We start from the raw sequence: 112228 nt of genomic DNA on the forward strand, positions 1-112228 counted from the left end.
TGCCCGAATGCCGACTGCAGGCCTCGAGCAAAGCACAGTATTGCTGGTAGGGGAGCAGATCGTCCTCGTCTTGAAGGCCCTGGCCCGGCAGGCCGACGTGCTTGAGCATCTGCTCGGGATCAAGCCCCTGCCCGGCGGCGAAGGCATGAAACCCGGTGAGGCTGATTGCCCGGACAAAGGGAACGTCAGCCATGTCGACCACGCCCGCTTTCGGCATCAGGCGCCTGGCGTAGCTGGCGCTTCCATTGTTGCGGGCTGAGGCCATGCCAGCGGCTGAACGCCCTGGAAAACGCGGCAAGCTGGGTGTATCCCAGCAACTCTGCCACCTGCGTCAGGTTGATCGTCGCATCTCGTAGCAAGCGGGTGGCCATCGCCTGGCGGGTCCCGTCCAGCAATGCCTGGAAACTCGTGCCTTGGGTCAGCAGGTAGCGCTGCAGGCTGCGCGAGCTGATCTTAAGATCCATGGCAATCTGTTCGACCGTGACACGCCCCTGGGGCATGTGATTGCGCATAAGCTTTTGTACGTGCATGGGCAACGACTCCAGCGTGATATCCGCCAGCTCGTCGTGGAACTGCCGGGTCAGTTGCAGGATGCGTTGATCCTTTGCGCCAAGCTGTGCGTCCAGCAGCGCAGGGTCGAACACCCAGGCGTTTTCCGTGCTGGAAAAACGCGGCGCCACCCCCAGCAGACGCCGGTATGCCGAAGGCTCCGCCCCCGCGCCATGGCACAGCAGCAGGGCCTGCGGGCGCCAGAGGTGCTTGAGCAAACTGTGCATGAGCTGCGCGCTCATTCCCATCGCCCACTCCACGGTCTGTCTTACACAGGGCAGATCCGCATCGGTGACCTGACAGCTCAAGCGTGCATTGCCGAGATGCCGCTCCAGGCGAAACTCCACTGCCGTGCCGAGCACATGGGCGTACCGGACCAATGCCCTCAGCACCTCACCGACTGTGTCCGCGCTCTGAATGACATGCAGCAGGGTCCCCATCCCCCGCATGCCATGTTCAAGCCCGAACTGCAGAGCGAACAGGCGATTACCCGAACGGTGCGCAGCCAACGCCAGTAGCGCGTTGAACGGGCGGGTTTCGATTGCGCCATCGGGCTCGCCAAGGGCAAGCGAAACCTCTGCAAGCAGCGCATGAGGCTCGAGCCTCTGGGCCAGAGCGAAGTCGTCGAATCCAAGTAACGCGGTCCCCAGGATATAGGACGTCATCAGAGAAGATCCGGCTCATGAATGTCGGTTCACAGGCAGGTAGATGCCTACCTGTATTTTGGCGGATAGTGTGAAGCTTTTCCTCCGTTCGATATAGCAGACTTGAGCGAGCCGGCGGCCGATCGGGAGGGTGACCACGCATCACCCTTCCGGCCGGTCACTGGCTGCAGCCGCCTGGCGAGCCCATTCGCGCAGGACGAATTTCTGGATCTTGCCGGTGGCCGTCTTCGGCAACGCCACCAACGACACATGCCGCGGCGCCTTGAAGTGCGCCAGGCGCTCGCGACACCAGCGGATCAGCTCTTCGCCGGTGATATCCCCCTGGGCCTCGGCACACAGGGTGACGAAGGCATGCGGGGTTTCGCCCCAGCGCGAATCGGGCCGCGCCACCACGGCGGCCTCGAGCACCTCAGGATGCTGGTAGAGCACCTCCTCGATCTCCAGCGAACTGATGTTCTCGCCGCCGGAAATGATGATGTCCTTGGCCCGGTCCTTGATCTCCACATAGCCATCAGGGTGCAGCACGGCCAGGTCGCCGGTGTGCAGCCAGCCGCCAGCCAGGGCGCTGCGGGTGGCTTCGGGGTTGTGCAGGTAGCCTTTCATCACCGTGTTGCCGCGCACCACCAGCTCGCCCAGCGTCGCCCCGTCGGCGGGCACCGGCTGGCCGGTTTCGCTATCCAGGACCGTGGCGTCCTCGAGCATCGGATGGGCCACGCCCTGGCGGCTCATGAACCGCGCGCGAGCCTCCAGCGGCAGCTCGTCGACGCCTGGCTGCCACAGGCACAAGGTACTAGGGCCATAGCTTTCGGTCATGCCATAGGCATGGGTGATGCTGAAACCGCGCGCCTCCATGGCGGCGATCACCGCGCTGGGCGGTGCGGCGCCACCGGTGATCACCGACACCGCCTGGGACGGCGCGGCGCCTGCCGGAGCATGGATCAGCATCGACATCACCACCGGCGCGGCGCTCAGGTGGGTCACGCCATACGCGGCGATGGCGGCGTGAATCGCCTCGGGCTGCACCTTGCGCAGGCACACGTGGCTGCCCCCCGACAGGGTCACTGCCCAGGTATGGCTCCAGCCGTTGCAGTGGAACATCGGCAGGGTCCACAAGTAGACGCTGCGCGGACCGAGCTGGAAGATCAGCGCCCCGGCGCAGGCATTGAGGTAGGCGCCACGGTGATGCAGCACCACGCCCTTGGGATCGCCGGTGGTGCCGGAGGTGTAGTTGATGGCGATCGACTGCCATTCGTTGTGCGGCGCGCTCAACGGCCGGTTGCCATCGCCCTGGGCCAGGAAGCTTTCGTAGTCCAGGTCCGGCGCCAGGTCGGCGCCCTCGGCCTGGGCATCATCGATGCCCACCAGCAGCGGTGGCGTGTCCAGCATCGCCAGCGCCTTGTGGACCACCGCGCCGAACTCGCGATCGCACAACAGTACCCTGGCCGCGCAATGGCGCAGGATGAAGGCGATGCTGCGCGCCTCCAGGCGGATATTGATGCACACCAGCACGGCACCCGCGCCGGGCACGCCATAGTGCGCCTCGAGCATCTCGGGGATGTTCGGCGCCAGGATCGCCACACGCTCGCCCGGCTGCACGCCGACCCGCTCCAGGGCGCTGGCCAGGGCCCGGCTGCGCTGGTGCAACTGCTGGTAGGTGTAGCGACGGTCGCCGTACACCACCGCGTCGCGCTGGGGATAGACCTGCGCGGCGCGCTTGAGGAACGACAGTGGTGACAGCGGCACGTGGTTGGCCGCATTCGGGGCCAGTTCGTGTTCCAGGCTCGGGTTCATCATGACGGGTCCTTCGTCCATGGGCAGTTCAACGGTTGCAGGCACATAACTACCTCTGTTTCTTGTTGTTCTTGACCGGCACGGCCGGTGCCATTCATCACGGGGGTTGCAAGGCTGGGCGGTGTCTCTACAGGCTGCTGCACAGGTGGCCGCCATCGACCACGATCTCGCTGCCGCTCATGCCGCGGCCGGCGTCACTGGCGAGCAGCAGCAAGGCGCCGTCCAGGTCCGCCGGCTGGCTGTAGCGCCGGCTCGGAATACGCGAACGCAATCTCTGCCCCGCGTCACTGGCCAGGAACGCCTCGTTCAGGTCGGTCATCACGTATCCCGGCGCCAGGGCGTTCACGCGAATGCCATGGCGCGCCAGCTCCAGGGCCATGGCGCGGGTCAGGTGCGCCAGGCCGGCCTTGGCCGCCAGATAAGGGGCGACGGCGCCGGCCACCCGGCTGGCGAGGATCGAGGTGACGTTGATCAGGCTGCCGCCCTGCCCTGCGGCAACCATGCGCCGCGCGCTTTCCTGGGCCACCGTCCAGGCGCCCTTGAGGTTGGTGTCGAGTACGCGGTCCCAACTGCCATCATCGCAGTCGAGCAGCGCCTGGCTGTCGCTCACGCCGGCGTTGTTGACCAGCACATCCAGGGGGCCGGCGGCATCGAGCACCCGGCAGACATCGTCCCGGCGGGTCACATCGAGGGCAAAGGCGCGGGCCCGGCCGCCGCTGGCCTGGATGGTCTCGACCAGGGCCTGCAACGGCGCCTCGCGCCGGGCGGTGACCAGCACCTCGGCGCCGGCGGCCGCCAGGGTTTGGGCAAAGTGCCGGCCCAGGCCACTGGAGGCCCCGGTCACCAGGGCGCGACGGCCATCAAGAGAGAACAGTCGAGCAAGTTGCGGCTGCATCAGTGACCTCCCGGGCGCTGGTCGAGGAGTTTCTTCGCCAGGCTCATGCGGTGCACTTCGCTCGGACCGTCATAGATGCGGAACGGCCGGATATCGCGGAAGATCCGCTCCACCACCGTGTCCCCGGTCACCCCGCGCCCGCCCAGCACCTGCATCGAGCGATCAACCACCCGCCACAGCGCCTCGGAGCTGATCACCTTGGCCATGCTCGAGTCGACATTGCCCCGCTCGCCCTGGTCGAGTACCCAGGCGCAGTGCCATACCGCCAGGCGCACCACATGCAGGTCCATCTGGTTGTCGGCGAGCATGAAGCCGACACCTTGGTGCTCGCCCAGCGATTTGCCGAAGGCGTCGCGGGTGCGCGCATGATCGCAGGCGATGTCGTGGGCACGACGCGCGGCGCCGAGCCAGCGCATGCAGTGGGTCAGCCGTGCCGGCGCCAGACGCACCTGGGCGTAGCGGAAGCCCTTGCCGATCTCGCCGAGCACATCGCTCGCCGGGATGCGCAGGTTGTCGAAACGCAGTTGCCCGTGGCCACCGGTGAAGCAGCTGTCCAGCGAGTCCAGCTGCCGTTCGTGGACGATGCCCTCACGCCGCATGTCGCTGAGGAACATGGTCGCCGTGCCGTCCTCCATGCGCGCCATGATGATCGCGAAATCGGCGCCGTCAGCGCCGGTGATCAACCACTTGCGGCCGTTGATCAGGTAATCGTCGCCATCGCGGGTGGCCGTGGTGCGCAGCATCGACGGATCCGAGCCTGAGCCCGGCGCAGGCTCGGTCATGGCGAAGCACGAGCGCGCCCGACCCTGGACCAGCGGGCGCAGCCAGCGGTCCTTCTGCGCCTCGGTGGCGACCACGTCCATCAGGTGGATATTGCCTTCGTCGGGTGCGTGGATGTTCAGCGCCACCGGCCCCAAGGGTGAATAGCCGGCCTCTTCGAAGACGATCGCCTTGGCCACATGGCTCAGGCCCATGCCGCCCATCTCGGGGCTGGCATGCGGGGTCAGCAACCCGGCGATGCGGGCCTTTTCCAGCAGGTCCTGACGCAAGTCGTCGCTGGGGCCGTGGCGGTCCTGGCGCGGGTCTTTCTCAAACGGAATCACGTGATTGGCAATGAAGTCGCGCGTTTTCGCCTGCAAGGTCAGCAGGTCGTCCGACAGGGTGAAGTTCATGGTTGTCCTTCTATGCGTTTTCAGTCTTGGAAATCGGGCAGTGGCCACCGGCGTTCAGGGCATGGCCTTGGGGTTGCTGATCGCCAGACGGTCAAGCGTCGTCTGGCGCAGCGCCTCGACCAGGGCGCGACGTGCCTGCGGCGCGTCGTGGCGACCTTCGCGGATGGTCTGGGCCAAATGCTGTCTCGTGCCGGCCAGGGTCGCTGGCGGCGCCTCGAGCACGGCGCCCAGACGTGCGTGCTCCTGGACCTCCAGCTCGCCTTGCAGGCGGCTTTCACGCGCAGCGATGGCCATGGCGTTGGCGATCATCAGCGCCGGGTAGCGCAGCTCGCCGGACAGCTCGGGCAACACCTGCTCCAGCAAGGTCTGGCGAGCGATATCGAGCAGTTGCGCGGCATTCGGTTGGGTCATGGCGCCTCGGCTCCGGTCATGTTCAAGATGTCGAGCTCCAGCTCCGGCAGCAGGCGCGCGGTCAGAGCCAGTTCGAGGGAAGGTTCTTCGCCGGACAGGTGGCGTTGTCCTTGCTGCAGGGCGATAACCGCCCAGCGCAGGGTGGCCATGACCTGCCAGTAGTGCAGTTGGCTAGGTTCGATGGCCAGGCTGGACACTTCGTGATAGCCGCGCAGGAAGTCCTCGAGCAGGCCGATGCCGCCCGCCTCCAGGTCGGGGCGGGTGAAACGCCAGCAACGGGCGCTGAACCAACCCAGGTCCTCGCAGGGGTCGCCCCAGCCACTGAATTCCCAGTCGAGCACCGCCTCCAGCCCCTGTTCGCTGGCCAGGTAGTTGCCGGTGCGGTAGTCGCGGTGCAGCAGGCACAGGGCCTGACTGCGCGGCACATGCAGCTCGCACCAGCGCAGGCCCCACTCCAGGGCCGGGTAGGCCTGGTCGAGGGTGTCGAGGTAGCGCCGGTAGGCCGTGAGGGTGGCCAGGGCGGGTGAGCCCTGAGGTATTGGCAAAAAGTCCAGCGCCGCACACGGGGGGCGCACCTGATGCAGGCGCGCCAGGTTGGCGCCCAACTGCGCCGCCAGCCCGCCCTGCCCTTGCGCACCGGCCTGGGCGCTGAGCAGGCGCCCGGCGGCGATGCCCGGCACGTATTCCATGAGGAAGAACACCCGCCCATGCACCCGCGTGTCACGGCACAGCCAGAGCGGTCGCGGTACCTTGACCCCGGCCTGGTAGACCACCTGCAGCACGGCGAACTCCTGTTCGCGGCCGAGGCTGGCCGGCAGCGTCGACAGTGCGTCACTGCGCAGGACCCAGCGCCGGTCACCGGCCCAGGGACCACCCTCGATCAACAGGTCGAGCCGCCAGTTTTCCTGGATGGCACCACCGCTCAAGCGCTTGCGCGCGGTGATGAGCACCCGCTCGGCGGCGGCGCGTTCGCGAATGAAGTCGACCAACTGCTGGTCGTTGTCGCTGGCCGCGATCGGATCGCTGGCCAGAGACGTCGTGGAGGAACTGCTCATGGGTCGATGGGCCCTGCCTTCGCTGGTGAATTGGCAACAGGGCCAGAGCAAAGCCTGGGCCAACTGTCGACCATCCACCTACAAGCCCCATGACGCCTGGGTTTTGGCATGTCCTGGCAGTGCCCGGTTGGACAATCTTCATTTCACTTGTGCAAGGCATTCATTCACTATTGAAACATTGCAACCATGAACAGGGTCCGCCATGCACTCCTCCGCCTCCAAGGTCGTCGTGCTGATCAGCCACCTGCAACGCCCTCGGCAGCGCAGCCGTCTCGCCCAGGTCGTGAGCGGGCTCACGGCGGATTACCCCGACACCCGTATCGAGGTGCTCGACACCTCGGTAGCCGAAGCGCTGCAGACCGCCCGCGAGCTGGAGCAGCGCGGCGAAGTCGATGTGTTCGTCTGCGCAGGGGCCACCGCCGCCTACCTGCGCAAGCACCTGGCCCGGCCAGTACTGGCAATGCGCGTCGGCGGCGGCGACTTGCTGCGCGCCCTGGGGCAGGCCAAGGCCCACGGCACGCAAGTGGCCGTGCTCAGCTACGACCACATCAACCAGGACCTGCAGGCATTGGCGGCGCTGTTCACCGTGCAGGTGCACCAGGCCGCCTATACCTCGCTTGAGCAAGCCCGCCACGCCGTCGATTACGCCGCCCGGCTGGGCTGTGGCAGCATCATCGGCTCGTCTACCGTGGTGGAGCTGGCCGAGCAGGCCGGGCTGCAGGGCGTGCTGTCGCTGAGCGAGGACACCGTGCGCAAGGCGCTCGAAGAGGCCCTTGGCATCCTCGACAGCCAGCGCATCGAAATCGCCAAGCGCCGCCACCTCGATGCCGTGCTACAACATATCCCCACCGGGGTCGCGGCCGTCGACAACCAAGGCCTGGTGCAGTCGCTCAACCCGGCACTGGCACAGTTGCTGGGATTGCCGGCCAGCGCGGCGCTCGGCCGCCCATTGCAAGCCCTTTGCCCCGAGCTGGACCTGCAGCAGGCCTTGCAGGACGGCACGGGCGAGGACAACCGTGTCATCCGCCTGGGCGCGCAAGCCGTGGTCAGCAACCTGCTGCCGATCCTGGAGAACGGCGAGCGCACCGGCCTGGTGCTGACCTGCCAGGATATCAGCGCCGTGCAGCGAGCCGACCAGCGCATCCGCTCCAGCCGTCGCCCCGGCGCCTTCACCGCGCGCTACCGGCTGGAACAACTGAGCGGCAACAGCAGGGCCAACCGCGAGATGCTGCAGTTGGCCGAGCGCTTCGCCGCCAGCCACTCGACCATCCTGATCACCGGCGAGAGCGGCACCGGCAAGGAACTGCTGGCCCAGGGCATCCACAATGCAAGCCCGCGCCGGCAGGGCCCTTTCGTCGCCATCAACTGCGCGGCATTTCCCGAAACACTGCTGGAGAGCGAACTGTTCGGCTACGAGGAAGGCGCCTTCAGCGGTTCGCGCAAGGGCGGCAAGCCCGGTCTGTTCGAGGCCGCGCACCGCGGCACGCTGTTCCTCGACGAAATTGGTGACATGCCGGTGTCGTTGCAGACCCGCCTGCTGCGGGTGCTGCAGGAGCGCGAAGTGCTGCGCCTGGGCAGTACTGAACCGATTGCCATCGACGTGCGGATCATCGCCGCCACCCACCAGGACCTGGGCACGGCCATCGACCAGGGCAGTTTCCGCACCGACTTGTACTACCGACTGAACATCCTGCGGCTGCAGACCACGCCCCTGCGCGAACGCCCCGAGGACATCGCCCTGATCTGCCAGAGCATCGGCCAGCGCCTGCTGGTCCAGGGGCAGCCAACAGGCGCTGCACAGGTAATGACGGCGCTATTGCCCTACCTGGTGCGCCATGCCTGGCCGGGCAATGTCCGTGAACTGGAGAACGTGATCGAGCGGGCGATGCTGTCGGCCCGCGAACTGCTGCGCGACGAAGGGGTGGACGAGCAGTACCTGGCGCGGGTGCTGCCCGAGCTGTGCCAAAGCCAGTTGCCATCCCGGCGCGCCAAGGCGCCGCAAGCGTCCGATCTGCAAACGGTGGGCAAGGCCGCGCAGCTGCGCCATGTACGCGAAACCCTGGACAGTTGCCAGGGCGACCTCGACGAAGCCGCGCGCCGCCTCGGCATCAGCCGCACCACCTTGTGGCGGCGTCTGCGGGCTGCGCGTTGAGCCGTGCCATCCGCCACCGGCCAGCGCTGGCCGGGGCGGATAAAGGACAGATCAGAAATCGCGCTTGTAGAAGATATCCAGCGAGCTGGCCAGGCCGCTGGCGGCTTCCAGGTAGACCTTCTTGCTGAGCTTGTAGCGCAAGGCGATGGTGTTGGCCGGCTCGAACACGCCTACGCCGTAGCGCAGGCTCAGGCGCTCGGTGAGGTTGCCGCTGGCCACCACGCTGGTCTTGTTGCCCGTACCTTGGGTGTCAAGCTGGAAGTCGTCGATGCCCAGGTTCGAAGCCAGGCCGCCGGTCAGGCCGGCGCTGCCCATCAAGCCCAGCCCCAGCGCCGCCTCGGCAAGCATGTTGCTGTCCTCGCCGGAGCTGTTCAGCGGCCGGCCCAGCACCAGGTAGGACAACGCCTGCTCCTGGCTCATCGCCGGCTCCGAGAACACCTTGGTGGTCGGCTGTTCGGCGCTGCCACTCAGGCGAATACCGGCAATCACGTCGTCGACCTTTCGGATCGCCTCGATATCCAGGTACGGCTGGTCGATGGGACCGGCGAAAAGCAGCCGCGCGCGGCGAATGGTCAGCTTCTGCCCGTAAGCGCGGTAACGCCCATCGGCCAGGCTCAGCTCGCCCCGGGTGTCGAGGTTGTCGCCGATATGCACGTGCCCCAGCAGGTTGGCGGTCAGGCCGAAGCCCTTGAACGACAGTTTTTCGCTGCCGACATCGACATCGATGTCCATCGCCACCGCCACCGGCGGCTTGCCCTGTTCGGTCTGGTGGCCAACGATCACCGTGTCGTCCGAGACCTTGACCGTCGACGGCGGCAGCTCGCGCACGGTGATCTTGCCCTTGGGCACCTGCACCTTGCCGGTCACCGCCAGTTTGTCGTCCAGCAGGCGAATGCTCAGGTCGGGCGCCATTTCCAGCGCCGCGTAGGGCTCGACGCTGACCGGCAGCTGCTGGCCTTGCAGGCGCAGGTCCATGCCCAGCGCCTGACCCCAGGTCAGGTGTCCGGTCAGTTGCCCACGCCCTGCCGCGCCACTGCGCCAGTTGCCGTTCAATTGCACCTGCTCACCGGCGATCAGCGCCTGCAGCGACAGGCCCTCCAGGCTCACCGGCAACTCCGCGCCGCTGACCTCGCCACCGCTCAAGGCCAGGCTGCCATTGACCTGGGGCGCAATCAGGCTGCCGGACAGACGCCCGCTGCCGTTGAGCTGGCCAGCCAGGCGCTCGACCATCGGCAGGAACGGCCGAATGACCGACAGCTCAAGCCCGGCCAGGCGGAAATCACCGGACAACGGCTTGTTGCGGCCCAGCGGATCAAGGCGGGTGTTCACATTCAGCTCACCCAGGCGCTCGCCACGGAAGTCCAGGCGGGTGTCGACCCGGCGTGGCGCCAGGGTGCTGTCCAGGCGCAGCACCTGATAGGGGAAGTCGACCCAGCGGTCCTTGTCGCGTACCCGCAAGGTGCCGCCGCCGGCATCGACGCGGATGCTGCCCTTGGGCCCGCTGGCCGGGATGTCGAGGTTGATGTCGGCGTTGAGCAGGCCCTGCCAGGCGAAGTCCTTGGGCAACCACTGCGCCAGACTGTCCAGCGGGAACTGCTTGAGGTGATAGCGCAGGCGCGGCTCCGGCGCCAGGCGCTGGTCCTCGCCGCACAGGCTGGCCTGGCCGGAGCGCCAGCAATGGGCGCCGAAATCGAGCTGGCCGCTGGCCAGACGCTGCAGGCGCGCCGGCGCCTGCAACTGCCAGTCCTGGCCTCCGGCCTGGATGCGCCCGCTCGCCAGGCGACCGCGCCAGTCGCCCTTGGCCAGGGCGCCATCCAGCGCCAGGTCAAGCTTGAGTTGCGGGCCGTCGAGGGCCAGGGTGGCGGCCTGCTGGCGAAGATCGCCCTTGCCTTGCACATCAAGGCTGCCCAGGGAGGTATCACCCACCCGGATACCGCCGGCCTTGAGCGTCACCTGGCCGCGCTGGGCATTGTCCAGCCGGGCATCCATGTCCAGCCGCTGCACGCGGTTGTCCGCCTGGCCCAGCTGTTGCCCCTGCAGGGTCAGGGTGCCTTGCGGCGCGGCCAGGGTGCCGGCCAGGTCCAGGCGCCCCTTGGCCTGCCCTTGCAGTTGCGGCCAGAGCTGGCCCAGGCGCGGCAGGTCGAGGTCGACACGTCCGGCAAGGCGTTGCTGTACGCTGGCGCTGCCATTGATGCGGTTGTCGCCCAGCTGCACCGCCAGGCTGCCCAGGGTCCAACGCTCGCCCGCGCCTTCAGCGTCGACCTTGACCAGCGCCGGCTGGCCGCGCAGGCGCCCTTTGAGGTCCAACTGAGCCTTGAGCGTCAGTTGCTCGTGCTTCAATTCGCCCTGGCTGCGCAGCGGGCCGGCCAGGGTGCCGGGCAGCTCCGCCAGCCAGTAGGCCGGGTCCAGGGCCGACAGTTGCAGGTCGACATCCCAGGCCAGGGTGTGGGCAAAACGCAGGGCGACACTGCCGGCGGCCTTGCCCTGCCCGGCATTGAGCACCAGCTGCGGCAGGCGTACCTGGCCCAGGTCGCCGTCGAACGGGCTGGCCAGGCTGAAGGCGCCGGCCGGGCCATCCAGGTCGCCGTTGAACACCCCCTTGTAGCTGCCGTCGCGGTACTGCACCTGGGCGTTCAAGCGCTTGAGCGTGACCTGGGGCGCCGTCTCCAGCGGGTACAAGCGCAACCAGGGGAAGTCCAGCCAGTCGAGGCTGGCATCGGCGCTCAGGCCCTGCTGCCAGTCGGCGCTGGCCTGCAGCTTGAGGCGCTGCTGGTCGCTGGCGTTCAGGTCCAGGGCGTCGAGCCGGGCGCCCTTGGCATCGACCTTGCCGGCCAGCACCAGGCCGATCGGCCCTTGCTCGGCGGGCAGCGTGGCCGAGCCGGACAGCTGATAACCCTTGAGCAAGTCACCCTGGGCATCGAGCCGCAGCTGGTCGAGTTGCAGGGTGTCGGGCAGCTCGGCTGCGGGCTTGAAACTGTCCGCGCGAATGCTCAGGTGGGCCGGCAGGTGCTCAGCCAGGGCCTGCAGCTCACCGCTCAGGCGTGCGTCCAGGTAGCCACTGCTGGTGGCATCGATGGCAAGGGATTTCTGCAACTCGCCCTTGGCGTTCAAGGCCAGTTGCCAGGGTTTGCCATCGACCGCCGGCAGTTGCAGCGTGCCTTGCAGCTGCAGCGGCCAGTCGCCCTGGGGTACCAGGTCGCCCTGCACGTCCAGCCGCAGGTCGTCGCGGCGCAGTTGCAGGCTATCCACGCGCAGCCCGCTCGCGGTCCAGTGCGCGGCCAGGCTGAGGTCGCCCAGCAGGTCGCTGCCATCCAGGCGCAGTTGGCCCAGCTTGACCTCGCCCAGCTCGATGGCCAACGGCAGATTCAGCGCCGGCAGTTGCAGCGGGCCGCCATCGGGCTTGTCCTCGCCCGGGGCGAAGGCCATGTCGATACGCTCGGCCTGCAGACGCTCGACGCACAAGGTGGCGCGCAGCAGGCAGGTTGGCGACCAGTCCAGTTGCGGGGCCTGCACCTCGACACGGTCTTCGCCCGCCGTCCAGCGCAGTTGGCTGGCCTGCCAGCTGCCGCCGAGGCGTCCGGAGAAATCGCTGACTTGCAGCCCCGGCACCAGGCTCAGCACCCAACGACTGCCGCCCTGGGTGCCCAGCACCAGGCCCAACGCCAGGACGATCAGCAACAGCAGGCCCAGCAATGCCAGCAGGATGGGTTTGACTACACGCGTCACAGCTCAGGCCCCATGGAGAAGTGCAAACGAAAACCACCGTCGTCATCCAGGGCGCGGGCCAGGTCCAGGCGCAGCGGCCCCACCGGCGACACCCAGCGCACGCCGATGCCGACGCCGGTCTTGAGGCTGGGCAGTTCCAGCGAGTTGAACGAATTGCCCTGGTCGATGAAGGTCGCCAGGCGCCATTTCTCGGCAATCGAGTACTGGTACTCGGCGCTGCCGGCCACCAGGTAGCGCCCACCGATGCGGTCGCCCTGGTTGTTCTTCGGCGACAGCGACTGGTAGTCGTAGCCGCGCACGCTTTGGTCGCCACCGGCGAAGAAGCGCAGTGACGGCGGGATGTTCTGCTGGTAGCCATTGGTGGCACTGCCGCCGAACTGCACGCGGCCAAGGAAACGATGGTTCTGGCCCAGGGTGGTCAAGCCCTTAAGCAGCACGTTGCCGTGGATCAGGTTGGTGTCCGAGCCCAGGCCTTCCTTGGCCGCCTGCAGGTCGAACTGCAGGCGGTAGCCATTGTGCGGGTCGATGCGGTTGTCGCTGCGCAGGTAGGAAAAGCTGACGCCCGGCATCAGCAGGTTGCTCAGCCCCGAGTCGTCGCCCAGGCGATATTCCTCGCGCTGGTACTTGAGCGAAATCACCCGCTGCCAGCCGCTGGGCAGCTTGCTGTGCCACTCCGGGCCGACCGTCAGCAGCTTGCTCAGGGTGTCGGTGCCGGAAATCTCTTCGTTCTGGTAGCCGCCGGCGAAGCGCAGCTTGTCGGTGAGCGGCGGATCCAGCGGGATGTCGTACCACAAGCCGACGTTCTGCCGGGGCGCCGACAGCTCGGTTTCCCAGCCGTAGCTGTGCCCTTGCGGGTTGACCCAGTGGCGGGTCCAGTTGGCCTTGCCGCGTGGCCCGACGTCGGTGGAGAAACCCAGGCCCAGGCCGAGGGTGCGTGGCTTGCGGGTGTCGAGGTGGACGTCCACGGGGATATCCTCGCCCACTGCGGCGGTGGGCGCTGCGTCCACCCGAACGCTGTCGAAGTAGCCACTGGACTGCAGGTCGTTGTTGAGCTCGGCGATCAGTTCCGAGTCGTACGGGGTACCGGGCTTGAACCCCACCATGCGCTGCAGCAGGTCGTTGTCCAACGGTGCATCGCCGCCAAAGCTCACCTCGCCAAGGCGGTAGCGCGGGCCGCTCTGGTAGACCAGCTCGATATCGGCCACACCGGCCTGCGGATCGACCGCCAGGCGCTGGCGCTCGAAGCGCCCGGCGAAGAAGCCGTAGCGCGAGGCCTGGTTCTGGATCAGCCGCTTGGCATCCTCGTAGGTGCCATGGTTGAGCTGCTCGCCTGGGCGCAACGCCTTGCTGTCGGGAATGCGGAACACCCTGAGTTCGCTGGCCGGCCCTTCGATGCGCACGGTCACATTGCGCAGCCGAATCGGCTCGCCGGGCTCGACCTGGATGATCAGTTGTGGTGGCTTGTCTTTTTCGGCCGGCGCCTTGACCTCGGTCTCGACCCGCGCCTGGTAATAGCCCAGGGCCTGGGCCGCTTTGCGCGCCTGCTCCTCGGCGCCCCGACTGAAGCGCTGCAAGGCCTCTTCGTCGCGGTCACCCAGGCTGCCGATATACCCTTCAATATTGGACTTGAGCGCCTTGTTGGCGGGTTTGACCCGTACCAGCAATTCGCTCTGCGCCCATGCCATGGAGCTGGCGGCCAGCAACAGCAGGCCCCAGCCAAGTCTTCCTGAATACGTCATGCGCGGCATGCTACCAGAGCGCAACGGCCAAGGGGCTTTCAGAAAACGCCTGTCACAGGTTCGCTACCCTCGACGAGCGCGGGTTGGGGTGGAAGAACACCCGCTCACGGATTGGCCCCACGGCGATCTCGCCGATCTCTTCATAACCCTGGCGCTGGTAGAACGCCAGGTAATGCGCATTGCCGGTGTCCAGCACCACGCCGTCGGTACCGGCGTCTTCCGCGCACCAGTCATGCACGGCCTGCAGCAGTTGCTCGCCGTAGTGCTGGCCCTGGAACTGCGGGTGCACGCCCAACAGCGGCAGCACATGCACCTTGTCCCCTGGCAGGCACCCGGCCAGCGCGGCCTGGTAATCCAGGTAGCGGCGGGTGCAGCGCAGGCCAGTGCCGAGGATCATGCGCAGGCGCCAGGCCCAGCTGTCGGCCACGCCAAGCCGGCGTTGCGGCGGCACGATCAGCGCCAGGCCGATCAGGCGATCCTCCAGCAACAGGCCGATCGCCGGCAATTGCAGGTAAAAGTGCTGGCGCACCCACTCGCGCACCATCACCCGCAGGCGGCGCTCGTACCCGGGGCGCTGGGCCTCGAACAGCCAGGCGAAGGTCGGTTCGTGGCGGTAGGCATGGTAGAGCAGCGAACGCGCCTCGCGGGCGTAGCCGGCGTCTAGCAGGCAGATCCGGGCCGGGGCGGCGATGTCGTCGGGCATTGCGGGCAGTCCTCCTGGAATGGGCGTACAGGGCCTTGGAACCAGATTCCGGCGCTGGGTTCACCTCCTCCAGCACGTTAGCAGCGCCTGCCGCGCGGCGCCATGCTGGCCGTGGCCGGCGATGTCGGCTAGCATCCGTGGCTTTTACCAGGATCGTCTTTCCATGAAGATCGTCTCGTTCAACATCAACGGCCTGCGCGCCCGCCCGCACCAGCTGGCGGCGCTGATCGACAAACACCAGCCGGACGTGATCGGCCTGCAGGAAACCAAGGTCAGCGACGATCAGTTCCCGTTGGCCGACGTCGAGGCACTCGGCTACCACGTGCACTACCACGGCCAGAAGGGCCACTATGGCGTCGCCCTGCTCTCGCGGGAAAAACCGCTGTCGCTGTCCAAGGGCTTCGCCAGTGACGAGGAGGACGCCCAGCGCCGCTTCATCTGGGGCACCTTCGCCGATGCCGACGGTACGCCGATCACCATCATGAACGGCTACTTCCCCCAAGGCGAAAGCCGCGACCACCCCACCAAGTTCCCGGCCAAGCAGCGCTTCTACAGCGACCTGCAGGCCCTGCTCGAAGGGCAGTTCAAGAACGACCAGCCTGTGGTGGTGATGGGTGACCTGAACATCTCGCCCCAGGACTGTGATATCGGCATTGGCCCGGACAACGCCAAGCGCTGGCTGAAGACCGGCAAGTGCAGCTTCCTGCCCGAAGAGCGCGAGTGGATGGAGCGTCTCAAGGGCTGGGGCCTGGTCGACAGCTTCCGCCACCTGTACCCTGACGTGGCCGACCGTTTCAGCTGGTTCGACTACCGCAGCCGCGGTTTCGAGGACGAGCCCAAGCGCGGCCTGCGCATCGACCTGATCATGGCCTCCCATGGGCTGCTGCCGCGGGTCAGGGCCGCCGGGGTCGACTATGAGCTGCGCGGGATGGAAAAGCCTTCGGATCATGCACCGATCTGGCTTGAACTGAGTTGATTGCGTACGGGCTGCGCGCTCACAGGCGCAGCCCTACCACACCTGGATACAAATCCCCCTTAAACATCGCCTCGTTCAGTTCGTCCAACAGCACGAACTCCCGCTGTCTGCCCAGCAACCCTGAACAAGGCTTCCCCATGACCGCACCCCTGAACCGCCTCACCCTGGCCGCCCTGCTGGTCGCCTGCAGCCTGCCGGCCCTGGCCGCGGCGCCCGCGCACAAACCTGGCAGCGTGTTCCGCGACTGCGCCAAGACCTGCCCGGAAATGGTGGTGCTGCCCGCCGGCAGCTTCATGATGGGCACCCCGGATGACGAAAAGGGCCGCCAGGACGACGAAGGCCCGATGCACCAGGTCACGTTCAAAAAAGCCTTTGCCGTGAGCCAATATCAGATCACCAACGGGGAGTGGAAGGCCTACCTCAAGGCCACCGGCTACAAGGTGCCCAACGGCGATACCCGTCCGGGCCGCGAGTGCATCGCCGGCGTGCCGCGCTACCAGCAAGGCGACCGCCAGCCCGCCGTGTGCCTGAACTTCCACGAAGCCGAGGCCTATGCCAGTTGGCTGTCGAAGAAGACCGGCAAGGTCTACAAGGTCCTCAGCGAATCCCAGCGCGAGTACGCCGTGCGTGGCGGCAGCACCGGGCCGTTCCCCTTCCCGCTCGATGACAGCGACGAGCAGAAGTACCAGATCTCCAAGCACGCCAATACCTATGGCCCTACCGACGGCTTCTCCTTCACCTCGCCGGTCGGCAGCTTCCCGCCCAATGCCTTTGGCGTCTACGACGGCCACGGCAATGTCTACGAATGGACCCGCGACTGCTACGTCGACAGCTACGCCAGCGCCCCCACCGACGGCAGCCCGCAGACCAACAGCAGCGAATGCGAGGATCGCCGGGTGATCCGCGGCAACGACTACACCGAGGCGCCGATCTTCTCGCGCTCGGGCAACCGCAACGAGCGCAGCTCCACCCTGCGCGGCGACTGGATCGGCTTCCGCGTCGCCCGCGAGCTGTAAGCCCTGCCCCGCCCCGGCGCCCTCGGCGCCGGGCGACTAAATCCGCGCAAAACCCTCTCGTCTACCAAGATCAGGACCTGCTCCTGCCCGGCGCCAACGAATACTCACGAGATGCCCCCATGACGCTCAAGACACCCAGCCTCGCCCAGGAAACCCTGCGCATACTCAAGCCGTTCTGGATGCTGGTCGCGCTTTCGGCGGCCCTTGGCGTGGTCAGCGGCCTGAGCGTCACCGCCCTGCTGGCCACCATCAACAGCGCGATGAATGCCGCCGGCGGGCCGGACACCCATACCGCCCTGCTGTTCGGCGGCCTGTGCGTGCTGACCCTGGCCTGCTCCACCGGCTCGAACCTGCTGACCAACTACGTGGGCCAGAAGGTGGTGGCGCGGCTGCGCCGCGAGTTGTCCGCCAAGGTGCTGGTGGCGCCGATCGCGCAACTGGAGCGCTACCGTGCCCACCGCCTGATCCCGGTGCTGCTCAACGATGTCAGCACCATCAGCGCCTTCGCCCTGTCCGTGGCACCCATGGTCATTGCCTTTACCGTCACCTTGGGCTGCCTCGCCTACCTGGCGCTGCTGTCCTGGCAGATACTGCTGATCACCGCCCTGACCGTGGTGATCGGCACTGGCGCGCAGTTCCTCGCCCACCGCTTCGGCATGAAGAACATCCTCACCGCGCGCAACGGCGAGGACGAGCTGCAGAAGCACTACCAGGCCCTCTCCGGCGGCGCCAAGGAACTGCGTATCCAGCGCAAGCGCCGCCAGTACATGCATGACCAGCTGATCCACGGCGCCACCGAGCGCATCTGCAAGGCCAACATCCGCGCGGCGAACATCTTCGTCAGCGCCGAAACCTTCGGTTCGATGCTGTTCTTCGCCGTCATCGGCGTGGCCATCGCCTTCCAGGCGCTTTGGCCGAGCACCGAGCGCACCGTGCTTGGTGGTTTCGTGCTGGTGATGCTGTACATGAAGGGGCCGCTGGAGCAGTTGATCACCAACCTGCCGAGCATCAGCCGCGCGCAGATCGCCCTGCGCCGCATCGCCGAGCTGTCGGCGCGCTTCTCGTCGCCCGAGCCGCACCTGCTGGTGAGCGACCGCGCACCCGCCGTGTCCAGCGTCGAGTCCATCGAGCTGCGCCAGCTGCGCTATGACTACCCGCAGGTCGAGGGCAGCCAGCCGTTCCACCTGGGGCCGGTGAACCTGAGCATCCGCCAGGGCGACATCGTCTTCATCGTCGGCGAGAACGGCTGCGGCAAGACCACCCTGATCAAGCTGCTGCTGGGCCTGTACAGCCCGCAACAGGGCGAAGTTCGGCTCAATGGCGAAACGGTCACCCCGCAGCGCCTGGACGACTACCGCCAGCTGTTCACCACCATCTTCGCCGACTACTACCTGTTCGACGAGCCGCTGCCCGGCCAGGCCGAACTGCCGCCCGAGGCCGGCAAGTATCTGGAACGCCTGGATATCGCCCACAAGGTGAGCATCCGCGACGGCAGCTTCACCACCACCGACCTGTCCACCGGCCAGCGCAAGCGCCTGGCGCTGATCAATGCCTGGCTCGACCAGCGCCCGGTGCTGGTGTTCGACGAGTGGGCCGCCGACCAGGACCCGGCCTTCCGCCGCGTGTTCTACACCGAGCTGCTGCCGGAGCTGAAACAGCAGGGCAAGACCATCATCGTCATCTCCCACGACGACCGCTACTTCCCGGTTGCCGACCAACTGGTGCGCATGCACGGCGGCCAGATCGTCGTCGAGCGCAACCAGGAACCCGCCCTGCCCGCCTGACTCCGCCTCACGGGCGGTGGATCCTCGCCACCGCCCGCACTTTGTAAATTCCCCGCCGCATCGCTCGTTCCCCTATTGCCGCACGCTGAATCAACCCTGCCCACAGGGAAGTCGCAGGTCAGGCCTCTGCCAACCGTAAATATTTTTCCGGTTTTGGCATGCGCATGCGTCCTACTCGCAACGGAATAATTTTCATTTACTTTGCGTACCTTGAGCCAGAGCATAAAAATGCCAATACCAGCCAACACACTGACCCCTTTGAGCAAGGCGCTGATGCTGCGCCGGATGCTGCGTTCCTCGCCGGCCATGGCCACCCTCGGACTCGCCCTGGCCCTGCCGCTGGCAGCGCAAGTGCAGGCCCAGGAGCAGGATTACGACATCCCGGCGCAATCGCTGAGCAGCGCGCTGCAAGAGCTGGGTCGCCAGGGCAACCTGCAGGTGCTGTTCAGCCCCGAGACCGTACAGGGCCTGCGCAGCAGCCCGGTCAAGGGTCGTTTCTCGCCAACCCAGGCAGCTGGGGAGCTGCTGAAGAACAGCGGGATTCGCTACAGCGTGCAGGACAACACCCTGATCATCAGCGGCGCGGCTGAATCCGGTTCGGCCATGACCCTGGACGCCACCACCATCAATGGCCAGGTGCTGGGTGCCACCACCGAGGGCAGCAACTCCTACACCACTGGCGCGGTGACCATCGGCAAGACCGCGCAATCGCTGCGTGAGACCCCACAGTCGGTCACCGTGGTCACCCGCAAGCTGATGGACGACAAGAACCTGGTCTCGCTGGACCAGGTGATGGCCCAGACCACCGGTATCACCCGCGCCAACCGCGGCTATGGCAACCACCACTTCAGTTCCCGTGGCTTCGACCTCACCGACGAAAGCTACATGGTCGACGGCGTGCCAGGCCAGGCCTACGCCTACACCGGCTGGATGACCCCGGACATGGCGATCTTCGACCGCGTCGAAGTGCTGCGCGGCGCCTCCGGCCTGCTGGTGGGCGCGGGCAATCCGGGCGGCGCGGTGAACCTGGTGCGCAAGCGCCCGACCGCCGACCCGCGTTTCTCCGTCATCACCCGCGCCGGCTCCTGGGACAACTACCGCCTGGACCTGGATGCCAGCGGCCGCCTCAACCCCCAGGGCACCCTGCGCGGACGCATGGTTGCCTCCTATGAAGACCGTGGCTACTTCACCGACGTCACCAAGTCCAAGCGGCCGCTGCTGTACGGCATCGTCGAGGCCGACCTCAACGATGCCACCACGGTCGCTGTCGGCCTGCGCCGCCAGACCTCGCGCATCGACGGCTACAGCGTGCTGGGTATCCCCAACAACCCCGACGGCAGCAACCCGCACCTGAAGCGCTCGACCTACCTCGGGCAGGACTGGACCAAGCTGCAGACCAACATGGACGAGGTGTTCGCCGACCTCACCCACCGATTCAACGACAACTGGACCGGCAAGCTGGCGCTGTCTCACTCCGAAGGCGGCTACAACCGTAGCGCCATCGAGTGGGGCGCGCGCGAGACGCTGGAGTACAACGCCCCAGGTGGACCGACGGTCAACACCGTCAGCTACCACAAGTTCGATGTGACCTCCAATGCCGTCGACGGCCACCTGGACGGCACGTTCGAGGCCTTTGGCCTGACCCACCAGCTGACGCTCGGTGCCAACTGGTCCAAGCGCAAGATGAACGACAAGGACAACACCATAGCGCTGCCCAGCCCTATCCCGCTCAATGTCTTTGATCCCGACCATAGCAATATCCCCGAATTGCAGCGCAATGGCTGGAAGTCCATGGATGACACCATCGACACCCGCTACGGCACCTACCTGAGCGCCCGCCTGCACGCCACCGAAGACCTGAGCTTCGTCCTCGGTGGTCGCCTGAGCTGGTACAAGAACGAAGCCTGGAACGGCCCGAAGGTGACCACCAGCCGGCAGGACGAGGAATTCACACCCTTCGTCGGTGCGATCTACGACCTGAACGACCAGTGGTCCTGGTACGCCAGCTACGCCGACATCTTCCTGCCGCAGTCCAACTACCGCACCGTCAGCGGCAGCGTGCTCGACCCGTCGGTCGGTTCGAACTACGAGACCGGGATCAAGGGTGAGCTGTTCGACAAACGCTTGAACGTGTCCTTCGCCGTGTTCTACATCGAGCAGGAAGACGTCGCCCAGCAAGATGCAGCCAACCGTGGCAATTGCCCGAGCGATCCGGCCGGCCGCTGCTGGGTCAACGGCGACGGCATCAACCGCAGCAAGGGCTTCGAAGCCGAGGCCACCGGCGAACTGCTGCCGGGCCTGCAAGTGGCGGCTGGCTACACCTACAACACCACCAGCTCCTCCGAAGGTGGCCCGATCTCGGCGCAGACCCCGAAACACATGGTGCGCGTGAACACCAACTACACCTTCCCGGGCGAGTGGAACCGCCTGAGCGTAGGTGGTGGCGTTTCGGCGCAGAACTCCTACGTCGATGCCTACAACGAGGCGTACAACAGCGGCCGAGCTATCTTCGACGCGCGTGCCGCCTACAAGCTCGACGAGCACTGGACCGTGGGCGTGGACGTCGAGAACCTGTTCGACCGCAAGTACTTCGACTCGATGGGCTACTGGACCCGTGGCACCACCTACGGTACTCCGCGTAGCTACATGTTCACCCTGCGCGGCGACTTCTAGACCCCGCACGGCAACAACCGGCGCCCCCTCTCGAGGGGGCGCTGTGTTTTCAGCGGCATCCAACGCCCTGTTGTCTTTCCCCCCGCCCCACCGCACACTCGACCCCGCCAGCCAGGAAGCGGAGTCCGCAGTGCCCACGCCACGCCAATTCAGCAAGAAGACCAGCACCAGCAACATGCTGCGGCTCAAGTCCGGCGACGCCGGCAACCAGCGCCCCTATCGCGTCGACTTCGTCCTGCTCGAGCACTTCTCCATGGCCAGCTTCACCGTGGCGATGGACGTGCTGGTCACCGCCAACCTGCTGCGCGTCGACAGTTTCACCTCCACCCCGCTGTCACTGGGCGGCGATCGCGTGCTCAGCGACCTGGGCCTGGAACTGATCGCCAGCCCACTCGATCCCCGCAGCCTGCACGACCTCGACCTGCTGGTGGTGTGCGGCGGCCTGCGCACGCCGTTGAAATACCCCGACCTCGACCGCCTGCTGGACGGCTGCGCCAGCCACGGCATGACCCTCGGCGGGCTATGGAACGGCGCCTGGTTCCTCGGCCGCGCCGGGGTGCTCGACGACTACGGCTGCAGCGTGCACCCCGAGCAGCGCGCCAGCCTGGCCGAGATCAGCCCGCAGACGCGCATCACCCCGGCCAGCTTCACCCTGGACCGTGACCGCCTCAGCGCCGCCAGCCCCAATGGCGCCATGGAGCTGATGCTCGGCCTGGTACGGCGCCTGTACGGCGATGCCCTGGCCGAAGGCGTGGAAGAGATCCTGTCGTTCTCCGGCGCACGCTATCGCCAGGTCGGGCCCGGAGCGAAGAAGTCCATGAGCCTGCACCTGCGCACCATCGTCGAGCTGATGGAAAACAACCTCGAAGAAACCCTCAGCCTCGACCAGCTGGCCGCCTACTCCGGGCGCTCGCGCCGACAGATCGACCGCTTGTTCCAGGCCCAGCTGGGCACCTCGCCCAGGCGCTACTACATGGAGCTGCGCATCACCAAGAGTCGGCGGCTGTTGCAGTATTCGGACCTGTCGGTGATGGAGGTCGCGGTGGCCTGCGGCTTCGTTTCGGTATCGCATTTCAGCAAGTGCTATGCGGCGTACTTCGGTTATCCGCCGTCGCGGGAGCAGCGGCTCGGCGAATGATGTCGCCTGGGGTTGCCCCGCGATAGGGCCGGAACTGTCAACGGATCAGCCCTGCTCATCGAGCAATGCCTGGATCACCCGCTCCTGCCCCGCATAATCGCCTTCGCCAAAGTGCACATGGCGCACCTGCCCCTTGCGGTCGACGAAGTAGTGCGCAGGCCAGAACTGGTTGCCCCAGGCGTTCCAGATCCGGTAGCCGTTATCGACCGCCACCGGATAGGCAATGCCCAACTGCTGCACCTGCGCCCGGACACTGCCGATGTCATGCTCGTAGTCGTACTCCGGCGTATGCACCCCGACCACCACCAACCCCTGCTCGCCATAGCGCCGCGCCCAGTCGTTGACATGCGGCAGGCTGCGCCGGCAGTTGATGCAGTCGTAGGTCCAGAAATCCACCAGCACTACCTTGCCCTTGAGGGCCGGGCCGGCCAGCGGCGGCGAGTTGAGCCACTGCTCGGCGCCGGCCAGCGAAGGCATGGGGCCATAGCTGTCGCGGGCCAGCAGGTGGCCGGCCAGGCCCAACCCGAGCAGGGCCAGGGCCACGCCGCCGGCCTTGAGCAGGCGGCGCTTGCCGCGCGCCTCAGTTGTCATGGCAGCCACTGGTGGCGTAGGAACGGTACTCGACGCTCTGCGGCTTGCCCTGGGAGTCGAGGTAGTCCATGCGGGTGTTGACCACGCCGCAGGTGTTGCTGCGGTCATCCTTCACCGACAGCACCTTCTTCACATCCAGCTTGTCGCCGTAGCGGTACTGCATCACGCTGGCCTCGTTGAGCGAGGTGCTGCTGGCCTGGGCGGTGATGGCGCCGAGGCCGAGGACGGCGAACAAGGCGGCGCTGGCGAGGGTCTTGATAGTCATGGTGGTTCTCCTGATGCGAGGTCTTGGCATTGGGGAGACGTCGCTCCCCGGTAGAGCCATTTCACTCCCGCCAGGTATCGCGCTTGTGTCCACCCAGGCTGTGACGTGCTTCCTCCTGTATCCACGGCAGTGCCAGATACACTGCAATACAAAGCGTGGCAGGCAAGCCCGGATTCGCTCGGTACACTGCGCCCAACCCTCACTCACAAGGACACCCCGATGGAGCATGTCGATCACATCCTGGTCGTCGACGACGACCGCGAAATCCGCGAACTGGTCGGCAACTACCTGAAGAAGAACGGCCTGCGCACGAGCATCGTCGCCGATGGCCGACAGATGCGCGCCTTCCTGGAAAACAACACGGTCGACCTGATCGTCCTCGACATCATGATGCCCGGCGACGACGGCCTGCTGCTGTGCCGCGAACTGCGCGCCGGCAAGCACCGCAATACGCCGGTGCTGATGCTGACCGCGCGCAACGACGAGACCGACCGCATCATCGGCCTGGAAATGGGCGCCGACGACTACCTGACCAAGCCTTTCTCCGCCCGCGAGCTGCTGGCGCGGATCAACGCCGTGCTGCGCCGCACGCGCATGCTGCCGCCCAACCTGACCATCAGCGAAAGCGGGCGCCTGATCGCCTTCGGCCCCTGGCGCCTGGACACCACCGCGCGCCACCTCCTCGACAGCGAGGGCACCCTGGTGGCGCTGTCCGGCGCCGAGTACCGCCTGCTGCGGGTATTCCTCGACCACCCGCAGCGGGTGCTCAGCCGTGAACAGCTGCTCAACCTCACCCAGGGCCGCGAGGCGGACATCTTCGACCGCTCCATCGATCTGCTGGTCAGCCGCCTGCGCCAGCGCCTGGGCGACGACGCCCGCGAACCCACCTGCATCAAGACCGTGCGCAGCGAAGGCTATGTATTCTCGCTGCCGGTGCAATTGCTGGAGTCGCCGGCGTGAAGTGGCCGCGGACCCTGGCCTCGCGCCTGGCGCTGATCTTCTTCACAGGATTGGTGCTGGCCTACGGCCTGTCGTTCAGCCTGCAGGCGTATGAGCGCTATGTCAGCAGCCGCTCGATGATGCTCAGCAACCTGGAGCTGGACGTCTCGACCTCTGTCGCCATCCTCGACCGACTGCCCGCCGCAGAGCGCCCGGCCTGGCTGCCACGCCTGGAACGGCGCACCTACCGCTACCAGCTGGACGAGGGGCTGTCCGGCGAAGCCATGCCCAGCGAGAACCCGCCGATGGCCGCCGACTCCATCGTCAAGGCCATCGGCGACCGCTACCGCCTGACCTTCCAGGAAATCCCCGGCCCCAATGCGCATTTCCAGGCCCACCTGCGCCTGGCCGACGGCGCGCCGTTGACCATCGACGTCACCCCGGCCCCGGTGCCGGTGGCCACCTGGCTGCCAGTAGTGCTGCTGATCCAGCTGGCGGTGCTGCTGGCCTGCACCTGGCTCGCCGTGCGCCTGGCCATCGGCCCGCTGACCCGGCTGGTCCAGGCCGTGGACAACCTTGACCCGAACAGCCCCGGCCCGCTGCTCGACGAAAGCGGCCCACGCGAGGTGCGCTACGCCGCCGTAGCCTTCAATGCGCTGCAGGCGCGCATCGCTGCCTACCTCAAGGAACGCATGCAATTGCTGGCCGCCATCTCCCACGACCTGCAGACGCCGATCACGCGCATGAAGCTGCGCGTCGAGCAGATGGACGACGGGCTGGAGAAGGACAAGCTGTGGCACGACCTCGACGCCATGGAGCACCTGGTGCGCGAGGGCGTGGCCTATGCCCGCAGCATGGACAGCGGCACCGAGGCGCCGTGCCGGGTCAACCTCGACGCCTTCCTCGACAGCCTGGTGTTCGACTACCAGGACAGCGGCGCGCAGGTGAATCGCAGCGGCAGCGCCCAGGCCACCCTGGAAACCCGCCCCCACGCCTTGCGCCGGGTACTGGTGAACCTGGTGGACAATGCGCTGAAGTTCTCCGGTGCCGCGCAGCTGGAAGTCGGCTGCGAGAACGGCGTGACGCTGATCCGCGTGCTCGACGATGGCCCCGGGATCCCCGAGGCGGAGCTCGACGACGTGCTCAAGCCGTTCTACCGGGTCGAAAGCTCGCGCAACCGCAGTACAGGCGGCACCGGGCTGGGGCTGGCCATCGCCCAGCAGCTGACCCAGGCCATGGGCGGCAGCCTGACCTTGCGCAACCGCGCCGAAGGTGGGCTGTGCGCCCAGGTCGAGTTGCGTTGAAGTAAAGGGCAAGCCCGCTGCTCAAGCCTGAGCGAGCGGGCTTGCCCTATTGACGCGGCCAGCAAAGGCGACAACAAAGCAAGATCGTTCAAGCCACCCTCTGGCCTGTCTGGCATGCTTGTCTGCCCTGTCGATTCGTTGCCGCTTCCATGCCCAGCCCACCCCTCGCCCGCCAAGCGTTCCTCCACGGCGCCATCGCCATCCTGCCACTGTCCGTGGCCGTTGCCCCCTGGGGCCTGCTCGCCGGCAGCATGGCCATCGAAGCCAACCTCAGCGCCTGGCAAGGCCAGGGCCTGTCGGCCATCGTATTCGCCGGCGCCGCGCAACTGGTGGCCATCGGCATGCTCAAGGGTGGCGCCAACCTGTTCTCGATCCTGCTCACCACCCTGCTGCTGACCTCCCAGCACCTGCTCTACGGGCTGTCGATGCGCCCGGTGCTGTCGGGGCTGCCGACCCGCTGGCGGTTGGGCCTGGGCTTCCTGCTCACCGATGAGTTCTTCGCCCTCACCAGTCACCACGACCAGCAGCAGTTCAACCGCTGGTACGCCTTGGGCGTGGGCCTGACCTTCTACGTGGCGTGGAACCTGTTCACCCTGGCCGGCATCGTCCTCGGCCAGAACATTCCGCACCTGGACCAGCTGGGCCTGGACTTCTCCATCGTCGCCACCTTCGTCGCACTGATCGCGCCGCTGGTGCGCAACCTGCCGACCGTGGTGTGCGTGGCGGTGTCGCTGTTCTGCTCGGTGCTGTTCAGTTACTGGCACTGGGAGACCGCCCTGGTCGCCGCCGGTCTGCTGGGCATGGCCGCCGGGTTCGTCTGCCAGAAGTTTTCCGGAGGCCGCTTATGATCTGGCTGCTGATCTTCGCCATGGGCACGGTGGTGTTCCTCAACCGCTACGCCTTCCTCGAACCGCGCCTGCCCCTGCGCCTGAGCTCCAATGCGCGGCAGTTCCTCGGCTTTGCCGTGCCCGGAATGCTCACCGCGATCTGCGGGCCGATCATCTTCCTGCCCGAGCACCAGCTCGACCTGAGCCCGCTGAACCCCTACCTGCTCGGTTCGCTGGTGGCCATCGCCCTGGTGCTGTTGACCCGCAGCGTATTGCTGAGCATGCTGGCGAGCATGCTGATCTTCTTCCTCCTGCGCAGCTGGCTGGCATGAGCACGCCACTGCGCGAACAGGCCCACCTGTGGCAGGCGCCCGCCCTGGGCGATGTCGAGATGCTGCACGCCCGCTATATCCAGCAGCGCTTCGCCCCGCACGTGCACGAAGGCTATGTGTTCACCGTGATCGAGTCTGGCGCCCAGCGCTTCTGGCACCGAGGCAGCGAGCACCTGGCGCCGGTGGGCAGCATGGTGCTGATCAACCCCGACGAGCTGCACACCGGCGCCACCGCCCACGAGGCCGGCTGGCGCTACCGTGGTTTCTACCCCGAGCATGAACGGGTCACCGGCGTGCTCGACGAACTGGAGCTGGGCCGCCATGGCCTGCCCCGGTTCAAGGACAGCGTGATCCAGGACCCGGCCCTGGCCGCCACGTTCAGCCACCTGCATCGGCTTTCGGAGTCCTGCGCCAGCGCCCTGGAGCAACAGACCGCCTGGCGCCAGGCGGTGCTGGCCCTGGTGCAGCGCCATGGCCATTGCGCCGAGCCCGTCGCCCCCGGCAACGAACCGCTGGCCGTGGCCCGCGCCCGCGAGCTGCTGGAGAGCCAGCTGGCCGATCCGCCGTCGCTGGAAGCCTTGGCGGCCGCGGTGAACCTTTCGCCATTCCACTTCGCCCGGGTATTCCGCCAGGCCACCGGCCTGCCGCCCCATGCCTGGCTCAAGCAGCGCCGCCTGGCCCGCGCCCGGGAACTGCTCAAATGCGGTCAATCAGTCCTCGAAGTCGCCTTTACCCTGGGTTTTGCCGACCAGAGCCACCTGAGCCGGCAGTTCAAGCAGGCCTATGGCGTGCCGCCTGGCGCCTATCGCCAGGCCTGTCTCAACCTGGCGTAGCGGCACGACTCCAGGCGCCCGGCGTCAGCCCGGTCATGCCGCGGAAAAACGCGATGAAGGCGCTGTCGCTGGCGAAGCCCAGCTCATCGGCGATCTCGCCCAGCGGCACGTTCAGCGCCAGGCGCTCGACCGCCCTCAGCAATCGCCACTGCTGGCGCCATTGCTGGTAACTCATCCCGGTGTCGCGACGCATCAGGCGGCCAATGGTCTTTTCACTGGCCCCGGCTTGCCGCGCCAACTCGCCCAGTGCTGGCGGCAAGCGATCGAGGCCGTCCACCAGGCGCGCCAGGCGTCGGTCGCGCGGCAGCGGCAGCAGCATTGGCTGGCGCTGCGCGCTCTGCAGTTCGGCACGACACAAGCCCAGCAGATGATGATTGGCCCCATGCCGCCAATCGCTGTCGAAGGGTGCCTGGGCAATCCGCTCGAGCAGCTCGCGCAGCAATGGATTGACGTCGAGGATGGTCACCTGCTCCGGTAGCCCCTGCGCCGCCGTCGCATCCAGGTACACCGAGCGGTAATCCACCGTCTCGCGCATCCGCGCACGATGCGCCAGGCCGCCCGGTATCCACGCCGCGCGGCTCGGCGGCAACAGGCACAGCAGCCCCGGCGAGTCGATACGCACGCAGCCCTGGCGGGTGAACAGCACCTGGCCTCGGACATGCCAGTGGTTGCCGGAATCATGGTCGCCCAAGGCCGAGCAGATGCCGATCACCGGTGCTGGGTGGGCGTCCGGGTCAAAGGCGCTATCGGGTGCGAGCCATGCCATTGCAGCTTGTCCTGTTTCATTGATTTCCTGGCTTGATCACGATAATGGATCATAGCTTGCCAACCCTACCATGGGCCTCCGATCAACTGCAGAGGACAAGCCCATGCAAAATCGTTATTGGCTGGCTTTCGCCACTGCCATGCTCATGTTCCCGCAAATAGCCGAAACCCTGTACAGCCCGGCTCTGGTGTCGCTGGCCGAAGGCTTCGCGGTTTCCGCTGCGCACGCCTCGTTGACCCTGTCGTTGTACTTCGTCGCCTTCGCGGTCGGCGTGCTGTTCTGGGGGCGGTTGTGCGATATCAAGGGCCGGCGGCCGACCATGCTCGCGGGCCTTGCGCTGTATACCCTGGCAGCACTGGCGGCACTGCTGGCCAGCGATTTCAGCCAGTTGCTGGCGGCGCGGATGGTCGCCGCCTTCGCCGCCGCAGTCGGTTCGGTGGTCACCCAGACTGCACTGCGCGACCGCTACAACGGCGCGGAACTGGCCCGGGTGTTCTCGCTGATCGGCGCATGCCTGGCCATAAGCCCCGCACTGGGCATGCTCGGTGGCGGCTGGCTGGACCAGGCGTTCGGCTATCGCGGCGTGCTGGCCGCGCAATTGATCCTGGCATCGGCACTGCTGGCCTGGGGCTGGCAGGCGATGCCCGAGACCCAGGCCGCCGCGCCCGCGCTGACACCGTTGCGCCAGGTGCTGATGCGCCTGCTGGCGGACCGCCGGGTGCTGCTGGCCAGCGCGCTGGTGGCCTTGTTCAACATTGCCGTGTTCGCCTGGTACAGCCTGGCGCCGTTCGTCTTCGAACGCCTGGGACAGGCACAGTGGATGGGCTATTCGGGCGTGGGCCTGGCCCTCGGCTCGCTGGCTGGCGCCAGGCTCAATGCTCTGCTGCTGGGGCGCGCAGTCGCGGCCGCCACCCTGATGAAGGGTGCCGCGCTGCTGCTCGTGGTCGGCGCCCTGGGCATGACGGCAATCGGTGAATCACCGTGGATCGTCGCGCCAATGGCCTTGGTGATGATCGCGTTCGCCATGGCCATCCCCTTGCTGCTCGGCTCGGCACTGGTGGCCTACGCCGATTGCCGGGGTACGGCGGCAGCCTTGTTCGGCCTGCTGTATTACCTGCAGATCGGCGCGGGGCTGATGGTAGTCGGCATGCTGCAGATGCTGGCGCCTGGGTTGCTGCTGATCGCGCTCGCCATCTGCGCGCTGAGCCTGGGCTATTTGCGCTATCTGCGCGGCTGACACCGTCGGCTGCAGCCGCTGCTACACTCACAAGGCTGAACGGAGGAACCCGCCATGTCCGAACGAGAAATCACCACGCTCCTGTCGCTGATGAGCCAGCGTCAGGTCTGCCTGAGCAGCGCCTGCAAGGAGATCGCCGACTGGATCGACCGCCAGGGCGACGTGCCCGCCGCCGGCAAGATCCGCGCCAGCCTCAAGGCACTCGAGGCCGAAGACGCCCAGGTGCGCAAGACGCTGACCTCGCTGAACATCGAACGGCCGCTGCCACGTTTTCGCAGCTGACCGCTGAAAACCATCGCGGGGGAGCAGGCTCGTCGGAGCGCCGCATCGCCCGCGATGGGTGCTGCATCAGTGGTTCATGTGCATATGGTCGTGGCCGGCGCCGGCCTCGGCGTTGAGCGCACGCACCGGAGCCTGCACCTGCAGGGTTTCCTTCGCGCCCTTGGCATCCTCGATGGTCAGGGTCAGCGGTACCTGCTCACCCTCCTTCACCTGCTGGTTCAGGCCCATCAGCATCACGTGGAAGCCGTTCGGGTCCAGCTTCACCGCCTTGCCAGCCGGCAACTCGACCGCCTTCACTTCACGCATGCCCATCACGTCGCCGTTCATGGTCATCTCGTGCACCTGCACGGTCTTGGCCACGGGCGAGGCGACGCTGACCAGCTTGCTGTCGCTGCTCGCGGTCAGGGTCATGAAGGCCCCGGTGGCGTGCTGGTGCGGCACGCTGGCGCGTACCCAGGCGTCGCTCACGGTGGTCTGGGCCAGGGCCGGCAGGGCCAGGCTCATCAGTGCCAGGGCGGCCAGGCCGCGCTTGATCGGTTGCATCGACATTCAGCAGATCTCCATCAGGGTGACCAGGTCTTCGGCGCATTCCTGGGCGTTCAGGGAATGGCCCAGGCTCAGGCGCAGGGTGCCACGGGTATCGTAGACGTAGCTGGTGGACGAGTGAGAGATGGTGTAGGTATCGCCGGCCGGGACCTTCTCGTAGAACACCTTGAACTCACGGGCCACCGCGTCGATTTCCTCGGGGGTGCCGGTCAGGGCGACGATCGACGGGTCGAAGGCCTTGACGTAGGCATCGAGCACCTCGGGGGTATCGCGTTCCGGGTCCAGGGTGATGAACACCGGCTGGAACAGGTCGCGGTCGCGGCCACGCAGGATCTTGCGGATCTGCGCCACACGCGCCATGGCGGTCGGGCAGACGGCCGGGCACTGGGTGAAGCCGAAGAAGATCATCGGCATCGAGCCGTAGAAGCTCGACAAGGTGCGCTCGTTGCCTTGCGGGTCCTTGAGCTTGAACTTACGCCCGAGGATCTCGTTGCTCATGTTCTTGCCGTACTTGAAGTCCAGGCCACGGGCCGGGCTGCAGCCCGCCAGCAGGCCAAGCCCCAGTACGCCCATCCCGGCGACAACTGCGCGCCGGGTCAACAGATCATTCATGGAACCATCCTTTACAGGGAAGGTGCCGACCCCTGGGATGGGCCGGCCAGAAAACCGGGGCATTCTGTCACGCCCCCCCCCGTACCATCCACCCGACATCCGGCTGATCGGGCTGCAGCCCTTTGTTTACGGGGCGCGACCGGTTGTCGCAGGGGTTGAATCCGTAACACTTTGTTGCTAGTGATCAATGCACAAAGCCTGAAAAGCATCGCGGGGCAAGCCCGCTCCCACAACCTGTGGAAGCGGGCTTGCCCCGCGATGGCGTCACCACTGCGATCAGTAGTACGCGTTTTCCTTCTGGCTGTGGTCGGTCACGTCACGCACGCCCTTGAGCTCGGGAATACGCTCGAGCAAGGTGCGCTCGATGCCTTCCTTGAGGGTCACGTCGGCCTGGCCGCAGCCCTGGCAACCACCGCCGAACTGCAGCACGGCGATGCCGTCGTCGACCACGTCCACCAGGCTCACGGCGCCGCCGTGGCTGGCCAGGCCCGGGTTGATCTCGGTCTGCAGGTAATAGTTGATCCGCTCGTTGATCGGGCTGTCTTCGTTGACCATCGGCACCTTGGCGTTCGGCGCCTTGATGGTCAGCTGGCCACCCATGCGGTCGGTGGCGTAGTCGACCAGCGCGTCCTCCAGGAACGGCACGCTGACCGCATCGAGGTAGGCGGTGAAGCTCTTCAGGCCCACCGGCTGGTCGTCGGGCTTCTCTTCGCCCGGCTTGCAGTACGCAATGCAGGTCTCGGCGTAGGTTGTGCCCGGCTGGGTAATGAAAATACGGATGCCGATGCCAGGCGTGTTCTGCTTGGAGAGCAGATCGGCCAGGTAATCATGGGCGGCGTCGGTAATGGTTATAGCGCTCATGGAAGTTCCTCACAGACTTGCCGGCAGTGTACGCCAACCCGGCGTGCGAACAAAGTCCTAGTATTTGACTCGGGAAAGCGCCAGCGCCGGTTCCTGCGCCGTTCGCGCCGTGAACACGGCCTTGAGCCGCCAGTACAGGCCGCGCTCCAGCCATTGGTAGCTGAGCCACGACATTAGTCCGATTGACGGCACGCACAGGGCAAATACCAGGTAAGGGTTCAGGCGCAGCCCCTCGCTGATGAATAGACCGGCGTACAGCACCAGCACATGCACCAGATACACCGAGTAGGAACAGTCCCCCAGGGCCTTGAGAACCTGATTGCCCTTGAAGTAGCGCTCCAGGGCGATGAACGCCAGCACCACCAGGGCGCTCGGCAGGCCCCAGTGCAGCAGGCGCTGCGAAGCGTCGAGGTGATAGAGCGCCAACCCCGCCAGACCGAGCAATCCCAACGGCAACCACAGCCCTTCGCGGATCAACCCGCGTCGATACAGCACACCCAGGCCGATGCCCAACAGGAACTCGTAGACGATATCGTTGTTGTAGAAGCGGCTCAGCACACCCAGGCGCCCCAGCACTTCGCTCGCCAGCAGCAATGCTGCCGTCACCAGCCACAGGTGATGACGCTGGCGCACCAGGAAGGCCAGGCCGAACAGCAGGTAGAAGAACATCTCGAAGTTCAGCGTCCAGCCGACGTTGAGCGTTGGATACAGCCCATAGCCACCGGGGTTTTCCGCCGGGATGAACAACAGCGACAGCAGCAGGTGCTGCCATTCGAACACCTGGTGCGGCATCCAGCGGCTGGCCGCCAGCATCAGCACGGCCATCAGCAGGGTGTAGAACCAATACGCGGGCACGATGCGCAAGGCACGGTTGAGCAGGAACTGTCCTGGGGCGATGGCCTTGTCGCGGGTCGACAGGTAGATCACCAGGCCACTGATGACAAAGAAGATGTCCACCCCCACCGCGCCGCGATCAGCGAGCAGTTGGCCGATGGGGCCGGTGGCGTGGAAGTCGAAGAAGATCTGCCGGAAGTGGTGGCAGACCACCAGCCAGGCGGCGAATGCCCGTAGAGCCTGAAGCGAATACAGCATGAAATACCCTGTGATCGGCGGTGCATTGAGGCCCGGCGAGCCGGCTCCCACAGGGTTCGCGCACTTCTGTGGGAGCCGGCTTGCCGGCGATGGGCTGCAGCGCAGCCCAGGGCCTACCTACCGATTCCGACCGCAGGATGCCGGGAAAGTCCCGGCCAACCGATCAGAGGTTCTCGTAGCGGTTCATGTCCAGCACCCCGGCCTCCACCGGCTGGGTCTCCTTGATGTAGCTGTTCAGGTCATGGAAGTAGCGCCAGAACTCAGGATGGCTGCGGCGCACACCCCAGCGCATGACGATGCGCTCGAACTTGTCGGTGTCGTCACGCGCCGCCTCCATGTCCTCGACGAACTCCGGCACATCGGCCGTCGGGATGTTGAAGATGAAGTTGGGGTAGCTGCTGAGCACGCCCGGATACAAGGTCAGGGTGTCGAGCCCCGGCTGGTAGCGATAGGCCTCGCCAAGCAGGAACGCCACGTTGCTGTGCGCGCGGTTGCGCAGCAGGCTGTAGACCTGGCGCTGGCCGCCCTGCCCTTCGATGCGCAGCATGCTCGCCTCGGGCAGTTGGCCGATCACCTTGAGCCCCGCCGCCGGGCGCGACACCAGGCGGCTCAGCGATTGCTCGGCGTCACGGAACTCCGCGGACAGCCCGGGCCGCGAGCAATAGGCGCCCTGGCAGCGGTTGATCGGGTCCGGCGCGGCGTTCAGGCTGCCGGTGCGTTGCAGCAGCTTGAGGCCGAAGTCGCGCTTGGGGTCGTGCTTGTCCAGTTTCAGCGCGCTCGGAGTGCTGGTGTCGATGTCCTCGTAGTCCATCCACATCTTCACCTTGCCGCTGTTCTGGTACCAGTCGCCGAGGATCTCGCCGCGCTTGCCGGCCGGCATCAGGCGCAGGAAGTTGATCTCGGCGCCGTTGCGGATCAGGTCGAAGTACAGCCGCGTCTGCAACTGGTGCGAAACATTGCCAAACACGTCGAAGTTCACCGCCAGCTGGTAGTAGGTGCGCTCGAACAGCGGATAATCGAACAGCCACATGGTCAGCGGCACGTCACCGATCAGGCCCTTGGTCACCGAGGCGCTGTCGAAGTGGCGGAAGATGCTCAAAAGTGCGTTGTCGTTGCCCGCCCACAGCGTCGACCAGCTGGGCGCCGGCTGTTCGGCATAGGCCTCACGGCGCAGGGCTTCGTACTCGTTGCGCTTGTCACGGTAGGCGTGCCACAGGCTCAGCACGCTGCCCACGTCGTCGATCTGCCCCGGCATGGCCAGCAGCGGCGTGGCCTCGCCCCGGTACTGGGCGTCGGTGATGTACAGGTCGTGGGCCGGCTCCTGGAACAGCGCCCAGAAGTTGTCGCGGATCACGTCGGTGGCGATCTGCCCGCGGCACACCGGGCCACGGATGAAGGTACGGACGAAGTACTCGGCGTTGTCCAGCATGAACTGGTAGCGGGCCACCGCCGGGATCGCCTCGAAGGTCTCGAACGGGTTGGACCGGTGCCGCGGCCCATAGCCCGGCAGTGCGCTGGCGTGCCAGTCGCCGCTGTAGAACAGCTGCTTGACCCGCTTGAGCTTCTGCGGCCCCATCGGGTAGGTGATGTGGGTCTTGTGCACGATCACGCCCTGCACCGGGATCAACCGATAGTAGAAGTCGGTGCCCGGCGGGTCGTTGGGGCGGCGGGTGGCGATCAGGTCCACCGGCTGGCCGCTCGGGGTGCGCGAGCGCACCCACTGGAAGAAGTGACCCTGCTCGCCACCGACGAAATAGATGTGCGCCAGGAACAGGTGCTCGTACAGCCAACGGCCGACCAGCGCCTCGGTGGAGCCGGGGCGATTGAGCAGTTCTTCCCAGTCGGCGATCTGCTTCGCCTCTGCCGCGCTGGGCTGGATCGGGGTCTTTTCCACCGGCGCGCCAGCGGCCAGCCAGCGCTGCAGGGTCTGGTACTGCTGGTCGGTCAGCCCGGTGACCGCCAGCGGCATGCCCTCCTTGGGATGGGCACCGGCGTAGGCGTCGAATTCGTGGGGCAACGGGCACATGTTGTTGCGGTTGAGCCCCAGCACGATCTCTTCGGGCAGTTTGGCGTTGGGCGTGAGCGGGGTCTTGTGACCCAGTTCGAGCATGCGCGCCATCAGCGCCGCCTGGCTGCCCTGCTTGTCCAGCACCGAATAGAAGCCCTGCTTGCGCCAGCCCGCTTCGTCGCGGGCGTCGTAGAACAGCCGCGTGGTGGGCACCGCCTGGCTGCGCTCGCCCTGATAGACCGGCACCTTCGAGGCTCCGCGCTCGGCGCCCTCGGCGCTGCCCAGGTTGAGCTGGCAGGCAGCGTCGTTACAGGCGTGGCAGGCCACGCACTTCTCGGTGAAGATCGGTTGGATATCCCGGGTGTATGAGATCGTCGGGCTCGATTGGGGGGCCTGCCCGAACGCCGCGCCACTGATGAGCAAGGCGAAGGCGCTGGCAAGTATGCGATGCAGCATGTGCCGAATGTCCTGGTTCTTGAAAGCCATCACGATGTGCCTGGCGGGTCCTGAGGTGTTGGAGGGTCGCACTAACATGAGGGAAATTCATGCGAATGGGCGATGCGCCTAAAATCCGTGCAGCTTTGTTATTATTCGGCACCTTCTGTTATTTGCCCGACCAGGTAGTCCTATGTCCGACCGCAGCGCTCGTTTACAAGCACTCCAGAACGCACTCAAAGAGCGCATCCTGATCCTCGACGGCGGCATGGGTACTATGATCCAGAGTTACCGCCTAGAGGAACACGACTATCGTGGCACGCGCTTTGCCGATTGGCCAAGCGATGTCAAAGGCAACAACGATCTTTTGCTGCTCAGCCGCCCCGACGTGATCGCCGCGATCGAGAAAGCCTACCTGGACGCCGGCGCCGATATCCTCGAGACCAACACGTTCAACGCCACGCAGATATCCCAGGCCGACTACGGCATGGAAGCGCTGGTTTACGAGCTCAACGTCGAGGGCGCGCGTATCGCCCGCCAGGTGGCCGACGCCAAGACCCTGGAAACCCCGGACAAGCCACGCTTCGTCGCCGGCGTGCTCGGCCCTACCAGCCGCACCTGTTCGATCTCCCCGGACGTCAACGACCCCGGCTACCGCAACGTCACCTTCGACGAGTTGGTGGAGAACTACACCGAGGCCACCCGCGGCCTGATCGAGGGCGGCGCCGACCTGATCCTGATCGAGACCATCTTCGACACCCTCAACGCCAAGGCGGCGATCTTCGCCGTGCAGCAAGTGTTCGAGGAAGACCAGGTGGAACTGCCGATCATGATCTCCGGCACCATCACCGACGCCTCCGGGCGCACCCTGTCGGGCCAGACCACCGAAGCGTTCTGGAACTCGGTTCGCCACGCCAACCCGATTTCCGTGGGCCTGAACTGCGCCCTCGGTGCCAAGGACCTGCGTCCGTACCTGGAAGAACTCTCGACCAAGGCCGACACCCACGTGTCCGCCCACCCCAACGCCGGCCTGCCCAACGCCTTCGGCGAATACGACGAGACCCCGGCCGAGATGGCTGCGGTTGTCGAGGAGTTTGCCGCCAGCGGTTTCCTCAACATTATCGGCGGCTGCTGCGGCACCACCCCGCCGCACATCCAGGCCATCGCCGAGGCCGTAGCCAAGTACAAGCCACGGACGATCCCGGACATCCCCAAGGCCTGCCGCCTGTCGGGCCTTGAGCCGTTCACCATCGATCGCCAGTCGCTGTTCGTCAACGTCGGCGAGCGCACCAACATCACCGGCTCCGCCAAGTTCGCCCGGCTGATCCGCGAGGAAAACTACACCGAGGCGCTGGAAGTCGCCCTGCAGCAGGTCGAGGCCGGCGCCCAGGTGATCGACATCAACATGGACGAAGGGATGCTCGACTCCCAGGCCGCCATGGTCCGCTTCCTCAACCTGATCGCCGGCGAGCCGGATATCTCCCGGGTGCCGATCATGATCGACTCCTCCAAGTGGGAGGTGATCGAGGCGGGCCTGAAGTGCATCCAGGGCAAGGGCATCGTCAACTCGATTTCGATGAAGGAAGGCGTCGAGCAGTTCAAGCACCACGCCCGCCTGTGCAAGCGCTACGGCGCCGCCGTGGTGGTGATGGCCTTCGACGAGGTCGGCCAGGCCGACACCGCCGCGCGCAAGCGCGAGATCTGCCAGCGCAGCTACGACATCCTGGTCAACGAAGTCGGCTTCCCGCCGGAAGACATCATCTTCGACCCGAACATCTTCGCCGTCGCCACCGGCATCGAGGAGCACAACAACTACGCCGTCGACTTCATCGAGGCCTGCGCCTACATCCGCGACCACCTGCCCTATGCCCTGACTTCGGGCGGCGTGTCCAACGTGTCGTTCTCGTTCCGCGGCAACAACCCGGTGCGCGAGGCCATCCACTCGGTGTTCCTCTACCACGCGATCAAGAACGGCCTGACCATGGGTATCGTCAACGCCGGCCAGCTGGAGATCTACGACGAGATCCCCGCCGCCCTGCGCGAAAAGGTCGAGGACGTGGTGCTCAACCGCACCGCGCATGGCACCGACGCCCTGCTGGCCATCGCCGATGACTACAAGGGCGGCGGCGCCACCAAGGAAGTCGAGAACGAAGAATGGCGCTCTATGCCGGTCGACAAGCGCCTGGAGCATGCGCTGGTCAAGGGCATCACCGCCTATATCGTCGAAGATACCGAAGAGTGCCGCCAGCAATCGGCGCGCCCCATCGAGGTCATCGAAGGCCCGCTGATGAGCGGCATGAACGTGGTCGGCGACCTGTTCGGCGCCGGCAAGATGTTCCTGCCCCAGGTGGTGAAGTCCGCCCGCGTGATGAAACAGGCCGTGGCCCACCTGATCCCGTTCATCGAAGCCGAGAAAGGCGACAAACCCGAAGCCAAGGGCAAGATCCTCATGGCCACGGTCAAAGGCGACGTGCACGACATCGGCAAGAACATCGTCGGCGTGGTGCTCGGTTGCAACGGCTATGACATCGTCGACATGGGCGTGATGGTCCCGGCCGAGAAGATCCTGCAGACCGCCCGCGAGCAGAAGTGCGACATCATCGGCCTGTCCGGTCTGATCACCCCGTCGCTGGACGAGATGGTCCATGTCGCCCGCGAGATGCAGCGCCAGGACTTCCACCTGCCGCTGATGATCGGCGGCGCGACCACCTCCAAGGCGCACACGGCGGTGAAGATCGAACCCAAGTACTCCAACGATGCGGTGATCTACGTCACCGACGCCTCGCGGGCCGTGGGCGTGGCCACGCAACTGCTGTCCAAGGAACTCAAGAGCGGTTTCGTCGAGAAGACCCGCCAGGAATACGTCGAGGTGCGCGAGCGCACCGCCAACCGCAGCGCCCGCACCGAGCGCCTGAGCTACGCCCAGGCCATCGCCGCCAAGCCGCAGTACGATTGGGCCACCTACCGGGCCGCGGTGCCCAGCTTCACAGGCGTCAAGGTGCTGGAGAACATCGACCTGCGCACCCTGGCCGAGTACATCGACTGGACGCCGTTCTTCATCTCCTGGGACCTGGCCGGCAAGTTCCCGCGCATCCTCACCGACGAAGTGGTCGGCGAGGCCGCCACGGCGCTGTACAAGGACGCCCGCGAGATGCTCGACAAGCTGATCGACGAGCAACTGATCAGCGCCCGCGCGGTGTTCGGCTTCTGGCCGGCCAACCAGGTGGCCGATGACGATATCGAGGTGTACGGCGACGCCGGCGAGACCCTGGCCACCCTGCACCACCTGCGCCAGCAGACCATCAAGCCCGACGGCAAGCCGAACTGGTCGCTGGCCGACTTCGTCGCGCCCAAGGCCAGCGGCGTGACCGACTATGTCGGCGGCTTCATCACCACCGCCGGCATCGGCGCCGAGGAAGTGGCCAAGGCCTACCAGGACAAGGGCGACGACTACAGCTCGATCATGGTCAAGGCCCTGGCCGACCGCCTGGCCGAGGCCTGCGCCGAGTGGCTGCACGAGCAGGTGCGCAAGGAGCACTGGGGCTATGCCAAGGACGAACACCTGGACAACGAGGCGCTGATCAAGGAGCAGTACAGTGGTATCCGCCCGGCGCCTGGCTACCCGGCGTGCCCGGACCACACCGAGAAGGAAACCCTGTTCCGCCTGCTCGACGGCAGCGCGATTGGCGAGACCGGCCCCAGCGGCGTGTTCCTCACCGAGCACTTCGCCATGTTCCCGGCGGCGGCAGTCAGCGGCTGGTACTTCGCCCACCCGCAGGCGCAGTACTTCGCCGTGGGCAAGGTCGACAAGGACCAGATCGAACAGTACAGCGCGCGCAAGGGCCAGGACATTGCCGTGAGCGAGCGCTGGCTGGCGCCGAACCTCGGCTACGACGCCTGACCCCTCCGGGGCTGCCTTGCCGGCGATGGGCCGCAGGGCGGCCCCGCGTTCCCCCGACACATGCACAAGGCCCCCAGCATGTCTCCCCGAATCCTGGTGATCGGCGCCTACGGCAACTTCGGCCGTATCATCTGCCGCCACCTGAACCAGATGCCCGCCGTGCAACTGGTGATCGCCGGCCGCAATGCCGACAGCCTCTCGCAACTGGCTGCACAGTTGAACGGCAGCGAAAGCTGGTGCGGCGATGCGATGGCCCCCGGCTTTGCCGATGCCCTGCGCGCGCTGCGCATCGACTGGGTGATCCACACCGGCGGCCCGTTCCAGGGCCAGCCCTACCGCGTGGCCGAGGCCTGCATCGAAGCCGGCGCGCACTACTGCGACCTGTCCGACTGCCGGCTGTTCGTCAATGGCATCGCCCAACTGAACGATCGTGCCCGCCAAGCCCAGGTCACCCTGCTCAGTGGCTGCAGTTCGGTGCCGAGCCTGTCGTCCGCGATTCTCGACGAGCAGCGCCATCACTTCAGCCGTATCGACCGCATCGAGCACGGCATTTCTTCCTCGGCGAAGATGCCCGGCCTGTCTACCATCGAAGGCGTGCTGGCCTATGCCGGCAGGCCGATCCGCCAGTGGCGCGACGGCCGCCCGTGCAACGTGGACGGCTGGCTCGGCCTGCAGCTGCGCCATCTGCCCGGGCTCGGCTGGCGCCTGTTGAACGACGTCGACGTGCCGGACATGGACATCTTCGCCACACGCTACGGCGCCCGTGACCTGGCGTTCAAGGCCGGCTCCGGGCTGATGCTCGGCGGCCTGGCCAATGCCGCGCTGGCGTTGCTGGTCAAGTACGGCCTGGTGCACGACCCGCTGCCCTGGGCGCGACGCCTGCATCGGCTGGGCAGCCGTTTCGAACGCTGGGGCGATGGCAAGAGCGCGATGTACCTCGACGTTCGCGGCCTGGACCTGCAAGGCCAGCCACTGCGCCTGCAGGCCCAGGTCAGCGCCAGCGACGACAAGGGCCCGGAGATCCCCAGCTGCGCGGCAGTGGCGCTGATGGCCAGGGTCGTCGAAGGCTACCAGCCTGAACCGGGCGCCCGCCCCTGCGTCGGCGAGATCAGCGTCGAACGGTACCTGGCGGCCATCGGTGAGCCGGACAAGGTGCGCTACAGCGTCAGTTTCCAGCACGGACGAGGCTGAGATGAGCTACCTGCTGCTCAAGTACCTGCACATCATCGCCGCAGTGTTTCTCTTCGGCTTCGGCATGGGCTCGTACCTGTACCTGATCGCCGCCAACCGCAGCGGCGACCCGCGGGTGATCGCCGCGGTGGCGCGGATGGTGGTGCGCTTCGACGCCTGGATTACCACCCCGGCGGGCGTGCTGCAGCTGCTGACCGGCTACGCCATGGTCAGCATGACCGGCATGCCCTGGTCCGCCGACTGGCTGCGCGCCGCGCTGCTGATCTTCTTTGCGGTCGGCGCCTTGTGGCTGCCAGTGCTGCTGTTGCAGGCGCGCATGCAGCGCCTCGCCGCCCAGGCAGCCGGCAACGGCACGGCGCTGGGCGAGGACTACCAGCAGATGTACCGTCCGTGGCTGTGGATGGGGGTGGCGGGGTTCACCGGGATGTTCCTGATCGTGCTGGTGATGGTCACCAAGCAGGCGCCATGGCAGTGGCTTTGATACACAAAAAAATTTTCTACCTCCAAGCAAAAATCTAGTAGAAGTTTTTCCCGAAATCCCCGCAAGTTGGCAAAATTGGAAAACATTCATATCACCATTTCCCTAGCATGAGTCCATGGATGCCGACAGGCGGCGTCCACCCACGGACCCGCCCACGATCATGCCCCGCACCCCGCTCTACTTCGATTACGCCGCCACCACACCGGTCGATGACCAGGTCATCGCCGCCATGCTCACCTGCCTGGGCCGTGAGGCGAACTTCGGCAACCCCGCCTCAAGCGGCCATTTCCACGGCCAGGCGGCCCGCGAAGCCGTCGAGCATGCCCGCCAGCAGGTGGCCGAGCAGGTTGGCGCGCAGCCCGACGAGCTGGTCTGGACCTCCGGCGCAACCGAATCCAACAACCTCGCGCTCAAGGGCATCGCCCAGGGCTGCGCGCAGCCGGGGCATGTGATCACCAGCCAGATCGAGCACAAGGCCATCCTCGACACCGCCGCCGAGCTGGAGCGCCTGGGCTGGGCAGTGACCCGCCTGGCCCCGGATGCTCGAGGGTTGATCCAGCCCGAAGCGGTCCAGGCCGCGCTGCGTCCGGACACACGCCTGGTGTCGCTGATGGCGGTGAACAACGAACTGGGCACGGTGACCGACTTTGCCGCCATCGGTGCAACCGTCCGCGAGCACGGTGCGCTTCTGCACGTGGACGCGGCGCAGGCAGTGGGCAAGGTTCGGATCGACCTGGCGCAGCACGCGGTCGACCTGATGTCGTTCTCGGCGCACAAGGTCTACGGCCCCAAGGGCATCGGTGCCCTCTACGTCGGCCCTCGCGCCCGCCCGGCGATGCGTGCGCAGATGCACGGCGGCGGCCATGAGCGCGGCTTGCGCTCTGGCACCCTGGCCACCCACCAGATCGTCGGCATGGGCAGTGCCTTCGCCCTGGCCGGCCAGCCCGGCGCGGCGGAGTACCAGCGCCTGGAGCAACTCGCCCGGCGCTTGCGCGACGGCCTGCTGGCAATGCCCGGGGTCACGCTCAACGGCTGCGCGGAGCATCGCATTCCCCATACCCTCAACCTGTGCATCGATGCCAAGGGTTTCAACAGCCTGGCCCTGGCGGGCGAGCTGGCGCTGTCGAGCACTTCGGCGTGCAACTCGGCGAGCAATGCGGCGTCCCACGTGCTGCTGGCCCTCGGCCTCGACGAGCGCCAGGCGCGCAACAGCGTGCGCCTGAGCGTCGGGCGCTACACCCGCGAAGAGGACGTGGACACGGCGCTGGCGGTGTTTGGCCGGGTGATTGGCGCGGCGGCAGTGGCCCTCTGGTAGGGCGCGCCGCAGGCCGGATTGGCGCCGCTAGCGCGCCGCTGCCGCTTGCTCCGCAATAATCCACAGGCATCCCTCTGACCAATTGCGGATCAGGCACCCGCCCCTGGCGGACGCACATTCGTTCTTGTCCCTCAGGTTCTCCACGTTGGCCCATAGGTCACCGCCTTCTTCTGCCCATTGAAGTGATACCCCGCCGAAGTCGAAACGGCTCGATGTCGGCAGGCCCAGGCGCCCTCAGCGTCCGGCGTTGAGGCGGTGGCATCCAGCGTGATGGCGCCGTCTGTACCATACGCCTTGACGACAACGGAACAGCACAGTGCAAGAAGGGTCGACTGATACGGACAGGCACGTGCCACGGACCGCTCCCGGGCGATGGCCAAGGCCCGCCTGGAAACGCCCGAGGTGACTGAGTAGTGTTTCTAGCCGATAGTGCGAATTATTACCAATGAACCGCACTTTCTTGCCAACCAGCGGTCTATCCCCTCTTTTGCCGCCTGCAATGGTTTACCCAGGCTTGGTTTTTCACACCGCACAGGGCCGGGCCAAATGCCTTGCGCTTGTGTAGGATGGGCAGCGCAGATCCAGACGCTGCCAGTTACAGGGAGATCCACATGCGCGTCCCATCCGTTGCCTGCCTCGGCCTGACGCTGGGCCTGCTTGCCGCGACCGGCACCCCGGCGTATGCCGGCGAAGAGGCGCAACTGATCGATACGATCAACGTCTACCGCAGCCAGGCCCAGCGCTGTGGCGGCGAGGCCTCGCTGGAGCTGCCGCCGCTCAACAGCGACACGCGCCTGGCCCTTTCGCCGGAGGGCACCCGCGACCTGCAGCAAGCCATGACCCGCGCGGCATACCCGATGGTCAACGTGCAGGCCATCAGTCTATCGGGCCCACGGGATGCCAAGGCGGCGATGAAAGCCATCGAGGAGAGCTTCTGCCAGGTGGTACTCGACCCGCAGTTCGTCGATATCGGGGTCAGCCAGGAGGGCCGCGACTGGCGCATCGTCCTGGCCCGCCCGCTGCTCAGCGGGCGCCTGGGCGACTGGCAGGCCGAAGGGCAGAAGCTGTTGCAGGAGATCAACGCCGCACGCAACCTGCCGCGCCAGTGCGGCGGCCAGCCCTACCCCGCCGCCCCCGCGCTTGCCTGGAACGCAACCCTGGCCGGCGTGGCCGCCAACCACACCCGGGCCATGGCCAACCAGAACTTCTTCGACCATATCGACCGCGACGGCCGCACCCCGGGCGACCGCGCGGAACTGGCCGGCTACCTGTACCGGCAGATCGGCGAGAACATCGCTGCTGGGCGCGATACCGCGCGCAAGGTGGTCGACGGCTGGCTGGCCAGCCCCGGGCACTGCGCCACGCTGATGAACGCGGACTTCAGCGAACTGGGGGCGGCATATGCGGTGGACCCGAAGAGCGACGCTGGGATCTACTGGACGGGATTGTTCGGTACGCCACAGTAAACCCACATCCCGAAGCCCACTCCCACACCACTGTGATCTGCGGGTCAGACCGTGGGAGCGGGCTTGCCCCGCGATGAGTCCAGTTCGGACTTGCGCAACACCAGTGCCGTACAACCGAAGCGCCGCCGCACCCACTTGCCCAGGTAACTGGCATCGCCCATGCCCACTTCATCGGCGATCTGCGCCAGGCTGTGGCTGGAGTTGAGCAACCGCCAGCGCGCCTGCTGCAGGCGCAGCTCCTGCCACCAGGCCTTGGCGCTCATGCCATGGCAGGCCTGGAACTGGCGGTCGAGCTGGCGCCGGCTGATCCCCAGCTCCGCCGCCAGCGCCTCCACCGGCAGCCGCGCCGCCAGGTGATGGCGCATCAGCGCCGTGGCCCGTTGCACCTGGCGCCGCTCCCCGGCGCCGGCCTCCAGCGAGCGCAAGGCATGGCGACTGTCGCGGCTTTCATCCACCAGCATGTCGGCCAGGCCCTTGAGCGCCCGGGCACGGCCGCTGGCGCGGGCGATCAGCTCCACCGCCAGGTCGATGGCCGCCGTGCCGCCAGCGCAGGTGATACGGCTGCCGTCGAAGCAATACAACTGCCCGGTCAGCAGTCGCACACGGGGAAACGCCACGCGAAACTCCGCCTCATGACGCCAGTGCACCACCACCTGATGACCGTCCAACAGGCCACAGGCCGCCAGCAGGAAGGCCGCGTTGTCGACGCAGACCAGCTTCACCCCCGCCTTGGCCGCCTGTTTCAGCAAGGCCCGGTAGCGCGGCGCCAAGGCTGCCGTGGCGCTGGCATTGCGCCCGCCGAACAGCACCAGATGGTCGTAGGCGCTCCAATCGACCTGCGCAGGCGTCGCCTCCACCTGCACCATGGCCCCGCTACTGCAAGGCACAGGCGCCAGGTCGAGGCCGATCACGGTCCAGCGGCAGTAGCGCTGGCGGCTGTAGTCCTCGTCGTCGGCGGAAAAGCGCAGCTTGTCGAGGAAGGCGCCGAAGGGCAGCAAGGCGAATTCCGGCAGCGGCAGGATGAGCAGGCGCAGGTCGGGTGCCATGGCAATGTCCGAATGTGACCATCAGTTGTCCGAATACTACCCTGGATTCGCGCAACCCTGTCCTACACTGGCGCCCTCACTTCCGACAAGGCACACCCATGGCACTCGACACCTGGCTCATCTACCTGCTCGCCAGCATCGGCCTGTCACTGACCCCAGGCCCCAACAGCCTGTTGGCCCTGACCCATGGCGCGCTGTACGGCGCCCGCCGCACGCTGTTCACCATCTGCGGCGGGGTGTTCGGTTTCAGCGCCCTGATCGCCCTGACCATGTTCGGCCTGAGCGCCCTGCTGCAGGCCTCGGCCTCGGTGCTGACGGTGCTCAAGTGGGTGGGCGGGGCCTATCTGGTCTGGCTGGGGATCCAGCTGTGGCGCACCCCGGCCCTGCACCTCGAGTTGCCCTGCGGCAGTACCGCGCTGGGCAATGCCGGGCTGTTCCGCCAGGGCTGCCTGTCGGCGCTGGCCAACCCCAAGGTGCTGTTGTTCTATGGCGCGTTCCTGCCGCAATTCATCGACCCGCAGCGCGGCCTGCTGCTGCAGTTCGTGGTGATGGCGGCGACCTTCGCCAGTGTCGAGTGCCTGGTGGAGTACCAGCTGGCGCGCCTGGCATTTCGCATCCGGCCATGGCTTGCCAAGGGTGGCCGGGGGTTCAACCGCGCTTGTGGCGGCCTGTTTGCGCTGATCGGCGTGGCCCTCCCGCTGGGACGATAAACACCCGGGCTCAGCGCCGGGAAACGATCAGGAACACCACCAGCGCCACCGCTGGCAATCCCGCCCCCAACAGCGCCACCCCCTGCCAGCCGAACTGCGCATACACCCCGCTGGCCAGCGCCGAGCCCACGGCGCCGCCGAGGAAGATGCTGGTCATGTACAGGGCATTCAAGCGACCACGGCTGGCCGGATCCAGCGCGTACACCTCGCGCTGGCCGATGACCAGGTTCATCTGCACGGCAAAATCCAGCAGCACCCCGGTCAGCCCCAGGCCGATCACGCTCATGCCCGCGCTACTCAGGCCGCCGAGCATTGCCAGCGGCGCCAGGCTCATCGCCAGCAACGAAGCGCGCCGTCCATGTCCGGCATCGGCCAGCCGCCCGGCCAACGGCGCCGCCACCGCGCCCACCGCCCCGACCAGGGCGAACAGCGCGATCTGGCTCTGCGACAGGTCATGTTCAGCGGCCAGCGCCAGCGGCACCGCCGTCCAGTACAGGCTGAACGCCGCGAACATCAGCGCCTGGTACAACGCCCGCTGGCGCAACACCGGATAACGGCGCAACAGCACCAGCAAAGAGGCCATCAACCCGGCATAGCTGGCCTTGTGCTCGGGGACTCGGCGCGGCAGGGTCGACGCCAGCAGCAGGATGATCGCCAGCATCAACCCGGCGGCACCGACGAACACAGCACGCCAGCCGAAATGATCCGCCACCAGGCTTGCCAGTGGACGCGCCAGGAGGATCCCCAGCAGCAACCCACCCATGATGTTGCCGACCACCCTGCCACGCTCGCGCTCCGGCGCCAGATGCGCCGCCAGCGGTATCAGCATCTGCACCGCCACCGAACTGAAGCCGATCAGCAGTGCGTACAGCAGGAACACCTCGCCCTGCCCATGGCCGCTGGTGCCGGCCAGCAACAGGCTACCGGCGGCCAGCACCGCCGTGGCGACCATCAGCCGGCGGTTCTCCAGCAGGTCGGCCAGCGGCACCAGGAACAACAGGCCCAGGGCGTAGCCGATCTGGGTCAGGGACACGATCAGGCCGGCCCGCTCGGTGGACAGGCCAACGTCCGGGGCGATCAGGCCGACGATGGGTTGGGCGTAGTAGATGTTGGCGACGATGGCGCCGCAGCAGAAGGCCAGCAACGTCACCAGCGCCCGGCTCAGGCCTGGGACCGCAGGCTGGGCAACGGCGAGGGAGGGATTCATTCGAGGGTACCTCGGCTTGCGAAAGGATGTGCGCGAAGGGTGACGGACATTCGCCCCGGCGAGAATCCATCGCCCGCGCAACAGGCCTTTGCGCGGCACGCAACGCCTCAGTCCGCCAGCAGCCCCTCACAGAAGGCAACGAACGCCATCACCCGTCGCGAACCACGGTGATTGGGCAAGTACAAGGCGTTGATGCTGGCGCTGGCATTGCCCGGACTCACCGTCCAGTCGGCGAACAGCCGTTGCAGGCGTCCGGCCTCGACATCCTCACGCACCAGCCAGTCGGCCAGCAGCGCCACCCCGCTGCCAGCGATCGCGGCCTCGCGCAGCAGGTCGGCATTGGCGCTGCGCAGCGGGCCGCTGTTGTCCAGTTCCAGGCATTGCTCGCCCTGGGTCAGGCGCCAGGGCCGCGCCGACTGGCCGTAACGAAAACGCAGGCAGGCGTGATCGGCCAGTTGTCGCGGTTCACCGAGCGGCGGGTGCTGGCGCAGGTACGCGGGGCTTGCCACCAGCCAACGCTCGAAGCGGCCCAGCGGCCGGCACACCAGTTCATCGCCGGGCGCCGGTTCGCCCAGGCGAATGGTCAGGTCGTAGCGCCCGTCGAGCAGGTCGTCGAAGCGGTCGCTGAGGTCGATGTCCAGCTCCAGGGCCGGGTGACGGGCGAGAAACGTCCCCAGGTGCGGAGCAATCACCCGCCGGCCGAACTCCACCGGCAGACACAGGCGCAGCACCCCCACCGGCTCCTCGCCACGGTCGGCGACGCTGGCGTCGGCTTCGGCCAACGCCTCGAGGATCTCGCGGGCGCGCTGGTAGTAGCTGGCGCCGGCCTCGGTCAGGCTGACCTGACGGGTGGAGCGGTTGAGCAGGCTGGCCCCGAGCGCCTGTTCGAGGGCATCGACCTGGCGGGTCACCGAAGACGTCGCCACCCCCAGTCGGCGCGCGGCGGCGGAAAAGCCCCCGGTCTCGGCGGTGGCCATGAACACCTTGATCGCCAGCAGCTTGTCCATCGTGGTTTTCCGTGGGGCAAAAGCCAAAACCTTCCTACAATTGCCCCTCTGCAATCAACCTCTCGCGAGCCGTCCCATGCCAGACAACCTGTTTACCGCCCTGCCGCCGCTGGCCCCCGAGGCCGATGAGCAGTTCACCGAGCTGCTGCGCCGCCCGGGCCTGCGCATCGAACGCATCGTCTCCAGCGGCCAGGCCAGCCCTGAGGGGTTCTGGTACGACCAAGCCGAAGGCGAATGGGTACTGGTGCTCAGCGGCAGCGCCGGGCTGCGCCTGGAGCACGAGGCGCACACCCGCGTACTACGCGCAGGCGACCACCTGGACATCCCGCCCCGCTGCCGCCACCGCGTGGAGTGGACCGAGCCCGGCGTGGCCACGGTGTGGCTGGCGGTGTTCTATCAGGGCTGAACCAGCGCCGCGGTGAGCGGCCTGGCCTGCAGGCGATAGAAACGCCACGGCAGCAGCACCGCCGACACGGCCAGGCCACAGGCGAAGCCCACCCACACACCCACCGGGCCCAGCGCGGAATGGAAGGCCAGCCAGTAGCTCATCGGCAGCGCCAGCAACCAGTAGCTGAGCAAGGTCACCCCCACCGGCCAGCGGTAGTCCTGCAGGCCACGCAAGGCGCCCAGCGCGGTGGATTGCAGGCCGTCGGCCACCTGCATCGCCGCCACCACCACGAACATCGGCACGGCGATGGCGATTACCTGCGGGTCGTCGCTCATGGCTTCGGCGATGCGCCGCCCGAACAGCGCCAGCAGCACGGTGGCCACCAGCATCCAGGCGGTGACGCTGGCGAAGGTGGCGCTGCCGATGGCGCGGATGCGCGCTGTCTCGCCGCGGCCCTGGGCCTGGCTGATGCGAATGCTCACCGCCGCGGCCATGCCTAGCGGCAGCATGTACAGCAGCGCCCCGATCGACTGCACCACCTGGTTGGCGGCCAGTGCGGCATTGCCCAGCCAGCCGAGCATCCACGCCGCGATCACCACCGCGCCGGCCTCGGCCAGATAGCCCAGCCCCAGTGGCCAGCCCTCGCCAAGCAGCGTGCGCCAGGACAAGTGCGGCCCGTGCGGCGCCTGGCGGTAACGTGCCAATGACGGCGCCAGGTGCCAATAGGCAAAGGCCAGCAGCACCGCCAGCGACTCGGCGATCACCCCGGCGATGCCCGCACCCAGCAACCCCAGCGCCGGCAAGCCGAAATGCCCGTGGATCAGGCCATAGCTCAGCGGCAGGTTGAACAGCACCGCGCTCATCACCAGCAGTACGGCCACCCACGGCCGGCCGATGGCCTCCAGCACGTCCTTGAACACCACCGCCAGGCAGTACGGAATCAGGAACACCGCCATGGCCTGCCAGTACGGCGTCAGCAGGGCCACGTCCGGCAGTGGCACGCCCAGCCATTGCACCAGCGGCAACGTGACCAGCATGGCCAGGCAACCGAGGATGCCGACCAGCAACCCATAGCCGAGGCCGCCACGCAGCGTGCGCGCCACTTCGCCCGGATCTTCGGCGCCGAAGGCGTGGCCGACGCGCACGCTGAGGGTGGCGAGCATGCCGTACAGCCCGGCATGGAAAATCAGCCCGGCACTGCTGGTCAGCGCGACACAGGCCAGCACCAGCGTGCCCAGCGAAGCCAGCAGCACGGTGTCGGTCAGGCTGATCAGCTCGGCCGCCGACAGGCCCAGCACCAGCGGCAGCGCCAGGCGCAGCAGGCCTGGCAGCTCGCCCAGCCAGGCAGTGGGTTTACGCGAAACGAGGGCAGACACGGTGACAACCTCCAATTGACATACGCCGCGTATGCTAATGCCATTTATTGACATACGCAACGTATGCTAATTTGCGCGCATCGCCTCTTGTCATCGGAGCCTCAATGCCCACCCCTCGCCGCAGCCGCGCCGCCATGAGCGCGGACACCACCGAACGGCTGATCGCCGTTGCCCGCCGCCAGTTCGCCGAAAAAGGCTTTGCCGCCGTGGTGATGGACGAACTGTGCGCTGAAGCCGACCTCACCCGAGGCGCCCTGCACCACCACTTCGGCGGCAAGGCCGGGCTGTTCACCGCGGTGGTGCAGCACCTGCTCGACGAGATCAACCAGGCCATCGATGCCCGCTACGCCACCCACGCCGATCCGTGGGAGGGCTATATCGACACCTGCCTGTACTACTACGACCTGCTGCATGAACCAGCGCTGCGGCGCATCCTGTTGCAGGATGCGCCCGGCGTGCTCGGCCCGCGCCTGCGCGAGATGGAAGAGGCCAGCTACATCGGCCCCATGGCCCAGGGCCTGGTCGAGCTGCAGCAGGCCGGCAGGTTGCGCGCCTTCGATGCCGTGGCCATGGCCCACCTGCTCAACGGCGCCATGGGCGACAGCGGTATCTGGGTGATCGCCCAGGACGATCCGCAGGCGGCCGCCGAGCGCGTGAAAGGGGCGTTGCGCTGCCTGATGGAAGGGTTGCAGGCCTGAGTTCATTTTGGCGCGTGGCTGCGAGGGAGCGGCTGATGAATCGGCTGCTCGACCTGCGACAATCGGTCCCGATTTAAAATGTACTAACTTGTTAATTAGCTTGCTAAGGGATTAAACTGCCGGTATTCCACCTGCGAGATCCCTGGCATGAAAGACTCACCCCGCGCCACTGGCGCCTCAACCTTCATCCTGGTCGGCCTGGGCGTTGTCATCGCCCTGCTCGGCCTGCTCCTGGCCGCCGGCGGCGTCAAGCTGGCCGGCCTGGGCGGTTCCTGGTACTTCCTGACCGGCGGCCTGGCCATGGCCCTCGCCGGCCTGCTCATCGCCCGAGGCAAGCCCGCCGGCGCCTGGCTGTACGCCCTGTTCCTCGCCGGCACCGCGATCTGGGCCGTGGCCGACAGCGGCCTGGTGTTCTGGCCGCTGTTCTCGCGCCTGTTCATGTTCGCCGCCATCGGCCTGGTGGTCGCGCTGGTTTACCCGCAACTGGTGCGCCGCCAGGCGCGTGGCGCCTATGGCATCGCCGGCGTGCTGGCCGTGGCCCTGGCCATCGCCGCCGGCAACATGTTCGTTGCCCACCCCAGTGTCGCCCCCACCGGCAACGGCCCGGGCCTGACCCCGGTCGAGCCTGGCCAGCAGCAGAAGGACTGGGCCCACTACGGCAACACCGAAGGCGGCAGCCGTTTCGCTGCCCTGGACCAGATCAACCGTGGCAACGTCGACAAGCTCAAGGTCGCCTGGACCTACCACACCGGCGATGTCGCCCAGAGCGACGGCAATGGCGCCGAAGACCAGCTCACCCCGCTGCAGGTCGGCGACAAGGTGTTCATCTGCACCCCGCACAACAACCTGATCGCGCTGGACGCCGACACCGGCAAGCAGCTGTGGAAGAACGCCATCAACGCCCAGTCCAAGGTCTGGCAGCGCTGCCGTGGCATGGCTTACTTCGACGCCACCGCGCCGATCGCCCAACCGAGCCAGCCGAACAGTTCACCGATCACCCTGGCCAGCGTGCCGGCCGGCGCCAACTGCCAGCGCCGCCTGCTGACCAACACCATCGATGGCCGCCTGATCGCCGTCGACGCCGACACCGGCGCGTTCTGCCAGGGCTTCGGCGACAACGGCCAGGTCGACCTCAAGGCCGGCCTGGGCGATGTGCCGGATTCCTACTACCAGCTGTCCTCGGCACCGCTGATGGCCGGTACCACCGTGGTGGTCGGCGGGCGCGTGGCCGACAACGTGCAAACCGACATGCCCGGCGGCGTCATCCGTGGCTTCGACGTGATCAGCGGGGCCCAGCGCTGGGCCTTCGACCCTGGTAACCCGGAAGATCGCGCCGCCCCCCAGGGCGATGGCACCTACGTGCGCAGCACTCCCAACAGCTGGGCGCCGATGTCGTACGATCCGGCGATGAACACCGTGTTCCTGCCGATGGGCTCCTCGTCCACCGATATCTACGGCGTGGAGCGCAACAAGCTCGACCACACCTACGGCGCCTCGGTGCTGGCCCTGGACGCCACCACAGGCAACCAGAAGTGGGTCTACCAGACCGTGCACAACGACCTCTGGGACTTCGACCTGCCGATGCAGCCGAGCCTGATCGACTTCACCAAGGATGACGGCAGCAGCGTGCCGGCCGTGGTGATCGGTACCAAGGCCGGGCAGATCTACGTGCTCGACCGCGCCACCGGCAAGCCACTCACACAAGTCGATGAAGTGCCGGTCAAGCCAAGCAACATCCCCAATGAGCCGTACTCGCCAACCCAGCCGAAGTCGGTGGGCATGCCACAGATCGGCGCGCAGACCCTGACCGAGTCGGACATGTGGGGCGCCACGCCCTATGACCAGTTGCTGTGCCGCATCGACTTCAAGAAGATGCGCTACGACGGCCTCTACACCGCGCCCGGCACCGACCTGTCGCTGAGCTTCCCGGGCTCGCTGGGCGGGATGAACTGGGGCAGCATTTCCACAGACCCGGTACATGGTTTCATCTTCGTCAACGACATGCGCCTGGGCCTGTGGATCCAGATGATCCCGTCGCAGAACAAGGGTGATGCCGCCGCCGGTGGCGAAGCGCTGAACACCGGCATGGGCGCGGTGCCGCTCAAGGGCACCCCGTATGCGGTGAACAAGAACCGCTTCCTGTCGGTGGCCGGAATCCCGTGCCAGGCGCCGCCGTTCGGCACCCTGACCGCCATCGACATGAAGACCCGCCAGGTGGCCTGGCAGGTGCCGGTCGGCACCGTCGAGGACACCGGCCCCCTGGGCATCCGCATGCACCTGCCGATCAAGATCGGCCTGCCAACCCTCGGCGGCACCCTGTCCACCCAGGGCGGCCTGGTGTTCATCGCCGGCACCCAGGACTTCTACCTGCGCGCCTACGACAGCAGCAACGGCAGCGAGATCTGGAAAGCCCGTTTGCCGGTCGGCAGCCAGGGCGGCCCGATGACCTATGTGTCGCCCAGGACCGGCAAGCAGTACGTGGTGATCACCGCCGGCGGTGCGCGCCAGTCGACCGACCGCGGTGACTATGTGATGGCGTACGCACTGCCATAAATCGCGTCGCCTGTATCGCCGGCAAGCCGGCTCCCACAGGGTCCGCGCACTCACTGTGGGAGCCGGCTTGCCGGCGATGAGGCCCTTTCAGACCACCCGAGACCTTGCAATGTCATCCGTTTCACGCCTCACCCCCACCCTGCTTCTGGCCCTTGCCAGCACCCCTGCATTCGCCGCCGACAACACCCTGACCGGTGACTGGGGCGGCCTGCGCCAGCAACTCGCGGCAGACGGCATCACCTTCACCGGCGACTACAGCGGCGAGACCGCCTACAACGCCCACGGCGGCCTGCACCGTTCGGCCCGCTACTCGCAGAATCTCAAACTGGGCGCGCAGTTCGACCTGTCGAAACTGTATGGCCTGGACAACGGTGGCAAGGTCCAGCTGACCATCAACGACCGCCGCGGCAACAGCGCCTCGGAGGACCTGGTGGGCAACCGCCTGCCGATCCAGGAAAACTACGGCGGCCTCTACACCCGCCTCACCGAACTGAGCTATGAGCGTAACCTGTCGCCTGCGCTGAACCTCAAGCTCGGCTACATGGCCATGGGCAACGACCTCGGCGGGCTGGACAGCGGCATCCTGTGCAACTTCATGAACGCCGGCTTCTGCGGCCACCCGCTGAACATGTCCGGCGGCAGCGGCTGGACCAACTATCCCAACGCACACCTGGGTGCGCGGCTCAAGTACGACCTGGCGCCAGACTGGCAACTGCGCGTGGCGGCGTTCAACGTCGACCCCGAGAGCAACGGCAATTCCAGCCGTGCCTGGCACCTGGGGCCCAAGCACAGCACCGGCACCGTGCTCCCGCTGGAACTGGTGTACAAGCTGCGTGGCCAGCTGCCGGGCGAGTACAAGGTCGGTTACTACTACGACAGCTCGAACGTGCAACGCATCGGCAGCAGCGAGGAAGTCGCCGGTCGCGGTGGCCATTACCTGCTGGTCGACCAGGCCGTGTGGAACGACCCGGCATTGCCGGGGCGCAGCCTGCACGCCTTCGGCCAGTACTCGGCCTCGAGCAAGGCCGCCTCGCCATTCACCAAGTGGTACGGTGCCGGCGTGGTGCTGTACCAGCCGTTCGCGGGCCGGCCTCGGGATACCGTGGCGCTGGGTTACGGGCGCGCAGTGCCGAACCCGCGCAGCCGCGACGTGCTCGAGGCTGCCGCATTCAATGCCGGCCAGCCATTCCCCGACATCGACAGCGCCGAACAACTGATCGAGCTGAGCTACGGCTACCAGGCCACGCCGTGGCTGAACCTGCGCCCGGACGTGCAGTACATCGTCGAGCCGGGGGCGTTTTCCGGGAAGGACATCGACAACGCCCTGGTAGTCGGCTTGCAGGTCAAGGCGACGTTCTGAGCACCGGGGCCGCCCTGCGGCCCTTTCGCCGGCAAGCCCAGCTTTTTCCTCTGCACCAACCACATATTTACTAATTTCCCCGCTGCGTACCCTGTCCCAGTATCTGGCGCAACTACAACAACAAAGAGCGGGGAACTGTCATGAGTGCAAGTGCGTCCGTGCCTGCCAGCGTGCAGCACGATCAAGCCGGCTTTCGCCGGGTCCTGGGGCTGGGATCGCTGCTGGCGGTGGCGGTCGGCCTGGTGGTGTCGCAAGGGGTGATGGTGATGATGCTGCAGGGGGTCGGTGCCGCCGGCCTCGGCTTCATCGTGCCCCTGGGGCTGGCCTACCTGCTGGCCCTGAGCTATGCGTTCTCGTTCTCGGAGCTGGCCCTGCTGGTGCCGCGCGCCGGCAGCCTGTCGAGCTACACCGAGGTGGCGCTGGGGCACTTCCCGGCCATCCTCGCGACCTTCTCCGGCTACGTGGTGGTGGCCATGTTCGCGCTGTCGGCCGAGTTGCTGCTGCTCGACCTGATCGTCGGCAAGGTCTACCCTGGGGTGTTCCCGCAGTATTCGGTGGCCTTCGGCGTACTTGCCCTGTTTACCGGCCTCAACCTCATGGGCATCGACATCTTCGCCAAGCTGCAGAGCGCCATGGCCGTGGTCATGGTCATCGTGCTGCTGATCCTCGGCGTTGCCGCGATCAGCGAAGGGCATGCCGAGGGTGTCACCGCCACCCTGCTGCAGGGCGACTGGAACCCCATGGGCGCCGGGGTGCTGGCCCTGACCGCAATGGCCGTGTGGGGTTTCGTCGGCGCCGAGTTCGTCTGCTCGCTGGTGGAAGAAACCCGCAAGCCCGAGCGCAACATCCCGCGTTCGATGATCATCGGCCTGACCGTTATCTTCGCCACCATCGGCCTGTACGGTCTGGGCGCGCTGTTCCTGGTACCGCGCGAGGCGCTGGGCAGCGATGCCCTGCCCCATTACCTGTTCGCCACCACGGTGTTCGGCAAGACCGGCGAAGTGTTCCTGGTGATCGCCGCGGTCACCGCCACCTGCAGCACCCTCAACACCTCGCTGGCGGCCATCCCGCGCATGCTCTACGGCATGGCCTGCAATGGCCAGGCGTTCCCCCAGTTCAAGCAGCTCAGCCCGCGCGCCCGCACACCGTGGGTCGCGGTGCTGTTCGTGGCGGCTATCACCGGCCTGCCGATCCTGCTGATGGGCCAGGACGCGGCGGCGATCAACCTGTTGCTGCTGGCCGCCGCGCTGGCCTGGCTGCTGGCCTACATCATCGTGCACCTGGACGTGATCGCCCTGCGCCGTCGCTACCCGCACCTGGCGCGACCGTTCCGCACACCGTTCTATCCGTTGCCGCAGCTGTTCGGCATCGGCGGCATGCTGTACGCGATCTGGAACGCATCGCCCAGTCCCGAGATGAACCTGAAGATCTACGGCACCGCCGGGCTGGTGCTGGCGTTGGTTTCACTGATCGCAATCGTGTGGATCAAAGCGGTGATGAAGAAGCCATTATTCAGGCCCGAGCCCTTGCGGCACTGACCGACCATCAAGCCGATGCGCCGCGCTTGGCCCGGTAACTGCCCGGGCTCTGTCCGGTCCACTTCTTGAATGCCCGGTGAAACGCGCTGGGTTCCTGGAAGCCGGTGTGCTCGGCGACCTCGGCGATGCTCAGGTGGCCTTCGCGCAGCAGCTCGAAGGCCATTGCCCGGCGCACCTCGTCCTTGATCTGCTGATAGGAACGCCCTTCGCGCTCCAGCTGGCGGCGAAAGCTGCTGGCGCTGAGCTTCTGCCGTGCGGCCATGGCGTCGAGCGTGGGCCACTGCCCGTAATGCAGGGCGCGCAAATGTCGATAGACCTCCGCCACCCGGCCATTCTGGTTACGAAAGCGGATCACCAGCCCCTGCGGCGCGCTGCGCAGGAAGCCCTTCAGCGCCGCCAGGTCCTGCACCACCGGCAGGCGCAGCCAGGCGCTGTCGAACTCCACCTCGGTGCGCCCGCTGCCCAGGCGCAGGTCCGGTCCCCAGAGCAGCGCGTCATCCTCCTGCGCCGGGCGCGCCAGGGCCAGCTCGGTGCGGTCGATGGCGATGCGCCGGCCGGCCAGCCAGCAAAGCAGGCCGATCACCAGCACCAGGTAGGTTTCCTCGGCGTAGACCCGGGTCAGCGGATCGGCGATGGTCGATTGCACGCTGATCACGGTGCGCGCGCCACGCACCGTGACATGGCCGTTCAAATCGCGCAGGAACAGGGCAAAACTGCCCAGGCACTGGCGCAGCGCCTTGCCCAGGGTCGGCTCCTGGATCAACCCGCGGCAGATCAGGGCGAAGCTGCCCAGGGGCATGCCGTGGCTGTCGAGCTGGAAGAACTCATCGTGCAGCTCATCGATCAGCGCCAGCCACAGCTGGGCGAAGGCCTTGGCCGGCACCCGCGCCAATGGCTCGGCCAGCACCTGCGGGTCGATGCCCACCGCCCGCAGATGGGCGTCGCGCGCCTGGGGCCGGTCGCGCAGGGCGTGGACCATGGCATTGAGGAAGTACACCGCGACCGTGTCGCTATCGCGCATGGCAGAAGTCCGCTGTCTATGCTGAGTGGCAAAAAATGCCAGGTTGTCTGAACAGATCCGGCATAGGCCGCCCGCAGGCCTTTGCCTAGACTCGATCCACCCCCGCAGGGTGTGGGCGCCATTCTCGCAGAGCCTCCCGCGCCCCGCCACGCCTTCGCAAACGGAGCCCCCATGAGCAGCACAGAAATCTTCGTCGTCAGTGCGGTACGTTCGGCCATCGGCAGCTTCGGCGGTTCGCTCAAGGACCTGCCGCTGGCCGACCTCGCCACTCAGGTCACCCGCGCCGCCATCGAGCGCTCGGGCGTCGCCGCCGAGCAGATCGGCCATGTGGTGATGGGCAACGTGATCCCCACCGAACCACGCGATGCCTACCTGGGCCGGGTCGCGGCGATGAACGCCGGCATCCCCAAGGAAACCCCGGCGTTCAGCGTCAACCGCCTGTGTGGCTCGGGCCTGCAGGCCATCGTCTCGGCTGCCCAGGGCCTGCTGCTGGGTGACAGCGACATCGCCCTCGCCGCCGGCGCCGAAGCCATGAGCCGCGGTCCCTACCTGCTGCCGCAAGCGCGCTGGGGCGCACGCATGGGCGACCTGCAAGGCATCGACTACATGGTCGGCATCCTCCAGGACCCGTTCGAGCACTTCCACATGGGCATCACCGCCGAGAATGTCGCGGCGGCCCATGGCATCAGCCGCGAGATGCAGGATGAAGTGGCCCTGACCAGCCAGCATCGCGCTGCCCGCGCCATCGCCGAAGGCCGCTTCAACGGCCAGATCGTGCCGATCGAGATCAAGACCCGCAAAGGCAGCGTGCAATTCGCCGTGGACGAGAACGTGCGCGCCGATGCCAGCGCCGAACAACTGGCGGGCATGAAGCCGGTGTTCAAGAAGGACGGCACGGTCACCGCCGGCAACGCCAGCAGCATCAACGACGGCGCCGCCGGCCTGGTCCTGGCCACCGGCGACGCCGTGCGACGCCAGGGCCTCAAGCCGCTGGCGCGGATCGTCGCCTACGCCCACGCCGGCGTGGAGCCGGCGCTGATGGGCCTGGGCCCGATCCCGGCGACGCAGAAAGTGCTGGAGAAAGCCGGCCTGAAGGTCAGCGACCTGGACGTGATCGAGTCCAACGAAGCCTTCGCCTCGCAGGCATGCGCCGTGGCCCGCGCCCTGGGCTTCGACCCGGAAAAGGTCAACCCCAACGGCTCGGGCATTTCCCTCGGCCACCCGGTCGGTGCCACCGGCGCGATCATCGCCACCAAGGCCATCCATGAACTGCACCGCGTCCAGGGCCGCTACGCCCTGGCCACCATGTGCATCGGTGGCGGTCAAGGCATCGCCATCGTCTTCGAACGCGTTTGACAGGAGTCAGCAGCATGAACATCGAACAGATCGCCGTGATCGGCGCCGGCACCATGGGCAACGGCATCGCCCAAGTGTGCGCGCTGGCTGGCTACCAGGTCCTGCTGGTGGACGTTTCCGACGCCGCGCTGGAGCGTGGCGTGGCGACCCTGGGCAAGAACCTCGAGCGCCAGGTCGGCAAGGGCACCATCGACGCTGACAAGGCCGCCGCGGCCAAGGCGCGCATCCGCACCAGCACCGACTATGCCCAGCTGGCCAGCGCGCAACTGGTGATCGAGGCTGCCACCGAGAACCTCGCCCTCAAGCAGCGCATCCTGCAGCAGGTGGCGGCCAACGTCAGCGCCGAGTGCCTGATCGCCACCAACACCTCGTCGCTGTCGGTGACCCAGCTGGCCGCGAGCATCGAGCAGCCGCAGCGCTTCATCGGCGTGCACTTCTTCAACCCGGTGCCGATGATGGCGCTGGTCGAGATCATCCGTGGCCTGCAGACCAGCGACGCGACCTATGCCCAGGCATTGCTGGTGACAGAGCGACTCGGCAAGACCCCGATCACCGCCGGCAACCGCCCGGGCTTCGTGGTCAACCGCATCCTGGTGCCGATGATCAACGAAGCGATCTTCGTGTTCCAGGAAGGCCTGGCCAGCGCCGAGGACATCGACACCGGCATGCGCCTGGGCTGCAACCAGCCGATCGGCCCGCTGGCCCTGGCCGATCTGGTGGGCCTGGACACGCTGCTGGCGATCATGGAGGCCTTCCACGAAGGCTTCAACGATAGCAAGTACCGCCCCGCGCCGCTGCTCAAGGAAATGGTTGCCGCCGGCTACCTGGGGCGCAAGAGCGGCCGCGGCTTCTTCACCTACTAGAGGAACCGCGCCATGGCCCCGGTCACTGCGGCGCTGCGCTGCGCCAATTTCGAGGAGCGGCGCGACCGGGCCATGGCCCTGTTCGCCGAAAAAGGCTTCGGCCAGGTCAGCATGCGTGAGCTGGCGGCGCACGTGGGCTTGACCGCAGGTTCGCTGTACCACCACTTCCCCAGCAAGCAGGACCTTTTGTACGACCTTATCGAGGAGTTGTACGAGGAGCTGCAGGCGACCCTCGACCAAGGCCGCCGGGCGCGGACCCAGGGCAAGCCGGTGCTGGCCTGCCTGATCGCCGCGCATTGGCAGTTGCATGGCGAGCGGCCGTTGCAGTTTCGCCTGGCAGAGCGGGATTTCTGCTGCCTGAGCGAGGACCAGCAGGCACGCCTTGCGGGTTTGCGCGAACGCTACGAAACCGGGCTGCTGCGCCTGATTGCGCCGCAGGCGCGGCTGGCCGGGGAAACCCTGGCGGCCACCGGGCATGTGCTGGCGACGCTGCTTAACCAGTTGCCCGGAATGTTACGCGGCAAGGGCTTGGGTGAAGCCGAGGGGGTTGGGTTGATGGAGGGTCTGGTGGTGGGCGCCATGGAAAGGACGCTTGGGTAGTGTTGTGATCACCCGGTCGACCGCCGTCAAGCCGTCTACAGACTGACCCCCAGCGCCTGGCGTAGCTGCTCGCCACGGGTATCGTCCACCGCGCTGACCAGGGCAAAGTTGTAATCGCCATGGGACCAGTAGCGAGCCTCCAGCTGGCCATCGGTGCGCTGGCCGGTAGGCATACGCTCGAAATGCTCGCCGGGAGAACGCAGGAACAGGCTGATGCGCTGTCCCTGGCGATCCTCGAACACCAGCAACGCCGCTGGCCCCGCCTCGTTGCTCAACAGTCGCGCCCCCACTGGCTGGAAGCCATAGCCCGCCAGGTCCGGCAGGCGGCCGACGCGGTTGAAGTGAGTGCCCAGCCAGGCCTGCAGGCGTGCCGGGTCGCGAGCCTCGATGTCCAGCGTGCTGGCCTCGGCGAACAGCCTGTGGGCCTGCACCGCGTCGGCCATGGGCAGCATGCCGGCGAACAGCGTTACCTGGCGCGCCTGCCAGCCGCCAATCCCGCCCAGGCCTAGCGCCAGCATCAGCACCGCCGCTGCTGCCAGGCGACGCTGCCGGCGCTGGCGCAGGCGGCGACGCAGCGGCGCCAGGTCAAGGTGCGGATCGCTCGGCCGCTCGCCAAAGCCGGCCAGGGCCGCCCGCAGGCGCCGGGCATCGGCACGCCAGGCCTCGATGCGCACGGCCTCCTGCGGATTGGCGGCCAGCCAGGCCTCCACCTCGGCCCGGCGCGCCGGCTCCAGGCGCTCGTCGACATAGGCGTGCAACTCGTGCTCGGTGGGGATCAGGCGTGTCATTTGAGTCTCCGCAGGGCCGGGGGCGCAGGGTTGCCCTCGGTCAGTTCACGCAGGGCGGCACGGGCACGCGACAGGCGCGACATCACGGTGCCGATGGGGATGCCAAGCGTCTCGGCCGCCTCCTTGTAGCTCAAGCCCTCGACACTGACCAGCAACAGCAATGCCCGCTGCTCGGGCGACAAGCGGGCGAAGGCCTGCAGGTCGGCCTGGGCCAGCACGATGCTCTCGATCTCGCCGCCCGCCGGTTCCTCGGCCTGGCCCCGGCCGAACCAGGCCAGCCAGCGCGCGTGCAAGCGCTCGCGGCGCTTGCCGTCGAGGAACAGCCGGTAAAGGATGGTGAACAGCCAAGGCCGCAGGCTGTCGGCATCACGCTGCTGGCCGCGACGGCTCAGGGCGCGCTCGACCGTGGCCTGGACCAGGTCGTCGGCGGTACCGGGCTCGCGGGTCAGCCACAGGGCGAAGCGGCGCAGGCGCTGCAGCAGCTCACGCCATTGTTGGTCGTCCAGGTCGTGCATGTCGGGTTCCGGGGCCCTGCGGGCTGTCAGTGTACAAGGCAGACGCGCGGGCACGGAATCTATTCCCCCGCCGGGAATAAATCGTTTGCCCCTGCGTCGTACCGGTTCATTCCACCTGACCGGACCGTTCCCATGACTACTCCCTTGCACGGCCCCGCCAAGGCCCTGCGCCTGGCCGCCATCGCAGCCACGCTGGCCGCCCTGGGCGCAGGCTTCGCCTACGCCGCCGGCTGGATCGGCGCGCCAAGGCTGACCCCACAGCGCATCATCGACACCTTCGAAGCCCAGGCCGGCCACCACCCCGGCTACCGGAAGAACCATGCCAAGGGCCTGTGTGTCAGCGGTTACTTCCAGGCCAGCGGCCAGGCCGCCTCGCTGTCCAGCGCCCGGGTGTTCAGCCAGCAGAAGGTGCCGGTGATAGGCCGCTTCGCCATCGGCGGCGCCAATCCGTTCGCGCCGGACACCGCCATACCAGTGCGCAGCCTGGCGCTGCAGTTGACCAGCGACGACGGCCAGGTCTGGCGCACCGGCATGAACAACCCGCCGGTGCTGGCCGTAAGCACGGTCGAAGGCTTCTATGAACAGGTCCTGGCCGGCGCCCCGGACCCGGCCACCGGCAAACCCGACCCGGCCAGGCTGCAAGCCTTCTTCGCCGCCCACCCGGAGAGTGCGGCGTTTCGCCAGTGGGCGGCCAGCTACAAGCCCAGCGACAGCTTCGCCAGCACCGCCTACAACAGCATCAACGCCTTCCGCCTGATCGATGCCAACGGCCAGGCGCACCCGGTGCGCTGGGCACTGGAGCCGCAGGCCGCATACGCCGCTTTGCCCGCCCAGGTCGACGACAAGCAGTTCCTGCAGCACGACCTGCAGCAACGCCTGGCCCAGGGCCCGCTGCGCTGGACCCTGCGCCTGACCCTGGCCGACCCCGGCGATCCGGTGGACGACCCGGCCCGGCCCTGGCCCGCCGAACGCCGCAGCCTCGATGCCGGCACCCTGGTCGTGGAGCAGGTCGACGGCCCCGAGCAAGGCGCCTGCCGCGACCTGAACTTCGACCCGCTGATCCTGCCCCACGGCATCGAACCCTCCGCCGACCCGATCCTCGCCGCTCGCTCGGCCGCCTATTCGGTGTCGTTCAACCGCCGCAGCCACGAGTCGCTGACCGAAGGAGCCCGCCCATGAGCGCCACTGTCTTTCACCCCCTGGCCCGGCTGCTGCACTGGCTGATGGCCGTGCTGATCCTGGCCATGCTGTTCATCGGCGTGAGCATGGTCGCCGACCTGTCGCCACGCCACCCCTGGCTGGTCGAGCTGCACAAGGCCACCGGCCTGGCCCTGCTGGTGCTGGTGATCCTGCGCATTGTCCTGCGCCTGAGCCTGGCGCACCCGCCGCTGCCTCGTGACCTGCCTCCCCTGCAGCGCCTGGCCGCCGGCGCCTCGCACCTGCTGCTGTATGGGCTGATGCTGGCCATGCCGCTGCTCGGCTGGGCGATGCTATCGGCAGGCGGCTACCCCCGCCCACTGCAATTGCCCGCCATCGCCCCCCACGACCTGCAGCTCTACGCCGTGCTGCGTCAGGCCCATGGCTGGGCCGGCTACCTGCTGTTCGCCACGGTGCTGGTGCATTTGGGCGCAGCCTTGGTGCATGGGCTGGTGCGTCGCGACGGCGTCTTGCGTAGCATGTGGCCAGGCCCGTTGCGTCGCGGTGAGTGAGCTCCGCCAGGGCTCGACAAATGCAAATAATAATTACTAACATCGGCGCTCACTTCGTCGAACTGCCCTGGACTGCCTTATGAACGTTGCAAAGGACCCTGCCACGCTTGCCCCGGTGAGCAGCCCGCCCAGCACCCTGGACCTGCGCCCGCTGATGCTGGCCAACATGGCCTGCACCATGTCGATGATGGCTTTCGTCGCCCTGATCGGCCCGATCGCCCGCTTGCTGGGCATGGCCACCTGGCAGGCCGGCGCGGCGGTGACCGTGGCCGGCGTGGTCTGGGTGCTGCTGGCCCGGCCCTGGGGGCGCCTGGCCGATCGGCTTGGCCGGCGCCGGGTACTGCTGCTGGGCAGCGGCGGCTTCACCCTGGCCTATTGGGTGCTGTGCCTGTTCATCGACGGCGCGTTGCGCTGGCTGCCGGGCGCGACCCTGGCCTTCTTCGGCCTGATGCTGGCGCGGGGCATGATCGGCGCCTTCTATGCCGCGCTGCCGGTGGGCGGCAACGCGCTGATCGCCGATCACGTCGAGCCGCAGCGCAGGGCGCGGGCCATGGCCTCGCTGGGTGCGGCCAACGCGGTCGGCCTGGTGCTGGGCCCGGCCCTGGCCGCGCTGCTGTCGCGCTACAGCCTGAGCATGCCGTTCTATGTGCTGTCGCTGCTGCCGGCCACGGCGTTCGTCGTGCTGCTGTTCAAGCTCAAGCCACAGCCGTTGGCCCAGGCCCATGCGCCCAACCCGGTGCGACTGTCCGACCCGCGCCTGCGCAGGCCTTTGCTGGTGGCCTTCAGCGCCATGCTGAGCATCACCGTGTCGCAGATCGCCGTCGGTTTCTTCGCCCTCGACCGCCTGCAGCTCGAAGCCGGCGCCGCCGCCCAGGCCGCGGGCATCGCCCTGACCAGCGTGGGCGTGGCGCTGATGCTGGCCCAGGTGTTCCTGCGCCAGTTGGAATGGCCACCTCTGAAGATGATCAAGGTCGGCGCATGCGTATCCGGGCTTGGTTTCGCCGCCGCGGCCCTGGCCACCAGCGCGCCGTGGCTGTGGGGTGCGTTCTTCGTCGCCGCGTTCGGCATGGGCTTCGTGTTCCCGGCCTTCTCGGCCCTGGCGGCCAATGCCATGCACGCCAGCGAACAGGGTGCGACGGCCGGCTCGATCGGCGCCGCCCAAGGCATGGGTGCGGTAATCGGACCGCTGGCCGGTGCCCTGGTCTATGCCCTCGATCCGCGCCTGCCGTTCCTGGCCGTGGGCGCCCTGCTGCTGCTGGTCGGGCTGTGGCCGGCAGCGTCTGACCAGCGCCACTGATGCGCACAGCGCGCAAGCGTGCAGAGTGTGTTTTAATGCCTCGCCCATTATTTTTGACACCTCTGCAAACAAGGCGGCTATGGACACGGGGACACGACTCAAACTGGTGCGTGAACGCAACAACCTCTCCCAACGGGAGCTGGCCCGCCGCAGCGGCCTGACCAACTCGACCATCTCGCAGATCGAGCAAAACCGGGTCAGCCCTTCGGTCAGCTCCCTGAAGAAACTGCTCGAAGGGATCCCCATGTCCCTGGCCGAGTTCTTCAGTTTCGACGAGCCGGTGCGCGAGGAGCGCTATGTGTTCCGTGGCGGCGAACAGCCCGACCTGGGCCGCAACGGCCTGCGCATGCTGCTGGTCGGCGCCAGCGTCGAAGGTCGGCAGATGCGCATGCTGCGTGAGCTGTACGCACCGGGCGCCGACTCCGGCGAGCCGATCGTGCATGCCGAAGGCGAGGAATGCGGCCTGGTCACCCGTGGCACCCTGGAACTGTGGGTCGATGGCCAGGTGAGCATTCTCAATGCCGGCGACGGCTACTACATCCCCACCACCCTGCCCCACAGCTTCAAGAACATCGGCCCCGACGAGGCCGAGATCATCAGCGCCAACACCCCGGCGAACTTCTGACCCGAGCATGACCACCGTCGCCAGCCGCGAGGCGTACCAGTGCCTGCGTGATGCCGCCCTTGGCGTCCGCCCGCTGGTGACGGTCGCCCGCCTGGCCGGTGACCAAGTTGAGGTGCTGGTCGAAGGATGGCGCCTGACCCTGGTACTGGATAGCGAGGGGCTGACCCACTGCAGCCACTGCCAGTGCCCGGATGGGCGGCTGGGCTCGCTGGACGACTGGCACCGCTACGGCACCAATCCGGTCGATCACCTGAGCCTTTGGGAACGCAGGCAGATAGAGCGACTGCTTTCAGTCATGCCTGCCTGACCAAGGCCTGCTCGACGAAATCCAGGCGGTCCTGGCCGAAGAACATCTGCCCGTCGACAAAGCACGTCGGCGCCCCGAACAAACCGCGCTCGACCGCCTCCTCGGTGGCTTTGCGCAAGGCGTCCTTGACCTCGGGCCGGGCGGCCAGTTCATGGAACATCTCGGCCTCGAAGCCGCCGGCGGCCAGGGTTTCATCCAGTACCGCGGGATCTGCCAGATTGCGCCCGTGCACGAACAGCCCTTCGAACAATACCTTCAACAGCGCCTCGAAACGCTCTTCGGCAAACAACTGGACGCCGATCAGCCCGCGCATCAGGTTCAGGGTGTTGACCGGGAACCCCGGCGGCAGGGTCAGCGGCACGCCATAGCGATCGGCATAGCGCTTGAGGTCGATGCGCATATAGCGCCCCTTGGCCGGCACCAATACCGGCGAGGCATTGCCGGTGGCCTGGAACACCCCACCCAATAGAATCGGCTTGTATACCAACCGCGCCCCATGGCGCGCGCACAGCGCGGGTAGCTGGGTGAAAGCCAGGTAGGTGGCCGGGCTGCCCAGGTCCAGGAAGAACTCGACGGTCTTGCTCATGATTCAATCCTTGTATGAGGGTGGGATTTACCAGCGCTCCATCCACGGCCGCAGGTCCAGCTCAAAGGTCCAGGCATCACGCGGTTGCGCATGCAGGAACCAGTAACTGTCGGCGATGTGCGCAGGATCGAGGATGCCGTCCTGGTCCTTGAGCGCGTAGCGTTCAGGGAAGCTGTCGCGGATGAAGGCGGTGTCGATGGCACCATCGACCACCACGTGGCCGACATGGATGTTCCGTGGACCCAGTTCCCGCGCCATGCTCTGGGCCAGGGCGCGCAGGCCATGCTTGGCGCCGGCGAAGGCGGCGAAACCGGCCGCGCCACGGGTGCCAGCGGTGGCACCGGTGAAGAGGATGGTGCCGCGCTCTCGGGTCACCATGCGCCGGGCGACCGCCTGGGCATTGAGAAAGCCGGCGAAGCAGGCCATTTCCCAGATCTTGAAGTACTTGCGCGGGGTTTCCTCGAGGATGCTGCACGGCACATTGGCACCGATGTTGAAGACGAACGCCTCGATCGGGCCGATATCGCGCTCGATGGTCTCCACCAGCTCGGCGACTTCCTCTTCCTTGCGCGCATCCGAGCCAAATCCATGGGCCTGGCCGCCCTCGGCGCGAATTTCGGCGAGCAGCGGCTGCAGCTTCTGTGCCTCGCGCCGGGTCACGCAGGCTATGTAGCCCTCGCGGGCGAAACGCTTGGCAATCTCGCCGCCGGTGGCATCACCCGCCCCGATCACCAGCACGACTTTTTGTTGTTCTGCCATGGACCGCTCCATTGATGAATGATCGTTTAGTAAACGAACGCTATGCTACGATCAGCTCATCGTCAAGCCCACACCACGAGGTTGCGCGCATGCGCTATGCCACCGACCACAAGCAACAGACCCGTGAAAAACTGCTGTCCAGCAGCGGCGCCCTGGCCAAGCGCGGCGGTTTCGCCGCCACTGGCGTGGCCGGGCTGATGAAGGCCATCGGCCTGACCGGCGGCGCCTTCTACAACCACTTCCCGTCCAAGGATGACCTGTTCAGCGAGATCGTCCGCCGTGAACTGGCCAACAGCCCGCTGGCGCGCCTGGTCGAACGTGGCACCGACCGTGCGCGGCTCAAGCGCCTGCTCGACCAGTACCTGAGCCTGGCGCACCTGCACAATGCCGAAGGCGGCTGCCCGTTGCCGCCACTGGGGGTGGAGATCGCCCGCGCCGAACGGCCGGTGCGCGAACAGGCCGAACACTGGCTGCTGGAGTTGCACCAGGCCTGGAGCGAAACCCTGGATGACCCCGACCTGGCATGGGCCTTGCTCAGCCAGTGTGTCGGCGCGCTGGTGGTGGGGCGCATGCTGGCCAGCGAACCGGTGCAGGCACAGGTGCTGGACGCCAGCCGCAAGCTGGTCGAGCAGGTCTTCGATGAGGTTCGCTAGCACGCTGCTGGGGTTGCTGATGACCCTGCCCGCCTTCGCCCAGGACAGCTGCCCGACCGGGCAGTACCAGGTCTGCCTTGTGGTGTGCTTCTGCGCGCCCATCGACCCCAACCAAGGAGGCCAGGTGCTGCAGGATGTCGAGCGCATGGCCACCGGCAGCCTGGTGTTCGCCCTGCGCCAGGCCCGCGAGGAAGCCACCGCCAATGGCACGCAGCCGATTCCCCTGCATATCCGCGCACAGCTCGAACCCTGGTACGACTTCGCCGTGCTCGACGCGGCACGTTACCGGGTCGGCAACGAACAGCAGATCAGCGCCGCCAACGCTCTACTGCAGAACCCGGACGTCAACGCCGTGACCCTGATCGACACGGTCATCTTCCGCCGCCCCGCCGATGCCGAGGACAACGTGGCGTTGTGGGCCCATGAGCTCAAGCACGTGCAGCAGTATCAGGAGCTGGGCGTCGAGGGCTTCGCCCAGCAATACACCCGTGACTACCAGGCGCTGGAGGGCCCCGCCTACGAGATCGAGGCCAAGGTGGCCAAGGCATTGCGTGAAAAAGCCGCTGGCGGGCCGCGCTGACTGCGCAATCCTGATGGGTGCCCATGCGTCATGATTGATGATGGCACCCGACATATCATTGCCCGTGATAATAACCTTCGCTCCATTTGATTCGTGCGTCACGCGCAAGACACTCAAACTCCGCCCACTACTAATATCTCGGCGGAGTTCTCCATGGATCACTCACTCAAACCCCTGCGCTTCCCCCTCGCTGCCCTGGCAGTGGTGGTGCTCAGCGCTTGCGGTCGCACCCCCGACGCCGTGCAGGCTCCCGCCGCGCCCAAAGTCAGCGTAGCCAAGGTGATCGAACAGCCGATCAACGAATGGGACGAGTTCACCGGCCGCCTCGAAGCACCGGAAACCGTCGAGGTACGCCCACGGGTGTCCGGCCAGGTCGACCTGGTGGCCTTCACCGAAGGCGCCCAGGTGAAGAAAGGCGACCTGCTGTTCCAGATCGACCCACGCCCGTTCCAGGCTGAAGTCCGCCGCCTCGAAGCCCAGCTCCAACAAGCCAAGGCTACCGCCATCCGCAGCGCCAACGAAGCCCGCCGTGGCGAGCGCCTGCGTGACAGCAACGCGATCTCCGCGGAACTGGCCGAGTCGCGCACCAGCGCCGCCGCCGAAGCCCGCGCCGGGGTCGACGCAATCCAGGCCCAGCTCGACCTGGCCCGCCTGAACCTGAGTTTCACCCGCGTCACCGCGCCGATCAGCGGCCGGGTCAGCCGCGCCCAGTTCACCGCCGGCAACATCGTCACGGCCGACGTCACCCCGCTGACCAGCGTGGTCTCCACCGACAAGGTCTACGCCTACTTCGACGCCGACGAGCGCGTGTACCTCAAGTACAGCCAGCTGGCCCGCGACGGCCAGCGCGGCCAGAGCACCCCGGTGTACCTGGGCCTGACCAACGAGACCGGCAACCCACACCTGGGCCAGATGAACTTCGTCGACAACCAGGTCAACCCGCGCACCGGCACCATCCGTGGCCGCGCCGTGTTCGACAACCGTGACGGCCAGTTCACCCCCGGCCTGTACGCGCGCCTGAAGCTGGTCGGCAGCGCCCAGTACGACGCCGTGCTGATCAACGACGAAGCGGTCGGCACCGACCTCGGCAAGAAGTTCGTGCTGGTTATGGACAAGGACAACAAGGCCGCCTACCGCGCCGTGGAACTGGGGCCCAAGCTCGAAGGCCTGCGTATTGTGCGCAGCGGCCTGGGCAAGGACGACCGCATCGTGGTCAAGGGCCTGCAGCGCGTGCGCCCTGGCTCGCCGGTCACCCCGGAGGAAACGCCGATGGCCAGTGAGCAGACCCTCGCCGCCCTCGCCCAGCAGCGTCAGGCCCTGGAAGCCAGCAACCCGGCACCGAAGGTTGCCGGCGCCAATGTCAAAGTCGCCAGCGCCCAAGCGCCGCGCGGTTAAGGGACAACACCGATGAACTTTTCGAAATTCTTCATTACCCGGCCGATCTTCGCCGCGGTACTGTCGCTGGTGCTGCTGATCGCGGGTTCGATCTCGCTGTTCCAGCTGCCGATCAGCGAATACCCCGAAGTGGTACCGCCCACCGTGGTGGTGCGCGCCAACTTCCCCGGCGCCAACCCCAAGGTGATCGGCGAGACCGTCGCCGCGCCGCTTGAGCAAGCCATCACCGGTGTCGAGAACATGCTGTACATGTCCTCGCAATCCACCGCCGACGGCAAGCTGACCCTGACTATCACCTTCGCCCTGGGCACCGACCTGGACAACGCCCAGGTGCAGGTGCAGAACCGCGTCACCCGCACCCAGCCCAAGCTGCCGGAAGAAGTGACCCGTATCGGCATCACCGTCGACAAGGCCTCGCCCGACCTGACCATGGTCGTGCACCTGACCTCGCCGGACAACCGCTACGACATGCTCTACCTGTCCAACTACGCCATCCTCAACATCAAGGATGAGCTGGCGCGCCTGGGCGGCGTGGGCGACGTGCAGCTGTTCGGCATGGGCGACTACTCCCTGCGCGTTTGGCTCGATCCGAACAAGACCGCTTCGCGCAACCTGACCGCCAGCGACGTGGTGGCCGCGATCCGCGAGCAGAACCGCCAGGTCGCCGCCGGCCAGCTCGGCGCCCCGCCCGCCCCCGGTTCGACCAGCTTCCAGCTGTCGATCAACACCCAGGGCCGCCTGGTCAACGAGGAAGAGTTCGAGAACATCATCATCCGTGCCGGTGCCAACGGCGAGATCACCCGCCTGAAGGACATCGCCCGGGTCGAACTCGGCTCCAGCCAGTACGCCCTGCGCTCGCTGCTGAACAACCAGCCGGCCGTGGCCATCCCGATCTTCCAGCGCCCGGGCTCCAACGCCATCGAGATCTCCGACGAAGTACGGGCGAAGATGGCCGAGCTGAAGAAGGACTTCCCCGAAGGCATGGACTACAGCATCGTCTATGACCCGACGGTGTTCGTCCGTGGTTCCATCGAGGCGGTGGTGCACACCCTGTTCGAAGCGCTGGTGCTGGTGGTGCTGGTCGTCATCCTGTTCCTGCAAACCTGGCGCGCCTCGATCATCCCGCTGCTGGCCGTGCCGGTGTCGCTGATCGGTACCTTTGCGGTGATGCACCTGTTTGGTTTCTCGCTCAACGCGCTATCGCTGTTCGGCCTGGTGCTGGCCATCGGTATCGTCGTGGACGACGCCATCGTCGTGGTGGAGAACGTCGAACGCAACATCGGGCTGGGCCTGAAACCGCTCGAGGCCACGCAAAAGGCCATGAGCGAAGTGACCGGGCCGATCATCGCCACGGCGCTGGTGCTGTGCGCCGTGTTCGTGCCGGCGGCGTTCATCTCGGGCCTTACCGGGCAGTTCTACAAACAGTTCGCCCTGACCATCGCCATCTCCACCGTGATCTCGGCGTTCAACTCGCTGACCCTGTCGCCGGCCCTGGCCGCCGTGCTGCTCAAGGACCACCACGCGCCCAAGGACCGTTTCTCGCGGTTCCTGGAAAAACTGCTGGGCAGCTGGCTGTTCGCCCCGTTCAACCGCTTCTTCGACCGCGCCAGCCATGGCTACGTCGGCGGCGTGCGCCGGGTCATCCGTTCCAGCGGAATTGCACTGTTCGTGTATGCCGGCCTGATGGGCCTGACCTACCTGGGCTTCTCGTCCACCCCGACCGGCTTCGTGCCGTCCCAGGACAAGCAGTACCTGGTGGCCTTCGCCCAATTGCCTGACGCCGCCAGCCTCGACCGCACCGAGGCGGTGATCAAGAAGATGAGCGAGATCGCCCTCAAGCAGCCAGGCGTGGCCGACTCGGTGGCCTTCCCAGGCCTGTCGATCAACGGTTTCACCAACAGCCCGAACAGCGGCATCGTGTTCACCCCGCTCAAGCCGTTCGACGAGCGCAAGGACCCGAGCCAGTCGGCGGCAGCCATCGCCGCCGCGCTGAACGCCCAGTTCGCCGATATCCAGGACGCCTACATCGCGATCTTCCCGCCTCCGCCGGTACAAGGCCTGGGCACCATCGGCGGCTTCCGCCTGCAGATCGAGGACCGCGGCAACCTGGGCTACGAAGCGCTGTACAAGGAAACCCAGAACATCATCGCCAAGAGCCACAACGTGCCGGAACTGGCGGGCCTGTTCACCAGCTACCAGGTCAACGTGCCGCAGGTCGATGCCGCCATCGACCGGGAAAAGGCCAAGACCCATGGCGTGGCGATCAACGACATCTTCGACACCCTGCAGGTCTACCTGGGCTCGCTGTACACCAACGACTTCAACCGCTTTGGCCGTACCTACCAGGTCAACGTCCAGGCCGAGCAGCAGTTCCGCCTCGACGCCGAACAGATCGGCCAGTTGAAGGTGCGCAACAACCTGGGCGAGATGATCCCGCTGGCGACCTTCCTCAAGGTCAGCGACACCTCGGGGCCTGACCGCGTGATGCACTACAACGGCTTCATCACCGCCGAGATCAACGGTGCCGCAGCCCCCGGCTACAGCTCCGGTCAGGCCGAGGCTGCGATCGAGAAGCTGCTCAAGGAGGAACTGCCCAACGGCATGACCTTCGAGTGGACCGACCTGACCTACCAGCAGATCCTCTCGGGCAACACCGCACTGTTCGTGTTCCCACTGTGCGTGCTGCTGGCCTTCCTGGTGCTGGCCGCCCAGTACGAAAGCTGGAGCCTGCCGCTGGCGGTGATCCTGATCGTGCCGATGACCCTGCTGTCGGCCATCACCGGGGTGATCATCTCCGGTGGCGACAACAACATCTTCACCCAGATCGGCCTAATCGTACTGGTGGGCCTGGCGTGCAAGAACGCGATCCTGATCGTCGAGTTCGCCAAGGATGAACAGGCCAAGGGCCTCGATCCGCTGGCTGCGGTACTGGAAGCCTGCCGCCTGCGTCTGCGGCCGATCCTGATGACCTCGATCGCCTTCATCATGGGTGTGGTGCCGCTGGTGTTCTCCTCCGGCGCCGGTGCCGAGATGCGTCACGCCATGGGTGTGGCGGTGTTCTCGGGGATGATCGGGGTGACCGTATTCGGCCTGTTCCTGACCCCGGTGTTCTTCTTCCTGATCCGCCGTTTCGTCGAGCGTCGCCAGGCCCGCAAGGCCGAGCACGCCGTGGCACTGGAGAACCATGCATGAAGTTGCTCAAACCCCTGACCCCGAGCCTGCTGGCACTGGCCCTGGCGGCCTGCGCGGTGGGCCCGGACTACCAGGCCCCGCTGACCGAACCGGCCAAGCTGGACGCCGGCCTTGAAGCCAAAGCCTATGACCGCAGCCGCTTCGAGAGCGTGTGGTGGAAACAGTTCGACGACCCGGTGCTGAACCAGCTGGTGCAGGCATCGCTGGACGGCAACCGCGACCTGCGCGTGGCCTTCGCCCGCCTGAAAGCGGCGCGGTCGATTCGCGAGGACGTGTCCAACGACCAGATCCCCGTGGTCACCAGCCGCGCCAGCAGCGACCTGGGCAAGGGCCAGGTCCCTGGCCAGACCGAGCGCCGGGTCAACAGCGAACGCTATGACCTGGGCCTGGACATGGCCTGGGAGCTTGACCTGTTCGGCCGCATCCAGCGCCAGATCGAGGCCAGCGAAGCCCAGGAAGCGGCGGCCGAGGCCGACCTGCAGCAACTGCAGGTCAGCCTGATCGCCGAGCTGGTCGACGCCTACGGTCAATTGCGCGGCGCGCAACTGCGCGAGCAGATCGCCGTGGCCAACCTGAAGACCCAGCAGCAGTCGCGGGACATCACCGTGACCCTGCGCGACACCGGGGTCGGCAACGAGCTCGACGTGGTGCGCGCTGACGCCCGCCTGGCGGGTGTCGAAGCCACCGTGCCGCAATTGCAGGCCGAACAGGTGCGGGCGAAGAACCGCATCGCCACCCTGCTCGGCCAGCGCCCGGACGCGATGGCCGTGGACCTGTCGCCCAAGGCCCTGCCGGCCATCGCCAAGGCCTTGCCGGTGGGCGACCCCGGCGAGCTGCTGCGCCGCCGCCCCGACATCCGCAGCGCCGAGCGCCAGCTGGCTGCGGCCACGGCCAACGTCGGCGTGGCCACCGCCGACCTGTTCCCGCGGGTCAGCCTCAGTGGTTTCCTCGGCTTCACCGCCGCCCGCGGTTCGCAGATCGGCTCCTCGGCGGCCAATGCCTGGGCGCTGGGCCCCAGCATCACCTGGGCGGCGTTCGACCTGGGCAGCGTGCGCGCCCGCCTGCGCGGCGCCAAGGCCGATGCCGAAGGGGCGCTGGCCAATTACGAACAGCAAGTGCTGCTGGCCCTGGAGGAGTCCTCCAACGCCTTCAGCGACTACGGCAAGCGCCAGCAGCGCCTGCTGGCGCTGATGCGCCAGAGCGACGCCAGCCGCAAGGCGGCGGACCTGGCCTCGGTGCGCTACCGCGAAGGCACGGTGGACTACCTGGTGCTGCTCGACGCCGAGCGCGAGCGCCTGAGCGCCGAAGACGCCCAGGCCCAGGGCGAGGTCGAGCTGTACAGCGGCATCGTCGCGATCTACAAGGCGCTTGGCGGCGGCTGGCAACCCGATGTGGTGGCCAGCTCGCGCTGACCGTCCCCTGATGTGAAGACTCCTTTGGTTGGTTCCTCCCCCAACCGTTTGCCCCGAAGACCTTGGTCTTCGGGGCTTTTTTATGCGCCGCTGGCGGGGCACGCGCCCTGCGAGACATGCTCCCTGGCCCGGGCAATCGCCGCCTGTATCGCCCCTCGCGCCTGGGGGCTGTTCTTCCAACAACTGCTGCCCAGCAGCCCGGCGGCCTCGCTGACGATCTGCAAGGCATCGGCTTCGGCCAGCCGTGCCAACGAGCCATACCCCAGTTGCTCAAGGCGCTGCACCACGGTCGGGCCCACGCCCTTGACCGCCAGCAGCACCGCCCGCTCATCCGCACTGAACGCCATCTTCACCTCCCTGTAACGTCGTGGCTTTGCAAACGCGGCGAATGATGGCATATATCGAAGCCCGCCTGCCCCCCCCAGGAGACTCCCCATGCTCGGCGTGACCGACTACGGCGCTTTCGTGATCGCGTTCCTCATCCTCCTGGCGATCCCCGGGCCCGGCAACTTCGCCCTGATCACCGCCACCGGCAAGGGCGGCATCAAGGGCGGGCTGGCCGCCACCTTCGGGGTGATCCTCGGCGACCAGGTGCTGATGTGGCTGGCGGTGGCCGGCGTGGCCACCTTGCTGGCCACCTACCCCACCGCCTTCCACGTGGTGCAGTGGGCCGGTGCCGCCTACCTGGCCTGGCTCGGCCTGCGCATGGTGCTGAGCAAGCCCGGCGGCGCCCCGCGCGAGAGCCGCATGGCCAGCGGCCGCTACCTGCGCCAGACCATGATGATCACCCTGCTCAACCCCAAGGCGATCATGTTCTACATGGCGTTCTTCCCGTTGTTCATCGACCCGGTGCGCCACCAGGGCGTGGTCACCTTCGCCTTCATGGCGCTGACCGTGGCCGGGCTTACCTTGCTCTACGGCCTGATCGCGGTGTTCCTTACCCACCGACTGGCCGAGCGCATGCGCGCCAGCCCGCGCATCGCCAACCTCCTCGAACGCCTGGCCGGCGCCTGCCTGGTCGGCTTCGGCATCAAGCTGGCGGCGATGCGCTGAGGCTCAGGCGTCGCGCAGCAGGTCGTGGGCGTCGAGCAGGCGAAAAGCCACTTGCGGGTTGCGCTCGAGCCCCCGGCGAATCGCCGCGGGGATGGCTTGGCGCGTCTTGCGGCACAGGCCCAACTGCGCCTCCAGTTCGATGACGATACCGCGCATGGTGCGTACTTCGTTGAAGCCTGGGGCGATGTGCACGCGGATGCCGAGCTGCTCGTAGAGGCGTGACTGCAGGCGCTTTAGGTCTTCAAGATCCCTGAGGTTCTCCAGGCGCTCGACCAGGCGCTTTTCCTCCTCGCGGGTGAGTAGCAGGATGCGCCGCTCGGGGCCGTCGGCCAGGCGTTCGCGGCCGCAGTCGCAGGCGCCCGGCGGGCATGGGTGACGTTGGGGGAGCGGGTTGGTCATGGCTGCAAGGATAGCCGCTGCATTTTCCTTGTGCCGCCTGGTCCGACTTCATCGCCGGCAAGCGGCCGATCGTTGCTGTTGCGCAAGCTCAGCCTCCCGCCAGCAGACTGCGGTCGAACATGAACGTCCCCGCCCCCTGCGGGGTATGCCGGTACAGCTGCTGCGGCCGCCCGAGCCTGGGCTGGACCTTCTCGCCGGTGTCCTGCACCCAGCCTTCGCTCTTCATGCGTTCAAGGCGTTTGCGCAGCGAGGTGTTGTTGACCACCTGCCCCAGGCACGCCTGCACCGCTGCCAGGGCGTCCAGCACGGTGAACCGCTCGGGCGCCAGGTACAACGGCAGATTGGTGTACACGGCCTTGGCCGCCAACCGCTCACAGGAGCGCTCGACCAGCAGGCCATGGTCGAACGGCAGCAACAGCTCACGCGACAGAACGCGTTGAAGGTCAAAGAAGGCAACCTGCGCGTTTTCTACCACGACCGCCGGGTCGAGCAGCGCCAGGTAGTAGGTGCTCAAGGTCCAGCCCCGAGGGTCGCGAACGCCATTGCCTTCAGTGCCTACCTGTTCCAGATGGCGGGGGACCACCTTGGCCTTTTCCGCCAGGACACGGGCGGCGGCGGCATCCAGACTGTTGTCCGAGGTGCTGCCATTGACGATCACACCTGGCAGGGCCCATTGCCCTTCGTAGGGCTCGCGTCCACGCCGGTGCAACAACACCTCCAGACGAAGGCTGTGCGGCGACAGGCGCAGGGCGATGATATCCACGCTGGCCAGGACTTGTGCTGTGCTCACGGTACGATTCCTTCTGGTAACCCGCTTATATTCCACCAGGGCTATTAAATCTATCAAGGGCTAATTCCGATTTGGGAATAGCCTTGACACACATAATGCACCAGGTGAATTATATGACCATCTCAGCCGAGGACCTCTGCCCATGATCATCGCCAGCTTCGACGTCGACGCGCAAAACGGCTTTACCGCCAACGCTCCCCAGGAGTTGCCGGTGCCCGGCGGCCACCTGATCGCGCCTGCGCTCAACACCATGGCGCAGCGCGCCATGCTGCGCCTGGGCAGCAAGGACGCCCACCCGGCAAACGCCGCCTGGGTAGTCGCCGAAGCCGCCCAGATGCTGCAACCCCTGGCTCTGGCCAACGCCGACCTGACCTGGGTCAGCCACTGCGTCCCCGGCACGTCCGGCTTCGAACTGCTCCCCGGCCTGCCCGCCCCCATCGACTACGACTACTTCGTCTGGAAAGGCGTCGAACCCGACCTGCACCCCTACGGCGCCTGCTACCACGACCTGGCGGAACGCCGCTCCACCGGTGTCATCGAGTTCCTCAAGGTGCAACAGGTACAGGCGATCATCGTTGGCGGCCTGGCGCTGGACTACTGCGTGCGCACCACCGCCCTGCAACTGCGCCGCGCCGGTTTCGAGGTGTTGTTGTACCTGCCGGCCTGCCGCGCACTGAGCGCTGAGGGCGCACAGGCTGCCCGCACTGCCATGGCCAATGCCGGCATCCACTTGTGCGGCGACGAACAGGCCCTCGACGACCAGCTCACCGCCCTCAAGGAGGCTCGCCCATGAGCGACAGCGTTTTCGGCCCACGGATCATCCAGAACCTGCTGGACACCGACTTCTACAAAATCACCATGATGCAGGCGGTGCTGCACAACTACCCCAACGCCGAGGTGGAATGGGAGTTCCGCTGCCGCAACAACGAGGACCTGGCGCCCTACCTCGCCGAGATCCGCTACCAAGTCGAGCAGTTGGCCGATGTGTCGATCACCCACGACCAGTTGGCCTACCTGGAAAAGATTCCGTTCATCAAGCCGGACTTCATTCGCTTCCTCAGCCTGTTCCGCTTCAACCTGCGTTATGTGCAGGTGGGCCTGGACGACGCCGGGCAGCTGGCGATCCGCCTGCGCGGCCCCTGGTTGCACGTGATCCTGTTCGAGATCCCGCTGCTGGCGATCATCAGTGAAGTACGCAACCGCTATCGCTACCGCGAGGTGGTGATCGAACAGGTCGGCGAGCGCCTCTACCAGAAGCTCGACTGGCTCAAGGCCGAAGCCAGCGGTGACGAGCTGGCCGGCCTGCAGTTGGCCGACTTCGGCACCCGCCGACGTTTCTCCTACCGGGTGCAGGAAGAGGTGGTGCACATCCTCAAGCGCGATTTCCCCGGGCGCTTCGTCGGCACCAGCAACGTGCACCTGGCCCGCGAGTACCAGGTCAAGCCCATCGGCACCATGGCCCACGAATGGTTCATGGCCCACCAGCAGCTCGGCCCGCGCCTGGTGGACAGCCAAGCCGCCGCCCTCGAGTGCTGGGTGCGCGAGTACCGCGGCCAGCTGGGCATCGCCCTGACCGACTGCATCGGCATGGACGCGTTCATGAAGGACTTCGACCTGTACTTCGCCAAACTCTTCGATGGCCTGCGCCATGACTCGGGCGAACCGCTGGCCTGGGCCGAGAAAGCCATCGCCCACTATGAGCGGCTGGGCATCGACCCACAGGGCAAGACCCTGATTTTCTCCGACGGGCTGGACTTCGAGAAGATGCTCACGCTCTACCGCGCCCTGCACGGGCGGATCAACGTCAGCTTCGGTATCGGCACCAACCTGACCTGCGACATCCCCGGCGTCACGCCGATGAACATCGTGATCAAGATGACCGCCTGCAACGGCGCGCCAGTGGCGAAGATTTCCGACAGCCCGGGCAAGACCCAGTGCCGGGACGAGAACTTCGTGGCGTACCTGCGGCATGTGTTCAACGTCCAATAACCCCGGGGCTGCCATGCAGCCCTTTCGCCGTCAAGCCGGCTCCCACAGGCTAGGCACTGCAGTCCAAGGTTTTTCACCAAGGCCCTCGTTGCCACGCACATTTGCTTGTATGGTGTTGTCAAAGAAGGATGTTTTACCCGCACAGGAAAGACCAGATGCCCCAACGCAATGTCATCAACGCCTCCGTCAGCCCCAAGGGCAGCCTGGAGACGCTGTCGCAACGTGAAGTCCAGCAACTGAGCGAAGTCGGTACCGGCAGCCTCTACACCCTGTTCCGCCAGTGCGCCCTGGCCATCCTCAACACCGGCGCCCATGTCGATAATGCCAAGACCATCCTCGAGGCCTACAAGGACTTCGAGGTACGTATCCACCAGCAGGACCGCGGCGTGCGCCTGGAACTGCTCAACGCCCCGGCCGACGCCTTCGTCGATGGCGAGATGATCGCCAGTACCCGCGAGATGTTGTTCAGCGCCCTGCGCGACATCGTCTACACCGAGAGCGAACTGGCCAGCCAGCGCATCGACCTGGAAAGCTCGCAAGGCATCACCGACTACGTCTTCCACCTGCTGCGCAACGCCCGCACCCTGCGCCCCGGTGTCGAGCCGAAGATGGTGGTGTGCTGGGGCGGCCACTCGATCAGCACCGAGGAATACCAGTACACCAAGAAGGTCGGCCACGAGCTGGGCCTGCGCAAGCTGGATGTCTGCACCGGCTGCGGCCCGGGCGTGATGAAAGGGCCGATGAAGGGCGCCACCATCGCCCATGCCAAGCAGCGCATGCACGGCAGCCGCTACCTGGGCCTGACCGAGCCGGGCATCATCGCCGCCGAGGCGCCCAACCCGATCGTCAACGAGCTGGTGATCCTGCCGGACATCGAGAAGCGTCTGGAAGCCTTCGTGCGTGTCGGCCACGGCATCATCATCTTCCCCGGCGGCGCCGGTACCGCCGAGGAGTTCCTCTACCTGCTCGGCATCCTCATGCACCCGGACAACCAGGGCCTGCCGTTCCCGGTGGTGCTCACCGGGCCGCGCAGCGCCGAGCCGTTCCTGCTGCAGTTGCATGCCTTCGTCGGCGCCACTCTCGGCGAGGCGGCGCAGCGCCACTACCAGATCATCATCGACGACCCGGCCGAAGTGGCGCGGCAGATGGTCGAGGGGCTCAAGGCAGTCAAGCAGTTCCGCCGCGAGCGCAACGACGCCTTCCACTTCAACTGGCTGCTGAAGATCGACGAAGGCTTCCAGCGCCCGTTCGACCCGACCCACGAGAACATGGCCAACCTGGCCCTGCGCCGCGACCTGCCGCCACACGAGCTGGCGGCCAACCTGCGCCGGGCGTTCTCGGGCGTGGTTGCCGGCAACGTCAAGGACAAGGGCATCCGCCTGATCGAGGAGCACGGGCCTTACCAGATCCGCGGCGATGCGGCGATCCTCGACCCACTCGGGCGCCTGCTGCAGGCGTTCGTCGACCAGCACCGCATGAAGTTGCCCGGTGGGGCGGCGTATGTGCCGTGCTATGAAGTAGTGGCCTAGGGCACTGGGGGCCGCTTTGCGGCCCTTTCGCCGGGGAATTGGCGCCCATGGCAGCCAATAATTCCTGATTTTTCGCAATATTTTGCAGATATTTCCTGCGCCAGGTGGTGAACCTGCCCACAAAAAAACGGTCTTTCGCTGACGGTCAATCCACCCGACCGGATCGCCGGCCCAGTCATCGGGCCTTCATTCGTCCTGTTTCAGCGAAGACCAGCATGCCAGACATCCAGCCTTCCCCTGCCCTCACCGCCCTGCGCGGTGGCCTGATCGCCGCCCTGATCGCCCTCGCCGCCCCGGCCCACGCCGAAGAGCCGGCCACTGATGCGCGTTGGGTCAGTGACAGCCTGAACACTTACGTACGCAGCGGCCCTACCGATGGCCATCGCATCGTCGGCACGCTCAAGTCCGGGCAGAAGGTCACTTTGGTCACCAGCCAAGGCAACTACAGCCAGGTACGCGGGCAGAGCGGCGACCTGGTATGGATCCTCACCAGCGACCTGCAGGCGGTGCCCGGCCAGAGCGAGCGCCTGCCGCAGCTCGACGCCCAGGTGGCCGAACTGTCCGGCCAGCTCAAGACCATCGACGACAGCTGGAAAAACCGCGTGCAGGGCATGCAGGAGACCCTCGATTCGCGCAAGGCGCTGATCGACGAGCTGGAAACCCGTAACAAGGCACTCAATGAACAGCTCGAGCAGAGCCAGTCGAGCCTGCGCGACACCCAGGCGCGCCTGGGTGACGAGAACAAGCAGGTGATGATGCGCTACATGGTGTATGGCGGCAGCATCGCCGGGGCCGGGCTGCTGGCGGGGCTGATCCTGCCGGCGCTGACCCGAGGGCGCAAACGCAACGATCGTTGGTTCTGACCAGCATGGCCGCTACATTTTCAAGAAAATGCTGAAACTGTTCCTGTGATTGCGATGTTTTTGCGATAAATCTTGCAGGCTAAGGTTGCCCTACCTACCACTCAGGGATCCTGATGCCATGAAAGCCATCGTCTTCACCCAACACGGCCTGCCACTGACCGATCCGGCCTCGCTCTACGACAGCGACCTGCCCGCGCCTGTACCCGGCCCACGCGATCTGCTGGTGGAAGTCCGCGCCATCGCAGTCAACCCGGTCGACACCAAGGTCCGCGCCGGCAGCGGCAGCACCGATCAACCCAAGGTGCTGGGCTGGGACGCGGTCGGCGTGGTGCGCGCCATCGGCGAAGAGGTGACGCTGTTCCAGCCCGGCGACGAGGTCTTCTATGCCGGTGCCATCGACCGCCCTGGCAGCTACAGCGAACTGCACCTGGTCGATGAGCGCATCGTCGGCCACAAGCCGCGCAGCCTGGACAATGCCAGCGCCGCCGCCCTGCCGCTGACCTCGATCACCGCCTGGGAGTTGCTGTTCGACCGCCTGGGCGTGCGCGAAGGCGGCGGCGAAGGGCAAAGCCTGCTGATCGTCGGCGCCAGCGGTGGCGTGGGTTCGATCCTCACCCAGCTGGCGCGCCAACTCACCAACCTCACCGTGATCGGCACCGCCTCGCGCCCTGAAACCCAGGCCTGGGTACGCCAACTCGGCGCCCACCAGGTGATCGATCACAACCAGCCGCTGGCACCCCAGCTGGAGGCTGTGGGCATAGGCCAGGTGGACCTGGTGATCAGCCTGACCCACACCGACCGCCACTTCGCGCAGTTGGTCGAGGTGCTGCGCCCACAAGGCCGCCTGGCACTGATCGACGACCCGGCCAGCCTCGACGTGGTGCCGCTCAAGCGCAAGTCGCTGTCGTTGCACTGGGAGCTGATGTTCACCCGTTCGCTGTACCAGACCGCCGACATGATCAAGCAGCACGAACTGCTGGAGCGAATTGCCGGGCTGGTCGATGAAGGCGTGATCAAGACCACGCTGGGCGAGCATTTCGGTGCGATCAACGCGGCCAACCTGCGCCGCGCCCACGAGTTGATCGAAAGCGGCAAGGCAAAGGGCAAGGTTGTACTGGAAGGTTTCTAGATTTCCGAGGCGCCAGGCAGCGGCGCTACGCCGCTCCTGCAGATTACTCAGCTAACCCAACTCGGCAAACTTCTCCCCCAGGTAGCTCCGCAACCGCTGGATCGCCGGCGACACCGCCTGACGGTGCACGCACACCAGTTGCAGCGGCGCCGCCTGGCCGCATTCCGATGGGAACAGCTCCACCAGCCGCCCGGCCCGCACATCGGCCAGCACATCCAGCCGCGACTTGTAGACGATCCCCAGCCCCGCCACCGCCCAGCGGCGGACCACATCTGCATCGTCACTGGTGCGGTCGCCCGAAACGCTCACCGTCCTGACCCCGTCCGGCAGGTGGAAGCCCCAGCGTTCGTGGGTCTGTTCGCCCATCACATAGCGCAGGCAATTGTGCCCGGCCAGCTCCTCCGGGGTGCGGGGCGTGCCATGGCGGGCGATGTAGCTCGGCGCGGCGCACAGCGTGCGGCGGTTGTCCGGGGCCAGGGGCAGCGCCACCAGGCCCGAATCGGCCAACTGGCCGTAGCGGATACTGGCATCCAGGCGATCCCCCACCATGTCCGCCACCTGGTCGCTCAGGCGCAGTTGCAGGCTGATGCCCGGGTGCTGCAACTGGAACTCGTCGAGCCAGGGCAGCAGCACATTGCGCCCCAGGTCCGAGGGCATCGACAGACGCAGCACCCCGCCGATCTCTTCGCGCCCTTGCTCCAGGGCCATCTCGCCCTCCACCAGTGCCTCAAGCACCTGTCGCGCATGGGGCAGGTAGCGCTGGCCTTCATCCGACAGGCGCAGACGCCGGGTCGAACGCACCAGCAGGCGGACCCCCAGGCTGCGCTCCAGGCGCTGCACGGCGCCGCTGGCCAGGGCCGGCGAGATGTCCAGCTGGCGCGCCGCCGCGGAGAAACTGCCGGTTGCCACGGTACTGACGAATACCTGCAGGTCGTCCATGCGCACGAGTTTCTTCATGCCGGCACCTCGCTGTCGCGCAGGGACGAACGCAGCTTACCGCCGGCGACGCTGAAATTGCGCGGGGCATGGACCGGCCGCCCGCTCAGCAGGCTGGCGATCTCGAACACCGACTGCGAGGCCAGCGCCATCACATGGAAACCTTCGCACAACAGATAACCGACCCGATGCATGGGCACACTCCAGAGCATGTCTCGAATTCGTACTGTATGGGTCATTTCCGTCACCGGTAAAGCCTGGCCTCCCCCACCCCACAGAGTCGCGACCATGAACGCCGAACGCCTATCAAACCGGCGTCTGGCACATCCTTACGGGCTGTAGGCGCAACAACTCGGGCGGCCATTCATCGGGTAGGGTCTACGCTGAAGGGTTCATGACAACGAGACCCTGCCCATGCATCTGCGACTTTGCACTCTGGCCCTCGCCCTCACCTGCGCCACCGCCCAGGCCGTCGAGCCCACGCACCAGGAGCTGTACAGCCAGGCCCAGGCCGAACAGCCGCACTACCTGGAAACCCTCAAGTCCCTGGTTTCGGTAGACACCGGCACCGGTACCGAGGCGGGACTGAAACAGGTCGGTGCCGAGCTGGTGAAACGCCTCGAGGCCCTCGGCGCCAAGGTCACCACCCAACCAGCCACGCCGTCGGTGGGCGACAACATCGTCGGCACATTCAAGGGCAATGGCGACAAGGACTTCCTGCTGATGGTCCACTACGACACGGTGTTCGGCCCCGGTACCGTGGCCAAGCGCCCGTTCCGCATCGAAGGCGAGCGCGCCTATGGCCCTGGCGTGGCCGATGCCAAGGGCGGCGTGGCGATGATCCTGCATGCGCTGAAGCTGCTGCAGGACCAGCAGTACAAGGGCTATCGCACCCTCACCGTGCTATTCAACCCGGATGAGGAAATGGGCTCGGCAGGCTCCAGGCAGCTAATCGCCGAGCTGGCGCGCCAGCACGACTTCGTCTTTTCCTACGAGCCACCGGACAAGGACGCGGTGACCGTCGCCACCAACGGCATCAACCGCCTGAAACTCACGGTGAATGGCCGCGCCTCCCACGCCGGCTCCGCGCCGGAGGCCGGGCGCAACGCGCTGATCGAACTGGCGCACCAGTTGCTGCAATTGAATGCCCTCGGCGACAAGGACAAGGGCACCACCGTCAACTGGACCCTGGCCAAGGCCGGAGAGAAGGCCAACATCATCCCTGCCCTGGCCAGCGCCGAGGCCGACATGCGTTATTCCGACCTGAGCGAGACCGAGCGGGTACAGGAGGATGCCTTGCGGATCATCAAGAAGCAGTTGGTCGCCGATACCCAGGTCGAGCTGGTCATGGAAAAAGGCCGTCCGCCTCTGGCGAAGAACGACGCCTCCACGCAGCTTGCACAAACTGCGCGGCAGCTCTACAGCAAGATCGACCGGCAACTGCAGCCGATCGCCATGCGCTTCGGCACCGACGCCGGCTACGCCTACTTGCCCGACAGCGACAAGCCCGCAGTGCTGGAGACCCTGGGTGTGGTCGGCGCCGGCCTGCATGGCGACGACGAGTACATGGAGATCGCCAGCGTGGCGCCACGCCTGTACCTGACGGTGGCAATGATCAGGCAACTGGCGCAATAGGCCACTGCGCAGGAGCGCCCATGAACATCCTCTACGACGAACGTGTCGACGGCCCGTTGCCAAGCGTGGACAAGCCGGCGCTGCTGGCCGCCCTGCGCGAGGCCCTGCCCGACCTGGACATCCTGCACCGCAGCGAAGACCTCAAGCCCTATGAATGCGACGGCCTCTCGGCCTACCGCACACTGCCCCTGCTGGTGGCACTGCCCGAGCGGCTGGAGCAGGTGCAGGCGCTGCTGCGGCTCTGCCACCAGCGCGGCGTGCCGGTGGTCGCGCGCGGTGCCGGCACCGGCCTGTCGGGCGGCGCGTTGCCGCTGAGCCAGGGCATCCTGCTGGTGATGGCGCGCTTCAACCGCATCCTCGAAGTCAACCCGCAGGGCCGCTTCGCCAGGGTCCAGCCTGGCGTGCGCAACCTGGCGATTTCCCAGGCGGCGGCGCCCCACGGTTTGTACTACGCGCCGGATCCCTCCTCGCAGATCGCCTGCTCGATTGGCGGCAATGTCGCCGAGAACGCCGGCGGCGTGCACTGCCTTAAGTACGGGCTGACCGTGCACAACCTGCTGAAAGTGGAGATCCTCACCGTCGAGGGCGAGCGCCTGACCCTCGGCAGCGATGCCCTGGACAGCCCCGGCTTCGACCTGCTGGCACTGTTCACCGGCTCCGAGGGCATGCTCGGCATCGTCACCGAGGTCACCGTCAAGCTGCTGCCCAGGCCACAGGTAGCGCGGGTGCTGCTGGCCAGCTTCGCCAACGTCGAGCACGCCGGGCGCGCGGTGGCCGATATCATCGCCGCCGGGATCATCCCGGCAGGCCTCGAGATGATGGACAACCTGGCGATCCGCGCCGCCGAGGCCTTCATCCACGCCGGCTACCCGGTGGACGCGGCGGCGATCCTGCTGTGCGAACTGGACGGGGTCGAGGCCGATGTGCACGACGACTGCGTCCGCGTCGATGCCGTGCTGCGCCAGGCCGGTGCCCGCGAGGTGCGCCTGGCCTGCGACGAAGCCGAACGCGTGCGCTTCTGGGCCGGGCGCAAGAACGCCTTCCCGGCGGTGGGGCGCATTTCGCCGGACTACTACTGCATGGACGGCACCATCCCGCGGCGCGAGCTGCCGCGAGTGCTCGCTGGCATCAGCCAACTGTCCGAGACATACGGCCTGCGGGTCGCCAACGTTTTCCATGCCGGCGACGGCAACATGCACCCGCTGATCCTGTTCGACGCCAACCTGCCCGGCGAGCTGGAACGCGCCGAAGCCCTCGGTGGCCGGATCCTCGAGTTGTGCGTGGCGGTGGGCGGCAGCATCACCGGCGAGCACGGCGTGGGCCGGGAGAAGATCAACCAGATGTGCGCCCAGTTCAACAGCGACGAGATCACCCTGTTCCACGCGGTCAAGGCCGCCTTCGACCCACGGGGCCTGCTCAACCCGGGCAAGAACATTCCTACCCTGCAGCGCTGCGCCGAGTTCGGCGCGCTGCATGTACACCATGGGCAGTTGCCCTTCCCCGACCTGGAGCGCTTCTGATGGGCACCGATCTCAGCCAGCAGTTGCTGGAGCAGGTCAGCCAGGCGTTGCGCCAGGGCACCGCGCTGCGCATCCAGGGCGGCAACAGCAAGGCCATGCTCGGCCGCCCGGTGGCCGGCGAGCTTGTCGACACCCGTGGGCACCGCGGTATCGTCAGCTACGACCCCACCGAACTGGTGCTCACCGCCCGTGCCGGCACGCCGCTGCGGGAGATCGAGGCGACGCTGCGCGAGGCCGGGCAGATGCTGCCTTGCGAGCCGCCGCACCTGGGGCCCGAGGCGACGCTGGGCGGCATGGTCGCCGCCGGGCTTTCGGGGCCGCGCCGGCCCTGGGCAGGCGCGGTGCGCGACTATGTCCTGGGCACACGACTGATCACCGGCCACGGCAAGCACCTGCGCTTTGGCGGCGAGGTAATGAAGAATGTCGCCGGCTACGACGTATCGCGGCTGATGACGGGCAGCTTCGGCTGCCTTGGCCTGCTCACCGAGGTTTCCTTGAAGGTGCTGCCCAGGCCGCGCCAGTGCCTGGGCCTGCGCCTGGAAATGGATGCCCGCCAGGCACTGGCCAGGTTGGCCGAATGGGGCCAGCAGCCATTGCCGATCAGCGCCGCCAGCCACGACGGCGAGGCGCTGCACCTGCGCCTGGAGGGCGGCGAAGGCTCGGTGCGCTCGGCCCGCGAGCGCTTGGGCGGCGAGGTCGTCGACCCGCGCTACTGGAGCGACCTGCGCGAGCAACGACTGGCGTTCTTCAGTGCGCCGGCCACGCTGTGGCGCCTGTCCCTGCCCATCACCTGCGGCGTGCTCGAGCTGCCCGGGCAGCAACTGATCGACTGGGGCGGCGCCCAGCGCTGGCTCAGGTCCGAGGCGCCGGCGGCCACCCTGCGCGCCCTGGTGGCCGAGGCCGGCGGCCATGCCACCGCCTACGCGCCCGGCGACGACAGCAGTGCGCCACTGGACCCGATGACGCTGCGCTACCACCAGGCGCTGAAGCGCCAACTCGACCCCCAGGGCATCTTCAACCCTGGTCGCCTGTATGCACACTTGTGAGGCCACGGCATGCAAACCCGACTGAGTGACTCCGCCCGCCACCTGGCCCGCGCCGACGAGGCCGAGCGCATCCTGCGGTCTTGCGTGCACTGCGGCTTTTGCACCGCCACCTGCCCCACCTACCAGCTGCTCGGCGACGAGCTGGACGGCCCACGTGGGCGCATCTACCTGATCAAGCAGGTGCTCGAAGGCGAACCGGTCAGCGCCAGCACCCAGACGCATCTGGACCGTTGCCTGAGCTGTCGCAATTGCGAGACCAGCTGCCCCTCCGGCGTGCAGTACCACAACCTGCTCGACATCGGCCGCGCCGTGGTCGACCGCCAGGTGCCGCGGCCTTTGGCCCAGCGCCTGCTGCGCAGTGGCTTGCGTGCGGTAGTGCCGAGGCCGGCGCTGTTCAGGGCCCTGCTGCACAGCGGCCTTGCCCTGCGCCCCCTGCTCCCGGTCAACCTCAAGGCCAAGCTGCCGCCGCAGATCGCCGCCGCCGGCCAGCGCCCGTCAGCAAGGCACGCTCGCCGCGTGTTGCTGCTTGAAGGTTGCGTGCAGCAGGCGCTCTCACCCAATACCAACGCCGCCACCGCCCGCCTGCTCGACCGCCTCGGCATCAGTGTCGAACCGATAGCCGAGGCCGGTTGCTGCGGCGCCGTGGACTATCACCTGGATGTCCAGGCACGCGGCCTGGAGCGTGCCCGACACAACATCGACGCCTGGTGGCCGGCCATCGAGGCCGGCGCCGAGGCCATCGTGCAGACCGCCAGCGGCTGCGGCGCATTCGTGCGTGACTATGGCCACCTGCTCGAAGGCGACCCGCGCTACGCCGCCAAGGCCGCCAGGGTCAGCGCGCTGTCCCGGGACCTGGTACAGGTGCTGCAGGCCGAGCCGCTGGAACACCTGGGGTTGTGCGCCGAGCAGCGCCTGGCCTTCCACTGCCCCTGCACCCTGCAGCACGCCCTCAAGCTCGGCGGTGCGGTGGAAGGCCTGCTGACGCGCCTGGGCTTTCACCTCACCCCGGTGCCCGATGGCCACCTGTGCTGCGGCTCGGCCGGCACCTACTCGCTGACCCAGCCGACGCTGGCGCGGCAATTGCGCGATGAGCGTATCAATGCCCTGGAGAGCGGCAGCCCACAGGTCATTGCCACGGCCAACATCGGTTGCCAGGTGCACCTTGCAAGTGCCGGGCGAACGCCGGTGCGGCACTGGGTCGAGATCGTCGAGGCGGCGCTCGATGCCACGCGCACTGCGACGCTGTAGCCTGTCTGACCGGGCATCCAAGACCGTGGCAACAGGTGCTGGAGCTGACGCGGATCAAGGCGATGTTCAACCTCCTGCCTGTATTTTCGGAACCCTCCTACCGAAAGCAAGGACGCTTCTTGATTGTTGCCACATCCGCGGCGAAACATCATCCGACCTGGAGACGTTACGGCCGCCCCGGCGCGGCCAACCCCATCCAGACGAGGCCATGCCATGCCCACACACGACCGCCCTACCCGCGAACTGCGCCATACCCTGCGCCAGTTGCTGGCCCATGAAGTCAGCAACCCCGATGACAACCCACACCTGTCCGGTGTGCGCTTCTTCTGCGCCACCGACGAGCACACCCGCCAACTGATCGAGCGCGTCGAGCTGCTCGCCAGCGAGGCCTTCTTCGACGCCAAGGGCCGCGCCATCCCCGCCCGCATGCGCGAGGCCACGGTGGATGGCGTATGCATCAAGCAGAAACGCAAGGCCTGCGACGACGAAACGGTGATCCGCATCGCGCTGCCCGCAAAAGGCTACATCACCATCAGTACCGCCCGCCTGTGAACACCCGCTGCCTGCAGGCGCGGGCCTGGCTCGCGCCTGCGGCCCTTGCGGCTTTGCCGATAAACCCCGAAGCTTCTACATCCCTGCGCTTCGGACCCTTCCCACGATGGAACTGCACATCCGCCTCGAAGGCCGCAAAGGCCTTGCCGAGCAGCTCTACCGGCAACTGCGCGCCGGCATCGACAGCGGCCACCTCGCCGCCGGCACGCAACTGCCGCCCACCCGCCTGCTGGCCGAACAGCTGGGGGTCTCGCGCAAGACCGTGGCCGAAGCCTATTCACGCCTGACCTACGACAACCTGCTTAGCGGCGTGGTTGGCCGCGGCACCTTCATCAGCCCACGCCACACCTTGCGCCAGGGCGACAGCGAGCACATCCCGCTGGCCGCCGCCGACACGCTCGAACGCTGGCGCCAGCGCGCCACGGTACTGGCCCAGCGGGCGCTGGACGCGCCTTCGCGCTATGACTTCATCGGCGGAGCCTCGAGCAAGTCGCAGTTTCCCTACGATCAATGGCGCAGTTGCATGAACTACGCCCTGCGCCGTAGCCAGCGGCACCCCGAGCGGCAGTTTTCCGCCCAGGGCCTGCCCGAACTGCGCGAAGCCATCACCCATCACATCGCCTTCACCCGCGGCATCCAGTGCGCGCCCAGCGATGTGCTGGTGTGCAACGGCGCCCAGCAGGCGCTGGACCTTATCGCCCGGGTGCTGGTCGAGCCCGGCTGCAAGGTGGCCATGGAAGACCCGGGCTACCCGCCGGCCCGGCAGTTGTTCCAGGCCTTGGGCGCGCGCATGCAGTCAGTGCCCGTGGACGACCAGGGATTGTGCGTGGAGCAGATCGAGGATGGCACCCGGCTGATCTACGTGACCCCCTCGCACCAGTTCCCGCTGGGCATGCCCATGGCCGCGCCACGGCGCGAGGCGCTGCTGGCGCGGGCCGCCGAACTTGGCGCGCTGATCATCGAGGATGACTACGACTGCGAGTTCCGCTACCAGGGGCCTGCCGCCGAGGCCCTGCAACGCATGGACCGGCATGGCCTGGTGGCCTATGTCGGGACGTTCTCCAAGACCCTGCTGCCCGAACTGCGCCTGGGCTACGCGGTGCTGCCGCCCGCCGTGCTGCAGGCCGCCTGCGTGGCCAAGCACCTGAGCGACTGGCACAGCCCGACCCTGCAGCAATGGGCGCTGGCGCGGTTCCTCGCCGAAGGCCACCTGAACAAGCACATCCGCCGTTGCCACGAGGTCTACAGCGCACGCCGCGAGCGGATCCTGGCGCGGCTTGACGGCGACCTGGCGCCGTGGTTCGACGCGGTGCCGGCCAGCGCGGGCTTTCACCTGAGCGCGCTGGCCAAGCCTGGGGTGGATGTCGAGTTGCTGATCAGCCTGGCGCGCAAGGTGGAGGTGGGCCTCTACTCCCTCGCGCCGTTCTTCAACGAGGCCCCGGTGCGGCCGGGGCTGCTGCTGGGCTTCGGCGCCATCGAGCTGCTGGATATCGACCCGGCGCTGGACCGCGTCGCCGACACCCTGCAGCGCCTCAGTTGACCAGCGCTTCAGCGGGCTGCCGGCAACGGGCAATCGCCCTGGCGTAGCCCTTCGGCGCGAAGCACGCAGTCACCAGCAACATCGCCAGCACGGTGCAGGCCAGTAACGTCCAGGAGGCCTGGAAGTCGCCGCTGACATCGCGCAGCCAGCCGGTGATGTACGGCACGATGCCGGTGACGATGAAGCCCACGCCCTGGACGAATGCCGCCAGGCTGCCGGCTTCGCCGGGGCAGCGCAGGTGCTCCAAGGTCAGCGTCAGGCTGAGGCTGAAACAGGCCCCCAGGCCCAGGCCAATCATCGCCACCCACAGGCCCATGGCGCTGGCCGGCGCCAGCAGCAGGCCGAGGAAGCCCCCGAGCTGGATCAGCAAGGCCAGCCAAAGGCCGGGCCGGCGATCGACCAGTCGCCGCAGCAGCAATGGCAGGCCCAGGGCGCCGCAGACCTGGAAGATGGTCATCAGGCCAACCAGCTCACCGCCCCCCTGTGCCGTGCCGCCGTGCTCCAGGTGATAGGCCGGCAGCCACGCCACCATGCTGGTATAGCCGCCATTGATCAGCCCGAAGTACAACGCCAGCAACCAGGCCCTGCGGTTGCCGAACCAGTGCCCGCCACTGCCGGCGGCCTGGCTTGGCGTAGGTTGGCGCGGACGCAGCAGTACCCAGGCAGCCATTGCCAGCAGCGCCGGCAGCGCCCAGAGGCCCAGGCCGAACTGCCAATCGCCGAAGTGTGCGGCAATCCCAGGGCCGAGCACCGCAGCCAAACCACCACCGCTCATCAATGCCGCCGAATACAGCCCCATGCTCGCCGCCAGGCGGTTGGGGAACCAGCGATTGACCAGCCCCGGCATCATGCCCTGCACCACGGCAACGCCCAAGCCGGCGACCACGGCGCTGGCGATCAACGCCCAGGCGCTGTCCAGCTGCAGGCGCCACAGGCAAGCCAGGGTAATAGCCGCAAGCCCCGCTAGCATGCCGCCATGCTCGCTCAGCCAGCGTCGCAGCCAGGGTTGCAACAACGGGATCAGGCCCATGCACAGCACCGGCAACGCGGTCAGCAACGCCGCCTGCTGGTAACCCAGGCCGGTGCCCTGGCGCATGGGTTCGAGCAAAGGGCCGATGCTGGTGAGGATCGGTCGTAGGTTCAGGGCCAGCAGCACCACCAGCAACAGGTTCAGCGCGCCCCTCATCCTTGGCTGGCCTGCTGCCATTCACGGTACAGGCCACTCTCACCCGCGGGCTTCAGCGGGCGCAGGGGCAGGCTCTGCTGCTGCGGCGGGCGGGCCATCTGCGCATACACCGCGGCGGTGGACAGGCCATAGGGCTCGCCTTCGTCATTGTCGTAGGCGAACCAGGCACGCTCGATGCCACACAGGTGCATGGCTGCCAGGCACATCGGGCACGGGTGGCCGCTGGCATAGATCTCGGCGCCCTCCAGGCGTGGCCGGCCAAGGACCTGGGCAGCCTGGCGGATGGCCTGCATCTCGGCGTGGCTGGTCGGGTCCTGGGTGCTGTGGATCTCGTTGACGGCGCGGGCGATCACCTGCCCCTGGTAGACCAGCACGGCGCCGAACGGGCGGCCGCCGGCCTGGATATTGCCGCGGGCCAGCTCGAGGGCCTCGCGCATGTAGCGATCTGCGGACATGGAAAGGTTCTCCGGTATTGACCCGGCCATTATCCCGGCTGCGATGCGCCGACAGAAATGAAGAGATTGGATGCCTGTCAGTGGCCATCCAAATGCGCGATTGGCCTCCTGGCAAAGCGCGGGATTGGCTATTCGGCACGACACGGCCGGGCGCTAAGGTAGTGCCACTTGCCACCTGTACATCTTTGGAGCCTCACCATGCATGACCGTATCGAATGGGCCAAGCACTCGCCGGAAGCCTACAAGGCCATGATCGGCCTCGAACAGGCGCTGGTCGCCTCGGGCCTGGAACACTCGCTGCTGGAGCTGATCCGCCTGCGCGCCTCGCAGGTCAATGGCTGCGCCTACTGCGTCAACATGCACGCTAACGATGCGCGCAAGGCCGGTGAAACCGAGGCGCGCCTGCAGACCCTGAGCGTCTGGCGCGAGACCCGCTACTTCACCCCACGCGAACGTGCCGCCCTGGCCTGGGTAGAGAGCCTGACCCGCCTCCCGGAACGCGGCGCGCCGCAAGACGAGTACCAGGCATTGCTCGAGCACTTCAGCGCCAAGGAAATCGCCAACCTGACCTTGGCCATCGCCACCATCAATGCCTGGAACCGCTTCGGCGTGGGCTTCGCGATGGTGCCGGCGTAACAGTCAACTGGGTCCCCGCCCCGGCTGGGGGCGGGTGTGCATCGAGATCCATCATGCCTGCGCCAGGTACTCGACCAGGCGCCGCAGCATCGCGTCACAGCCATGCAACTGCTCGACGCTGACGAACTCATCGGGCTTGTGCCCCTGCTCCATGCTGCCCGGCCCGCAAACCACGGTGGGAATCCCCGCCTGGTCGAACAACCCGCCCTCGGTGCCGAACGCCACTGTGCCGAAGTCATCCGAGCCACTGAGCCGCGCCACCAGTTGCGCGGCCTCGCTGGCGGCAGGCGTGGCCAGCCCCGGGTAAGCGCTCAACGGCCGCAAGCGAATCGCGCTGGCCGCATTGACGGCGCGCATGCGCGGCAACAGCTCGGCCTCGGCATAGGACTGCAGCTGGTCTGCCACCACCTGGGCCTCGAAGCCCGGCAAGGCGCGGACTTCGAAATCGAATTCGCATTCCTCGGGGACGATGTTCAACGCCCTCCCGCCCTTGATCACCCCGGTCTGCACCGTGGAGAACGGTGGGTCGAAGCGCCCGTCGTGATGCTCGGGATGCGCCAGCTCATCACCGATCTCGCCCAGTTTGCCGATCAACCGCGCCGCGTACTCGATGGCGTTGACGCCATAGGGGGCATAGGCCGAATGGCAGGCGGCACCGTGCACCTCGCAGCGCATGGCCAGCTTGCCCTTGTGGCCGAGCACCGGCTTGAGCTCGGTGGGCTCGCCGATCAGACACAGGCGCGGTTTGTGCGGGCGCCGCGCCAACGCCGCCAACATCGAACGCACGCCCAGGCAGCCGACTTCCTCATCGTAGGAGAACGCCAGGTGCACCGGCATCTTCAGGGGTTGGGCGAGAAACGCCGGTACCGCCGCCAGCACCGAGGCGATGAAGCCCTTCATGTCGGCCGTGCCGCGGCCATACAGGCGCCCGTCGCGCTCGCTCAGGCGAAACGGCTCGACGCTCCAGGCCTGGCCGTCGACCGGCACCACGTCAGTGTGGCCGGACAGCACCACGCCGCCTCGGTCAAGTGGGCCTATCGTGGCGAACAGGTTGGCCTTGGTGCCTTCGTCGTTGTGGAACAGCTCGCTGTGAACGCCAAACCCGGCTAGATAATCGCGAATGAAGGCGATCAGCTCCAGGTTGGAATCACGGCTCACTGTGGCGAAGCCGACCAGCCGCTCCAACAGCGCACGGCTGCTGGCCTCACTCATCGCCGGGCACTCCGTAGCTGGGCGCGGCGGTCGGGTTCAGGGCGCGGGTCACATAGTCCTGCATCTGCGGGCGATAGGCTTGCCACAGGGTGTCCAGTTCAGCGATCGGGTCCTGCTCGGTCCAGTCCACCCGCAGGTCGACCAACGGCCAGGTCAGCTCGCCGGCAATCTTCAGCGCCGCCGAATGCACCGGCCCCGCCTCGCCCCCGGCCGCCATCGCCGCGTGCATGGCCGCCAGCAGGCGGTCGGCCAGATGGCCGCCGGCCTGCTCGAATGCCGTAACCATCGCCGCGATCACCGCCTGCGACGACAGCAGGTTGCCGGCCGCCGCGCATTGCTCACCGGCCACCGCGTTGTGCGTGCCCAGCGCTTCCTTGCCGGTGAACAGCGCCACCTGCCCGTGGCTGTCGATCACCGTGACCTGGCGGTACTCGCTCCACCCATTGGCACTCAGCACCCGCTCCAGCGCCGCGGCAGGCGGCAGCTGGCCTTGTTCCAGGGCATCGAGGATCTGCGGGCCGAGGGCCGGCAGGGTGATGTTCTGCGTGGCCACGGCACCGACCCCGGCGCGCACCCACGGGCAACGGGCGCCGACGGCGATGCTCGATGAACTGATGGCGATGCCGACCTGGCCGGTTTCCTGGCAGCGGCCGATGATGGAGAAGGTCATGGTGCAGCTCCTGTGGTGAGTTACCGGCATTCTCGGCGGGCCAAGGCAGCGGCGAAACCAACATTTTCCTCGGCACAGGGCAGGAAAAAACTATGGCGGCTCGGCGCGCGGCGGTGCCCATCCACCCTTCGCCAATTTATCGGCAAGCCCCAGCTAAATACTATTTTCGCGATTGCCCCCCCATCCCTAGTCTGGCCCCAGGCAAAGGCGGTCCCCACCGACCTGAACAAGAACGCCGCTGAAGAAGGGCTGGGACATGACACTGAACAACATCGAAATCGACACCCTCGTAGTCGGCGCCGGCCAGGCCGGCGTGGCCATGAGCGAACACCTGAGCAAGCTCGGCGTGCCGCACCTGGTGCTGGAGCGCAAGCGCATCGCCGAGGCCTGGCGCACCGGCCGCTGGGATTCGCTGGTGGCCAACGGGCCGGCCTGGCACGACCGCTTCCCGGGCCTGGAATTCGACCTCGACGCCGACGCCTTCGCCGGCAAGGACCAGGTCGCCGACTACTTCGAGCAGTACGTGCGCAAGTACAACCTGCCAGTGCGCACCGGTGTCGAGGTCAGGCAGGTGGTACGCAACGCCGACCGCCCGGGCTTCACCATCGAAACCAACCAGGGCGTGATCCGCGCCAACCGCGTGGTGGCCGCCACCGGCCCGTTCCAGCGCCCGGTGATCCCGGCCATCGCGCCAAAGGACGACGGCCTGCACCAGATCCACTCCGCCGCCTACTACAACCCCGAGCAACTGCCTGAAGGCGCGGTGCTGGTGGTGGGCGCCGGCTCCTCCGGCGTGCAGATCGCCGAGGAGCTGATGCGCGCCGGGCGCCAGGTGTACCTGTCGGTGGGCGCCCACGACCGCCCGCCACGCAGCTACCGCAACCGTGACTTCTGCTGGTGGCTCGGCGTGCTCGGCGAATGGGATGCCGAGATCGCCAAGCCTGGCCGCGAGCACGTGACCATCGCCGTGTCCGGTGCCCGTGGCGGCCATACCGTGGACTTCCGCGCCCTCGCCCACCAGGGCATGACCCTGGTCGGCCTGACCCAGTCGTTCGAGGGCGGCGTGGCGCGCTTCCAGGACAACCTGGCCGAGAACATCAACCGTGGCGACGAGAACTACCTGGCCCTGCTGGACGCCGCCGACGCCTATGTCGAACGCAACGGCCTGGACCTGCCACCAGAGCCTGAAGCGCGCAAGCGCCTGCCCGACCCGGCCTGCGTCAGCAACCCGCTGCGCGAGCTGGACCTGGCCCAGGCCAACGTCACCACCATCATCTGGGCCACCGGCTACGGTGTGGATTTCAGCTGGCTGCAGGTGGACGCCTTCGACGCCAACGGCAAGCCGCAACACCAGCGTGGCGTGTCGAAAGAACCAGGCGTGTACTTCCTCGGCCTGCCTTGGTTGTCACGCCGCGGCTCGTCGTTCATCTGGGGCGTGTGGCACGACGCCAAGCACGTCGCCGGTCACATCGCCACCCAGCGCACCTACCTGGCCTACCGCGACCGCGAACAGCGCACGGCGGATGAGCAGCAACCCTCGATCAGCAACGTCAGCACCTTCGGAGCCCACTGATGCCTACTCACACTCGCATCCGCATGTTCAACACCAAGGCCACCTACCCCAACCAGACCCTGGACAACGACCTGTGCCAGGCGGTGCGCGCCGGCAACACCATCTACGTGCGCGGGCAGGTCGGCACCGATTTCGAAGGCCGCCTGGTCGGCCTGGGCGACCCGCAGGCGCAGGCCGAACAGGCGATGAAGAACGTCAAGCAGTTGCTTGAGGAGGCAGGCTCGGACCTGTCGCATATCGTCAAGACTACCACCTACATCACCGACCCGCGCTTCCGCGAGCCGGTGTACAAGGAAGTGGGTAAGTGGCTCAAGGGCGTGTTCCCGATTTCCACCGGGTTGGTGGTGGCAGGGTTGGCGCAGGCCGAGTGGCTGATGGAGATCGATGTGATCGCGGTGGTGCCGGATCAGGCTTGAGCGTTAGCAGTACACGGGGCCGCATTGCGGCCTCATCGGGCCTGCCGGCAGTAAGACGAGGGCCGAGAATGGCTCCTGATAATTTTGCCAGTTCCAATAGCGAGCCTTTTACGCCTAGATTTCCTTGCCAAGCCCCTAGATCAAGTAACCCCATGACGAAGCCAATTGTCGTCCATAAGGTCACATCCCTGTTGGCAACAGATAGGCCAGGGTCCATTTTTTGGTGCAGAGAAGACCAACAGTCTCGTGCACTCACCTACACCGCTTATGGGTATTCAGAACCTGTCGGCGTATCAGTCGTTACACTCGGCTTCAATGCTCAGCACCGCGCCCCATTGACTGGGCGCTACCTTCTCGGTAATGGCTACCGTTCGTTCAGCCCAGCGCTGATGCGCTTTCTCTCACCCGACTCGCTGAGCCCGTTCGAGGATGGTGGAGTGAATGCCTACGATTATTGCAACAATGATCCGATCAATAAGGTCGACCCTTCCGGCCACACTGGCAATTTTCAGAAATTGATCAGTTTCGAACCGGACATATTCACATCGATTATCAAGCATTTATCTCTCGAAGACCTTGTCTCTCTTTCCAATACTTCAAGATTGACGAACAAGCTGACCGCTCCCGCACTAGGCAAATACGACGATAAGTTGCCTGCCCGTGCCAGGATAATATCGGCCAAGACGGGCGGTATTCGGCAAATGCCCGCATCAGCGAGAAAAAACCTAAATGTCGCACCGCTCCCCTTCTTCCGCGATGTTCTCCATATCAAACAAGAAGGCGGGCCCCTGGAGTTACTTCGCCTGCTGAGAGAGGCAAAAGAAGAAAGAGCCAGGTGGAACGAAGCAATCTCCTCAACCGATTCGACGCCCTACAACTCGGATTCAGAGGATGAGATGCAGCGTGTCAACAAAGGAATCAGAAGAGCCATCTACGGCCCGCAACTCTGAACCTTTGCCAGATGGTTGGCGCAGGCCGAGTGGCTGATGGAGATTGATGCGGCCTCGACGAGGCCTGCTATAAAGCGTTGAAACTAAATCGCGGGGCAAGCCCGCTCCCACGTCACGATGAACTCATGACATGGGAGCGGGCTTGCCCCGCGATGGGTGCTATCGGACGATGCCGCGCTCGGCGCCACCTACCTGCCCAAACCGCCCGGCCTGGAAATCATCGAACGATTCGGCGATCTCGGCCTGGCTGTTCATCACGAACGGGCCATACCCGACGATGGGCTCGTCGATCGGCTCGCCGCTGAGCAGCAGCACGCTGACGTCATCCTGCGCCTCGAGACGCACACCGTCGCCGTCGCGCTCCAGTAATACCAGGCTGGCCGCACCGGCTTCGCGCTCATCGTTGACCCGCAGCGTGCCGCGCAGCACCACCAGCGCGGCATTGCGCCCGGCGGCCACCGGCAGTTGCAGCGTGGCACCCGCCTTCAGGCGCAGGTCCCAGACGTCCATCTCGGTAAAGGTGCGCGCCGGCCCCTGACGGTCAAGGTAACGCCCGGCGATCACTCGCAGGCTGCCCGCCTCGCCTTCCAGCGTCACCACGGGAATGTCGTTGGCCAACAGCGTCTGGTAGCCGGCGGCGGCGCGCTTGTCCCTGGCCGGGAGGTTGACCCACAGTTGCACCATCTCCAGCGTGCCACCGCTACGGGCAAAGGCCGGGGAATGGAACTCCTCGTGGATGATGCCGCCCGCAGCGGTCATCCATTGCACGTCGCCCGGGCCGATCAGACCGCCCGCGCCGGTGGAGTCGCGGTGCTCCAGTTCGCCCTGGTAGACGATGGTGACGGTCTCGAAACCGCGGTGCGGGTGCTGGCCGACGCCACGCCGGGCAGTGGTCGGGGCGAAGTCATGCGGGCCGGCATAATCCAGCAGCAGGAACGGGCTGATATGCCGCGCCAGATGGTCGTAGGTGAACAGGCTGCGCACCGGGAAGCCGTCGCCCACCCAGTGGGCGTTGGGGCTGCGGTGGATACCCTGGATCTTTTTCATGAGAAGCCTCCTGTTGATGGGTTACACCTTACAGATGAGGCCAATACTGCGGTAGATAGCTGAAATGGCATGGATCGTTCCATCAGTGGAACAACCAAACGCATCGCGGGGCAAGCCCGCTGCCACTGCCTGCTTTGTTCAGGCGTGGCAGCGGGCTTGCCCCGCGATGCGTATCAGGATCGATCAGGCGATCGCCGCGTCCACCAGCACTTGGGCTTCGGCCACCAGGCGCTTGAGGTGCGCCTCGTCGATGAAGCTTTCGGCGTAGATCTTGTAGATATCCTCGGTGCCGGACGGCCGCGCGGCGAACCAGCCGTTCGCGGTCATCACCTTCAGGCCGCCGATGGCCTGGTTGTTACCCGGCGCATGGCTGAGGATCTGCTGGATCGGCTCGCCGGCAAGCTCGGTGGACTTGACCTGCTCCGGCGCCAGCTTGCTCAGCAGCGCCTTCTGCCGTGCGTCGGCCTTGGCCTCGACGCGGGTGGCGTACGGCTTGCCCAGCTTGGCGGTCAGGTCGGCGTAGATCTGGCTCGGGTTGCGCCCGGTGCGGGCGGTCATCTCGGCCGCCAGCAGCGCCGGAATCAGGCCGTCCTTGTCGGTGGTCCAGACCGAGCCGTCCTTGCGCAGGAACGAGGCGCCCGCGCTCTCTTCACCACCGAAGCCCAGCGAACCGTCGAACAGGCCTTGGGCGAAGAACTTGAAGCCCACCGGCACTTCATACAGCTCACGGCCCAGGCCCGCGGTGACGCGGTCGATCAGGCCGCTGGAAACCACGGTCTTGCCCACGGCGGCATCACTGCGCCATTGCGGGCGGTTGCGGTACAGGTAGTCGATGGCCACGGCCAGGTAGTTGTTCGGCTGCAGCAGGCCGTCGGCGGTGACGATGCCGTGGCGATCGTGGTCCGGGTCGCAGGCGAAGGCCACGTCGAACCGCTCGCGCAGGCCGATCAGGCCCTGCATGGCGTAAGGCGAGGACGGGTCCATGCGGATCTGCCCGTCCCAGTCGACGGTCATGAAGCGGAAGGTCGGATCGACCTCGGTATTCACCACTTCCAGGTTCAGCTGGTAGTGCTCGGCGATGGCCGACCAGTAGCGCACGCCGGCACCGCCCAATGGGTCGACGCCCAGGCGCAGATTGGCGCTGCGGATCACGTCGAAGTCGATGACATTTTCCAGGTCGGCGACATAGCTGCTCACGTAGTCGTGGCGCTGGGTGGTCGGCGCCGCCAGCGCCTGCTGGTAGTCCATGCGCTTGACGCCAGCCAGGTTCGCCGCCAGCAGCTCGTTGGCCTTGGCCTCGATCCACTTGGTCACGTCGCTGTCGGCCGGGCCGCCGTTGGGCGGGTTGTACTTGAAGCCGCCGCTCTGCGGTGGGTTGTGCGACGGAGTGATGACGATGCCGTCGGCCAGGCCCTGCTGGCGGCCACGGTTGTAGCAGAGGATGGCATGGGACACCGCCGGGGTCGGGGTGTACTCGTCGTCCTTGCTCAACATCACCTGCACGCCATTGGCGGCCAGCACTTCCAGAGCGCTGGCGGCGGCCGGGGCGGACAACGCGTGGGTGTCGGCACCGATGAACAACGGGCCGTCGATGCCTTTCTCCTGGCGATACAGGCAGATGGCCTGGGTGATCGCCAGCACGTGGTATTCGTTGAAGCTCAGTTCGAACGAAGTGCCGCGGTGGCCCGAGGTGCCGAAGGCCACGCGCTGGGCCGCCACCGCGGCGTCGGGACGGCCGGTGTAGTAAGCGGTCAACAGGCGGGGGATATCGACCAGCACGCTGGCCGGAGCCGGCTTGCCTGCCAAAGGACTGAGCGTCATGCGGAACCTCGAAATCAACGAATGTTGGTGTTTGAACGCGCAGTGTACTGGGAGTTTCAGCGCCAGGCGATGGCGGCGTTCACGCCAGTTGCCACCAGCCGGGGAACATCTGTCGCACCCGCGGTTCGGCAAAACGCTCGTCGATCAGCACCAGCACGCCGCGGTCTTGGTCGCCGCGGATCACCCGGCCTGCGGCCTGGATCACCTTGCGCACCCCAGGATAGAGATACGCATAGTCGAAACCGGCGCCGAACTGCCGACCCAGGCGCTGTTTGAACTGCTCGTTGACCGGATTGACCTGTGGCAGGCCAAGGGTGGCGACGAAGGCGCCAATCAGGCGAGTGCCCGGCAGGTCGACACCCTCGCCGAAGGCGCCGCCGAGCACGGCGAAGCCCACCCCCTGCCCGTGCTCCACGAACCGTGCCAGGAAGGCTTCGCGGCTGGCCTCGTCCATGCCGGGAGACTGTCGCCAGATGGGTAGCGCCGGGTAGCGTTCGGCCAGTAACCGCGCCACCTGTTCGAGGTACTCGAAGCTACTGAAGAAGGCCAGGTAGTTGCCCGGCTGGCCGGCAAACTGAGCGGCGATCAGTTCGACGATCGGCGCCAGTGACGCCTGGCGCTGCTGGTAGCGGGTGGACACCTCGCTGACGATGCGCACCTGCAACTGCTCGGCGCGAAACGGTGCGGCGACCTCCAGCCAGGCAGTGTCGGTCGGCATGCCCAGCAGGTCGCTGTAGAAGTGCCGGGGATTGAGCGTGGCGGAAAACAGCGTGACGCTGCGCGCCGCGCTCATGCGCGGACCCAGCAGCCGGGCAGGCACCACGTTGCGCAGGCACAACGTGGCCAGGCGCCGCCCACGGGGGCCGTTGCGCGGGCTGATATCGAACAGGAAGTGCTCGTCGAACAACTCGGCGATACGGCTGAACTGCAAGGCCTGGAAGTAGAACTCCAGCACCTTGGGCTCGACCTCGGCGGGCGCCTGGTTCATGCGTTCCTGGATCAGCCCGATGCATTGCTGCAGGGCACGCAGGAAGGCGTCGGGCAGCTGCTCGCTGGCCTGGTACGGCGCAACCTGCGCCTTGTACAGCGCGTTCCATTGCCGATTCAGGCGGTCCAGGGCACTGCCTAGGCCGGCCGGCTTGCCTTGGCGCAGCGCCAGCAACTGGCCCTGGTCGAGGCTGGCGCTGTACATCTGCCGTCCGCGCTCGACCAGGTTGTGCGCCTCGTCCACCAGCACCGCCGTGCGCCACTGGTTGGCCTGGGCCAGGCCGAACAGCAATGCATGGGCGTCGAAGTAGTAGTTGTAGTCGGCCACCAGCAGGTCGACCCAGCGCGCCATCTCCTGCCCCAGGTAATAGGGGCAGACCTGGTGCGCCAGGGCCACCTCGCGCAGGCTGGCGCGGTCAAGCAACGGCACCTGCGCGGCAGCTTCACGGGCGCCGGGCAGGCGGTCGTAGAAGCCCCGCGCCAAGGGGCAGGACTCGCCATGGCAGGCGTTTTGCGGGTACTCGCAGGCCTTGTCGCGGGCGATCAGCTCGAGGCTGCGCAGGGCGGGTTGTGGCGACGCTTGGATGATCTGGCGCAGCGCATCGAGGGCCAGGGCCCGGCCTGGTGTTTTCGCCGTGAGGAAGTAGAGCTTGTCCAACTGCTGCGGCACCACGGCCTTGAGCAGCGGAAACAGGGTACCGAGGGTCTTGCCGATGCCAGTACTCGCCTGGGCCATCAGGCAACGGCCGGTGCTCACCGCCTTGTAAAGGGTCTCGGCCAGTTGCCGCTGGCCTTGACGGAGCGCAGGGTAAGGAAAGCTCAGGGCCTGCAGGCCCCGGTCACGTTCGGCCAGGCGTAGTTCCTGCGCCTGCGCCCAAGCCAGGAAGCACTGGCACTGGTTCTCGAAAAAGCGCCTGAGGTCGTCGGCGCCATAATGCTCATTGATCACGGTCTGGCCATCGCTGTCGACGTCCAGATAGACCAGCGCCACGTCGATCGCCGGCAACTGCCGCGCCTGGCACAGCAGCCAGGCGTAGACCTTGGCCTGGGCCCAGTGCAGTTGGCGGTGATTGTCGGGCTGGCGGGCAAGGTCGCCGCGGTGGGTCTTGATCTCTTCCAACCGGTTGCGTGCCGGGTCATAGCCATCGGCCCGCCCGCGAACCCGCAGGCCTTGGTACTGGCCCTCCAGCGCCACTTCCGGCTCATAGTCGGCGCCGCGCTTGGCCACTACTCGGCGGTGTCCGGCAATCCCTTCCTGGGCACTGGGCGACGGCGTGAAGCGCAGGTCGAGGTCGCCAACCTTGGCGCTGAATTCGCACAAGGCGCGCACGGCCACGGTGTAGCTCATGCCGGCGTGGCCTGCCAACGTACATGGCAGACCGCCACCGGCAGCCCGTGGACGTGGCAGAACTCGAGCCAGCGTAGTTGATTGTCCTGCAGGCGGTCGCCCGGGCCCTTGACCTCGACCATGCGATAGCCGCCCTGCCCCGGCCAGAACTGGATGAGGTCGGGCATGCCAGCACGGTTGGCGCGAATGTCCTGCAGCAAACGCAGGAAGCAGGCTTTCAAATGTTCGGGCGGCAAGTGCTCGAGCGCCTGTTCGAGCAGTGGCTCATCGAGCATCTGCCAGAATACGAACGGCGACTGCAGGCCTTGCTTGGCTGCATGGCAGTCGCGGATGGCCTGACGGTAGCTGCCGTCGTCCAGGCGCCCGAGACAGGTGTCGAACAACGCGCCGCGACGCTGCTGAAAATCGCTGTCGTGCAGGTCCTGCGGCCCGGCCTGGAATGGGTTGAAGAAAGCGCCGGGTATCGGTGCGAAAATCGCCTCCCAGCACAATAGGCCAAACAGGCTGTTGAACAGCGTGTTCTCGACGTAATGGGCGGCCCCGCCCTGCTGCTCCAGATGCAGGCGTACGGCCTCTTCCACCCCCACTGCCGCCATCGCGGCGGGCAAATCAAGCTCGATGAGCGTAACCGAGCTCGTGCGTCGACGCGGTTGTGGGGGGCCGCCGAGTTTGCGCGCCAGGCGTGGCAGCATGCGCTCCAGCGCCTGGCGCTCCAATGCGTTGGCAGGCGCCAGGGCCATGTCCTGAGCCAGCGCGAACGCTGACTGCCACTGTGCGCTGCGTTCGTACACCCGTACCCGGCGAATGCGCGCCTCAGGGTGGGTGCAATCAGAATAGATGTGCAAGGCAAGCTCCCAGTCGCCCAGGCGCTCGCAGTGCTGGCCAAGATTGAAGAGCAGACGCGACCGACGGCGGGCGAGCCAGGCGTTGCTGACGTCCAGACCCGCGATAGCCGCGAGCAGTTCGGCGGGCGCTGCACCCTGCTCGAGGCGCTCGGCGCACTGGTGTAGCGCCATGGCCAGGTCGACTTCGGCACGCTGGCGCAATGCCCGCGAATCATCGCTGAACGCCACCTGTTCGTAACGGAACACGCCCAGGTCGGCCAGCACGAAATCGGACCAGCTCTGGTAAAGGTTGCCAAAGAACAACAGCCGCAGCCGGTCGCATAATGGCTGCCGGCTCCAGTGCAGGATCAGGGTCGGGAAATCGGCGCACCACTGTGCCAGGGGCCTGGGCACCAGTTCGAGTGCCTGCAACTGTTCCAGCAATTCGGCCTTGCTGGCCCGTGGGCGGGGAATTTTTCCGGCGAAAAGCCCGGCCAGCTCATCCTTGCGCAGCAAAGCCCACAATTGCTCGACGGCCAACGGTGCGTCGGTCGCTACCCAGCCCAAAGCCAGCAGCGGCACCAGGGCCACGTCGACATCGCCGATCTCGGCGTAGTCGAGTTTGTCCCGGCGAAACCACTCGCCCTTGCGCATGACCATGCGTACCAGCAAGGCCTGGGTCGGCACCGGCAACTCACCGAACATCTGGATGAAACCGTGCTCGTCGTGGTCCAACAGGTCGGCGTAGCGTTGCCCAACCCAGCTCAGGACCTGGCGGAAGTTATACAGGTAATACAAGGGATCATCGACGGAATGGGCGATCACGGCGCAGGTCAGATACGGGGAACACGCACTGGTTATACATACAGATCGCCTGCTGGGGCAAGCGCGCTGGATCAACGGTCACGCGCTGCTCAACGGACTGGTCGGCAGCGGCCGTAGCCACAGGTCGCGCCGCCCCAGCACGCGGAACAGGCGCAGTGCCTGGCTGCCGAGCGTGCCGGCGTACAGTGCCCGTAACTGAGCAAGCTGCAGGCCACTGGTGTCCACCAGCCACTGGCTGACCGGCTCCGGGCAAGGCCGGCCCTGCAGGGCACGGTGCAGATAGGGCAACGCCACGCGCATGCCAGGATGGCAGCGCAGCACGAAGGCTTCGAGGTTGTGCCCCTGCGCATCGAACGGGGTGAACAATTGGCAGACCAACTGCGCTTCATTGACGCCATAGGCAGCATGCAGCCGCGCTTGCGCCTCGTCACGCAATGCCCGCCCCTGGGGCCAGGCCATCGACGGCTGGCGCAAGCGCTGGTAGAACGCTTGCGCGCCCTCGCGATAGCTACGCTGCTCCAGATACTGCGCCTTCAGGCCATGCAGGTGAGCCAGCGGCAAGGCATCGAACAATCCGGCTGGCCCCTGGGCCTGCCAGGGCTGCGCCTCCTCGCGCCCAAGCATGTGGTCAAGCTGATCGCTGTCATCGAGATGGCCCAGCAGATCCTCCACCGTCATCAGACGCGTATCGCCCCAGGGTTTATCGTGCATGGGCGCTGTCGGCGGCTGCCACGGGTCGGAAAGCACCTGGTGCAGTTGTTCAATGCCGGCTGCCAGGACGCTGTGGGGTGTCACGGTGTGCGCGACCTCCCCGCAATGGCGCAGGCAACGCCGCCCCCAGGCCAGCAAGCGGTGGCGCTGGGCAAGCGGCGCGGCGCTGACCAGGAGTTGCTCGCCGTCTTGCCCACCCAGCAGTTGCCCAAGGCTGCCTCCCAGATCCAGATACCCCCTGGCCCCGAGCAACGCCGCTGGCTGCCCGCCGGCTAGGTGTCCGAACAGCAGCCAAGCGTTACCTGCGGCGGCCAATTGTTCGGCCGAGCAGGCCTGCCGGGCACCAAACAGGCCAAGCCGCCCGCCATCGGCGCGTAATAACTCCACCCGCGGATCGTCGTACAGGAATAGTGCGCTGAAGCAACGGTCATGAAGGGCAAGGGCTGTGTCGTCGAGGGTTGGCAGGCGAGCCGCCAGCACCCGTAGCCGAAAGGTGTCGGCATGGCGAATCGCGATGCTCAGTTGCGCGGCACGCAGGCAAGCCAGCAGATGCGCACTGCGCCGGTCCACGCCGTGCAGGGCCAGTACTCGTACGTTGCCGATGCACTCCTGGCCACCGGCGATTACCAGAAGACGCTGGACCAGCAACTGCACCGAGGCGCGCTGGGCCTGGCTCATGTGCTCCAGCAGGCGCTGCAGGACTTGCTGGTAGATATAGTGCATGGCTTGGTTGTGGGTTTCGGTCATGCTATCGCTCCATCTCCCTGACGGCTTCGAATTGAAGTCCGATTCTGGCAGATGAATAACTGACCGGGATTGAAGGAAACTTCCCAAAACCAGGTAAGACAATTAGCTAAGTTCGGCGGTGAAGACACGACCCAAAGCCCGCCCCCGATAGGGCGGGCGTCATGCCATCGCGGTAGACGCGGGCTTGCCCGGCGCAGAAGTTGCCAGCGTCAACCCTGCCCGCCCATGTCCAGCACCACCCGTCCACCACATGGGCAGGCGTCCATATGCCTGTGCGCCTCGACCACCTGCTCGAACGGATACACCTTGATGATCTGCGGCGTCAGCAACTGGTCGGCGGTGAACTGGTTGATATCGCGCAAGGCCCGCTGCAGGGCCACCTGGTCCTGGACGATGCCCAGTTCCGGCTTGCCGGTGAAGTTGCCGATGCAGTGCACATGGAACTGAATGTTCTTCTGGAACGCCGCGCAGGCCGGGAACGGCGTCTGGTTGCCGCCTTGCAGGCCATACAGCACCAGGTTGCCGCGCGGCGCCAGGACATCACCGAGCAGCGACATCTGCGGCCCGCCCAGGCCGTCAAGGACCATGTCCACGCCACGGCCATCGGTGTACTTGCCGATCTGCATCAGCAGGTCCTGCTCCTCGGTGACGATCACCTTGTCCGCGCCCAGGCCCAGCAGGTATTCACGCTGCTCGGGTTCCTTGGTGGCAGCGAACACCTTCAACCCCAGGGCCTTGCCCAGCTGCACGAAGGCCGGCCCGGCGCAGTGGCTGGCGTCGGTGACCAGCGCGGTCTGCCCGGCCTTGGCCCGGGCCAGGTCGACATAGGCGAAGTAGGCAATCAGCAGCGGGGTGTAGTGCACGCTGGCCTCGATCGGGGTCAGCACGTCAGGGTAACGGGTGATGGCGCTGCGCGGCAGCACGATCACGTCACCGTAGACCGGATGGTCGTTGGGGCTGGTGGCCGGGAAGCTGGCGACCCGGTCGCCCACCGCGATATCGTCCACGCCCTCGCCGACCGCGGTGACCACGCCGGCCATCTCATGGCCGATACCCGCCGGCAGCCGCGCCTGGGACGGCGCCAGATTCTGCCGCCAGAGCACGTCGTACCAGCTGATGCCGATCGCCTCGACGCGGATCTGCACCTCGCCGGTGGCCGGGGACGGTTCGGCCTGCTCCTCGCAACGGAGCACATCGGCCTGGCCGAACTTGTGGAAACGGATCATGCGGGACATCGCATACCTCGCCTTTGTGAATCTCGTATTACCACGGACTTTATCCGGGCTTTCACGGTTGGACCATCAGTGGCTGTTAATAGTCGACATGCCTGTCATTGATTGGGCCCCTGACAAATCTGTGCATTGGCACCCGGAAATCGGTGCAGGGTACCAGCCTTTGGCCTTAAGATTCACCCCTGCCCCACTTCAGGCGAGCCGCATCGAATGAATCGTAACGACTTGCGTCGCGTAGACCTCAACCTGCTGATTGTGTTCGAAACGCTGATGCACGAACGCAGCGTGACCCGCGCCGCCGAGAAACTGTTCCTCGGCCAGCCGGCGATCAGCGCCGCGCTGTCGCGCCTGCGCAACCTGTTCGACGACCCACTGTTCGTACGTACCGGACGCAGCATGGAGCCGTCGGCGCGCGCCCACGAAATCTTCGCCCTGCTGTCGCCGGCGCTGGACTCGATCTCCACCGCTGTCAGCCGCGCCGCCGAGTTCGACCCGGCCACCAGCAACGCAGTGTTCCGCATCGGCCTGTCGGATGACGCCGAATTCGCCCTGCTGCCCCAACTGCTAAAGCGCATCCGTGCCGAGGCGCCCGGCATCGTGCTGGTGGTGCGCCGGGTCAACTACCTGCTGATGCCCACCCTGCTGGCCTCCGGCGAAATCTCGGTGGGCGTGAGCTACACCAGCGATCTGCCGGCCAACGCCAAGCGCAAGGTACTGCGCCGCAGCATGCCCAAGCTGCTGCGCGCCGACAGCATGCCCGGCAACATCACCCTGGACGACTTCTGCGCCCGGCCCCATGCACTGGTGTCGTTCGCCGGCGACCTGTCCGGGTTCATCGACGAGGCGCTGGAGGAGATCGGCCGCAAGCGCCACGTGGTGCTGGCCGTGCCGCAGTTCAACGGCTTGGGGAGCTTGCTGGCGGGGACCGATATCGTTGCCACGGTGCCGGACTACACCGCCGATGCCCTCACGGCAGCGGGCGGCCTGCGGGCCGAGGACCTGCCGCTGGAAGTGCGCAGCTTCGAGCTGCACATGGCCTGGCGCGGGGCGCAGGACAATGATCCGGCGGAGCGGTGGTTGAGGTCGCGGATACAGATGTTCTTCGGGGATCCGGACAGCCTCTAGGGATCTTGGAGCAATCAACCACCAACCGAAATTGACCGCGCAAAGATAATCCCTTACCGGGAAGAGCCCAAAGCATAAGCTGCGCGACTGGGTGAGCGATCGCACGTCAAAATCCGAACAGTCAACCAACACCCGGCAATGACCGACTTCTGGGCTCATGTATGGACCGGACACATGGTAGACACGTGTGCGGAGACATGGTTGACACTTCCGGCAAGCAATCTGCCGGTTTGCACCCGAGCGCTGCTGGACTGTTTGTCTCTACCAATAGCCGGCAAGGCTTGACTCTACCGTTAAGGGCAGACTTTACCCTTGGCACTCCATTATCTGGAGTTCGTCATGAAGAGCAAACGCATGCTTGTGATCCTCGGCCACCCTTCGAACGACAGCTTTTGCGGCGCAGTGACCGAACGTTACGTCGAAGCTGCCACGCAAGCAGGCCATCAGGTGCGTCTGCTGCGTCTGGGCACCCTGGATTTCGATCCGGTCTTGCACGCTGGCTATAACGAGATCCAGTTGCTCGAGCCCGATCTGCTCAACGCACAGAACGACATTAGCTGGGCCGAACACCTCACATTGGTGTACCCGATCTGGTGGGGCGGCATTCCGGCGTTGCTCAAGGGCTTCTTCGACCGCGTGTTTCTGCCCGGTTTTGCCTTCAAGTACCGCAAGGGCTCGCCCTTCCCGGACAAACTGCTCAAGGGCCGCACGGCTCACCTTTTGGTGACCATGGACACGCCGCCATGGTACTACCGCTGGGTGTATCGCATGCCGGGCTTGCAGCAAATGCGCAAGACCACCCTGGAGTTCTGCGGCATAAAACCCCTGAAAACCCTGACCTTCGGTCCGGTATTGGGCTCCACACCGGAACAGCGTGAAGCCTGGCTCAAACAAGTCCAGGCGATCGCCAGCCGCTGATCGGCCACGGTTGGGCCGTGCCCCTGCGCTGTCCAGCCGAGTCTCCCTGCTATGATCCCATGTCCAACCCGGCTTCATGCCCCCCGACGCTTATGCAAAGATGTCGCGCGCTTGTACCAGCGCGCGACATCCTTTCGCTTCTGATGCGCCCAAAAAAGGGATTTTCATGTACATCGGCAAAGCCGCCCAGCTGTCGGGCACCACCGTCAAAAGCATTCGACATTACGAAGAAATCGGCCTGTTGCCACCCCCGCAACGCAAAGGCAAATACCGCATCTACAGCCAGCAAAGCGTCGAGCTGCTGACCTTCATCAAATGCGCTCAGCAACTCGGTTTCAAACTCAAGGAAATGCAGGCCATCCTGCAGGATCATCGCGACCAAGAGCTGCCCTGGGGTCTGGCCATACAGGCCATCGATAACAAAAAACAGGAAGTGATGGGACAGATCCAGGCCTTGCAACAAGTGCATGACGGCTTGGTCGAGTTTGAGCTGAGTCTCAAGGATGCGCTGATGCAATGCCCGCTCAAGCGGCCTTGATGTGCAATGGAGATCTCATTGTGCTGCCCACGACTTACCGTTGATCAACCAACCCCACCTGCCCCGCATCGTCAACATGGGGAATCAGCGCACTGGCCTCCAGGTCGCGCATCAGTTCAGTCAGCATCTGCCGCTGGTTCTCGGTGATCGGCGGCGGCACATACCAGGCGCCCACGCTCATGCCCTCACGCTTATAGCTGAAGGTGCGCAGCAGCTCGCCGTCCTTGTAGACCTTGCCGGTCAGGTTGTGCACGTAGCTGTAGGGCACCGGGAAGGTCAGCAGCGTCAGGGCGTTGAGCGCGACCAGAAAACCAGCCCCTTCGCCTGGTGGTTGGCTGATGACCAGGGCGTAACCCTTGCGCGGCAGTCCGTGATCGACGAAAGAGAACGCGCCGGACGACCTGACTGCGCTGGTCAGCTCGTCACGCTCCTGGACGTCGAAGCGGGTGTAGCCATCGGGCAGCACCAACAGGCTCATCGGCACATAGGGCTTTTGCGCGTGATAACCCAGCGGTTTCATCGACGGGTTGCAGCCGCCGAGCAATGCCAGCCCGGCCGCCATCAGCGCCGCCTTGACCAGGTTGTTCATCGCTGCGCCTCCAGCGGCTTGCTGGCCTGGTTGGCGGCCTGCATGTCACGGGCGAAAGCACGGGCGACCCGACGGATGTTTTCCTCGCGCTCAGGAATACCGAGGTCGAGCAGCCAGGCGTACTTGGCCATGTAGTTTTCATAGTGATAACGCTTGAGCACCTTGCCATCACGCATCACGGTGAAGTCGGCCTTGGTGTCCAGGTCACTCTGCAAGGGCAACAGGAACAGAGTGGCGGCACTGAGGAACAGCAACGGTGCAGGCGCAACCTTGCGCTGGGCATCCAGCTTGACCATCACCTGGGTCTGCCCTTCACCAGCGGCACCGTTCTCGACCTTGCTGAACACGCCGCTCTCGCGCAGGTAATTGCGCAGCTCGGTGCCGTGCTCGAGCGAATCGACCATTACCGCGATCGGCGGCAGGTAATCCTGGCCTGCCTCGATGCGCGGATCGGGCAAGGTCTGGGTACCTGCGCAGCCGGCCAGCAGCAGGCTGGCGCTGAGGAACAGAATCTTTTTCATTGCGGGTTTTCCTGGGTACGGGTCACTTCGCCGGCTGGGCGGCTTGGGGCAGTGGCATGACGAAGGGGAATGCCGGCGCCATGTTCAAGTTCAGGGCCTGCAGGGGCGGCAACCCGGGGGTGTAGCGCCGGGCGATCACTTCATCGCGCGGCTGTTGGTCGCCATGGAAGAACAGGCACGCGGAAAGCCCGAGGCAACGCGAACGGAATTCGCCGATGTAGTACGCCTTGCCTGCTTCCAGGTGCATGGGCACAAGAAACTGTTCCCGTGCCCGGATGGAGCTGTAGCCACCGTTGTAGCCGTTCCAGAAGAACTGGAAGTCATAGAACTCGTAGTCGCCGGGCTTGAGGGGCATGACGAACACGCTGGCCTCGCCGGGCAGCGCCTGCTTGTCGGGGCCACGCACCTCTTCGATGTCCTTCGGGGTGTGGGCCACTTCGGCGAACCCCCACCATGCCGCCGCGCCGTCCTGCGCGCCACGTTTGCGCAGGAGGATGCGTTGGTTGGTGTAGGCACTATCGCGGCCAAGGGGGCCGATGCTGCCTACCAGGTACGTTACTGGACCACCAGCGGCCGGTTGCAGGGCCTCGCTGACCAGGGCGGGGGATTTGGCGGCGCAGCCGGTGAGTAGGGCAAGCGGTAACAGACGTGCGAACGCACGGAGCAATCCAGGCATGAAAAATCCTTGGGGCGGGTCTCGATCCATCGGCAGCTGCAATCAGCAAGTACCTCAGCTGCGGGGGCGCAATGATATAGCGCGGCAACGGATCAGGCGAGCAGGAATACGGCCTTTTGCCACCACCCTTGCGCAGGCGCTATCGCCCTCCCTCAATCCGAGCGACGACAACGCATTGAGCCGAACGCCCCATTGGTCAGGCGGTCATGGCGGATCGCCTTCAGGGGGCTATCGTTACTTGTCTGGGCGACCACGACCGACGAGGGCGCTGCCATGAATACCAGTGATCTACTCGAACAGCTGCTGCGGGCCGGACAAGCTTCGCAGATGCAACAAGGGAGCGGCGGCAGGTCATCGCAAGACAGCCTGGGTGGCTTGGGTGGTTTGCTTGGCGGCCTGCTTGGCGGCGGCGGTACGACGGCTGGTGGTGGTGGCCTTGGTGGTTTGCTGGGCGGTCTGTTGGGCGGCGGTGGCAGCAACGCTGGCGGCTCTACCCAGGGGCGTTCCGCGGGCGGCGTCAATTACGCGGCCCTGGCGTCGCTGGGGATGATGGCATTCAAGGCCTATCAGAGCTGGCAGCGCAGCCAGGCGGCAGCCCCGCAGCAGGCGGTCCGCACGGTGGATCAACTGTCCGGCCCCGAGGCCGAGGATCACAGCCATGCCATCCTGCGCGCGCTGATTGCGGCGGCCAAGGCCGATGGGCGCATCGACCCGCAGGAAGAACAGTTGATCTACGCCGAAATCAAACGCCAGACCAGCGACCCGCAACTGCAGCAATGGCTGGATGAAGAAGTCGGCAAGCCACTCGATGCTGCCGAGGTGGCGAAGTCGGCGCGGGACCCGGCCATGGCCGCGGAAATGTACCTGGCCAGCGTGATGCTGGTGGATGACCAGCAGGAAGCTGAGCGGGCCTACCTGGATGAGCTGGCCGGCGCACTGCAACTCGATCCGGCATTGCAGGTGCATCTGGAGCAACAGGCCAAGGGCGTCGCCTGACCGGCCGTAGGTGTCCGTGAAACATACCTTACCGCCAGGTCCATAGGGTTTATGCTGGTCGGCCTGAGTCATGCCCTCATGAGAAGCCTTTGCGGCTATTTTCAAGACTGCAGAGGTAACACTGGGCACAGGTCCGTTAACACCTACTGTGCCTTCTCTGACCCAAGTAGAGGAACGCCATGGTTAATGAAACAACCGATAATCGCCCTGTCTACCGAGCAGCCTGCCATTGTGGGACGGTGCAATTCTCCTTGCGCTTGACCGACGGCACGCGCACAGCGCGTAGGTGTAACTGCTCTCTCTGCCGTATGCGGGGTGCCGTGGCAGTATCAGCTAACCTGGGCGACATCACGGTTACCCAAGGAAAAGAGGCGCTCACGCTTTATCAATTCAACACACGCGAAGCAAAACACTACTTCTGCTCGAAGTGTGGCATCTACACCTTTCACCAGCGGCGTTCTGCGCCTGATCAGTATGGAGTCAATGTGGCCTGTATCGAGGGTATGAGCCCATTTGACTTCTCAGAGGTGCCTGTCAGTGAAGGTCGGATTCATCCCAAAGACCGTGTAGTCGCAGGCGCCGAAGTTGCAGGATGGATCCGATACGAAAGCACCGCAGAGTGACTGCGCAGCTTGCCTGGAGACAGCGCTGCGAGGGCGGCTGGCGCTCGCTGCAAGCAGTGCGTCTATCGTGCACCCGGCTAATTCAAGCGCATGAGTCATGACG

103 protein-coding genes (1 of these 103 only partly in view) are annotated in these 112228 nt (G+C 66.4%); 58 read left to right on the forward strand and 45 right to left on the reverse strand.

From position 1 onward, the window contains the following. The 7 genes from C3F42_RS03505 to C3F42_RS03535 all read right to left on the reverse strand — a co-directional run. Nucleotides 1–193, reverse strand: the start of a protein-coding gene (locus C3F42_RS03505; RefSeq protein WP_104445274.1) for an AraC family transcriptional regulator. 857 nt of this gene lie to the left of the window's left edge; only the first 193 of its 1050 coding nucleotides appear in the window; its start codon is at nucleotides 191–193; the stop codon falls past the left edge of the window. Beyond that, entirely contained in the window at nucleotides 186–1214 is a 1029-nt protein-coding gene (locus C3F42_RS03510; RefSeq protein ID WP_104443971.1) for an AraC family transcriptional regulator, read from the reverse strand. Before C3F42_RS03510 ends, C3F42_RS03505 begins: the two co-directional genes overlap by 8 nt. Before the next feature lie 141 nt (nucleotides 1215–1355). Continuing rightward, a complete protein-coding gene (locus tag C3F42_RS03515) occupies nucleotides 1356–3008 on the reverse strand; it encodes an acyl-CoA synthetase (RefSeq protein WP_104443972.1) in 1653 nt (550 codons plus the stop codon). Nucleotides 3009–3132: 124 nt separating this feature from the next. Beyond that, nucleotides 3133–3900, reverse strand: a complete 768-nt coding sequence (locus C3F42_RS03520) for an SDR family NAD(P)-dependent oxidoreductase (RefSeq protein WP_104443973.1) — start codon at nucleotides 3898–3900, stop codon at nucleotides 3133–3135. Then, the gene (locus tag C3F42_RS03525) at nucleotides 3900–5072 is read right to left on the reverse strand and encodes an acyl-CoA dehydrogenase family protein (protein WP_038705988.1); all 1173 of its coding nucleotides are present in this window, start codon (nucleotides 5070–5072) and stop codon (nucleotides 3900–3902) included. Before C3F42_RS03525 ends, C3F42_RS03520 begins: the two co-directional genes overlap by 1 nt. A gap of 54 nt (nucleotides 5073–5126) precedes the next feature. Further along, a complete protein-coding gene (locus C3F42_RS03530; protein WP_094011192.1) occupies nucleotides 5127–5483 on the reverse strand; it encodes a DUF6285 domain-containing protein in 357 nt (118 codons plus the stop codon). Further along, nucleotides 5480–6538, reverse strand: coding sequence for a phosphotransferase family protein (locus C3F42_RS03535; protein ID WP_104443974.1), 1059 nt, complete (start codon nucleotides 6536–6538; stop codon nucleotides 5480–5482). Before C3F42_RS03535 ends, C3F42_RS03530 begins: the two co-directional genes overlap by 4 nt. A gap of 202 nt (nucleotides 6539–6740) precedes the next feature. On the opposite strand from C3F42_RS03535, the gene prpR reads away from it, so the two are divergent. Next, entirely contained in the window at nucleotides 6741–8690 is a 1950-nt protein-coding gene (prpR, locus tag C3F42_RS03540) for a propionate catabolism operon regulatory protein PrpR (RefSeq protein WP_104443975.1), read from the forward strand. A gap of 51 nt (nucleotides 8691–8741) precedes the next feature. On the opposite strand, the gene C3F42_RS03545 is transcribed toward prpR, so the two are convergent. The 3 genes from C3F42_RS03545 to C3F42_RS03555 are packed head-to-tail and all read right to left on the reverse strand — an operon-like array spanning nucleotide 8742 to nucleotide 14858. Continuing rightward, entirely contained in the window at nucleotides 8742–12416 is a 3675-nt protein-coding gene (locus C3F42_RS03545; RefSeq protein WP_104443976.1) for a translocation/assembly module TamB domain-containing protein, read from the reverse strand. Beyond that, complete coding sequence (locus C3F42_RS03550) at nucleotides 12413–14155, reverse strand: autotransporter assembly complex family protein (protein ID WP_104443977.1); 1743 nt, start codon at nucleotides 14153–14155, stop codon at nucleotides 12413–12415. Before C3F42_RS03550 ends, C3F42_RS03545 begins: the two co-directional genes overlap by 4 nt. Before the next feature lie 52 nt (nucleotides 14156–14207). Continuing rightward, nucleotides 14208–14858 (reverse strand): N-acetyltransferase, encoded by a 651-nt coding sequence (locus C3F42_RS03555; protein ID WP_104443978.1) that lies wholly within the window; start codon nucleotides 14856–14858, stop codon nucleotides 14208–14210. A 163-nt stretch (nucleotides 14859–15021) separates the two neighbouring features. Here C3F42_RS03555 and xthA point away from each other — a divergent pair, with 163 nt between their 5' ends. From xthA to C3F42_RS03580, 5 genes are all read left to right on the forward strand, one after another. Beyond that, on the forward strand, nucleotides 15022–15834 hold the full coding sequence (gene xthA / locus C3F42_RS03560; RefSeq protein ID WP_023631818.1) for an exodeoxyribonuclease III: 813 nt from the start codon (nucleotides 15022–15024) through the stop codon (nucleotides 15832–15834). Nucleotides 15835–15971: 137 nt separating this feature from the next. Further along, nucleotides 15972–16850 carry a formylglycine-generating enzyme family protein gene (locus C3F42_RS03565; protein ID WP_104443979.1) on the forward strand — a complete coding sequence of 293 codons (879 nt, stop codon included), beginning with the start codon at nucleotides 15972–15974 and terminating at the stop codon, nucleotides 16848–16850. Between the two features lie 119 nt (nucleotides 16851–16969). Further along, nucleotides 16970–18634, forward strand: a complete 1665-nt coding sequence (locus C3F42_RS03570; protein WP_038705980.1) for a cyclic peptide export ABC transporter — start codon at nucleotides 16970–16972, stop codon at nucleotides 18632–18634. Nucleotides 18635–18862: 228 nt separating this feature from the next. Further along, nucleotides 18863–21307: a TonB-dependent receptor gene (locus tag C3F42_RS03575; RefSeq protein WP_104443980.1), complete on the forward strand. Its 2445-nt coding sequence runs from the start codon at nucleotides 18863–18865 to the stop codon at nucleotides 21305–21307. A 130-nt stretch (nucleotides 21308–21437) separates the two neighbouring features. After that, on the forward strand, nucleotides 21438–22445 hold the full coding sequence (locus C3F42_RS03580; RefSeq protein ID WP_104443981.1) for a GlxA family transcriptional regulator: 1008 nt from the start codon (nucleotides 21438–21440) through the stop codon (nucleotides 22443–22445). Nucleotides 22446–22490: 45 nt separating this feature from the next. Here C3F42_RS03580 and C3F42_RS03585 read toward each other — a convergent pair whose 3' ends face one another. Then, nucleotides 22491–23036 (reverse strand): thioredoxin family protein, encoded by a 546-nt coding sequence (locus C3F42_RS03585; protein WP_177410830.1) that lies wholly within the window; start codon nucleotides 23034–23036, stop codon nucleotides 22491–22493. Then, on the reverse strand, nucleotides 23026–23301 hold the full coding sequence (locus C3F42_RS03590; protein ID WP_023632725.1) for a DUF2790 domain-containing protein: 276 nt from the start codon (nucleotides 23299–23301) through the stop codon (nucleotides 23026–23028). Before C3F42_RS03590 ends, C3F42_RS03585 begins: the two co-directional genes overlap by 11 nt. A 219-nt stretch (nucleotides 23302–23520) precedes the next feature. Between C3F42_RS03590 and C3F42_RS03595 the strand changes: the two genes are divergently transcribed. The 5 genes from C3F42_RS03595 to C3F42_RS03615 all read left to right on the forward strand — a co-directional run bounded on the left by C3F42_RS03595 (nucleotide 23521) and on the right by C3F42_RS03615 (nucleotide 27536). Then, entirely contained in the window at nucleotides 23521–24261 is a 741-nt protein-coding gene (locus C3F42_RS03595; RefSeq protein ID WP_046855862.1) for a response regulator, read from the forward strand. Then, a complete protein-coding gene (locus tag C3F42_RS03600) occupies nucleotides 24258–25544 on the forward strand; it encodes a HAMP domain-containing sensor histidine kinase (RefSeq protein WP_104443982.1) in 1287 nt (428 codons plus the stop codon). Before C3F42_RS03595 ends, C3F42_RS03600 begins: the two co-directional genes overlap by 4 nt. 149 nt (nucleotides 25545–25693) lie before the next feature. After that, nucleotides 25694–26392 carry an AzlC family ABC transporter permease gene (locus tag C3F42_RS03605; protein WP_038705975.1) on the forward strand — a complete coding sequence of 233 codons (699 nt, stop codon included), beginning with the start codon at nucleotides 25694–25696 and terminating at the stop codon, nucleotides 26390–26392. Then, nucleotides 26389–26703, forward strand: a complete 315-nt coding sequence (locus C3F42_RS03610; protein ID WP_104443983.1) for an AzlD domain-containing protein — start codon at nucleotides 26389–26391, stop codon at nucleotides 26701–26703. Before C3F42_RS03605 ends, C3F42_RS03610 begins: the two co-directional genes overlap by 4 nt. Next, a complete protein-coding gene (locus tag C3F42_RS03615) occupies nucleotides 26700–27536 on the forward strand; it encodes an AraC family transcriptional regulator (protein ID WP_038705974.1) in 837 nt (278 codons plus the stop codon). Before C3F42_RS03610 ends, C3F42_RS03615 begins: the two co-directional genes overlap by 4 nt. Here C3F42_RS03615 and C3F42_RS03620 read toward each other — a convergent pair. Beyond that, on the reverse strand, nucleotides 27523–28302 hold the full coding sequence (locus C3F42_RS03620; protein WP_104443984.1) for a helix-turn-helix domain-containing protein: 780 nt from the start codon (nucleotides 28300–28302) through the stop codon (nucleotides 27523–27525). The genes C3F42_RS03615 and C3F42_RS03620 overlap by 14 nt on opposite strands. Before the next feature lie 103 nt (nucleotides 28303–28405). Here C3F42_RS03620 and C3F42_RS03625 point away from each other — a divergent pair, with 103 nt between their 5' ends. Both C3F42_RS03625 and C3F42_RS03630 read left to right on the forward strand, forming a co-directional pair. Next, nucleotides 28406–29539 (forward strand): MFS transporter, encoded by a 1134-nt coding sequence (locus tag C3F42_RS03625; protein ID WP_038705972.1) that lies wholly within the window; start codon nucleotides 28406–28408, stop codon nucleotides 29537–29539. Nucleotides 29540–29593: 54 nt separating this feature from the next. Continuing rightward, entirely contained in the window at nucleotides 29594–29821 is a 228-nt protein-coding gene (locus C3F42_RS03630) for a hypothetical protein (RefSeq protein ID WP_104443985.1), read from the forward strand. A gap of 66 nt (nucleotides 29822–29887) precedes the next feature. On the opposite strand, the gene C3F42_RS03635 is transcribed toward C3F42_RS03630, so the two are convergent. The 5 genes from C3F42_RS03635 to C3F42_RS03655 form a co-directional block, all read right to left on the reverse strand. Beyond that, the gene (locus C3F42_RS03635; RefSeq protein WP_038705971.1) at nucleotides 29888–30370 is read right to left on the reverse strand and encodes a copper chaperone PCu(A)C; all 483 of its coding nucleotides are present in this window, start codon (nucleotides 30368–30370) and stop codon (nucleotides 29888–29890) included. Further along, nucleotides 30371–30979, reverse strand: a complete 609-nt coding sequence (locus C3F42_RS03640; protein WP_031315095.1) for an SCO family protein — start codon at nucleotides 30977–30979, stop codon at nucleotides 30371–30373. Nucleotides 30980–31255: 276 nt separating this feature from the next. After that, on the reverse strand, nucleotides 31256–31840 hold the full coding sequence (nfuA, locus tag C3F42_RS03645; protein ID WP_023630602.1) for a Fe-S biogenesis protein NfuA: 585 nt from the start codon (nucleotides 31838–31840) through the stop codon (nucleotides 31256–31258). A 57-nt stretch (nucleotides 31841–31897) separates the two neighbouring features. Continuing rightward, the gene (locus C3F42_RS03650; RefSeq protein ID WP_094011182.1) at nucleotides 31898–32932 is read right to left on the reverse strand and encodes an acyltransferase; all 1035 of its coding nucleotides are present in this window, start codon (nucleotides 32930–32932) and stop codon (nucleotides 31898–31900) included. Nucleotides 32933–33095: 163 nt separating this feature from the next. Next, nucleotides 33096–35396, reverse strand: a complete 2301-nt coding sequence (locus tag C3F42_RS03655) for a fatty acid cis/trans isomerase (RefSeq protein ID WP_094011252.1) — start codon at nucleotides 35394–35396, stop codon at nucleotides 33096–33098. Between the two features lie 172 nt (nucleotides 35397–35568). On the opposite strand from C3F42_RS03655, the gene metH reads away from it, so the two are divergent. The 5 genes from metH to C3F42_RS03680 all read left to right on the forward strand — a co-directional run bounded on the left by metH (nucleotide 35569) and on the right by C3F42_RS03680 (nucleotide 43729). Continuing rightward, nucleotides 35569–39276, forward strand: coding sequence for a methionine synthase (metH, locus tag C3F42_RS03660; protein WP_094011181.1), 3708 nt, complete (start codon nucleotides 35569–35571; stop codon nucleotides 39274–39276). 78 nt (nucleotides 39277–39354) lie between these two features. Beyond that, nucleotides 39355–40467, forward strand: a complete 1113-nt coding sequence (locus C3F42_RS03665; protein WP_104443986.1) for a saccharopine dehydrogenase family protein — start codon at nucleotides 39355–39357, stop codon at nucleotides 40465–40467. Between the two features lies 1 nt (nucleotide 40468). Then, nucleotides 40469–40948 carry a DUF2269 domain-containing protein gene (locus C3F42_RS03670; RefSeq protein WP_038705968.1) on the forward strand — a complete coding sequence of 160 codons (480 nt, stop codon included), beginning with the start codon at nucleotides 40469–40471 and terminating at the stop codon, nucleotides 40946–40948. 160 nt (nucleotides 40949–41108) lie between these two features. Beyond that, nucleotides 41109–42263 carry a cysteine desulfurase family protein gene (locus C3F42_RS03675; RefSeq protein ID WP_038705967.1) on the forward strand — a complete coding sequence of 385 codons (1155 nt, stop codon included), beginning with the start codon at nucleotides 41109–41111 and terminating at the stop codon, nucleotides 42261–42263. Nucleotides 42264–42874: 611 nt separating this feature from the next. After that, nucleotides 42875–43729: a CAP domain-containing protein gene (locus C3F42_RS03680; protein ID WP_038705966.1), complete on the forward strand. Its 855-nt coding sequence runs from the start codon at nucleotides 42875–42877 to the stop codon at nucleotides 43727–43729. A 44-nt stretch (nucleotides 43730–43773) separates the two neighbouring features. Here the strand turns inward: C3F42_RS03680 and C3F42_RS03685 are convergent, their stop codons facing one another. Then, nucleotides 43774–44775 carry a GlxA family transcriptional regulator gene (locus C3F42_RS03685; RefSeq protein ID WP_094011179.1) on the reverse strand — a complete coding sequence of 334 codons (1002 nt, stop codon included), beginning with the start codon at nucleotides 44773–44775 and terminating at the stop codon, nucleotides 43774–43776. 98 nt (nucleotides 44776–44873) lie between these two features. Here C3F42_RS03685 and C3F42_RS03690 point away from each other — a divergent pair, with 98 nt between their 5' ends. After that, complete coding sequence (locus C3F42_RS03690) at nucleotides 44874–45485, forward strand: LysE family translocator (protein ID WP_104443987.1); 612 nt, start codon at nucleotides 44874–44876, stop codon at nucleotides 45483–45485. 10 nt (nucleotides 45486–45495) lie between these two features. On the opposite strand, the gene C3F42_RS03695 is transcribed toward C3F42_RS03690, so the two are convergent. Beyond that, nucleotides 45496–46692 (reverse strand): MFS transporter, encoded by a 1197-nt coding sequence (locus tag C3F42_RS03695; RefSeq protein ID WP_094011177.1) that lies wholly within the window; start codon nucleotides 46690–46692, stop codon nucleotides 45496–45498. 107 nt (nucleotides 46693–46799) lie between these two features. Beyond that, entirely contained in the window at nucleotides 46800–47699 is a 900-nt protein-coding gene (locus tag C3F42_RS03700) for a LysR family transcriptional regulator (protein WP_104443988.1), read from the reverse strand. A 76-nt stretch (nucleotides 47700–47775) separates the two neighbouring features. Here C3F42_RS03700 and C3F42_RS03705 point away from each other — a divergent pair, with 76 nt between their 5' ends. Beyond that, entirely contained in the window at nucleotides 47776–48105 is a 330-nt protein-coding gene (locus tag C3F42_RS03705; protein WP_038705962.1) for a cupin domain-containing protein, read from the forward strand. Here C3F42_RS03705 and C3F42_RS03710 read toward each other — a convergent pair. Then, complete coding sequence (locus C3F42_RS03710) at nucleotides 48096–49463, reverse strand: MATE family efflux transporter (RefSeq protein WP_158659517.1); 1368 nt, start codon at nucleotides 49461–49463, stop codon at nucleotides 48096–48098. The two genes, C3F42_RS03705 and C3F42_RS03710, sit on opposite strands and share 10 nt — an antisense overlap. A gap of 104 nt (nucleotides 49464–49567) precedes the next feature. Between C3F42_RS03710 and C3F42_RS03715 the strand changes: the two genes are divergently transcribed. The 4 genes from C3F42_RS03715 to C3F42_RS03730 all read left to right on the forward strand — a co-directional run bounded on the left by C3F42_RS03715 (nucleotide 49568) and on the right by C3F42_RS03730 (nucleotide 55612). Continuing rightward, a complete protein-coding gene (locus tag C3F42_RS03715) occupies nucleotides 49568–50161 on the forward strand; it encodes a TetR/AcrR family transcriptional regulator (RefSeq protein WP_046855878.1) in 594 nt (197 codons plus the stop codon). Nucleotides 50162–50308: 147 nt separating this feature from the next. Further along, a complete protein-coding gene (locus C3F42_RS03720) occupies nucleotides 50309–52714 on the forward strand; it encodes a glucose/quinate/shikimate family membrane-bound PQQ-dependent dehydrogenase (protein WP_094011175.1) in 2406 nt (801 codons plus the stop codon). 109 nt (nucleotides 52715–52823) lie between these two features. Further along, nucleotides 52824–54074, forward strand: a complete 1251-nt coding sequence (locus C3F42_RS03725; protein ID WP_038705959.1) for a carbohydrate porin — start codon at nucleotides 52824–52826, stop codon at nucleotides 54072–54074. Between the two features lie 140 nt (nucleotides 54075–54214). Next, nucleotides 54215–55612, forward strand: coding sequence for an APC family permease (locus C3F42_RS03730; RefSeq protein ID WP_104443990.1), 1398 nt, complete (start codon nucleotides 54215–54217; stop codon nucleotides 55610–55612). Nucleotides 55613–55619: 7 nt separating this feature from the next. Here the strand turns inward: C3F42_RS03730 and C3F42_RS03735 are convergent, their stop codons facing one another. Continuing rightward, entirely contained in the window at nucleotides 55620–56633 is a 1014-nt protein-coding gene (locus tag C3F42_RS03735; protein ID WP_094011173.1) for an AraC family transcriptional regulator, read from the reverse strand. A gap of 171 nt (nucleotides 56634–56804) precedes the next feature. On the opposite strand from C3F42_RS03735, the gene C3F42_RS03740 reads away from it, so the two are divergent. Genes C3F42_RS03740 through C3F42_RS03750 form a run of 3 tightly spaced genes read left to right on the forward strand, consistent with a single transcriptional unit; the run spans nucleotide 56805 to nucleotide 59452 of the window. Beyond that, on the forward strand, nucleotides 56805–57989 hold the full coding sequence (locus C3F42_RS03740) for an acetyl-CoA C-acyltransferase family protein (RefSeq protein WP_104443991.1): 1185 nt from the start codon (nucleotides 56805–56807) through the stop codon (nucleotides 57987–57989). A gap of 14 nt (nucleotides 57990–58003) precedes the next feature. Then, the gene (locus C3F42_RS03745) at nucleotides 58004–58852 is read left to right on the forward strand and encodes a 3-hydroxybutyryl-CoA dehydrogenase (RefSeq protein ID WP_038705956.1); all 849 of its coding nucleotides are present in this window, start codon (nucleotides 58004–58006) and stop codon (nucleotides 58850–58852) included. A 12-nt stretch (nucleotides 58853–58864) separates the two neighbouring features. Next, nucleotides 58865–59452, forward strand: coding sequence for a TetR/AcrR family transcriptional regulator (locus C3F42_RS03750; protein WP_094011171.1), 588 nt, complete (start codon nucleotides 58865–58867; stop codon nucleotides 59450–59452). Between the two features lie 35 nt (nucleotides 59453–59487). Here the strand turns inward: C3F42_RS03750 and C3F42_RS03755 are convergent, their stop codons facing one another. Together C3F42_RS03755 and C3F42_RS03760 are read right to left on the reverse strand one after the other, a co-directional pair. Then, entirely contained in the window at nucleotides 59488–60240 is a 753-nt protein-coding gene (locus C3F42_RS03755) for an anti-sigma factor (RefSeq protein WP_104443992.1), read from the reverse strand. Further along, nucleotides 60237–60755 (reverse strand): sigma-70 family RNA polymerase sigma factor, encoded by a 519-nt coding sequence (locus tag C3F42_RS03760; RefSeq protein WP_038705954.1) that lies wholly within the window; start codon nucleotides 60753–60755, stop codon nucleotides 60237–60239. The genes C3F42_RS03755 and C3F42_RS03760 overlap by 4 nt, the downstream gene beginning before the upstream one ends. Nucleotides 60756–60887: 132 nt before the next feature. Here C3F42_RS03760 and C3F42_RS03765 point away from each other — a divergent pair, with 132 nt between their 5' ends. From C3F42_RS03765 to C3F42_RS03785, 5 genes are all read left to right on the forward strand, one after another. Beyond that, nucleotides 60888–61934 (forward strand): catalase family peroxidase, encoded by a 1047-nt coding sequence (locus C3F42_RS03765; protein ID WP_104443993.1) that lies wholly within the window; start codon nucleotides 60888–60890, stop codon nucleotides 61932–61934. Then, nucleotides 61931–62464: a cytochrome b gene (locus C3F42_RS03770; protein ID WP_094011168.1), complete on the forward strand. Its 534-nt coding sequence runs from the start codon at nucleotides 61931–61933 to the stop codon at nucleotides 62462–62464. Before C3F42_RS03765 ends, C3F42_RS03770 begins: the two co-directional genes overlap by 4 nt. A 79-nt stretch (nucleotides 62465–62543) precedes the next feature. Beyond that, nucleotides 62544–63761 carry an MFS transporter gene (locus C3F42_RS03775; protein WP_038705951.1) on the forward strand — a complete coding sequence of 406 codons (1218 nt, stop codon included), beginning with the start codon at nucleotides 62544–62546 and terminating at the stop codon, nucleotides 63759–63761. 79 nt (nucleotides 63762–63840) lie between these two features. Further along, nucleotides 63841–64386: a cupin domain-containing protein gene (locus C3F42_RS03780; RefSeq protein WP_023631327.1), complete on the forward strand. Its 546-nt coding sequence runs from the start codon at nucleotides 63841–63843 to the stop codon at nucleotides 64384–64386. Nucleotides 64387–64393: 7 nt separating this feature from the next. Continuing rightward, nucleotides 64394–64693: a hypothetical protein gene (locus C3F42_RS03785; protein WP_104443994.1), complete on the forward strand. Its 300-nt coding sequence runs from the start codon at nucleotides 64394–64396 to the stop codon at nucleotides 64691–64693. On the opposite strand, the gene C3F42_RS03790 is transcribed toward C3F42_RS03785, so the two are convergent. Further along, nucleotides 64680–65279 (reverse strand): 2-hydroxychromene-2-carboxylate isomerase, encoded by a 600-nt coding sequence (locus C3F42_RS03790; RefSeq protein WP_104443995.1) that lies wholly within the window; start codon nucleotides 65277–65279, stop codon nucleotides 64680–64682. The genes C3F42_RS03785 and C3F42_RS03790 overlap by 14 nt on opposite strands. 27 nt (nucleotides 65280–65306) lie before the next feature. Then, entirely contained in the window at nucleotides 65307–66038 is a 732-nt protein-coding gene (locus C3F42_RS03795) for an SDR family oxidoreductase (protein WP_023631324.1), read from the reverse strand. Between the two features lie 89 nt (nucleotides 66039–66127). On the opposite strand from C3F42_RS03795, the gene C3F42_RS03800 reads away from it, so the two are divergent. From C3F42_RS03800 to C3F42_RS03820, 5 genes are all read left to right on the forward strand, one after another. Beyond that, entirely contained in the window at nucleotides 66128–66691 is a 564-nt protein-coding gene (locus tag C3F42_RS03800) for a TetR/AcrR family transcriptional regulator (protein WP_038705950.1), read from the forward strand. Further along, nucleotides 66678–67271, forward strand: coding sequence for a DUF4157 domain-containing protein (locus C3F42_RS03805; RefSeq protein WP_104443996.1), 594 nt, complete (start codon nucleotides 66678–66680; stop codon nucleotides 67269–67271). Before C3F42_RS03800 ends, C3F42_RS03805 begins: the two co-directional genes overlap by 14 nt. A gap of 153 nt (nucleotides 67272–67424) precedes the next feature. Further along, nucleotides 67425–68666, forward strand: a complete 1242-nt coding sequence (mexE, locus tag C3F42_RS03810) for a multidrug efflux RND transporter periplasmic adaptor subunit MexE (RefSeq protein ID WP_038705949.1) — start codon at nucleotides 67425–67427, stop codon at nucleotides 68664–68666. Nucleotides 68667–68678: 12 nt separating this feature from the next. Then, complete coding sequence (locus C3F42_RS03815; RefSeq protein WP_038705948.1) at nucleotides 68679–71858, forward strand: efflux RND transporter permease subunit; 3180 nt, start codon at nucleotides 68679–68681, stop codon at nucleotides 71856–71858. Beyond that, entirely contained in the window at nucleotides 71855–73270 is a 1416-nt protein-coding gene (locus C3F42_RS03820; RefSeq protein ID WP_094011162.1) for an efflux transporter outer membrane subunit, read from the forward strand. The genes C3F42_RS03815 and C3F42_RS03820 overlap by 4 nt, the downstream gene beginning before the upstream one ends. Nucleotides 73271–73350: 80 nt before the next feature. Here C3F42_RS03820 and C3F42_RS03825 read toward each other — a convergent pair whose 3' ends face one another. Then, nucleotides 73351–73617 (reverse strand): Pathogenicity locus, encoded by a 267-nt coding sequence (locus C3F42_RS03825; RefSeq protein WP_104443997.1) that lies wholly within the window; start codon nucleotides 73615–73617, stop codon nucleotides 73351–73353. A gap of 88 nt (nucleotides 73618–73705) precedes the next feature. On the opposite strand from C3F42_RS03825, the gene C3F42_RS03830 reads away from it, so the two are divergent. Continuing rightward, on the forward strand, nucleotides 73706–74323 hold the full coding sequence (locus C3F42_RS03830) for a LysE family transporter (RefSeq protein ID WP_038705946.1): 618 nt from the start codon (nucleotides 73706–73708) through the stop codon (nucleotides 74321–74323). 3 nt (nucleotides 74324–74326) lie between these two features. Here the strand turns inward: C3F42_RS03830 and C3F42_RS03835 are convergent, their stop codons facing one another. Next, nucleotides 74327–74722: a hypothetical protein gene (locus tag C3F42_RS03835; protein ID WP_104443998.1), complete on the reverse strand. Its 396-nt coding sequence runs from the start codon at nucleotides 74720–74722 to the stop codon at nucleotides 74327–74329. An 88-nt stretch (nucleotides 74723–74810) separates the two neighbouring features. Further along, the gene (locus C3F42_RS03840; protein WP_104443999.1) at nucleotides 74811–75512 is read right to left on the reverse strand and encodes an NUDIX hydrolase; all 702 of its coding nucleotides are present in this window, start codon (nucleotides 75510–75512) and stop codon (nucleotides 74811–74813) included. A 142-nt stretch (nucleotides 75513–75654) separates the two neighbouring features. Between C3F42_RS03840 and C3F42_RS03845 the strand changes: the two genes are divergently transcribed. From C3F42_RS03845 to C3F42_RS03865, 5 genes are all read left to right on the forward strand, one after another. Further along, nucleotides 75655–76305 (forward strand): nicotinamidase, encoded by a 651-nt coding sequence (locus C3F42_RS03845; RefSeq protein WP_023631535.1) that lies wholly within the window; start codon nucleotides 75655–75657, stop codon nucleotides 76303–76305. Then, the gene (gene pncB, locus C3F42_RS03850) at nucleotides 76302–77501 is read left to right on the forward strand and encodes a nicotinate phosphoribosyltransferase (RefSeq protein WP_104444000.1); all 1200 of its coding nucleotides are present in this window, start codon (nucleotides 76302–76304) and stop codon (nucleotides 77499–77501) included. Before C3F42_RS03845 ends, pncB begins: the two co-directional genes overlap by 4 nt. Before the next feature lie 155 nt (nucleotides 77502–77656). Continuing rightward, nucleotides 77657–79030, forward strand: a complete 1374-nt coding sequence (gene ppnN, locus C3F42_RS03855) for a nucleotide 5'-monophosphate nucleosidase PpnN (protein WP_046855903.1) — start codon at nucleotides 77657–77659, stop codon at nucleotides 79028–79030. A 215-nt stretch (nucleotides 79031–79245) separates the two neighbouring features. Next, a complete protein-coding gene (locus C3F42_RS03860; RefSeq protein WP_023631532.1) occupies nucleotides 79246–79893 on the forward strand; it encodes a TIGR04211 family SH3 domain-containing protein in 648 nt (215 codons plus the stop codon). Between the two features lie 118 nt (nucleotides 79894–80011). Next, nucleotides 80012–81022, forward strand: a complete 1011-nt coding sequence (locus C3F42_RS03865) for a zinc-binding alcohol dehydrogenase family protein (RefSeq protein ID WP_104444001.1) — start codon at nucleotides 80012–80014, stop codon at nucleotides 81020–81022. A gap of 51 nt (nucleotides 81023–81073) precedes the next feature. On the opposite strand, the gene C3F42_RS03870 is transcribed toward C3F42_RS03865, so the two are convergent. Together C3F42_RS03870 and C3F42_RS29240 are read right to left on the reverse strand one after the other, a co-directional pair. Next, entirely contained in the window at nucleotides 81074–81979 is a 906-nt protein-coding gene (locus tag C3F42_RS03870) for a LysR family transcriptional regulator (RefSeq protein WP_104444002.1), read from the reverse strand. Beyond that, entirely contained in the window at nucleotides 81976–82197 is a 222-nt protein-coding gene (locus tag C3F42_RS29240; RefSeq protein WP_158659518.1) for a hypothetical protein, read from the reverse strand. Before C3F42_RS29240 ends, C3F42_RS03870 begins: the two co-directional genes overlap by 4 nt. 175 nt (nucleotides 82198–82372) lie before the next feature. Here C3F42_RS29240 and C3F42_RS03875 point away from each other — a divergent pair, with 175 nt between their 5' ends. From C3F42_RS03875 to C3F42_RS03900, 6 genes are all read left to right on the forward strand, one after another. Then, nucleotides 82373–83593 carry a M20/M25/M40 family metallo-hydrolase gene (locus tag C3F42_RS03875; protein WP_104444003.1) on the forward strand — a complete coding sequence of 407 codons (1221 nt, stop codon included), beginning with the start codon at nucleotides 82373–82375 and terminating at the stop codon, nucleotides 83591–83593. A gap of 20 nt (nucleotides 83594–83613) precedes the next feature. Then, nucleotides 83614–85113, forward strand: a complete 1500-nt coding sequence (glcD, locus tag C3F42_RS03880; protein ID WP_104444004.1) for a glycolate oxidase subunit GlcD — start codon at nucleotides 83614–83616, stop codon at nucleotides 85111–85113. Next, a complete protein-coding gene (gene glcE / locus C3F42_RS03885; protein WP_104444005.1) occupies nucleotides 85113–86159 on the forward strand; it encodes a glycolate oxidase subunit GlcE in 1047 nt (348 codons plus the stop codon). Before glcD ends, glcE begins: the two co-directional genes overlap by 1 nt. Before the next feature lie 9 nt (nucleotides 86160–86168). After that, nucleotides 86169–87407 carry a glycolate oxidase subunit GlcF gene (gene glcF, locus C3F42_RS03890; RefSeq protein WP_094011151.1) on the forward strand — a complete coding sequence of 413 codons (1239 nt, stop codon included), beginning with the start codon at nucleotides 86169–86171 and terminating at the stop codon, nucleotides 87405–87407. A gap of 213 nt (nucleotides 87408–87620) precedes the next feature. Continuing rightward, entirely contained in the window at nucleotides 87621–87959 is a 339-nt protein-coding gene (locus tag C3F42_RS03895) for a hypothetical protein (protein ID WP_046855914.1), read from the forward strand. 106 nt (nucleotides 87960–88065) lie between these two features. Next, nucleotides 88066–89499 (forward strand): PLP-dependent aminotransferase family protein, encoded by a 1434-nt coding sequence (locus C3F42_RS03900; RefSeq protein ID WP_104444006.1) that lies wholly within the window; start codon nucleotides 88066–88068, stop codon nucleotides 89497–89499. Here the strand turns inward: C3F42_RS03900 and C3F42_RS03905 are convergent. Both C3F42_RS03905 and C3F42_RS03910 read right to left on the reverse strand, forming a co-directional pair. After that, a complete protein-coding gene (locus C3F42_RS03905; RefSeq protein ID WP_104444007.1) occupies nucleotides 89492–90685 on the reverse strand; it encodes a cyanate transporter in 1194 nt (397 codons plus the stop codon). The two genes, C3F42_RS03900 and C3F42_RS03905, sit on opposite strands and share 8 nt — an antisense overlap. Next, a complete protein-coding gene (locus C3F42_RS03910) occupies nucleotides 90682–91140 on the reverse strand; it encodes a nucleoside deaminase (protein WP_104444008.1) in 459 nt (152 codons plus the stop codon). Before C3F42_RS03910 ends, C3F42_RS03905 begins: the two co-directional genes overlap by 4 nt. 198 nt (nucleotides 91141–91338) lie before the next feature. Here C3F42_RS03910 and C3F42_RS03915 point away from each other — a divergent pair, with 198 nt between their 5' ends. After that, nucleotides 91339–91776 (forward strand): carboxymuconolactone decarboxylase family protein, encoded by a 438-nt coding sequence (locus C3F42_RS03915; protein WP_038705936.1) that lies wholly within the window; start codon nucleotides 91339–91341, stop codon nucleotides 91774–91776. 51 nt (nucleotides 91777–91827) lie between these two features. Here C3F42_RS03915 and argE read toward each other — a convergent pair whose 3' ends face one another. Then, nucleotides 91828–92988 carry an acetylornithine deacetylase gene (gene argE / locus C3F42_RS03920; RefSeq protein WP_104444009.1) on the reverse strand — a complete coding sequence of 387 codons (1161 nt, stop codon included), beginning with the start codon at nucleotides 92986–92988 and terminating at the stop codon, nucleotides 91828–91830. Continuing rightward, complete coding sequence (locus C3F42_RS03925) at nucleotides 92981–93658, reverse strand: DUF1028 domain-containing protein (RefSeq protein ID WP_094011147.1); 678 nt, start codon at nucleotides 93656–93658, stop codon at nucleotides 92981–92983. Before C3F42_RS03925 ends, argE begins: the two co-directional genes overlap by 8 nt. 256 nt (nucleotides 93659–93914) lie before the next feature. Here C3F42_RS03925 and C3F42_RS03930 point away from each other — a divergent pair, with 256 nt between their 5' ends. The 3 genes from C3F42_RS03930 to C3F42_RS03940 all read left to right on the forward strand — a co-directional run bounded on the left by C3F42_RS03930 (nucleotide 93915) and on the right by C3F42_RS03940 (nucleotide 96597). Then, nucleotides 93915–95231 (forward strand): NAD(P)/FAD-dependent oxidoreductase, encoded by a 1317-nt coding sequence (locus C3F42_RS03930; protein WP_038705934.1) that lies wholly within the window; start codon nucleotides 93915–93917, stop codon nucleotides 95229–95231. Continuing rightward, entirely contained in the window at nucleotides 95231–95647 is a 417-nt protein-coding gene (locus C3F42_RS03935) for a RidA family protein (protein WP_094011146.1), read from the forward strand. Before C3F42_RS03930 ends, C3F42_RS03935 begins: the two co-directional genes overlap by 1 nt. Before the next feature lie 152 nt (nucleotides 95648–95799). Continuing rightward, on the forward strand, nucleotides 95800–96597 hold the full coding sequence (locus C3F42_RS03940) for an RHS repeat-associated core domain-containing protein (RefSeq protein ID WP_256586263.1): 798 nt from the start codon (nucleotides 95800–95802) through the stop codon (nucleotides 96595–96597). A 159-nt stretch (nucleotides 96598–96756) separates the two neighbouring features. Here C3F42_RS03940 and C3F42_RS03945 read toward each other — a convergent pair whose 3' ends face one another. From C3F42_RS03945 to C3F42_RS03970, 6 genes are all read right to left on the reverse strand, one after another. After that, nucleotides 96757–97644, reverse strand: coding sequence for a pirin family protein (locus C3F42_RS03945; RefSeq protein WP_104444011.1), 888 nt, complete (start codon nucleotides 97642–97644; stop codon nucleotides 96757–96759). Nucleotides 97645–97827: 183 nt separating this feature from the next. Further along, the gene (gene pgm / locus C3F42_RS03950; RefSeq protein ID WP_104444012.1) at nucleotides 97828–99465 is read right to left on the reverse strand and encodes a phosphoglucomutase (alpha-D-glucose-1,6-bisphosphate-dependent); all 1638 of its coding nucleotides are present in this window, start codon (nucleotides 99463–99465) and stop codon (nucleotides 97828–97830) included. A gap of 79 nt (nucleotides 99466–99544) precedes the next feature. Then, nucleotides 99545–101800 (reverse strand): ATP-dependent DNA helicase, encoded by a 2256-nt coding sequence (locus tag C3F42_RS03955; RefSeq protein ID WP_104444013.1) that lies wholly within the window; start codon nucleotides 101798–101800, stop codon nucleotides 99545–99547. Then, on the reverse strand, nucleotides 101797–103449 hold the full coding sequence (locus C3F42_RS03960) for a VRR-NUC domain-containing protein (protein ID WP_094011141.1): 1653 nt from the start codon (nucleotides 103447–103449) through the stop codon (nucleotides 101797–101799). Before C3F42_RS03960 ends, C3F42_RS03955 begins: the two co-directional genes overlap by 4 nt. Before the next feature lie 78 nt (nucleotides 103450–103527). Then, nucleotides 103528–104907 carry a hypothetical protein gene (locus C3F42_RS03965; protein ID WP_038705930.1) on the reverse strand — a complete coding sequence of 460 codons (1380 nt, stop codon included), beginning with the start codon at nucleotides 104905–104907 and terminating at the stop codon, nucleotides 103528–103530. A gap of 209 nt (nucleotides 104908–105116) precedes the next feature. Further along, the gene (locus C3F42_RS03970) at nucleotides 105117–106142 is read right to left on the reverse strand and encodes a zinc-dependent alcohol dehydrogenase family protein (protein WP_104444014.1); all 1026 of its coding nucleotides are present in this window, start codon (nucleotides 106140–106142) and stop codon (nucleotides 105117–105119) included. A gap of 207 nt (nucleotides 106143–106349) precedes the next feature. Between C3F42_RS03970 and C3F42_RS03975 the strand changes: the two genes are divergently transcribed. The 3 genes from C3F42_RS03975 to C3F42_RS03985 all read left to right on the forward strand — a co-directional run bounded on the left by C3F42_RS03975 (nucleotide 106350) and on the right by C3F42_RS03985 (nucleotide 108720). Next, nucleotides 106350–107264 carry a LysR family transcriptional regulator gene (locus C3F42_RS03975; RefSeq protein WP_046855927.1) on the forward strand — a complete coding sequence of 305 codons (915 nt, stop codon included), beginning with the start codon at nucleotides 106350–106352 and terminating at the stop codon, nucleotides 107262–107264. A 339-nt stretch (nucleotides 107265–107603) separates the two neighbouring features. Further along, a complete protein-coding gene (locus C3F42_RS03980; RefSeq protein WP_094011139.1) occupies nucleotides 107604–108182 on the forward strand; it encodes an NAD(P)H-dependent oxidoreductase in 579 nt (192 codons plus the stop codon). Between the two features lie 166 nt (nucleotides 108183–108348). Further along, complete coding sequence (locus C3F42_RS03985) at nucleotides 108349–108720, forward strand: MerR family transcriptional regulator (RefSeq protein WP_094011138.1); 372 nt, start codon at nucleotides 108349–108351, stop codon at nucleotides 108718–108720. A gap of 34 nt (nucleotides 108721–108754) precedes the next feature. Here the strand turns inward: C3F42_RS03985 and C3F42_RS03990 are convergent, their stop codons facing one another. From C3F42_RS03990 to C3F42_RS04000, 3 genes are read right to left on the reverse strand one after another with little or no spacing between them, the layout of a single operon-like run. Beyond that, nucleotides 108755–109309: a hypothetical protein gene (locus C3F42_RS03990; protein WP_094011137.1), complete on the reverse strand. Its 555-nt coding sequence runs from the start codon at nucleotides 109307–109309 to the stop codon at nucleotides 108755–108757. Then, the gene (locus C3F42_RS03995) at nucleotides 109306–109830 is read right to left on the reverse strand and encodes a hypothetical protein (RefSeq protein ID WP_023628920.1); all 525 of its coding nucleotides are present in this window, start codon (nucleotides 109828–109830) and stop codon (nucleotides 109306–109308) included. The genes C3F42_RS03990 and C3F42_RS03995 overlap by 4 nt, the downstream gene beginning before the upstream one ends. A 22-nt stretch (nucleotides 109831–109852) precedes the next feature. Next, complete coding sequence (locus C3F42_RS04000) at nucleotides 109853–110506, reverse strand: hypothetical protein (RefSeq protein ID WP_104444015.1); 654 nt, start codon at nucleotides 110504–110506, stop codon at nucleotides 109853–109855. A gap of 273 nt (nucleotides 110507–110779) precedes the next feature. Here C3F42_RS04000 and C3F42_RS04005 point away from each other — a divergent pair, with 273 nt between their 5' ends. Together C3F42_RS04005 and C3F42_RS04010 are read left to right on the forward strand one after the other, a co-directional pair. Further along, nucleotides 110780–111502, forward strand: a complete 723-nt coding sequence (locus C3F42_RS04005) for a tellurite resistance TerB family protein (protein ID WP_104444016.1) — start codon at nucleotides 110780–110782, stop codon at nucleotides 111500–111502. A 179-nt stretch (nucleotides 111503–111681) separates the two neighbouring features. After that, nucleotides 111682–112125 (forward strand): GFA family protein, encoded by a 444-nt coding sequence (locus C3F42_RS04010; RefSeq protein ID WP_104444017.1) that lies wholly within the window; start codon nucleotides 111682–111684, stop codon nucleotides 112123–112125. Nucleotides 112126–112228: the final 103 nt, after the last annotated feature.

It is taken from the genome of Pseudomonas sp. PONIH3 (genome assembly GCF_002934345.1).
GTDB classification, from domain to species: domain Bacteria; phylum Pseudomonadota; class Gammaproteobacteria; order Pseudomonadales; family Pseudomonadaceae; genus Aquipseudomonas; species Aquipseudomonas soli.

Excerpts from the sequence above, each read along its gene's own strand:
- C3F42_RS03510 (WP_104443971.1), bottom strand. The coding sequence starts at position 1,214 with ATGACGTCCTATATCCTGGGGACCGCGTTACTTGGATTCGACGACTTC.
- C3F42_RS03515 (WP_104443972.1), bottom strand. The coding sequence starts at position 3,008 with ATGATGAACCCGAGCCTGGAACACGAACTGGCCCCGAATGCGGCCAAC.
- C3F42_RS03520 (WP_104443973.1), bottom strand. The coding sequence starts at position 3,900 with ATGCAGCCGCAACTTGCTCGACTGTTCTCTCTTGATGGCCGTCGCGCC.
- C3F42_RS03525 (WP_038705988.1), bottom strand. The coding sequence starts at position 5,072 with ATGAACTTCACCCTGTCGGACGACCTGCTGACCTTGCAGGCGAAAACG.
- C3F42_RS03530 (WP_094011192.1), bottom strand. The coding sequence starts at position 5,483 with ATGACCCAACCGAATGCCGCGCAACTGCTCGATATCGCTCGCCAGACC.
- C3F42_RS03535 (WP_104443974.1), bottom strand. The coding sequence starts at position 6,538 with ATGAGCAGTTCCTCCACGACGTCTCTGGCCAGCGATCCGATCGCGGCC.
- prpR (WP_104443975.1), top strand. The coding sequence starts at position 6,741 with ATGCACTCCTCCGCCTCCAAGGTCGTCGTGCTGATCAGCCACCTGCAA.
- C3F42_RS03550 (WP_104443977.1), bottom strand. The coding sequence starts at position 14,155 with ATGACGTATTCAGGAAGACTTGGCTGGGGCCTGCTGTTGCTGGCCGCC.
- C3F42_RS03555 (WP_104443978.1), bottom strand. The coding sequence starts at position 14,858 with ATGCCCGACGACATCGCCGCCCCGGCCCGGATCTGCCTGCTAGACGCC.
- xthA (WP_023631818.1), top strand. The coding sequence starts at position 15,022 with ATGAAGATCGTCTCGTTCAACATCAACGGCCTGCGCGCCCGCCCGCAC.
- C3F42_RS03565 (WP_104443979.1), top strand. The coding sequence starts at position 15,972 with ATGACCGCACCCCTGAACCGCCTCACCCTGGCCGCCCTGCTGGTCGCC.
- C3F42_RS03570 (WP_038705980.1), top strand. The coding sequence starts at position 16,970 with ATGACGCTCAAGACACCCAGCCTCGCCCAGGAAACCCTGCGCATACTC.
- C3F42_RS03575 (WP_104443980.1), top strand. The coding sequence starts at position 18,863 with ATGCCAATACCAGCCAACACACTGACCCCTTTGAGCAAGGCGCTGATG.
- C3F42_RS03585 (WP_177410830.1), bottom strand. The coding sequence starts at position 23,036 with ATGACAACTGAGGCGCGCGGCAAGCGCCGCCTGCTCAAGGCCGGCGGC.
- C3F42_RS03590 (WP_023632725.1), bottom strand. The coding sequence starts at position 23,301 with ATGACTATCAAGACCCTCGCCAGCGCCGCCTTGTTCGCCGTCCTCGGC.
- C3F42_RS03595 (WP_046855862.1), top strand. The coding sequence starts at position 23,521 with ATGGAGCATGTCGATCACATCCTGGTCGTCGACGACGACCGCGAAATC.
- C3F42_RS03605 (WP_038705975.1), top strand. The coding sequence starts at position 25,694 with ATGCCCAGCCCACCCCTCGCCCGCCAAGCGTTCCTCCACGGCGCCATC.
- C3F42_RS03610 (WP_104443983.1), top strand. The coding sequence starts at position 26,389 with ATGATCTGGCTGCTGATCTTCGCCATGGGCACGGTGGTGTTCCTCAAC.
- C3F42_RS03615 (WP_038705974.1), top strand. The coding sequence starts at position 26,700 with ATGAGCACGCCACTGCGCGAACAGGCCCACCTGTGGCAGGCGCCCGCC.
- C3F42_RS03620 (WP_104443984.1), bottom strand. The coding sequence starts at position 28,302 with ATGGCATGGCTCGCACCCGATAGCGCCTTTGACCCGGACGCCCACCCA.
- C3F42_RS03625 (WP_038705972.1), top strand. The coding sequence starts at position 28,406 with ATGCAAAATCGTTATTGGCTGGCTTTCGCCACTGCCATGCTCATGTTC.
- C3F42_RS03630 (WP_104443985.1), top strand. The coding sequence starts at position 29,594 with ATGTCCGAACGAGAAATCACCACGCTCCTGTCGCTGATGAGCCAGCGT.
- C3F42_RS03635 (WP_038705971.1), bottom strand. The coding sequence starts at position 30,370 with ATGTCGATGCAACCGATCAAGCGCGGCCTGGCCGCCCTGGCACTGATG.
- C3F42_RS03640 (WP_031315095.1), bottom strand. The coding sequence starts at position 30,979 with ATGAATGATCTGTTGACCCGGCGCGCAGTTGTCGCCGGGATGGGCGTA.
- nfuA (WP_023630602.1), bottom strand. The coding sequence starts at position 31,840 with ATGAGCGCTATAACCATTACCGACGCCGCCCATGATTACCTGGCCGAT.
- C3F42_RS03650 (WP_094011182.1), bottom strand. The coding sequence starts at position 32,932 with ATGCTGTATTCGCTTCAGGCTCTACGGGCATTCGCCGCCTGGCTGGTG.
- C3F42_RS03655 (WP_094011252.1), bottom strand. The coding sequence starts at position 35,396 with ATGCTGCATCGCATACTTGCCAGCGCCTTCGCCTTGCTCATCAGTGGC.
- metH (WP_094011181.1), top strand. The coding sequence starts at position 35,569 with ATGTCCGACCGCAGCGCTCGTTTACAAGCACTCCAGAACGCACTCAAA.
- C3F42_RS03665 (WP_104443986.1), top strand. The coding sequence starts at position 39,355 with ATGTCTCCCCGAATCCTGGTGATCGGCGCCTACGGCAACTTCGGCCGT.
- C3F42_RS03670 (WP_038705968.1), top strand. The coding sequence starts at position 40,469 with ATGAGCTACCTGCTGCTCAAGTACCTGCACATCATCGCCGCAGTGTTT.
- C3F42_RS03675 (WP_038705967.1), top strand. The coding sequence starts at position 41,109 with ATGCCCCGCACCCCGCTCTACTTCGATTACGCCGCCACCACACCGGTC.
- C3F42_RS03680 (WP_038705966.1), top strand. The coding sequence starts at position 42,875 with ATGCGCGTCCCATCCGTTGCCTGCCTCGGCCTGACGCTGGGCCTGCTT.
- C3F42_RS03685 (WP_094011179.1), bottom strand. The coding sequence starts at position 44,775 with ATGGCACCCGACCTGCGCCTGCTCATCCTGCCGCTGCCGGAATTCGCC.
- C3F42_RS03690 (WP_104443987.1), top strand. The coding sequence starts at position 44,874 with ATGGCACTCGACACCTGGCTCATCTACCTGCTCGCCAGCATCGGCCTG.
- C3F42_RS03695 (WP_094011177.1), bottom strand. The coding sequence starts at position 46,692 with ATGAATCCCTCCCTCGCCGTTGCCCAGCCTGCGGTCCCAGGCCTGAGC.
- C3F42_RS03700 (WP_104443988.1), bottom strand. The coding sequence starts at position 47,699 with ATGGACAAGCTGCTGGCGATCAAGGTGTTCATGGCCACCGCCGAGACC.
- C3F42_RS03705 (WP_038705962.1), top strand. The coding sequence starts at position 47,776 with ATGCCAGACAACCTGTTTACCGCCCTGCCGCCGCTGGCCCCCGAGGCC.
- C3F42_RS03715 (WP_046855878.1), top strand. The coding sequence starts at position 49,568 with ATGCCCACCCCTCGCCGCAGCCGCGCCGCCATGAGCGCGGACACCACC.
- C3F42_RS03720 (WP_094011175.1), top strand. The coding sequence starts at position 50,309 with ATGAAAGACTCACCCCGCGCCACTGGCGCCTCAACCTTCATCCTGGTC.
- C3F42_RS03725 (WP_038705959.1), top strand. The coding sequence starts at position 52,824 with ATGTCATCCGTTTCACGCCTCACCCCCACCCTGCTTCTGGCCCTTGCC.
- C3F42_RS03730 (WP_104443990.1), top strand. The coding sequence starts at position 54,215 with ATGAGTGCAAGTGCGTCCGTGCCTGCCAGCGTGCAGCACGATCAAGCC.
- C3F42_RS03735 (WP_094011173.1), bottom strand. The coding sequence starts at position 56,633 with ATGCGCGATAGCGACACGGTCGCGGTGTACTTCCTCAATGCCATGGTC.
- C3F42_RS03740 (WP_104443991.1), top strand. The coding sequence starts at position 56,805 with ATGAGCAGCACAGAAATCTTCGTCGTCAGTGCGGTACGTTCGGCCATC.
- C3F42_RS03745 (WP_038705956.1), top strand. The coding sequence starts at position 58,004 with ATGAACATCGAACAGATCGCCGTGATCGGCGCCGGCACCATGGGCAAC.
- C3F42_RS03750 (WP_094011171.1), top strand. The coding sequence starts at position 58,865 with ATGGCCCCGGTCACTGCGGCGCTGCGCTGCGCCAATTTCGAGGAGCGG.
- C3F42_RS03755 (WP_104443992.1), bottom strand. The coding sequence starts at position 60,240 with ATGACACGCCTGATCCCCACCGAGCACGAGTTGCACGCCTATGTCGAC.
- C3F42_RS03760 (WP_038705954.1), bottom strand. The coding sequence starts at position 60,755 with ATGCACGACCTGGACGACCAACAATGGCGTGAGCTGCTGCAGCGCCTG.
- C3F42_RS03765 (WP_104443993.1), top strand. The coding sequence starts at position 60,888 with ATGACTACTCCCTTGCACGGCCCCGCCAAGGCCCTGCGCCTGGCCGCC.
- C3F42_RS03770 (WP_094011168.1), top strand. The coding sequence starts at position 61,931 with ATGAGCGCCACTGTCTTTCACCCCCTGGCCCGGCTGCTGCACTGGCTG.
- C3F42_RS03775 (WP_038705951.1), top strand. The coding sequence starts at position 62,544 with ATGAACGTTGCAAAGGACCCTGCCACGCTTGCCCCGGTGAGCAGCCCG.
- C3F42_RS03780 (WP_023631327.1), top strand. The coding sequence starts at position 63,841 with ATGGACACGGGGACACGACTCAAACTGGTGCGTGAACGCAACAACCTC.
- C3F42_RS03785 (WP_104443994.1), top strand. The coding sequence starts at position 64,394 with ATGACCACCGTCGCCAGCCGCGAGGCGTACCAGTGCCTGCGTGATGCC.
- C3F42_RS03790 (WP_104443995.1), bottom strand. The coding sequence starts at position 65,279 with ATGAGCAAGACCGTCGAGTTCTTCCTGGACCTGGGCAGCCCGGCCACC.
- C3F42_RS03795 (WP_023631324.1), bottom strand. The coding sequence starts at position 66,038 with ATGGCAGAACAACAAAAAGTCGTGCTGGTGATCGGGGCGGGTGATGCC.
- C3F42_RS03800 (WP_038705950.1), top strand. The coding sequence starts at position 66,128 with ATGCGCTATGCCACCGACCACAAGCAACAGACCCGTGAAAAACTGCTG.
- C3F42_RS03805 (WP_104443996.1), top strand. The coding sequence starts at position 66,678 with ATGAGGTTCGCTAGCACGCTGCTGGGGTTGCTGATGACCCTGCCCGCC.
- mexE (WP_038705949.1), top strand. The coding sequence starts at position 67,425 with ATGGATCACTCACTCAAACCCCTGCGCTTCCCCCTCGCTGCCCTGGCA.
- C3F42_RS03815 (WP_038705948.1), top strand. The coding sequence starts at position 68,679 with ATGAACTTTTCGAAATTCTTCATTACCCGGCCGATCTTCGCCGCGGTA.
- C3F42_RS03820 (WP_094011162.1), top strand. The coding sequence starts at position 71,855 with ATGAAGTTGCTCAAACCCCTGACCCCGAGCCTGCTGGCACTGGCCCTG.
- C3F42_RS03825 (WP_104443997.1), bottom strand. The coding sequence starts at position 73,617 with ATGGCGTTCAGTGCGGATGAGCGGGCGGTGCTGCTGGCGGTCAAGGGC.
- C3F42_RS03830 (WP_038705946.1), top strand. The coding sequence starts at position 73,706 with ATGCTCGGCGTGACCGACTACGGCGCTTTCGTGATCGCGTTCCTCATC.
- C3F42_RS03835 (WP_104443998.1), bottom strand. The coding sequence starts at position 74,722 with ATGACCAACCCGCTCCCCCAACGTCACCCATGCCCGCCGGGCGCCTGC.
- C3F42_RS03845 (WP_023631535.1), top strand. The coding sequence starts at position 75,655 with ATGATCATCGCCAGCTTCGACGTCGACGCGCAAAACGGCTTTACCGCC.
- pncB (WP_104444000.1), top strand. The coding sequence starts at position 76,302 with ATGAGCGACAGCGTTTTCGGCCCACGGATCATCCAGAACCTGCTGGAC.
- ppnN (WP_046855903.1), top strand. The coding sequence starts at position 77,657 with ATGCCCCAACGCAATGTCATCAACGCCTCCGTCAGCCCCAAGGGCAGC.
- C3F42_RS03860 (WP_023631532.1), top strand. The coding sequence starts at position 79,246 with ATGCCAGACATCCAGCCTTCCCCTGCCCTCACCGCCCTGCGCGGTGGC.
- C3F42_RS03865 (WP_104444001.1), top strand. The coding sequence starts at position 80,012 with ATGAAAGCCATCGTCTTCACCCAACACGGCCTGCCACTGACCGATCCG.
- C3F42_RS03870 (WP_104444002.1), bottom strand. The coding sequence starts at position 81,979 with ATGAAGAAACTCGTGCGCATGGACGACCTGCAGGTATTCGTCAGTACC.
- C3F42_RS29240 (WP_158659518.1), bottom strand. The coding sequence starts at position 82,197 with ATGACCCATACAGTACGAATTCGAGACATGCTCTGGAGTGTGCCCATG.
- C3F42_RS03875 (WP_104444003.1), top strand. The coding sequence starts at position 82,373 with ATGCATCTGCGACTTTGCACTCTGGCCCTCGCCCTCACCTGCGCCACC.
- glcD (WP_104444004.1), top strand. The coding sequence starts at position 83,614 with ATGAACATCCTCTACGACGAACGTGTCGACGGCCCGTTGCCAAGCGTG.
- glcE (WP_104444005.1), top strand. The coding sequence starts at position 85,113 with ATGGGCACCGATCTCAGCCAGCAGTTGCTGGAGCAGGTCAGCCAGGCG.
- glcF (WP_094011151.1), top strand. The coding sequence starts at position 86,169 with ATGCAAACCCGACTGAGTGACTCCGCCCGCCACCTGGCCCGCGCCGAC.
- C3F42_RS03895 (WP_046855914.1), top strand. The coding sequence starts at position 87,621 with ATGCCCACACACGACCGCCCTACCCGCGAACTGCGCCATACCCTGCGC.
- C3F42_RS03900 (WP_104444006.1), top strand. The coding sequence starts at position 88,066 with ATGGAACTGCACATCCGCCTCGAAGGCCGCAAAGGCCTTGCCGAGCAG.
- C3F42_RS03905 (WP_104444007.1), bottom strand. The coding sequence starts at position 90,685 with ATGAGGGGCGCGCTGAACCTGTTGCTGGTGGTGCTGCTGGCCCTGAAC.
- C3F42_RS03910 (WP_104444008.1), bottom strand. The coding sequence starts at position 91,140 with ATGTCCGCAGATCGCTACATGCGCGAGGCCCTCGAGCTGGCCCGCGGC.
- C3F42_RS03915 (WP_038705936.1), top strand. The coding sequence starts at position 91,339 with ATGCATGACCGTATCGAATGGGCCAAGCACTCGCCGGAAGCCTACAAG.
- argE (WP_104444009.1), bottom strand. The coding sequence starts at position 92,988 with ATGAGTGAGGCCAGCAGCCGTGCGCTGTTGGAGCGGCTGGTCGGCTTC.
- C3F42_RS03925 (WP_094011147.1), bottom strand. The coding sequence starts at position 93,658 with ATGACCTTCTCCATCATCGGCCGCTGCCAGGAAACCGGCCAGGTCGGC.
- C3F42_RS03930 (WP_038705934.1), top strand. The coding sequence starts at position 93,915 with ATGACACTGAACAACATCGAAATCGACACCCTCGTAGTCGGCGCCGGC.
- C3F42_RS03935 (WP_094011146.1), top strand. The coding sequence starts at position 95,231 with ATGCCTACTCACACTCGCATCCGCATGTTCAACACCAAGGCCACCTAC.
- C3F42_RS03940 (WP_256586263.1), top strand. The coding sequence starts at position 95,800 with ATGACGAAGCCAATTGTCGTCCATAAGGTCACATCCCTGTTGGCAACA.
- C3F42_RS03945 (WP_104444011.1), bottom strand. The coding sequence starts at position 97,644 with ATGAAAAAGATCCAGGGTATCCACCGCAGCCCCAACGCCCACTGGGTG.
- pgm (WP_104444012.1), bottom strand. The coding sequence starts at position 99,465 with ATGACGCTCAGTCCTTTGGCAGGCAAGCCGGCTCCGGCCAGCGTGCTG.
- C3F42_RS03955 (WP_104444013.1), bottom strand. The coding sequence starts at position 101,800 with ATGAGCTACACCGTGGCCGTGCGCGCCTTGTGCGAATTCAGCGCCAAG.
- C3F42_RS03965 (WP_038705930.1), bottom strand. The coding sequence starts at position 104,907 with ATGACCGAAACCCACAACCAAGCCATGCACTATATCTACCAGCAAGTC.
- C3F42_RS03970 (WP_104444014.1), bottom strand. The coding sequence starts at position 106,142 with ATGTCCCGCATGATCCGTTTCCACAAGTTCGGCCAGGCCGATGTGCTC.
- C3F42_RS03975 (WP_046855927.1), top strand. The coding sequence starts at position 106,350 with ATGAATCGTAACGACTTGCGTCGCGTAGACCTCAACCTGCTGATTGTG.
- C3F42_RS03980 (WP_094011139.1), top strand. The coding sequence starts at position 107,604 with ATGAAGAGCAAACGCATGCTTGTGATCCTCGGCCACCCTTCGAACGAC.
- C3F42_RS03985 (WP_094011138.1), top strand. The coding sequence starts at position 108,349 with ATGTACATCGGCAAAGCCGCCCAGCTGTCGGGCACCACCGTCAAAAGC.
- C3F42_RS03990 (WP_094011137.1), bottom strand. The coding sequence starts at position 109,309 with ATGAACAACCTGGTCAAGGCGGCGCTGATGGCGGCCGGGCTGGCATTG.
- C3F42_RS03995 (WP_023628920.1), bottom strand. The coding sequence starts at position 109,830 with ATGAAAAAGATTCTGTTCCTCAGCGCCAGCCTGCTGCTGGCCGGCTGC.
- C3F42_RS04000 (WP_104444015.1), bottom strand. The coding sequence starts at position 110,506 with ATGCCTGGATTGCTCCGTGCGTTCGCACGTCTGTTACCGCTTGCCCTA.
- C3F42_RS04005 (WP_104444016.1), top strand. The coding sequence starts at position 110,780 with ATGAATACCAGTGATCTACTCGAACAGCTGCTGCGGGCCGGACAAGCT.
- C3F42_RS04010 (WP_104444017.1), top strand. The coding sequence starts at position 111,682 with ATGGTTAATGAAACAACCGATAATCGCCCTGTCTACCGAGCAGCCTGC.